107 protein-coding genes, 5 tRNA genes and 1 pseudogene (2 of these 113 only partly in view) are annotated in these 113669 nt (G+C 59.1%); 77 read left to right on the forward strand and 36 right to left on the reverse strand.

The window, feature by feature from the left end:
* From LA321_RS07365 to LA321_RS07385, 5 genes and pseudogenes are all read left to right on the forward strand, one after another.
* On the forward strand, positions 1–816 hold the 3' portion of the coding sequence (locus LA321_RS07365) for a CoA-acylating methylmalonate-semialdehyde dehydrogenase (protein WP_042072561.1). It extends 681 nt beyond the left edge of the window; only the last 816 of its 1497 coding nucleotides appear in the window; its start codon lies off the left edge, out of view; it ends in the stop codon at positions 814–816.
* Between the two features lie 82 nt (positions 817–898).
* On the forward strand, positions 899–1627 hold the full coding sequence (locus LA321_RS07370; RefSeq protein ID WP_042072560.1) for a glutamine amidotransferase-related protein: 729 nt from the start codon (positions 899–901) through the stop codon (positions 1625–1627).
* Between the two features lie 155 nt (positions 1628–1782).
* On the forward strand, positions 1783–2754 hold the full coding sequence (locus tag LA321_RS07375; protein ID WP_042025300.1) for a LysR substrate-binding domain-containing protein: 972 nt from the start codon (positions 1783–1785) through the stop codon (positions 2752–2754).
* A gap of 103 nt (positions 2755–2857) precedes the next feature.
* Positions 2858–3697 carry a PfkB family carbohydrate kinase gene (locus tag LA321_RS07380; RefSeq protein ID WP_042025299.1) on the forward strand — a complete coding sequence of 280 codons (840 nt, stop codon included), beginning with the start codon at positions 2858–2860 and terminating at the stop codon, positions 3695–3697.
* 289 nt (positions 3698–3986) lie between these two features.
* A pseudogene (locus tag LA321_RS07385) lies at positions 3987–4441 on the forward strand (Rrf2 family transcriptional regulator).
* A 56-nt stretch (positions 4442–4497) separates the two neighbouring features.
* On the opposite strand, the gene LA321_RS07390 reads toward LA321_RS07385, so the two are convergent.
* Complete coding sequence (locus LA321_RS07390) at positions 4498–5022, reverse strand: ferredoxin-type protein NapF (RefSeq protein ID WP_042072556.1); 525 nt, start codon at positions 5020–5022, stop codon at positions 4498–4500.
* Positions 5023–5162: 140 nt separating this feature from the next.
* Here LA321_RS07390 and LA321_RS07395 point away from each other — a divergent pair, with 140 nt between their 5' ends.
* Both LA321_RS07395 and rmuC read left to right on the forward strand, forming a co-directional pair.
* Positions 5163–5378: a hypothetical protein gene (locus LA321_RS07395; protein ID WP_042072553.1), complete on the forward strand. Its 216-nt coding sequence runs from the start codon at positions 5163–5165 to the stop codon at positions 5376–5378.
* Positions 5375–6715, forward strand: a complete 1341-nt coding sequence (rmuC, locus tag LA321_RS07400) for a DNA recombination protein RmuC (protein WP_042072552.1) — start codon at positions 5375–5377, stop codon at positions 6713–6715. The genes LA321_RS07395 and rmuC overlap by 4 nt, the downstream gene beginning before the upstream one ends.
* Positions 6716–6825: 110 nt before the next feature.
* Here rmuC and LA321_RS07405 read toward each other — a convergent pair whose 3' ends face one another.
* From LA321_RS07405 to glnA, 6 genes are all read right to left on the reverse strand, one after another.
* Positions 6826–7497 carry a class I SAM-dependent methyltransferase gene (locus LA321_RS07405; protein ID WP_042072626.1) on the reverse strand — a complete coding sequence of 224 codons (672 nt, stop codon included), beginning with the start codon at positions 7495–7497 and terminating at the stop codon, positions 6826–6828.
* A gap of 155 nt (positions 7498–7652) precedes the next feature.
* The gene (add, locus tag LA321_RS07410; RefSeq protein WP_042072550.1) at positions 7653–8654 is read right to left on the reverse strand and encodes an adenosine deaminase; all 1002 of its coding nucleotides are present in this window, start codon (positions 8652–8654) and stop codon (positions 7653–7655) included.
* A gap of 142 nt (positions 8655–8796) precedes the next feature.
* Complete coding sequence (gene glnG / locus LA321_RS07415) at positions 8797–10215, reverse strand: nitrogen regulation protein NR(I) (RefSeq protein ID WP_026456605.1); 1419 nt, start codon at positions 10213–10215, stop codon at positions 8797–8799.
* Between the two features lie 9 nt (positions 10216–10224).
* Positions 10225–11280 carry a nitrogen regulation protein NR(II) gene (gene glnL, locus LA321_RS07420; RefSeq protein WP_042072548.1) on the reverse strand — a complete coding sequence of 352 codons (1056 nt, stop codon included), beginning with the start codon at positions 11278–11280 and terminating at the stop codon, positions 10225–10227.
* A gap of 80 nt (positions 11281–11360) precedes the next feature.
* The gene (locus tag LA321_RS07425; protein ID WP_042025292.1) at positions 11361–11939 is read right to left on the reverse strand and encodes a DUF4124 domain-containing protein; all 579 of its coding nucleotides are present in this window, start codon (positions 11937–11939) and stop codon (positions 11361–11363) included.
* Positions 11940–12054: 115 nt separating this feature from the next.
* Positions 12055–13464 carry a glutamate--ammonia ligase gene (glnA, locus tag LA321_RS07430; RefSeq protein WP_026456606.1) on the reverse strand — a complete coding sequence of 470 codons (1410 nt, stop codon included), beginning with the start codon at positions 13462–13464 and terminating at the stop codon, positions 12055–12057.
* Positions 13465–13818: 354 nt separating this feature from the next.
* On the opposite strand from glnA, the gene typA reads away from it, so the two are divergent.
* Complete coding sequence (gene typA / locus LA321_RS07435) at positions 13819–15630, forward strand: translational GTPase TypA (protein ID WP_026456607.1); 1812 nt, start codon at positions 13819–13821, stop codon at positions 15628–15630.
* A gap of 190 nt (positions 15631–15820) precedes the next feature.
* On the opposite strand, the gene LA321_RS07440 is transcribed toward typA, so the two are convergent.
* From LA321_RS07440 to def, 5 genes are all read right to left on the reverse strand, one after another.
* Positions 15821–17263, reverse strand: coding sequence for a TrkH family potassium uptake protein (locus LA321_RS07440; RefSeq protein WP_042072547.1), 1443 nt, complete (start codon positions 17261–17263; stop codon positions 15821–15823).
* Positions 17264–17359: 96 nt separating this feature from the next.
* On the reverse strand, positions 17360–18736 hold the full coding sequence (gene trkA / locus LA321_RS07445) for a Trk system potassium transporter TrkA (protein ID WP_042025290.1): 1377 nt from the start codon (positions 18734–18736) through the stop codon (positions 17360–17362).
* Between the two features lie 87 nt (positions 18737–18823).
* Entirely contained in the window at positions 18824–20116 is a 1293-nt protein-coding gene (gene rsmB / locus LA321_RS07450; protein ID WP_042072546.1) for a 16S rRNA (cytosine(967)-C(5))-methyltransferase RsmB, read from the reverse strand.
* Positions 20117–20161: 45 nt separating this feature from the next.
* Positions 20162–21106: a methionyl-tRNA formyltransferase gene (fmt, locus tag LA321_RS07455; RefSeq protein WP_042072544.1), complete on the reverse strand. Its 945-nt coding sequence runs from the start codon at positions 21104–21106 to the stop codon at positions 20162–20164.
* 12 nt (positions 21107–21118) lie between these two features.
* Entirely contained in the window at positions 21119–21631 is a 513-nt protein-coding gene (def, locus tag LA321_RS07460; protein WP_026456707.1) for a peptide deformylase, read from the reverse strand.
* Positions 21632–21739: 108 nt separating this feature from the next.
* Here def and LA321_RS07465 point away from each other — a divergent pair, with 108 nt between their 5' ends.
* The 8 genes from LA321_RS07465 (at position 21740) to LA321_RS07500 (ending at position 28374) form a co-directional block, all read left to right on the forward strand.
* Positions 21740–22831 carry a LysM peptidoglycan-binding domain-containing protein gene (locus LA321_RS07465; protein WP_042072543.1) on the forward strand — a complete coding sequence of 364 codons (1092 nt, stop codon included), beginning with the start codon at positions 21740–21742 and terminating at the stop codon, positions 22829–22831.
* Between the two features lies 1 nt (position 22832).
* On the forward strand, positions 22833–23948 hold the full coding sequence (gene dprA, locus LA321_RS07470; protein ID WP_042072542.1) for a DNA-processing protein DprA: 1116 nt from the start codon (positions 22833–22835) through the stop codon (positions 23946–23948).
* Complete coding sequence (locus tag LA321_RS07475) at positions 23941–24414, forward strand: DUF494 family protein (protein ID WP_042072540.1); 474 nt, start codon at positions 23941–23943, stop codon at positions 24412–24414. The genes dprA and LA321_RS07475 overlap by 8 nt, the downstream gene beginning before the upstream one ends.
* A gap of 55 nt (positions 24415–24469) precedes the next feature.
* Positions 24470–25027 (forward strand): DNA topoisomerase family protein, encoded by a 558-nt coding sequence (locus LA321_RS07480; RefSeq protein WP_082043443.1) that lies wholly within the window; start codon positions 24470–24472, stop codon positions 25025–25027.
* Positions 25028–25621: 594 nt separating this feature from the next.
* Positions 25622–26182 carry a Sua5/YciO/YrdC/YwlC family protein gene (locus LA321_RS07485; protein WP_042072538.1) on the forward strand — a complete coding sequence of 187 codons (561 nt, stop codon included), beginning with the start codon at positions 25622–25624 and terminating at the stop codon, positions 26180–26182.
* Between the two features lie 101 nt (positions 26183–26283).
* The gene (gene hemF, locus LA321_RS07490) at positions 26284–27192 is read left to right on the forward strand and encodes an oxygen-dependent coproporphyrinogen oxidase (protein WP_042072537.1); all 909 of its coding nucleotides are present in this window, start codon (positions 26284–26286) and stop codon (positions 27190–27192) included.
* A gap of 103 nt (positions 27193–27295) precedes the next feature.
* On the forward strand, positions 27296–28117 hold the full coding sequence (aroE, locus tag LA321_RS07495; RefSeq protein ID WP_042072536.1) for a shikimate dehydrogenase: 822 nt from the start codon (positions 27296–27298) through the stop codon (positions 28115–28117).
* Positions 28114–28374, forward strand: coding sequence for a DUF1488 family protein (locus LA321_RS07500; RefSeq protein ID WP_042072534.1), 261 nt, complete (start codon positions 28114–28116; stop codon positions 28372–28374). Before aroE ends, LA321_RS07500 begins: the two co-directional genes overlap by 4 nt.
* Positions 28375–29152: 778 nt before the next feature.
* Here the strand turns inward: LA321_RS07500 and yihA are convergent.
* The gene (gene yihA / locus LA321_RS07505; RefSeq protein WP_026456286.1) at positions 29153–29809 is read right to left on the reverse strand and encodes a ribosome biogenesis GTP-binding protein YihA/YsxC; all 657 of its coding nucleotides are present in this window, start codon (positions 29807–29809) and stop codon (positions 29153–29155) included.
* 142 nt (positions 29810–29951) lie between these two features.
* Here yihA and LA321_RS07510 point away from each other — a divergent pair, with 142 nt between their 5' ends.
* The 4 genes from LA321_RS07510 to hemN all read left to right on the forward strand — a co-directional run bounded on the left by LA321_RS07510 (position 29952) and on the right by hemN (position 33822).
* A complete protein-coding gene (locus tag LA321_RS07510; protein ID WP_026456285.1) occupies positions 29952–30569 on the forward strand; it encodes a c-type cytochrome in 618 nt (205 codons plus the stop codon).
* 823 nt (positions 30570–31392) lie between these two features.
* Entirely contained in the window at positions 31393–31965 is a 573-nt protein-coding gene (yihI, locus tag LA321_RS07515) for a Der GTPase-activating protein YihI (protein ID WP_042072533.1), read from the forward strand.
* 11 nt (positions 31966–31976) lie between these two features.
* Positions 31977–32417 carry a DUF2489 domain-containing protein gene (locus LA321_RS07520; protein WP_042072532.1) on the forward strand — a complete coding sequence of 147 codons (441 nt, stop codon included), beginning with the start codon at positions 31977–31979 and terminating at the stop codon, positions 32415–32417.
* 31 nt (positions 32418–32448) lie between these two features.
* Entirely contained in the window at positions 32449–33822 is a 1374-nt protein-coding gene (gene hemN / locus LA321_RS07525) for an oxygen-independent coproporphyrinogen III oxidase (RefSeq protein ID WP_042072531.1), read from the forward strand.
* 666 nt (positions 33823–34488) lie between these two features.
* Here hemN and LA321_RS07530 read toward each other — a convergent pair.
* The 3 genes from LA321_RS07530 to LA321_RS07540 form a co-directional block, all read right to left on the reverse strand.
* On the reverse strand, positions 34489–34857 hold the full coding sequence (locus tag LA321_RS07530) for a hypothetical protein (RefSeq protein WP_042025272.1): 369 nt from the start codon (positions 34855–34857) through the stop codon (positions 34489–34491).
* A 1-nt stretch (position 34858) separates the two neighbouring features.
* Complete coding sequence (locus LA321_RS07535; RefSeq protein WP_026456280.1) at positions 34859–35506, reverse strand: AAA family ATPase; 648 nt, start codon at positions 35504–35506, stop codon at positions 34859–34861.
* 97 nt (positions 35507–35603) lie between these two features.
* On the reverse strand, positions 35604–35780 hold the full coding sequence (locus LA321_RS07540; protein WP_167335336.1) for a hypothetical protein: 177 nt from the start codon (positions 35778–35780) through the stop codon (positions 35604–35606).
* Positions 35781–36528: 748 nt separating this feature from the next.
* Between LA321_RS07540 and arcA the strand changes: the two genes are divergently transcribed.
* From arcA to LA321_RS07560, 4 genes are all read left to right on the forward strand, one after another.
* On the forward strand, positions 36529–37749 hold the full coding sequence (gene arcA / locus LA321_RS07545) for an arginine deiminase (protein WP_026456279.1): 1221 nt from the start codon (positions 36529–36531) through the stop codon (positions 37747–37749).
* A gap of 62 nt (positions 37750–37811) precedes the next feature.
* The gene (arcC, locus tag LA321_RS07550) at positions 37812–38738 is read left to right on the forward strand and encodes a carbamate kinase (protein WP_042072530.1); all 927 of its coding nucleotides are present in this window, start codon (positions 37812–37814) and stop codon (positions 38736–38738) included.
* A gap of 49 nt (positions 38739–38787) precedes the next feature.
* Positions 38788–39792 carry an ornithine carbamoyltransferase gene (gene argF, locus LA321_RS07555; protein ID WP_042072529.1) on the forward strand — a complete coding sequence of 335 codons (1005 nt, stop codon included), beginning with the start codon at positions 38788–38790 and terminating at the stop codon, positions 39790–39792.
* 122 nt (positions 39793–39914) lie between these two features.
* Entirely contained in the window at positions 39915–41318 is a 1404-nt protein-coding gene (locus LA321_RS07560; protein ID WP_026458484.1) for a YfcC family protein, read from the forward strand.
* A 186-nt stretch (positions 41319–41504) separates the two neighbouring features.
* Here the strand turns inward: LA321_RS07560 and LA321_RS07565 are convergent, their stop codons facing one another.
* The 4 genes from LA321_RS07565 to LA321_RS07580 form a co-directional block, all read right to left on the reverse strand.
* Positions 41505–41996 carry an arginine repressor gene (locus LA321_RS07565; RefSeq protein ID WP_042025268.1) on the reverse strand — a complete coding sequence of 164 codons (492 nt, stop codon included), beginning with the start codon at positions 41994–41996 and terminating at the stop codon, positions 41505–41507.
* A 200-nt stretch (positions 41997–42196) separates the two neighbouring features.
* The gene (gene pyrI, locus LA321_RS07570; RefSeq protein ID WP_026455957.1) at positions 42197–42661 is read right to left on the reverse strand and encodes an aspartate carbamoyltransferase regulatory subunit; all 465 of its coding nucleotides are present in this window, start codon (positions 42659–42661) and stop codon (positions 42197–42199) included.
* A 10-nt stretch (positions 42662–42671) separates the two neighbouring features.
* On the reverse strand, positions 42672–43592 hold the full coding sequence (gene pyrB / locus LA321_RS07575; protein ID WP_042025267.1) for an aspartate carbamoyltransferase: 921 nt from the start codon (positions 43590–43592) through the stop codon (positions 42672–42674).
* Between the two features lie 274 nt (positions 43593–43866).
* Positions 43867–44409: a hypothetical protein gene (locus tag LA321_RS07580; protein WP_042072527.1), complete on the reverse strand. Its 543-nt coding sequence runs from the start codon at positions 44407–44409 to the stop codon at positions 43867–43869.
* A gap of 201 nt (positions 44410–44610) precedes the next feature.
* Between LA321_RS07580 and LA321_RS07585 the strand changes: the two genes are divergently transcribed.
* Both LA321_RS07585 and LA321_RS07590 read left to right on the forward strand, forming a co-directional pair.
* Positions 44611–44687: transfer RNA gene (locus tag LA321_RS07585), tRNA-Trp, on the forward strand.
* 282 nt (positions 44688–44969) lie between these two features.
* Positions 44970–46862 carry a methyl-accepting chemotaxis protein gene (locus LA321_RS07590; RefSeq protein WP_042072526.1) on the forward strand — a complete coding sequence of 631 codons (1893 nt, stop codon included), beginning with the start codon at positions 44970–44972 and terminating at the stop codon, positions 46860–46862.
* Between the two features lie 61 nt (positions 46863–46923).
* Here LA321_RS07590 and LA321_RS07595 read toward each other — a convergent pair whose 3' ends face one another.
* Positions 46924–47436, reverse strand: coding sequence for a lipocalin family protein (locus LA321_RS07595; RefSeq protein WP_042072525.1), 513 nt, complete (start codon positions 47434–47436; stop codon positions 46924–46926).
* A 17-nt stretch (positions 47437–47453) separates the two neighbouring features.
* Positions 47454–48356, reverse strand: coding sequence for an AraC family transcriptional regulator (locus LA321_RS07600; RefSeq protein WP_042072523.1), 903 nt, complete (start codon positions 48354–48356; stop codon positions 47454–47456).
* 146 nt (positions 48357–48502) lie between these two features.
* Here LA321_RS07600 and yqhD point away from each other — a divergent pair, with 146 nt between their 5' ends.
* From yqhD to LA321_RS07630, 6 genes are all read left to right on the forward strand, one after another.
* Positions 48503–49666: an alcohol dehydrogenase gene (yqhD, locus tag LA321_RS07605; protein WP_042072522.1), complete on the forward strand. Its 1164-nt coding sequence runs from the start codon at positions 48503–48505 to the stop codon at positions 49664–49666.
* A 506-nt stretch (positions 49667–50172) separates the two neighbouring features.
* Positions 50173–51699: a Re/Si-specific NAD(P)(+) transhydrogenase subunit alpha gene (pntA, locus tag LA321_RS07610; protein WP_042072521.1), complete on the forward strand. Its 1527-nt coding sequence runs from the start codon at positions 50173–50175 to the stop codon at positions 51697–51699.
* A gap of 11 nt (positions 51700–51710) precedes the next feature.
* Positions 51711–53195, forward strand: a complete 1485-nt coding sequence (gene pntB / locus LA321_RS07615) for a Re/Si-specific NAD(P)(+) transhydrogenase subunit beta (protein WP_042025258.1) — start codon at positions 51711–51713, stop codon at positions 53193–53195.
* Positions 53196–53618: 423 nt separating this feature from the next.
* On the forward strand, positions 53619–54917 hold the full coding sequence (locus tag LA321_RS07620) for an L-cysteine desulfidase family protein (protein WP_042072625.1): 1299 nt from the start codon (positions 53619–53621) through the stop codon (positions 54915–54917).
* 137 nt (positions 54918–55054) lie between these two features.
* Positions 55055–56455, forward strand: coding sequence for an L-cystine transporter (locus tag LA321_RS07625; RefSeq protein ID WP_026455966.1), 1401 nt, complete (start codon positions 55055–55057; stop codon positions 56453–56455).
* Positions 56456–56536: 81 nt separating this feature from the next.
* On the forward strand, positions 56537–57865 hold the full coding sequence (locus tag LA321_RS07630; protein ID WP_042072519.1) for a CoA-disulfide reductase: 1329 nt from the start codon (positions 56537–56539) through the stop codon (positions 57863–57865).
* A gap of 92 nt (positions 57866–57957) precedes the next feature.
* Here the strand turns inward: LA321_RS07630 and LA321_RS07635 are convergent, their stop codons facing one another.
* Entirely contained in the window at positions 57958–58713 is a 756-nt protein-coding gene (locus LA321_RS07635) for an outer membrane protein assembly factor BamD (protein WP_042025307.1), read from the reverse strand.
* A 117-nt stretch (positions 58714–58830) separates the two neighbouring features.
* On the opposite strand from LA321_RS07635, the gene rluD reads away from it, so the two are divergent.
* The 3 genes from rluD to clpB all read left to right on the forward strand — a co-directional run bounded on the left by rluD (position 58831) and on the right by clpB (position 63410).
* Entirely contained in the window at positions 58831–59811 is a 981-nt protein-coding gene (gene rluD, locus LA321_RS07640) for a 23S rRNA pseudouridine(1911/1915/1917) synthase RluD (protein ID WP_042072517.1), read from the forward strand.
* 118 nt (positions 59812–59929) lie between these two features.
* The gene (gene pgeF, locus LA321_RS07645) at positions 59930–60667 is read left to right on the forward strand and encodes a peptidoglycan editing factor PgeF (RefSeq protein WP_042072514.1); all 738 of its coding nucleotides are present in this window, start codon (positions 59930–59932) and stop codon (positions 60665–60667) included.
* Between the two features lie 169 nt (positions 60668–60836).
* Entirely contained in the window at positions 60837–63410 is a 2574-nt protein-coding gene (gene clpB / locus LA321_RS07650; protein ID WP_042072513.1) for an ATP-dependent chaperone ClpB, read from the forward strand.
* Positions 63411–63818: 408 nt separating this feature from the next.
* Here the strand turns inward: clpB and asnA are convergent, their stop codons facing one another.
* Positions 63819–64811 (reverse strand): aspartate--ammonia ligase, encoded by a 993-nt coding sequence (gene asnA / locus LA321_RS07655; protein ID WP_042072512.1) that lies wholly within the window; start codon positions 64809–64811, stop codon positions 63819–63821.
* Positions 64812–64966: 155 nt separating this feature from the next.
* On the opposite strand from asnA, the gene asnC reads away from it, so the two are divergent.
* A complete protein-coding gene (gene asnC, locus LA321_RS07660; RefSeq protein WP_042025306.1) occupies positions 64967–65428 on the forward strand; it encodes a transcriptional regulator AsnC in 462 nt (153 codons plus the stop codon).
* Between the two features lie 112 nt (positions 65429–65540).
* Here the strand turns inward: asnC and LA321_RS07665 are convergent, their stop codons facing one another.
* Positions 65541–66305, reverse strand: a complete 765-nt coding sequence (locus LA321_RS07665; RefSeq protein ID WP_042072511.1) for a substrate-binding periplasmic protein — start codon at positions 66303–66305, stop codon at positions 65541–65543.
* An 86-nt stretch (positions 66306–66391) separates the two neighbouring features.
* Between LA321_RS07665 and LA321_RS07670 the strand changes: the two genes are divergently transcribed.
* Positions 66392–66928: a DUF2301 domain-containing membrane protein gene (locus LA321_RS07670; RefSeq protein ID WP_042072510.1), complete on the forward strand. Its 537-nt coding sequence runs from the start codon at positions 66392–66394 to the stop codon at positions 66926–66928.
* A 50-nt stretch (positions 66929–66978) separates the two neighbouring features.
* Here LA321_RS07670 and LA321_RS07675 read toward each other — a convergent pair whose 3' ends face one another.
* Positions 66979–67383: a CBS domain-containing protein gene (locus tag LA321_RS07675; RefSeq protein WP_042072623.1), complete on the reverse strand. Its 405-nt coding sequence runs from the start codon at positions 67381–67383 to the stop codon at positions 66979–66981.
* Positions 67384–67531: 148 nt separating this feature from the next.
* On the opposite strand from LA321_RS07675, the gene LA321_RS07680 reads away from it, so the two are divergent.
* Positions 67532–68236 (forward strand): SDR family oxidoreductase, encoded by a 705-nt coding sequence (locus LA321_RS07680; RefSeq protein WP_042072508.1) that lies wholly within the window; start codon positions 67532–67534, stop codon positions 68234–68236.
* Here LA321_RS07680 and LA321_RS07685 read toward each other — a convergent pair.
* The gene (locus LA321_RS07685) at positions 68162–68719 is read right to left on the reverse strand and encodes a 2-amino-4-hydroxy-6-hydroxymethyldihydropteridine diphosphokinase (protein ID WP_042072506.1); all 558 of its coding nucleotides are present in this window, start codon (positions 68717–68719) and stop codon (positions 68162–68164) included. The two genes, LA321_RS07680 and LA321_RS07685, sit on opposite strands and share 75 nt — an antisense overlap.
* Before the next feature lie 123 nt (positions 68720–68842).
* Between LA321_RS07685 and cydH the strand changes: the two genes are divergently transcribed.
* From cydH to LA321_RS07705, 4 genes are all read left to right on the forward strand, one after another.
* Entirely contained in the window at positions 68843–68935 is a 93-nt protein-coding gene (cydH, locus tag LA321_RS07690) for a cytochrome bd-I oxidase subunit CydH (protein ID WP_124239460.1), read from the forward strand.
* Positions 68936–69036: 101 nt separating this feature from the next.
* Complete coding sequence (locus LA321_RS07695; protein ID WP_042072622.1) at positions 69037–70437, forward strand: ATP-binding protein; 1401 nt, start codon at positions 69037–69039, stop codon at positions 70435–70437.
* Between the two features lie 5 nt (positions 70438–70442).
* Positions 70443–70961, forward strand: a complete 519-nt coding sequence (locus LA321_RS07700; RefSeq protein ID WP_042072505.1) for a hypothetical protein — start codon at positions 70443–70445, stop codon at positions 70959–70961.
* Positions 70958–72238, forward strand: a complete 1281-nt coding sequence (locus LA321_RS07705; protein ID WP_042072503.1) for a sigma 54-interacting transcriptional regulator — start codon at positions 70958–70960, stop codon at positions 72236–72238. Before LA321_RS07700 ends, LA321_RS07705 begins: the two co-directional genes overlap by 4 nt.
* A 79-nt stretch (positions 72239–72317) precedes the next feature.
* On the opposite strand, the gene LA321_RS07710 is transcribed toward LA321_RS07705, so the two are convergent.
* Positions 72318–72791: a DUF1097 domain-containing protein gene (locus tag LA321_RS07710; protein WP_042072502.1), complete on the reverse strand. Its 474-nt coding sequence runs from the start codon at positions 72789–72791 to the stop codon at positions 72318–72320.
* Positions 72792–73159: 368 nt separating this feature from the next.
* Here LA321_RS07710 and msrP point away from each other — a divergent pair, with 368 nt between their 5' ends.
* Positions 73160–74164 (forward strand): protein-methionine-sulfoxide reductase catalytic subunit MsrP, encoded by a 1005-nt coding sequence (gene msrP / locus LA321_RS07715; RefSeq protein WP_042072501.1) that lies wholly within the window; start codon positions 73160–73162, stop codon positions 74162–74164.
* A gap of 20 nt (positions 74165–74184) precedes the next feature.
* Positions 74185–74811: a protein-methionine-sulfoxide reductase heme-binding subunit MsrQ gene (gene msrQ, locus LA321_RS07720; protein WP_042072500.1), complete on the forward strand. Its 627-nt coding sequence runs from the start codon at positions 74185–74187 to the stop codon at positions 74809–74811.
* Here msrQ and LA321_RS07725 read toward each other — a convergent pair.
* A complete protein-coding gene (locus LA321_RS07725) occupies positions 74808–75056 on the reverse strand; it encodes a PepSY domain-containing protein (RefSeq protein WP_042072499.1) in 249 nt (82 codons plus the stop codon). The genes msrQ and LA321_RS07725 overlap by 4 nt on opposite strands.
* A gap of 63 nt (positions 75057–75119) precedes the next feature.
* Between LA321_RS07725 and LA321_RS07730 the strand changes: the two genes are divergently transcribed.
* From LA321_RS07730 to LA321_RS07745, 4 genes are read left to right on the forward strand one after another with little or no spacing between them, the layout of a single operon-like run.
* Positions 75120–75455, forward strand: coding sequence for a PepSY domain-containing protein (locus LA321_RS07730; protein ID WP_026458645.1), 336 nt, complete (start codon positions 75120–75122; stop codon positions 75453–75455).
* A 21-nt stretch (positions 75456–75476) separates the two neighbouring features.
* Positions 75477–76133: a response regulator transcription factor gene (locus LA321_RS07735; protein WP_042025200.1), complete on the forward strand. Its 657-nt coding sequence runs from the start codon at positions 75477–75479 to the stop codon at positions 76131–76133.
* On the forward strand, positions 76130–77479 hold the full coding sequence (locus LA321_RS07740; protein WP_042025199.1) for a sensor histidine kinase: 1350 nt from the start codon (positions 76130–76132) through the stop codon (positions 77477–77479). Before LA321_RS07735 ends, LA321_RS07740 begins: the two co-directional genes overlap by 4 nt.
* Before the next feature lie 41 nt (positions 77480–77520).
* On the forward strand, positions 77521–77982 hold the full coding sequence (locus tag LA321_RS07745) for a hypothetical protein (RefSeq protein WP_026457286.1): 462 nt from the start codon (positions 77521–77523) through the stop codon (positions 77980–77982).
* Positions 77983–78068: 86 nt separating this feature from the next.
* Here the strand turns inward: LA321_RS07745 and torA are convergent, their stop codons facing one another.
* Entirely contained in the window at positions 78069–80549 is a 2481-nt protein-coding gene (gene torA, locus LA321_RS07750) for a trimethylamine-N-oxide reductase TorA (protein WP_042072498.1), read from the reverse strand.
* A 23-nt stretch (positions 80550–80572) separates the two neighbouring features.
* Positions 80573–81703, reverse strand: a complete 1131-nt coding sequence (locus LA321_RS07755; protein WP_042072497.1) for a NapC/NirT family cytochrome c — start codon at positions 81701–81703, stop codon at positions 80573–80575.
* Between the two features lie 278 nt (positions 81704–81981).
* Between LA321_RS07755 and LA321_RS07760 the strand changes: the two genes are divergently transcribed.
* From LA321_RS07760 to LA321_RS07775, 4 genes are all read left to right on the forward strand, one after another.
* Positions 81982–83946 (forward strand): ATP-binding protein, encoded by a 1965-nt coding sequence (locus LA321_RS07760; RefSeq protein WP_042072496.1) that lies wholly within the window; start codon positions 81982–81984, stop codon positions 83944–83946.
* Positions 83947–84005: 59 nt separating this feature from the next.
* Positions 84006–84176 carry a hypothetical protein gene (locus LA321_RS07765; RefSeq protein ID WP_224212249.1) on the forward strand — a complete coding sequence of 57 codons (171 nt, stop codon included), beginning with the start codon at positions 84006–84008 and terminating at the stop codon, positions 84174–84176.
* Complete coding sequence (locus tag LA321_RS07770; RefSeq protein ID WP_224212250.1) at positions 84146–84499, forward strand: response regulator; 354 nt, start codon at positions 84146–84148, stop codon at positions 84497–84499. The genes LA321_RS07765 and LA321_RS07770 overlap by 31 nt, the downstream gene beginning before the upstream one ends.
* Before the next feature lie 67 nt (positions 84500–84566).
* Positions 84567–86537: a DNA topoisomerase III gene (locus LA321_RS07775; RefSeq protein WP_042072495.1), complete on the forward strand. Its 1971-nt coding sequence runs from the start codon at positions 84567–84569 to the stop codon at positions 86535–86537.
* Between the two features lie 40 nt (positions 86538–86577).
* Here the strand turns inward: LA321_RS07775 and LA321_RS07780 are convergent, their stop codons facing one another.
* Positions 86578–87018 carry a DUF417 family protein gene (locus LA321_RS07780; protein WP_042072494.1) on the reverse strand — a complete coding sequence of 147 codons (441 nt, stop codon included), beginning with the start codon at positions 87016–87018 and terminating at the stop codon, positions 86578–86580.
* 13 nt (positions 87019–87031) lie between these two features.
* A complete protein-coding gene (locus LA321_RS07785) occupies positions 87032–87565 on the reverse strand; it encodes a carboxymuconolactone decarboxylase family protein (RefSeq protein ID WP_042072493.1) in 534 nt (177 codons plus the stop codon).
* A gap of 103 nt (positions 87566–87668) precedes the next feature.
* Between LA321_RS07785 and LA321_RS07790 the strand changes: the two genes are divergently transcribed.
* Entirely contained in the window at positions 87669–88502 is an 834-nt protein-coding gene (locus tag LA321_RS07790; RefSeq protein WP_042072492.1) for an AraC family transcriptional regulator, read from the forward strand.
* Positions 88503–88541: 39 nt separating this feature from the next.
* Here LA321_RS07790 and LA321_RS07795 read toward each other — a convergent pair whose 3' ends face one another.
* Positions 88542–89897, reverse strand: a complete 1356-nt coding sequence (locus tag LA321_RS07795; protein WP_042072490.1) for a TrkH family potassium uptake protein — start codon at positions 89895–89897, stop codon at positions 88542–88544.
* Positions 89894–90547 carry a potassium channel family protein gene (locus tag LA321_RS07800; protein ID WP_026457411.1) on the reverse strand — a complete coding sequence of 218 codons (654 nt, stop codon included), beginning with the start codon at positions 90545–90547 and terminating at the stop codon, positions 89894–89896. Before LA321_RS07800 ends, LA321_RS07795 begins: the two co-directional genes overlap by 4 nt.
* A gap of 127 nt (positions 90548–90674) precedes the next feature.
* Between LA321_RS07800 and murB the strand changes: the two genes are divergently transcribed.
* Together murB and birA are read left to right on the forward strand one after the other, a co-directional pair.
* Positions 90675–91712: a UDP-N-acetylmuramate dehydrogenase gene (gene murB / locus LA321_RS07805; protein WP_026457410.1), complete on the forward strand. Its 1038-nt coding sequence runs from the start codon at positions 90675–90677 to the stop codon at positions 91710–91712.
* The gene (gene birA / locus LA321_RS07810) at positions 91709–92674 is read left to right on the forward strand and encodes a bifunctional biotin--[acetyl-CoA-carboxylase] ligase/biotin operon repressor BirA (protein WP_042072489.1); all 966 of its coding nucleotides are present in this window, start codon (positions 91709–91711) and stop codon (positions 92672–92674) included. Before murB ends, birA begins: the two co-directional genes overlap by 4 nt.
* Before the next feature lie 75 nt (positions 92675–92749).
* On the opposite strand, the gene coaA is transcribed toward birA, so the two are convergent.
* The gene (coaA, locus tag LA321_RS07815; RefSeq protein ID WP_026457408.1) at positions 92750–93688 is read right to left on the reverse strand and encodes a type I pantothenate kinase; all 939 of its coding nucleotides are present in this window, start codon (positions 93686–93688) and stop codon (positions 92750–92752) included.
* Between the two features lie 263 nt (positions 93689–93951).
* Here coaA and LA321_RS07820 point away from each other — a divergent pair.
* From LA321_RS07820 to tuf (LA321_RS07925), 22 genes are all read left to right on the forward strand, one after another.
* Positions 93952–94036 (forward strand) — tRNA-Tyr (locus LA321_RS07820).
* Between the two features lie 38 nt (positions 94037–94074).
* Positions 94075–94149 (forward strand) — tRNA-Gly (locus LA321_RS07825).
* Between the two features lie 4 nt (positions 94150–94153).
* A tRNA-OTHER gene (locus LA321_RS07830) sits at positions 94154–94228 on the forward strand.
* A 93-nt stretch (positions 94229–94321) separates the two neighbouring features.
* Positions 94322–95506 carry an elongation factor Tu gene (gene tuf / locus LA321_RS07835; RefSeq protein ID WP_061476754.1) on the forward strand — a complete coding sequence of 395 codons (1185 nt, stop codon included), beginning with the start codon at positions 94322–94324 and terminating at the stop codon, positions 95504–95506.
* Positions 95507–95559: 53 nt separating this feature from the next.
* Positions 95560–95636, forward strand: a tRNA-Trp gene (locus tag LA321_RS07840).
* 60 nt (positions 95637–95696) lie between these two features.
* Positions 95697–96068 carry a preprotein translocase subunit SecE gene (gene secE / locus LA321_RS07845; protein ID WP_026456245.1) on the forward strand — a complete coding sequence of 124 codons (372 nt, stop codon included), beginning with the start codon at positions 95697–95699 and terminating at the stop codon, positions 96066–96068.
* Positions 96069–96077: 9 nt separating this feature from the next.
* On the forward strand, positions 96078–96629 hold the full coding sequence (gene nusG / locus LA321_RS07850; protein ID WP_005306318.1) for a transcription termination/antitermination protein NusG: 552 nt from the start codon (positions 96078–96080) through the stop codon (positions 96627–96629).
* Between the two features lie 134 nt (positions 96630–96763).
* Positions 96764–97192, forward strand: a complete 429-nt coding sequence (rplK, locus tag LA321_RS07855) for a 50S ribosomal protein L11 (RefSeq protein WP_026456244.1) — start codon at positions 96764–96766, stop codon at positions 97190–97192.
* A gap of 4 nt (positions 97193–97196) precedes the next feature.
* On the forward strand, positions 97197–97898 hold the full coding sequence (gene rplA / locus LA321_RS07860) for a 50S ribosomal protein L1 (RefSeq protein WP_026456243.1): 702 nt from the start codon (positions 97197–97199) through the stop codon (positions 97896–97898).
* Between the two features lie 257 nt (positions 97899–98155).
* Positions 98156–98656: a 50S ribosomal protein L10 gene (rplJ, locus tag LA321_RS07865; RefSeq protein ID WP_005339895.1), complete on the forward strand. Its 501-nt coding sequence runs from the start codon at positions 98156–98158 to the stop codon at positions 98654–98656.
* Between the two features lie 51 nt (positions 98657–98707).
* Entirely contained in the window at positions 98708–99073 is a 366-nt protein-coding gene (gene rplL, locus LA321_RS07870; protein ID WP_026456242.1) for a 50S ribosomal protein L7/L12, read from the forward strand.
* A 224-nt stretch (positions 99074–99297) separates the two neighbouring features.
* Complete coding sequence (rpoB, locus tag LA321_RS07875) at positions 99298–103326, forward strand: DNA-directed RNA polymerase subunit beta (RefSeq protein ID WP_042070365.1); 4029 nt, start codon at positions 99298–99300, stop codon at positions 103324–103326.
* 91 nt (positions 103327–103417) lie between these two features.
* Positions 103418–107722: a DNA-directed RNA polymerase subunit beta' gene (gene rpoC / locus LA321_RS07880; protein WP_042025334.1), complete on the forward strand. Its 4305-nt coding sequence runs from the start codon at positions 103418–103420 to the stop codon at positions 107720–107722.
* Positions 107723–107916: 194 nt separating this feature from the next.
* Positions 107917–108633: a helix-turn-helix transcriptional regulator gene (locus LA321_RS07885; RefSeq protein ID WP_042025337.1), complete on the forward strand. Its 717-nt coding sequence runs from the start codon at positions 107917–107919 to the stop codon at positions 108631–108633.
* A 23-nt stretch (positions 108634–108656) separates the two neighbouring features.
* Positions 108657–109037 (forward strand): RidA family protein, encoded by a 381-nt coding sequence (locus tag LA321_RS07890; protein ID WP_042070366.1) that lies wholly within the window; start codon positions 108657–108659, stop codon positions 109035–109037.
* 84 nt (positions 109038–109121) lie between these two features.
* On the forward strand, positions 109122–109514 hold the full coding sequence (gene tusD / locus LA321_RS07895; protein WP_026456687.1) for a sulfurtransferase complex subunit TusD: 393 nt from the start codon (positions 109122–109124) through the stop codon (positions 109512–109514).
* 9 nt (positions 109515–109523) lie between these two features.
* Positions 109524–109883: a sulfurtransferase complex subunit TusC gene (gene tusC / locus LA321_RS07900; protein WP_042070367.1), complete on the forward strand. Its 360-nt coding sequence runs from the start codon at positions 109524–109526 to the stop codon at positions 109881–109883.
* Positions 109884–109890: 7 nt separating this feature from the next.
* Complete coding sequence (gene tusB / locus LA321_RS07905; protein WP_042070368.1) at positions 109891–110169, forward strand: sulfurtransferase complex subunit TusB; 279 nt, start codon at positions 109891–109893, stop codon at positions 110167–110169.
* Positions 110170–110351: 182 nt separating this feature from the next.
* Entirely contained in the window at positions 110352–110726 is a 375-nt protein-coding gene (gene rpsL, locus LA321_RS07910) for a 30S ribosomal protein S12 (protein ID WP_026456685.1), read from the forward strand.
* 93 nt (positions 110727–110819) lie between these two features.
* Entirely contained in the window at positions 110820–111290 is a 471-nt protein-coding gene (gene rpsG / locus LA321_RS07915; RefSeq protein ID WP_026456684.1) for a 30S ribosomal protein S7, read from the forward strand.
* Positions 111291–111365: 75 nt separating this feature from the next.
* On the forward strand, positions 111366–113471 hold the full coding sequence (fusA, locus tag LA321_RS07920) for an elongation factor G (RefSeq protein WP_026456683.1): 2106 nt from the start codon (positions 111366–111368) through the stop codon (positions 113469–113471).
* Positions 113472–113525: 54 nt separating this feature from the next.
* Positions 113526–113669: the 5' portion of an elongation factor Tu gene (gene tuf / locus LA321_RS07925; protein ID WP_061476754.1), read on the forward strand. The gene runs 1041 nt beyond the window's last position; the window shows 144 of its 1185 coding nt (coding positions 1–144); its start codon is at positions 113526–113528; the stop codon falls past the right edge of the window.

Below are 113669 nucleotides of genomic sequence, written 5' to 3' on the forward strand. Positions count from 1 at the left end.
ACCCCCATCGCCGAGTACATCTACTCGACCGCTTCGGCCCACGGCAAGCGGGTGCAGGCGCTGGGCGGCGCCAAGAACCATATGGTGGTGATGCCGGATGCAGACCTCGAGCAGGCAGTTTCCGCCCTGATGGGGGCAGCCTACGGGGCGGCCGGGGAGCGCTGTATGGCCATCTCGGTCGCCGTGGTAGTGGGGGATGAAACCGCCGATGCGCTGGTGGCACGCCTCGCGCCGCTGGTGGAGAAACTGCGGGTCGGCCCGGGGCTGGGGCAGGCACAAGAGAACGAAATGGGCCCCCTCATCAGCCGCGAGCATCTGGCCAAGGTGCGCGGTTATGTTGATCAGGGGGTGGCCGAAGGGGCTCAACTGCGGGTCGATGGCCGTGGTCTGCAACATGAGGAGGGCTACTTCATCGGTGGCTGCCTGTTCGATCGGGTAAGCCCGGAGATGCGTATCTATCGGGAGGAGATTTTCGGCCCCGTGCTCTCCATCGTGCGGGTTCCCGATTACGAGACGGCGCTCAAGCTCATCAACGAGCACGAGTACGGCAATGGCACCGCCATCTTCACTTGTGACGGCGATACGGCGCGGGACTTCACGGCGCGGGTGCAGGTCGGTATGGTAGGGGTGAACGTTCCCATCCCCGTGCCCATGGCGTTTCACAGCTTTGGCGGCTGGAAGCGGTCTATCTTCGGACCGCTCAACATGCACGGACCGGATGGGGTGCGCTTCTATACCCGGATGAAGACGGTGACGGCACGCTGGCCCCAGAGTCTGCGCAGCGGTGCCGAATTCTCCATGCCGACCATGAAGTGACGTTCAGCCCCACTGCCATGGATTAACGCTTTGCCCCCGCAGGTCATGGATCTGCGGGGGCAACTTTGTAAAGGAATAACAGATGCGATTGGGTATTCTTGATTGTGACCGGCTGGATCCCGATCTGGTGGATCGTTTTGGCCCCGTTTACTCCGAGATGTTTATCAAGGGATTCCAGCCGCTGGCGCCTGAACTGGAATTTCGGGTCTGGTCGGCCCTCGATGGCGAATTGCCGGAAGATCTGCGCGAGTGCGATGCCTGGCTCATCACGGGATCCCGCCACGATGCTTACAGCGATGTTCCCTGGATCCAGGCACTACGCGACTGGATCCGTCGTGCTCACGACGCCGACGTCAAATTGGCCGGCGTTTGTTTCGGCCATCAGGTGATCGCCCAGGCGCTGGGGGGGGAGGTGGTGAAGTCTACCAAGGGGTGGGGGCTGGGGGTCTCGGTCCATCCCATGCTGGCTGATGCGCCCTGGATGGCGCCGGCGCGCGAGCAGATCCGCATCCTGGCTAGCCATCAGGATCAGGTCGCGCTGCTGCCTCCCGGAGCCACCCGGCTGGCGGGCAACGACTTTTGTCCCAATTTCATGTTTTTGCAGGGCGATCACATCGTCGCCATCCAGGGGCATCCGGAATTTTCGGTGGAGTACAACCGGGCGCTGATCGAGCGCCGGCGCGGTTTGCTGCCCGATGAACGCTATCAACGCAGCCTCTCCTCGCTGGAGGGGGAAGTGGATTCCGCCACCATGATGCAGTGGTTGTTGCAGTTTCTGGGGATCTTGCCGGTGCAGCCTGGTGAAGCCTGAGGCCGGTTTGTCAGCCACCCCCTTGGAGTGCTAGATTTTGTAGCAAAATGAAGGATCAAGCGCTGCGATGTCGGCCATGAATGATACACTGGCCGCCCTTTGTGGCGGCCAGTTTGTCTGGCTTGAACGCCGCGCCAGCCTGAGAGGGTGAAGCCTTGAAACTACAGCAATTGAAGTACTTGATCGCGATTCGGGACCATAACCTCAATGTCTCGGTGGCGTCGGATGCGCTCTATACCAGCCAGCCCGGGGTCAGCAAGCAGATCGGCCTGCTGGAGAGCGAACTGGGTGTGCGGATCTTCGAGCGCCGTGGCAAGCACCTGCACCGCATCACTCCGGTCGGGGAGGAGATTATCAAGTGTGCCGAGGCGATGCTCAACATAGAGAGCAAGATCAAGGCGATCTCCCGGGAGTATCTGGATCCGACCGTGGGCACCCTCAATATTCACACCACCCACACCATCGCCCGCTATCTGCTGCCAAAATCGGTCACCTATTTCACCAAGAAGTACCCCAAGATCTCGTTCCACCTCCATCCCGTGATGTCGGCCAGCAAGGAGCAGATCAGCAAGGGGTATTCGGATTTTTCCATCGTGGCTCACGAGATTGGCTTCGACAAGGAGCTCATCGCCCTGCCCGCCTACCTCTGGACCCTCTCCCTGGTGGTACCGCAGGATCATCCGCTGGCCAGGGTGAAGAAGCCGACCCTGGAGCAGCTCTGCCAGTATCCCATCCTCAGCTACGAGAGTGGTGCAACCGGCCGTCAGGTGCAGGACGACGCGTTTCAGGCCGCGGGCCTCTCGCCGAGCTACTACATGACGGTGATGGATGCAGGGGTGATCAAGCGTTATGTGGAGCTGGGCTTTGGCATCGGCATCATCTCGTCGCTGGTGGCCAACGATACCGACAGCCCCGGGCTGGTCTCCATCAATCTGGAGCACCTGTTCAAACCCTGCCCGGCGCAGATCTGTTTCAGCAAGAGCATCCTCTTGCAGAACTACATGTATGACTTCATCAGCTCCTTCTCGCCCCACCTCACCAAGGAGGTGATCCAGAATGTGATGCAGCAGCCGACCCAGGCGCGCATCGATGAGCTGATGGCCGGGGTGGAGCTCCCCATCTATTGATCCGGATCGGATCCTGACCCTGTGCCGGTTGCACCTCTGGGCTGGCTGAGCTCTACTCTGGGCTCTGCCCGTGCCGTTTTCAGACTCGTCGTTAGAGGTCGCTATGTCCCGGATTCTTCTGCTTGCCAATCTCAACTGTGATCATGTGCTCTCCCTCTCCGAACCCCTGGTGGCCGGTGCCCGTCTGCAATATGTGGATCAGGGGCGCAGGCTGGGTGGCGGCGCCGCCAACACCGGCATCGGGCTGGTCTGGGCCGGTCATGAGGTGACTATCGCCTCTCGCATCGGGCTGGACGAGACGGGGGACTGGCTGCTGGAACAGGCGGCCGGTTACGGGCTGGATTGCAGCCACGTGGAGCGCTTCGGCGGCGAGACCGGCGAACTGCTGATCCTGGTGGATGCCACCGGCGAGCGCACCATCCTCAGGCGTCCCCGGCGCCCGGATCTGCCCGGCGACATGCCGTTGGAGGGAGTGGACTGCCTCTATGTGAACTATCCGGGCACCGCTATGGTGGGTTATATGCGTCAGATGCTCGGCAAGAGCTTCGTGGTAGCCCAGTACCCCAAGGGCGGGCAGGTGCGCCGCCCCTGCCACGTGCTGATCGCCTCCCGCTCCGATCTCGGGGAGGTGGGCGATCCCTGGCAACACGCCCGCCAGCTGGCCGGGGAGCAGTTGGAGTGGCTGGTGCTGACGGAAGGCAAGGCCGGTGCCGTGGCCATTCATGACGAGGAGCAGATCCGGGTGGCGGCGCGGCCTGTCTCCGTGGTCGATACCACGGGGGCGGGGGATGCCTTCGCCGGCGGCCTGATCCACGGGTTGGCGCGGGGCATGGCAATCGAGGAGGCTCTGCAGTGCGCGGTGGATTGGGGCGCCTTTGCGGTCGCCTCCGAGAGCTCCATCCCTTCCCTTGCCCTCAAGAAATGGCTGAAACAGCCCCACTGAAAGTTCCCCTGACAAGGGGCGAACGCGAGAGCTGGCAGTGTGCCAAGTTCTGGAAATTTCCCCGCCATAATGCCACCAAACGCCGGGATAACCCGGCAAGTTTGCGATCAATCAAAGAAAGTGTCGATTTATGTGCATCTTCATCGACACCCGGTGGTGCTGCTCTTAACCTGTCATTCCGCAACTCAGATTAAGAGACAGGCCCGCACAGGCGACGCGGTTGTCTCCTGCCTCTTAGCTCAATGTTGTCGTCCTGATTTCTGGCTTGTAGTAAGAGGCAAGTGCGACCATGCAACTGACACGATTTACCGACTATGCCCTGCGTACCCTGACCTTCCTGGCCGTCCAGCCGAGCGATCGCCTGTCGACCATCACCGAAGTGGCCGACACCTTCGGTATCTCCCGCAACCACGTGGTCAAGATAGTGCACCAGCTCGGGATCAAGGGGTACATAGAGACGGTACGTGGCAAGCATGGCGGTATCCGCCTTGGCCGTGCGGCGGTATCCATCAATCTGCGGGACGTGGTGATGGACATGGAGCATGTGCTCTGTCCGGTCGACTGCAAGCGCGAGAACTGCCGCCTCTCCGGTGGCTGCCGCATTCAGGGGATCCTGCGTCGCGCCATGAACGCCTTCCTGGAAGTGCTGGGTGAGTACACCCTGGCCGATGCGGTACGCGATCCCACCCCCGTCTGTGCCACCTGCTGGGCATAGAACAGGAGTCCATCCTGGCGATGGCGTGATCCGAAACGGGAACGAACAAGACATAAGAGGGGCCTTTGCTGGCTCCTTTTTCGTATCAGCGGTTGCCCGGCTGGCGGATCAGGGTGATGGCACCGTGCAGGCAGGCCAGTCCGCAGGCGCCACAGCCGTCGCACGCCTCCATGTTGACGCTGACTCCATCGGCGGTGGCCTTGATCGCCTGCTGGGGGCAGGCATCTTCACACAGCAGGCAGTAGAACCCCTGACGGGCCTGGCAGCTGGCCTCGTCGATCTGGACCCGGGTCTGCACCTGGCGTCCCAGCTGCAGGTCGAGGGCGCCGGTGGGGCAGGCTCTGGCGCAACTGCCACAGTAGCTGCACTGGCCGCATTCGAGATCCAGCACCGGGGTGCCGGCGATCGGGCTGCCTTGATATTTTTCCTGGGAGGCGGGTTTGAGCAGGCCGCGCGGGCATGCCTTGAAGCACTCACCGCAGCGGGTACAGAGGGAAAGATACTGGGATTCCTCGATAGCCCATGGCGGGCGTGCTTCCTGGCACACTACGGCGGGTGCGCGGGAAGCCTGCCAACCTTGTGTCAGCCAACGGAGGAAATAATGAGTCATGCCCACCCCTAATACCTATTAGGGGTTAATTTTATCGGAGTTTCTGAACGCAGGCCAGAGAATAGCGGCCGTCAGGATCGCAAGGGCGGTTGCCCTTGTGTAAGCTAGGCGGGTCTTTTTGCGTGACTGAATGAAAACATATGTGGTTATTTCTCTGGCGTGCCTCCCTGCTGTATGTGTTTCCTCTGCTGATGTGGATCTACTGTCGCATCAAGGGTATCGAGTTTGTCGAGCTTGATGCCGGCGTCAACATGCACAAGTGGGTGGTGCTGGCCGCCTATCTCCTCTATGTGGTGATCTGGTTGCTGGCCAACCGCTATCTTGAACTCTTTCTGCGTCAACGGAGTCGCAAATGATCGAGCCCGGGCTCTGGGAGATCCTGCTGCCTGCCGCCGTGCTGGCCCTGGGGATTGGCTGGCTGGCTGGGCGCCGCGCCAGTGCCGCCCAGGCCAGGGAGCTGTTGCTGGCTCAGGAGCGTTATCAGGCGCTGCAGGATCGTTTCGACGAGCTGCAGGATGAGCGGATGCTGGGCCAGCAGAAGCTGGATCAGCAGCAGACCCTGCTGATCAAGCTCACCGCCCGTCTCAAGGATGCCGAGGCGACCCTGCGCAGCGAGCGGCTGGCTGCCGCTGAGAAGCTGCAGTTGCAGCAGGAAGCGGAGCAACGCCTCAGCCAGCAGTTCGAAAATCTCGCCAACCGCATCTTCGAGCAAAACTCGGGCAACTTCCGCGAACTGAATCAGAACAGTCTCGATCTGCTGCTGACACCGCTGAAAGAGCAGCTCGAGGGCTTTCGCCGTCAGGTAGGGGAAACCCACGCCCAGGAAACGGCCCAGCGTCACAGCCTCAAGTTCGAGCTGGAGCGTCTCGCCGAGCTCAACGCTCGCATGACCGAAGAGGCGGCGGCCCTGACCCGCGCCCTCAAGGGGGACAGCAAGCAGCAGGGTAACTGGGGCGAGGTTGTGCTGGCCCGCATCCTGAGCGAATGCGGCTTGCGCGAAGGGCACGAGTACCACACCCAGGTCAATATCGAGGTGGACAAGGGCAAGCGCTATCAGCCTGACGTCATCGTCCACCTGCCGCAGGAAAAAGACATCATCATCGATGCCAAGGTGTCGCTGACCGCCTACGAGCGCTGGTACAACAGCGACGACGAGCTGGAGAAATCGGTCGCCCTCAAGGAGCATGTAGCCTCGGTGCGCAACCATATCCGCGAGCTGGGCCGCAAGGATTACCAGCAGCTTCCCGGGGTGCGTACCCTCGACTATGTGCTGATGTTCGTCGCAGTGGAGCCCGCCTTTCTCACCGCCCTCGAAGCGGATCCCTCGCTGGTGCGCTACGGGCTCGATAACAACATACTGCTGGTGAGCCCCACCAACCTGATGGTGGCGCTGCGCACCATCGAAAATCTGTGGCGCTACGAACGGCAGAACCAGAATGCCCGTCATATCGCCGAGCGCGCGGGGCGTCTCTACGAGAAGCTGCGGTTGTTTGTCGAAGAGATGCAGCAGATGGGCGGCAGCCTGCACAAGGCGCAGGAGAGCTATGACAAGGCGATGGGGCGGCTGGTCAATGGCCGTGGAAACCTGATTGCCCAGGCCGAGCGTTTTCGCGAGCTGGGGGTGGAGGTAACCAAGACCCTGCCCGAGCCGCTGGTGGAGCGGGCGCTGGAGCGCGACCAGGCGCGGGATTAATCGCTCACTTTCTTCGGCGTCAGCCAAGCCCAACCATGCCCGCTATGCACTCCAGGGGAGTGGAATCATACGCGATGGCTTGCCAGCGTCTTCATTACCAGGGGAAATAGTCATGGCTGTTTTTTCAAAATAGCCAAGTAATTACCATCGTCCTCCTTATGAAGTATTTCAGTTGAGAAGCCATATATTTCGCCCTGGTGGCGCAATGTGTCCTGATCGATATCCAGCCAGCTGACAGTTTCATCATATTCATCTTTATATTCAAAGGAGAGTTTTCGTATTGTCGTCAGGTTGGTTGTGCCGTTAGTCGAGTTCAGAATGAGCCGGCCATTTGTCGACAGATATTGATGGGCAAGAGAGAGAAAGCAAGCGAGCATGGGAAGGCTCCCCACCGCGCCTATGCTACGGCCCAAAAGCAACCATGTATCGAATTCTGCATCGAAACGGGCGGAAAAGATGTCCGCGTTGATGACCCTATTGACCCCTCTCCAATGCATCACTTCACAAGCCAATGGTGATATGTCCAACGCGGTCACATCGCGGCGATGCTTTTGCAGGAATAGCGAGTGTTCACCTGCCCCCGCGCCTATATCTAAAATACGTCCACAACACAGGGACAAGGCTAAACGATCAATGGCATAGTAATCTGCCGGTCGAAAAAATATAGATAATGGGAGACGGTATGATTCTTGTCCCTCAATATTAATTTGTAGCATCTCATTACCTTGATTCAGGTAGTGATCTCGTAGAGCCTTGCCGAATATATCCAGATTCTTTCCCATGGCTATGTCTCCCCTCATGCCAAACTCGGCCAAGATATCTCATGTTGTCGATATTGAATTTGTGGAGAGCACGATGTTTTTGAAACTATGAGTCGTCATAGCCAAATAAAAACGGCCCACCGAAGTGGGCCGTTTTTATTTAAATGGGAAGCTAATCAGCGATTGGCAGCGCGGGCGCTCAGCTCGGCTTTTTCGGTATCGCTCAGGAAGGCCAGGGTCAGGCCATTTTGCTGGGCGGTGCGGATCTCGCTCGCCGTCATGCCGGCGGCCGGGGCGGCTACCTCGTATTCGTAGGGCAGATCGATGCCTTCTACCGCCGGATCGTCGGTGTTGAGGCAGACCAGTACGCCGGCGGCCAGGAACTGGCGGATCGGATGCTCGGCCAGGCTCGCCACCGTGGTGGTCTGCAGGTTGGAGGTGAGGCAGGACTCGATGCCGATGCGGTGCTCGGCCAGATAGGCCATCAGGGCCGGATCCTGAATTGCCTTGACGCCGTGACCGATACGCTCGGCACCCAGCTCGCGAATGGCTTGCCACATGCTCTCGGGGCCTGCGGCCTCACCGGCGTGCACGGTGACGCGCATGCCGGCATCCCGCACCTGGCGGAAGTGATCGGTAAACAGCTCGCCCGGGAAACCCAGCTCGTCGCCGGCCAGATCGATGGCGACTAGCTTGTCGCGATGGGCCAAGCAGGCTTCCAGCTCGCTGCGGCACTGTTCGGTGCCGAAGGTGCGGCTCATGATGCCGATGAGGTTGGTCTTGATACCGAAATCGCGGCTGCCGGCGGCCACGCCGTCGATGACGGCTTCCACCACTCCTTGCGGGTGCAGCTTGTGGGCCATCGCCATGTAGGCGGGGCTGAAGCGCAGCTCGGCATAATCGATGCCGGCGCGCAGCAGATCTTCCACGTTTTCGTAGGCGACCCGGCGACAGGCGTCATAGTCAGCCAGCACGGCCACGCCCCAGTCCAGCTTCTTCAGGAAGGCGACCAGGCTCGGCTCGTTCTCGACGATCTGGACGTGGGGGCGCAGCGCCTCCAGCTCATCGGCAGGCAGCCGGATATTGTGCTGACGCCCCAGCTCGAGGATGGTCTGCGGGCGGATGTTGCCGTCCAGATGGCGGTGCAGGTCGGTCAGGGGGAGAGATCTGTCAATCATGATGTCGCCTTCTTCGAGTCGGGGTTGAAAGCCTGCCATTCTAGGGGGGGCTTTCAAAAAAGATACCCCGTTTGAAATCAAACGGGGCTCTTGTTGCGCAATGATTTACCAAGGCGTGATGGGAATCGTTTTTCCTCTGGACTCAGGAGAGGTCGAGTTCTTTCAGCTTGCGGGTCAGAGTGTTGCGACCCCAGCCGAGCAGGCGGGCGGCCTCCTGCTTGTGGCCGTGGGTATGTTCCAGCGCTGTCTCCAGCATGATCCGTTCGAACTGGGGCATGGCATCCGCCAGGATGTCGATCTCCCCCAGCGCCAGCTTGGCGGCCACCCACTCCTGCAACTGCTGTTGCCAGCCGCCGGACAGGGCTGGCTGGCCCGGCTCGGCGGTATTGGTGATGGGGGTGAGCAGCTCGGTGGGCAGGTCGCTTACCAGCACCTCCTGCCCTGAGGCCATCACGGTGAGCCAGCGGCAGACGTTTTCCAGCTGACGGACGTTACCCGGCCAGGGCAGGCGGCTGATGTAGGCCTGAGTATCCGGATGCAGGCTCTTGGCTTCTACGTTCAGCTCCTTGGCAGCGCGCAGCAGGAAGTGGCGGGCCAGCTGGGGGATATCCTCGCGGCGCTCCTTGAGGGCCGGAATATGGATGCGGATGACGTTGAGGCGATGGAACAGGTCTTCACGAAACTCGCCGTCGGCGACCCGTTTCTCCAGGTTTTGGTGGGTGGCGGCGATGATCCGCACATCTACCTGCACCGGCTGATGGCCCCCGACCCGGTAGAACTGGCCATCTGCCAGCACCCGTAGCAGTCGGGTCTGCACATCAAGGGGCATGTCGCCTATCTCGTCGAGAAACAGGGTGCCGCCGTCGGCCTGCTCGAAGCGGCCGTGACGGATGTTGTTGGCGCCGGTGAAGGCTCCCTTCTCGTGGCCGAACAGCTCTGATTCGATGAGATCTTTCGGGATGGCCGCCATGTTGAGGGCGATGAAATTCTTGTGGGCGCGAGGGCTGTGCTTATGCAGGGCATGGGCGACCAGCTCCTTGCCGGTGCCGCTCTGGCCGTTGATGAGCACCGAGATGCTGGAGCGCGACAGGCGGCCGATGGCGCGGAACACCTCCTGCATCGCCGGCGCCTCGCCGATGATCTCCGGGGTGCTGCTGGCCTCCTGCTGGCGTGCCTTGCGCTTGGTGCGCTGCTCCTTGAGGTGATTCTCGGCGCGCCGAACCAGGGCCACGGCCTCGTCGATGTCAAACGGCTTGGGCAGGTATTCGAAGGCGCCGCGCTGGTAGGCGTTGACCGCGCTGTCGAGATCCGAGTGGGCGGTCATGATGATGATGGGCAGGTCGGCCTGACGGCGGTGGATCTGCTCCAACAGGCTCAGGCCGTCGATCCCGGGCATCCGGATATCGGAGAGGATCACATCGGGCGAGCGCAGCTCCAGGGCATGGAGCAGGGCTTCGCCATCGGCGAAACTCTCGCAGGTGAAGCCTTCGCTGCCGAGGGTGCGCTCCAGCACCCAGCGGATAGAACTGTCGTCATCGACGATCCACACTTTGGCGGTCATGGTGGTCCCTTACTTGCGAAGCGGTAGAAAAATGGTGAATTCGGTATGACCCGGCCAGCTGATGCAGTCGATCCGCCCCTTGTGCTGATCGATCAGGTTCTGGGCGATGGAGAGACCGAGCCCGGTGCCCCCCTCCTTGCCGGTGATCATGGGATAAAACAGGGTGTCGCGGATGGCATCGGGAATGCCGGGGCCGTTGTCGATGATCTTGATCTCCGCCGCGAGCCGGTAACGCTGGCCGTGGATGGTGATCTGGAAGGCGGTGCGGGTCTTGATGCGAATAAGGCCGGTCTGATCGCCGATGGCTTCGGCGGCGTTGCGCACCATGTTGAGAAACGCTTGCTGTAGTTGGTCCGGCTCCATCTCGAACTCGGGAATGCTGGGATCGTAATCTCGCTCGATGCGTACCGAGGGGGGCAGCTCCAGCTCCACCAGACGGCGCACCTGCTCCAGCACCGAGTGGACATTGTGCATCTGGTGGCGACCGGGGCGCTGGGGGCCGAGCAGGCGATCGACCAGTACCCGCAGCCGGTCGGCCTGCTCGATGATGATGCCGGTGTATTCGCGCAAGGAAGGATCTGGCAGTTCCTTTTGCAGTAGTTGGGCTGCGCCGCGCAGACCGCCGAGGGGGTTCTTGATCTCGTGGGCCAAGCCGCGAACCAGCTCCTTGGCCGCCTGCTGCTGGGCGTGTTGCTGCTGCTCTTGGCTGATCTTCTTCTGCTGATCGATCTTACGCAGCTCCACCACCAGGAGTCGCTGCTCGTGATCGGCCATGGGGGTGGCGCTGAGCTCCACCAGGCGGGGCTCCCCTTCCACCACCAGGGTGACTTCGCTATCGGTGAAGCCCTGCCCCGAGATGAGGCAATGCTTGAGCCGCTGTAGATCGAGGGAGATATGCTCCAGCAGGTGGGGCAGTTCGATGCCGATCAGTCGCCGTTCACTGAGGGAGAGCAGCTGTTCGGCCGCCGGGTTGACGAATTGAATGCTGAGCCGCTCATCCATGAGGATCACGGCGGTCAGCAGATTATCCAAGAGTGTCTTGGCACTATCCGAGCGGGTTGACACAGGTTTCTCCCTAAAACGGTGCTTTGCACCTGTAATGCACCGATATGGTGCATTGAGTTTACCCGCATCGGTGCGCTATATCACCCCTGATTGGCCTTTGGGGTGGGTTTGGGAGCCGCAGCCACACTCGCTCTATGCAGGTAAAAGGTGACTGGAGTGGATTTAGCAAGGATCGTACCGTCTTTGGCGAGCAGCTCTAGTTGTGCCTCGTGGGCGCCGCGATCGAGGTTTTCAACCCGGATCGCCAGGCTGTTGCTGACGATGGGAGCGGCCTTGCCATCAAGTTTCAGGCGTACGTCATATTGCGTCGGCGGCTGGGGGGTGATCTGTCCCTGAAATACTATGTTGCCGGTGTTGTCGCGCAAGGTGCTGCCTTGTTCGGGGGAGAGCAGCTCAATGACCAGCTTGGCGGCCTCCTGCTCTTTCTTGGCATCGGCGCCGGTCAGGGCGTTGAAGTTCTCCACCTGCACCGAACGGGGCGAGCTGCCGATGAGGGGGGCCGTGCGCAGATCGACCTCCTGGGCCTTCTTGCCGGGGGGCGGTGCATCCGTGTAGTGGGTCACGCCATTGCCATCAACCCAGGAATAAACCTTGGCGGCCTCGGCACCGGCAGTGATCAGCAACAGGGTGAGCGTCCATGCGATGTAGCTTCTGTTCATCCATCTCTCCTTGACGGTATTTTGCTTAATCCTATCAGAGAAAAAACCCGCCAGATGGCGGGTTTTGTCACGATTAGGCAAGCTGGCCGGATTTAAACGGGCAGACTGTCCGGGTTTAGACGGAGTAGTACAGCTCGAACTCCAACGGGTGCGGGGTCATGCGTACGCGGTCAACGTCCTGTTGCTTCAGCTCCAGGTAGGAGTCGATGAAGTCGTCGCTGAACACGCCACCACGGGTCAGGAACTCGCGATCGCTGTTCAGGGCTGCCAGGGCTTCGTCCAGAGAACCGGCTACGGTCGGCACTTCTGCGGCTTCTTCCGGCGGCAGATCGTACAGGTTCTTGTCCATGGCATCGCCCGGATGGATCTTGTTGATGATACCGTCCAGACCGGCCATCAGCTGGGCCGCAAACGCCAGGTACGGGTTGGCAGCCGGGTCCGGGAAGCGCACTTCGATACGACGGGCTTTCGGGCTCGGTACCACCGGGATACGGATGGAAGCTGAGCGGTTGCGGGCGGAGTAGGCCAGCATGACCGGGGCTTCATAGCCCGGCACCAGACGCTTGTAAGAGTTGGTGGTCGGGTTGGCGAAGGCGTTGATGGCCTTGGCGTGCTTGATGATGCCGCCGATGTAGTGCAGGGCCATCTCGGACAGACCGCCGTACAGGTCGCCGGCGAACAGGTTGACGCCGTTCTTGGCCAGGGACTGGTGGCAGTGCATGCCGGAGCCGTTGTCACCGAACATGGGTTTCGGCATGAAGGTGACGGTCTTGTTGTAGGCGTGGGCCACGTTGTGGATCACGTACTTCAGCACCTGTACTTCGTCAGCCTTCAGGGTGAGGGTGTTGAAGCGGGTCGCGATCTCGTTCTGACCGGCAGTGGCCACTTCGTGGTGGTGAGCTTCAACAACCTGGCCCATCTCTTCCAGCACCAGACACATGGCGGCACGGATGTCCTGGGAGGAGTCAACCGGGGCAACCGGGAAGTAGCCACCCTTGACGAAGGGACGGTGACCCTTGTTGCCGTGCTCGTAGTTGGTACCGGAGTTCCAGGCAGCTTCTTCGGATTCGATCTTCACGAAGCTGTGGCCCATGGTGTTGGAGAAGGTGATGTTGTCGAACATGAAGAATTCCGGCTCCGGCCCGAACAGCACGGTGTCGGCGATGCCGCTGGACTTCAGGAAATCTTCGGCACGCTTGGCGATGGAGCGCGGGTCGCGGTCATAGCCTTGCATGGTGGCAGGTTCCAGCACGTCACAGACTATGTTCAGAGTGGTCTCTTCGGTGAAGGGATCCAGTTTGGCGGAGGCCGGGTCCGGCATCAGTACCATGTCGGACTCGTTGATGCCTTTCCAGCCGCCGATGGAAGAACCATCGAACATCTTGCCGTCTTCGAAGAAATCTTCATCAACCTGATGAGCAGGGATGGATACGTGCTGCTCTTTACCCTTGGTATCGGTAAAGCGCAGATCAACAAACTTGACTTCGTGTTCCTGGATCAGGGCCAAAACGTTCTGGGCTGACATGCTAAGTAACCTCCGGTGTTAAAACTCTTTTGGGTGAATGCGTCGTCGTATTCACATAAGCCAGTATCGTGCCAAGTTTGTGACAGCTTGATTTCAGGGCAGTCCCGGCAGGATGGCTCCCCAAAAGTAGGCGCTTTCGCGTCGAAATGCATCAAATTAGTGCGGCGCTGGATCGTTTTGGTGCACTGAAATGGTGCGCAATAACGGAGTCACGAGGCGCCCAAGCAGGCTTTGTGGGGCGGGTCTATGATCCAGATCCGTTGATGTGCGCGAATGTACTGCAATTCTGCTAGGCAGATCACAAAGGCGAGAGTACAATTAGCGCCCAATTTTACCCGGTGTATTGAGGCGAGAATGTTAGATAATTTACGCAATATTGCGATTATTGCGCACGTTGACCACGGCAAAACCACGCTGGTGGACAAGCTGCTGCAGCAGTCCGGTACCCTGGACCGCTCCACGGAAGGTCAGGAACGGATCATGGACTCCAATGATCTGGAACGGGAACGTGGCATCACCATTCTCGCCAAGAACACTGCGATCCGCTGGAACGACTACCGCATCAACATCGTGGATACCCCAGGTCACGCCGACTTCGGTGGTGAAGTTGAGCGCGTACTCTCCATGGTTGACTCCGTGCTGCTGCTGGTTGACGCGGTAGACGGCCCGATGCCGCAGACCCGTTTCGTGACCCAGAAGGCATTTGCCCAAGGTCTGAAGCCGATCGTGGTGATCAACAAGGTTGACCGTCCGGGTGCCCGTCCTGACTGGGTAATGGATCAGGTATTCGACCTGTTCGACAACCTGGGTGCCACCGACGAGCAGCTGGACTTCAAAGTTGTTTACGCCTCTGCACTGAACGGTTGGGCCACCATGGATCTGGACACTCCGTCCGAGAACATGGAACCCCTGTTCCAGGCCATCGTCGACAACGTGGAAGCGCCGAAAGCTGACACCAACGGCGCATTCCAGATGCAAATCTCCCAGCTGGACTACAACTCCTACGTGGGCGTTATCGGTATCGGCCGCATCACCCGTGGTCGCGTCAAGACCAACCAGCAGGTGACCGTGGTCGGCGCCGATGGCAAGACCCGTAATGGCAAGGTTGGCCAGGTGCTGGGTTACCTGGGTCTGTCCCGTACCGAAGTGACCGACGCGCAAGCGGGCGACATCATCGCCATCACCGGTCTGGGCGAGCTGAAGATCTCCGACACCATCTGCGACACCGGTGCCGTTGAAGCGCTGCCGCCGCTCTCCGTTGACGAGCCGACCGTGAACATGACCTTCCAGGTCAACACCTCGCCGTTCGCCGGTAAAGAAGGCAAGTTCGTGACCTCCCGCAACATCCTGGAGCGTCTGAACCAGGAGCTGGTCCACAACGTGGCCCTGCGCGTGGAAGAGACCGATGATCCGGACAAGTTCCGCGTATCCGGTCGTGGTGAACTGCACCTCTCCATCCTGATCGAAAACATGCGTCGCGAAGGCTACGAGCTGGCGGTATCCCGTCCGGAAGTTATCCTGCGCACCGTCGATGGCGAACTGCAAGAACCGTTCGAAACCGTAACCGTGGACGTGGAAGAAGCACACCAGGGTTCCGTCATGGAACAACTGGGTCTGCGTAAAGGCGAAATGACCAACATGACCCCGGATGGCAAGGGCCGTGTTCGCCTCGACTTCATGATCCCGAGCCGTGGCCTGATCGGCTTCCAGACCGAGTTCATGACCCTGACCTCAGGTACCGGTCTGCTGTACCACACCTTCGACCACTACGGTCCGCACAAGGGTGGCAACATCGGTGAGCGTCAGAACGGCGTGCTGATCTCCAACGCAACCGGCAAGGCCCTGACCTACGCCCTGTTCGGTCTGCAGGACCGTGGTCGTCTGTTCATCGGTCACGCGACCGAAGTGTACGAAGGCCAGGTGATCGGTATCCACTCCCGCTCCAACGACCTGACCGTCAACTGCCTGAAGGGCAAACAGCTGACCAACATGCGTGCCTCCGGTACCGACGAAGCCCAGGTGCTGACTCCGCCGATCCGCATGTCTCTGGAACAGGCCCTCGAGTTCATCGACAACGACGAGCTGGTAGAAGTGACTCCGAAGAGCATCCGCATTCGCAAGAAGTTGCTGACCGAGCTGGATCGCAAGCGCGCCGGCCGTGGTTGATATGATGCGTTGAGTGGCCATGGCTACTCCACGCTGGCAAGCGGGCCCAAACCTCTGGTTTGGGCCCGCTTTTATTGTCTGGCACTGCTATGTTCAACCCATGCATTACTGATGGCGCGGCAGGGCAGTGGATAAACAAAAGCCGCGGGTCGTGAGACTCGCGGCTTTTTTATTGCCTCGTCGGTAGCGTTTACTGGCGCCAGAACGAGGGGAAGAAGAGCACGGCGACGGTCAGGATCTCGAGGCGTCCCAACAGCATGCCGAACGACATCAACCACTTGGCCGAATCGGGCAGGCTGGCGAAGTTGGTGCTGGGACCGACCACAGGTCCCATCCCGGGGCCTACGTTGGCCACCGCCGTGATGGCGCTGGAGATGGAGGTGAGCGGATCCAGCCCGATGGCGCCGAGCAGGGCCGCGATCACCAGTATGATGGCGAAGTAGGCCAGCACGAAGGAGATCATGGAGCGGATGATGGCGTCATTGACGGTGCGGCCGTTGTATTTCTGTGGAAACACCGCGGAGGGGTGCATCAGCTGGCGCATCTGCTTCTTGAACAGGGCGAAGGCAACCTGAATACGGAATATCTTCAGCCCCCCTGCCGTCGAGCCGGAGCAGGCCCCCAGCGCCAGCAGCACGATGAAGAGAATGCTGGTGAGTGGCCCCCAGGTGCCGAAGTCGCCGAGGCCGTAACCCGTGGTGGTGAGCACCGAGACGATATTGAAGCTGCTGATGCGCAGGGCGTCCCAGAAATCGAATACGTCCCGCTGCCACAGGTAGAGGGTCATGATGAGGGTGACCCAAACCACCAGCCAGAAGAAGCCCCGTACCTGGGCATCCTTGAACAGGCTGTAGTCCCTGTGATTGAGGCTCTGCACATAAAGCAGGAAGGGCAGGCCGCCCAGGAACATGAAGACGGTACCGATCCAGTGGGCAGAGGGGGAGAAGTGGGACATGGATTGGTCAGAAGTAGAGTAGCCACCGGTACTCAGGGTAGTCATGGCGTGGTTGACCGCCTCAAACATGGTCATGCCGCTCGCCCAGTAGGCCATGAAGCAGAGCATGGAGAGCACCAGATAGACCACGACGATATTGTTGGCCACCGTTTTGGCGCGCGGGGCGCTCTTGTCGGACCAATCCGAGCTTTCGGTCTGGAACAGCTTCATGCCGCCGACGTTGAGGTAGGGCAGTACCGCTACCGCCATCACGATGAAACCGACCCCGCCGAGCCACTGCAGGATGGATCGCCACAAGAGGATGCTATGGGCCATGTTGTCGAGCCCGGAGAGCACGGTGGAGCCGGTGGTGGTCACTCCCGACATGGTCTCGAAGTAGGCGTCGGCAAAGGTGATGTGAGTGATGAAGACGAAAGGCAGGGCGCCGAAGACGCAGGCCACCACCCAAACCGAGGTGGTAAGCAGAAACATCTCCCGTACCCCGAGGTGAAACTCCGCCTTGCGACCATAGTGGAGGCAGAGCAGGGCGGCGCCATGGGTGATGAGCACCGACTTGAGAAATTCGACGAAGCCTTCGGAGCCGGTCAGCAGTGCCAGCAGGGTGGGCAGCCACATGAAGAGCGCCAACTTGGAGAGCACCAGCCCGAGGGTGAAGATGATAGGTCGCAGCTTGATCATGCCGGATAACCTGGTCGTTGATTAAAAAAAGACCCGGACCATTCCTTTGGAGGAAGCAGGCCGGGTCGGATTTGGCTGTCTGTACGCATTTGAACGTTACAGGAAGAAGGGGCTTGGCTGGAACAGCCGCTCTACTTCCGGAATGTACTTCTTGTCCACCAGGAACATGACCACATGGTCATCTTGCTGGATCTGCGTACGGTCGTGGGCGATCAGTACTTCATCTCCCCGTACCACGGCTCCGATAGTAGTGCCGGGCGGCAGCTTGAGCTCGCCCACCGTCTTGCCCACCACCTTGGAGGTGTTCTCGTCGCCGTGGGCGATGGCCTCGATGGCCTCGGCGGCACCGCGGCGCAGGCTGTAGACGTTGGCGATATCGGCCCGTCGCACGTGGGTCAGCAGGGCCGAGATGGTGGCCTGCTGGGGCGAGATGGCGATGTCGATGGAGCCACCCTGCACCAGATCCACGTAGGCGCCGCGCTGGATCAGCACCATGGTCTTCTTGGCGCCCATCTTCTTGGCGAGCAGGGCCGACATGATGTTGGCCTCGTCCTCGTTGGTCACCGCGATGAAGACGTCGATCTGGTCGATGTGCTCCTCGGCTAGCAACTCCTGATCCGCCGCATCGCCGCAGAAGACGATGGTGTTTTCCAGCAACTCGGAGAGCTGCTCGGCCCGCTTCAGGTTGCGCTCGATGAGCTTGACGCTATAGCGCTTCTCCAGCTGGCGAGCGAGGCCGGCGCCGATATTGCCGCCCCCGACGATCATGATGCGCCGGTAGGGGCTCTCGAGTCGCTGCAGCTCCGACATCACGGCACGGATATGGCCGGCGGCGGCGACAAAGAAGACCTCGTCATCCGCTTCTATGATGGTGGTGCCTTGCGGGCGGATGGGGCGTCCCTGACGGAAGATGGCAGCCACCCGGGTCTCGATGTTGGGCATGTGTTCACGCAGGGTGGAGAGGGCATTGCCCACCAGCGGGCCGCCATAGTAGGCCTTGACCGCCACCAGGCCAACCCGGCCGCCGGCGAAATCCACTACCTGCAGAGCCCCCGGATATTCGATGAGGCGCCGCACATAGTCGGTCACCAGTTGCTCGGGGGCGATCAGGTGATCCACCGGCACGGATTCCGGCAAGAACAGACGATCCCGTTCGGTCAGATAGGCCGGCGAGCGGATCCGCGCCACCTTGTTCGGCGTGTTGAACAGGGAGTAGGCCACCTGGCAGGCGATCATATTGGTTTCGTCGCTGTTGGTGACGGCTACCAGCATGTCGGCATCCTGGGCCCCAGCCTCGCGCAGCACCTTGGGGTGGGCGCCGTGGCCATTAACCACCCGCAGATCGAACTTGTCCTGCAACTCGCGCAGCCGCTCGCTGTCGGTGTCGACGATGGTGATGTCGTTGTTCTCCCCGGCCAGGTTCTCGGCCAGAGTGCCGCCGACCTGGCCGGCGCCCAAAATGATGATCTTCATACGGACCGTTTACTCACGTTGGTGCGGTAAAAGGGGCCGCCAGCACAGGCCAGGCGGGACTCCCGAATGATGCCGGACATGCCGGGCTCACTGCTTGATCAGCTTGGCATAGTAGAAGCCGTCCATCTCGGCCTCGCCCGGCAGGAACTGACGCCCCGGGCACTCCGGCGTGTCCTCTGCGTGCAGTGGCATCAGGGTGGCATCCGGCGTTGCCGCCAGGAAGGCGCGGATCTGTTCGCGATTCTCCTCCGGCAGTACGGAGCAAGTTGCGTAGAGCAGGGTACCGCCGCTCTTCAGCTTTGCCCAGAGTGCGTTGAGGATGCGGCGCTGCAGCTCGGCCAGCTCACGGATGTCCTGATCCCGGCGCAGCCACTTGATGTCGGGGTGACGGCGGATGACGCCGGTCGCGGAGCAGGGGGCATCCAGCAGGATGCGATCAAACTGCCCCCCTGGCCACCACTGTTCCGGCGCGCTGGCATCGCCGTGGATCACTTGGGCGGTGAGGCCGATGCGCTCCAGGTTTTCCCGTACCCGAGTCAGGCGGTGTTCGTCGGCATCTACCGCGACAACGCCTGCCAGCTTGGGTTGGCGCTCCAGCAGGTGTGCTGTCTTGCCGCCAGGGGCGGCGCAGGCATCCAGCACCCACTCACCCGGCTGCGGGTCGAGCAGGGCTGCGGCCTGTTGGGCCGCGCCATCCTGTACCGAGCAGTCACCCACCTCGAAACCGGGTAGCTTCGCCACGTCGCAGGGGCGTTCCAGCAGGATGCAATCCTTACCCTCTTCACCAGCTACCGCATTGATGCCGGCTTCGGCCATGCGCGCCAGCATCTGGTCGCGGCTCTGGCGCTGGCCGTTGTTGCGGATCCACATGGGAGGGCGCTGGTTGTTGGCCTCCATGATGAATTCCCACTCGTCGGGATAGGCCTGACGCAGGCGCTTGGTGAGCCACTCGGGATGACCGAGGCGAATACTGGGGACGCGGTCGATGCGCAGCAGAATGACTTCGGCGCTGCGCTGGAAGTTGCGCAGCACGCCGTTGATGAGGCCGCGCAAGGAAGATCCCTTGAGCAGCTTGACGGCATTGACGGTCTCGGCCACGGCGGCGTGGGCCGGGATGCGGGTGTAGATAAGCTGGTAGAGGCCGACCAGGATCAGGTAGTGAAAGATGCGGCTCTTGTTTTTGAGCGGTTTGTCCATCATCTCGCCGACCGCCGCATCGAGGCGGGGCAGCCAGCGCAGGGTGCCGTAGCAGAGTTCTTGCAGGAGGGCGCGATCGCGAGGCGCAACCTTCTCTTGAGCAGCAGGCAGTACGGCTGAGAGGGACTGGCCCTGATCCAGCACCTGTTGAATGACGAGAGCGGCCTGTGCACGTGTTTTCATATGATTACCTTAGATGCGCAAGTCGGGGCCTGAGCCCCGCTTGTTTCAATTCAATTGCGTGCCGGGTTCAAACCAGTCGCGGCGAGAGTTGAGCAGATCCGTGACGGACATGGCTTTCTTGCCGGGCGGTTGCAAGGTCAGCAGGCGCAGCACACCCTTGCCGGTGGCGATATCGATCCCCTGCTTGTCGGCCTTGAGCAGGGTACCGGCACTCTGGCCGTGTTCGTGCTCGATGACCTCGGCCTGCCACACCTTGATGGTCTGGCCGGCGACCTCGCACCAGCTGATGGGCCAGGGATTGAAGGCGCGGATGCAGCGCTCGATGGCGACGGCGTCCATCGTCCAGTCGATGCGGGCCTCTTCCTTGGAGAGCTTCTGGGCATAGTTGGCCAAGGCATCGTTCTGTGGCTCGGCAGTCGTGTTGCCGGCAGCCATGGCATCGACGGTGTCGACCAGTGCCTGCGGGCCCAGCTCTGCCAGCTTGTCATAGAGGCTGGTGGAGGTCTCGTCGGCTGCGATGGGGCAGCTCATCTTGCGGATCATGGCGCCGGTATCCAGCCCCACATCCATTTGCATGATGGTCACGCCGGTCTCGGCATCGCCAGCCCAGATGGCACGCTGGATAGGTGCAGCACCACGCCAGCGCGGCAGCAGGGAGCCATGCACATTGATGCAACCCAGACGCGGGGTATCGAGCACGGCCTTGGGCAAGATCAGGCCATAGGCCACCACGACCATCAGATCGGCGCCCAGTGACGCCAGTTCAGCCTGCGCCTCTTCGTTGCGCAGGGAGGCGGGCTGGTAGATCGGCAGATTATGGGCGATGGCCAGTTCCTTGACCGGGCTGGCGGTGAGTTTCTGGCCGCGGCCGGCCGGCTTGTCCGGCTGGGTGTAAACGGCGACGACCTCATGGCCGGAAGACAACAACGCCGCCAAGTGACGGGCGGCGAAGTCGGGAGTACCGGCAAAAATCAGTTTCAACTTATTCAATGCAGCAGATCCTCAAAGGGCTTTGCGATCTTCTCGGGCCATTTTTTCCAGCTTTTGGCGGATGCGCTGGCGCTTGAGCGGCGACAAGTAATCCACAAAGAGTTTGCCCATGAGATGATCCATCTCATGCTGGATGCAGATGGCGAGCAGATCGTCGGCCTCCAGTTCAAAGGGCTTGCCGTGACGATCCAGAGCCCGGATCTTGACCTGTTCGAAACGGGGAACCAGAGCCCGGCTGCCCGGGACGGAGAGGCAGCCTTCTTCGATACCAGTGCTGCCACTCTGCGCAATTATCTCCGGGTTGATCAATACCAGAGGATGTTCACGGTTTTCAGAGACATCGATCACTATGATGCGCTGATGAATGTCGACCTGAGTCGCGGCCAAGCCAATGCCTTCCTCCGCGTACATGGTTTCGAACATATCATCTACAATCTGTTGTAACTCGGGTGTAAAGGTCTCGACAGGGGCTGCGATTGTACGCAGACGCTCATCGGGGAAACGCAATACATCTAGAATGGCCATAGTTTTTTCTTTAGTTTCGTATAAATGCAGTCAATATTGGCGTAATTCTAGTCATTTACGCCGACAAAAAACAGCAACACTTTGCGCGCAGAAGTAACAGGGAGTGTTATGTATCTGAAGCAAACCATCTTTGCCTGCCTGCTGGCCACCGTGAGTCAGGGCATTCTGGCCGATCAGCTGAAGCTGAAAGCAGGCTACCCCGAGAGCTATGTGGTGCAGAAAGGAGACACCCTGTGGGATATCTCCGGCAAGTATCTGGCCGAGCCCTGGCTCTGGCCCCGTCTCTGGAACATCAATCCGCAGATTGCCAATCCGCACTGGATCTACCCCGGTGATGTGCTGCACCTGAGCTGGGTCAATGGCGAACCACGCTTGGGCAAAGCGACGCAGGGGGGCAAGCAGGTCATCCGCCTCAGCCCCAAGAGCCGCTACGAGAACAAGGCCAACCCGATTCCCACGCTGCCCATCAGCGAGATAGGCCCCTTCTTGCAAACCGATCATATTCTGGCGGATACCCGCCAGCAGAAGAGCCTGCCTTATGTGCTGGGGTCGGACAAGAAACATATTGGCATGCTGGAGGGGGATACCCTCTACGTGCAAGGGGGTCTGGTTCCGGGCCAGAATTATGGCATCTATCATCCCGGCGTCATCTACAAGGATCGCGAAACGGGTGAATTGCTTGGCCAGGAAGCGATTTTTGCTGGCACGATCCGTGCCGTGGCCCGCCTGGATGGCAACCGGACCGAGGCAACCCTCACCCATAACCAGCGTGAAGTCATGCAGGGTGACAAGGTGATGGTATTGCCCGAGCAAGAGAGCCTGCCCGCGGTCTTTATGCCCAAGGCTGCGCCGACCATTACCCCTGGCTATATTGTTGACTTGCCAAACAAAACGCGCGGTGGTGGCAAATTTGATGTGGTGCTCATCAACAAGGGAAGCCGGGATCTGCTGGCGGCGGGGGATGTGCTGGACATACGTCGCCCGGGGGCTGGATTGGTGACCAAGAATGGCAAGGTGCAGTACAGAGAGCTGTCATCTGTCTATGACAAGGTGTTTCACAGCAACAACCGCAAAGCGGCTCTGCCTTCTGAAGCCATTGCCAGAGTCATGTTGTTCAAGGTGTATGACAAGCTGAGTTACGGTCTCATCATGCAGAGCAACGACATGGTGAGTTCGGGTTATCAGGTTACCCATTTCTGAGGTGAACTATCCCGACGGGCGGCTGGCCCTCTGGCTGACATTGGAAGCCGTCACGGGGATCGGCCCTGTGACGGCTTCTCGTTTGCTGGAACGGGTGGGTGGCGACATCCTGACATTGTTTGAGAGCGATGAAGCCAGTCTGCATGGCATGGGGCTCTCTTCCGAGCAGATCAGACAGTTAAGATGGCCATCACCGGTTGTTGAAGGGGGGCTGAGGTGGGCCTGTGATCCCGGTAATCATCTTGTTCCTCGTGATCATCCGGCCTACCCGGCTTTGCTGGGTGAAATCCCGGCGGCCCCCTTGTTGCTCTATTGTCGTGGTGATTTGTCAGCCCTGGTGTTGCCGCAGCTGGCCATGGTCGGCACACGTCATCCTACCTATGCCGGCAAAGACAATGCAGCGCGTCTGTGTGCAGAGCTGGTAACGTGCGGGCTGGCGATAACCTCAGGATTGGCACTGGGGATCGATGGCGTCTGTCATCAGCAGGCCTTGACGAGTGGCGGTGTCACACTTGCCGTATTGGGCTCTGGCCTTGACTGCATCTATCCCAAGCGTCATCAGGGGCTGGCGGTTAATATTCTGGAGCGTGGTGGTTTGCTTGTCTCCGAGTTTGCGCCGGACAAGGGGCCGCTTGCCGAGCATTTTCCTCGCCGTAATCGCATTATCAGCGGCCTCTCTTTGGGGACTCTGGTGGTGGAGGCAACCGAGCAGAGTGGCTCGCTGATCACCGCTCGTCATGCGCTTGAGCAGGGGCGCGAGGTTTTTGCGGTTCCCGGTGCCCCTCAAAATGAACAAGCGACGGGCTGCAACAGATTAATTCAACAAGGTGCCAAACTTGTGCTGAATGCAGCCGATATAGTGGAAGAGCTGCCCATGTTGATGGGATCCTGGCAAAGGCAACGAGTGGCTCCTGCGCCACAGATTAATAGCGAATTGCCTTATGCCGATTTGTTGGATAACGTAGGTTATGAGACCACGAGCGTGGATACCGTCGCCGAACGGGCTCAGCTCCCTGTCGAAGTGGTACTGGGCAGGTTGGTGGAGCTGGAACTGGCCGGGGCAGTGATGGCGGTAGCCGGTGGATACGTCAGAACGAGGAGGGCGAATCATGTTTGATGTATTGATGTACCTTTTCGAGACCTACATCCACAGCGATGCAGATGTGATGGTGGAACAGGACGAGCTCACCGACGAGTTGAGCCGTGCCGGTTTCGACAAAGACGAGATCGAAAAAGCGCTCAGCTGGCTGGAGCGGCTGGCCAATCTGCATGATAGCGAGCGGGAGGTGTACGTCTCCGCCAGCGCGCAAGGTTCGATGCGTATCTACGCCCCGCAAGAGCTGGCTCGCCTCAGCACGGAATGTCGTGGCTTCCTGCTCTTCCTGGAGCAGGCTCAGGTACTGAATGCCGAAACCCGTGAAATCTGCATCGAGCGCCTGCTTGAGCTGGACAAGCCGGATATCGAGCTGGATGACCTGAAATGGGTTGTCATGATGGTGCTGTTCAACGTCCCCGGCAGTGAAAACGCATATCAGCAGATGGAAGAACTGGTGTTTGACGAGTCAGACGGCGTCATCCACTGACAGTCCGCCGCCGCGCTGGTAGAATCTGGAGCATCTGGATTTCAAGGCGCGGCACATGTCAAAAATCGATCACCACCTCTTCTCTGCCCATGAGCATGCGTTCGAGCGCGAGCCCTGCCCGCAATGTGGCGCCGAGCTGGTGATCCGTCAGGGCAAACATGGCTTGTTTCTTGGCTGCTCCGCCTACCCTTCCTGCGACTATATCCGCTCCCTGACGCCATCCGGTCGTGATATCGAAAAAGTGCTCGAAGGTTCCGTCTGCCCGGATTGCGGTCATCCCCTGGCGATCAAAAAGGGGCGTTATGGCCTGTTTGTGGGATGCACCCAGTATCCAGCCTGCCAGCATATCGAATCCCTGCAGGAAAGTGATGACACCCAGATCCTGTGTCCTGATTGTGGCAAGGGGCATCTGGTGAGCCGAACCTCTCGCTATGGCAAGCAGTTTTACTCCTGTGATGCTTACCCCCATTGCAAATATGTGGTGAACGACAAACCTATCCCCATGCCATGTCCCGAGTGTGGTTGGGGCATCATGGTAGAGAAAAAAGTGAGGGGTGCGTTGCGCTGGGTGTGCCCGCAAAAGAAATGTGGCCATCAAAGTGAGCGGTTATAAGTCCGCTGCACAACCAGGTTGCAGCATTGCTAGTAAATTCAATTCCTTAGGTTAGTGTAATACCTGCCATACATAGCCCTTCGTTACCGTATCACTGGGTTCTGATCCAACCTTTCCCGTAATGCAGACTGCTTTCGATAAGCTCAACTCGTTTGAGATCAAGGCTGCAGTCAGCGTCATCTCCGTACTCTGCCAGTCATCTCTCGGTCGGTGACCGACCTAGAGGCCCGTGGCTGCCAGGTCTCAATATGTGCCATTGGCCGAGCGGTTCAGCAGACAGGTCATTGCCGGCATCGCGCCCGCTCCATGATGGGGGTTCCCATCGATAGTGGTTTACTCAAAGAGCTGGTTGCTCAGATGCTGGTGGTGAGGGATGATGCGTGGGCAGCCAAGGGTGTGCCAAACGCCAGCTCAAGGTCGAGGAGATGGTAGCCAGGGATGCCGCACTGCAAGTACGACTCAACGTAGATTAAATGATGTGGCTGTTATCCGATTGGGCGTATTTTCCTCTCTGGAAAGTGCAATCACAGCGGTGGCGGTCATGTAACAGGTTTAACCCAATGATGAGGTGGCAGCCCGACTGCCGCATGTATTATGTCCAACGAATTTCAACTCGCCGTTGCCGCCCTTCGCCAGGAAGGGGTGATTGCCTATGCCACCGAGGCCGTATTTGGTCTGGGTTGTGATCCTGATTCCGAGCCGGCGGTCCAGCGCTTGCTGGCCATCAAGCAACGTCCGGTGGAGAAGGGCCTTATCCTGATCGCAGCCGACCTGGCGCAGTTGCAGGATTATATCGACCTGGATCAGCTGAGCGATGAACAGCGCCAACGGGTCGAAGTGAGCTGGCCTGGCCCCTTTACCTGGATCATGCCCGCCAAACCAAATACCCCCTCATGGTTGACTGGCCAATTCGATACTCTGGCTGTTCGGGTGACGGCACATCCTCAGGTGCAGGCCCTGTGCCGTGCTTTTGGCAAACCGCTGGTCTCTACCAGTGCCAACTTGACCGGTGAGGAGCCTGCCCGCCGGGTGGCGGATATCGGAGAATTGCTGGCCAGTCAGCTGGCCTATATTCTACCCGGAGAAGTTGGTGGTCAGGCGAATCCATCAGAAATCAAGGATGCCAGAACCGGCGCCATCATCCGGGCTTCCTGACCCGGGTGGTGAACCTGGCTTGGCTATGACGGGCGTCGAGGGCGCCACAATCGCACAATAACAAGGACAGGGCGAACAGATCCTGCCTCACTGGAGACAAGATGAGCAAACCGGATGTGGCCAAGGTCAAGGCCTTCCTGTTGCAGCTACAGGACGAAATCTGTCGTGGTCTGGAACAGGCCGATGGCACTGGACACTTTGTTGAGGATGCCTGGTTGCGCGAGGGGGGCGGCGGTGGCCGTACCCGGGTGCTGCGCCATGGCGCCGTCATTGAGCAGGGTGGGGTCAACTTCTCCCACGTTTATGGTGATGCGATGCCGGCATCGGCGACTGCCCATCGTCCCGAGTTGGCGGGGCGCCGGTTCGAAGCCATGGGGGTGTCGCTGGTGATCCACCCGCACAACCCCTATGTGCCGACCAGTCATGCCAATGTCCGGTTTTTCATTGCCGAGAAAGAGGGTGAAGAACCCATCTGGTGGTTCGGGGGCGGTTTCGATCTGACGCCGTTTTACCCGTTCGAAGAGGATGTGCGGCACTGGCATCAGATATCCCATGATCTTTGCCAGCCCTTTGGCGAGGAGATTTACCCCGAGTTCAAGGCGTGGTGTGACCGCTATTTCTATCTCAAGCATCGCAACGAGACACGTGGGGTAGGAGGCCTCTTCTTCGATGACTTGAATCGTTGGCCGTTTGCCGACTGTTTCGCCTTCATGCAGGCGGTGGGCCGAGGCTATCTCGAGGCTTATCTGCCGATTGTCGAGCGACGCAAGGCCTTGCCCTATGGTGAGCGGGAGCGAGAATTCCAGCTCTACCGACGTGGCCGCTATGTAGAGTTCAACCTGGTTTATGACCGTGGCACCTTGTTCGGGTTGCAGACAGGGGGGCGTACCGAATCCATCCTGATGTCGATGCCGCCTCTGGCGCGCTGGGAATATGACTGGCAGCCTGCTGCAGGTAGCCCGGAGGCCCTGCTCTACAGCGATTACCTCACGCCTCGAGAGTGGCTGTGACAAAAGGGGCCGCCTGCGGCCCCTTTCTGTTGCCGAGATTCGGCTTGTCCCTGAGAGGGAAAACCCGTTAAATCGGGACATCGCCCTCTGCTGGAATGCTTTGATGGATCATTATCTGGTTTTTGGCCACCCGGTGCGCCACAGCAAATCTCCCTTCATCCACACCCTGTTTGCTAGACAGACTCAACAAGAGTTGGAGTACGGGCTGGCCGAGCCTGCTGTCGATCAATTTGCCGCGGCCTTGCACGATTTTTTTGTCCAGGGGGGCAAGGGGTGCAACGTCACGGTGCCATTTAAAGAGCAGGCGTTCGCATTGGTGAATCAACTGAGCCCTCGGGCCAAGCGGGCCGGGGCCGTCAATACCATCAAGCTGACCGACGATGGTGTGTTGCTTGGAGACAATACCGACGGCGCCGGCCTAGTAGCCGACCTGAAATCCCATGGGGTGTATCTGGCTGGTTGCCGGATCTTGTTGCTGGGTGCAGGTGGCGCGGCTCGTGGGGCCTTGGCGCCGTTATTAGCAGAACAACCACGCGAACTGGTGATTGCCAACCGTACTCACGCCAGAGCCGAACAGCTGGCTGCCGAGTTTAGTGATTTGGGCACGGTAACGGCGCAAACTTATGAACAGCTGAGCGGATCTTTCGATCTTGTCATCAATTCAACCTCTGCCAGTTTGCAAGGTGAGTTGCCTCCGCTGTCGCCAGCCCTGATTCATGTTGATATCGCCATTTATGACATGATGTATGGCGCTACGGACACGCCATTCATCGCCTGGGCCAGGCAACAGGGGGCCCGTCATACCATGGACGGACTGGGCATGCTGGTGGAGCAAGCTGCAGAAGCGTTCACCGTGTGGCGTGGCATCCGGCCAGGTACTAAACAAGTATTGAGAGAGCTGAAGCGTAATCTGGGGATCCTATGAACCAAGGTATTCTTTTTCCCGACTTGATGGAGTGGCAAGCTCAAGAGCAGCGGGTGCACTTCCCGGCCCAGCAGATGGGTGCGCTGATCAATTGCTACATCAGCCGCCGCAGACTGGAGAAAATGACCGGGCTTGTACTGACGAAGGAAGATGACATAGTGCGGGCATTCGAAAGTGTGCGCTTTGACATTGAGGATATAGTGGAAAAAATCATTGAAGAACAAGAAGTTGGAGAAGATGGCGCCATCTATCTTTGATTTTTTCAAGTTTTTTTTCTTTGCGTCGGAACTTCCATGGCCCGCCGTGGACTAACTAGATAGTTGAGGAAGTGCTAGCTAGTCACCTTTATAACTCCCCGGTATTCGTACTGGGGATTTTTTTATCTAAATGAAAAATAAAGATTTTTTGTCCAATCTTGAGTTTGGAATTTAATTACATAAATTCCTTTCACTTTTTGCTGCTTTGTTGTACGATTCTCGGCGTAGGGTACAGAGGTAAGATGTTCTATCTTTCAGACCTTTTATTTCACGTAATTGAATGTGGCTGAATAGCAGCCCCGATGAGATTCTCGTCGGGGTGTTTTTTTATGCGCAGCATTTAGAGTAAATGCTTTAATTTGTCAGTGCATTTGTTAGAATGAGGTGCTTCTTGAGGAAATACCTATCGTCGTGGTTCTCAAGAATCAGCTTCTTCCCAATTTTTTGAACTTCTTGTTTCAGGCCGGGTGACAGCATAGTCATTCGGCCTCATTTTTATCCCATCTCGTGCGCGCAATGTAATTAAATTACAATATTGTCTTTTTAGGTGATTTTATTACTTCTTGCATGCACCAGCGTGAAAACGATATCAGAATTTTGAAAGGTTAATTCTCTTTGAGAATTAAATCTCTATCTATCTGATAATTAAGAATAACTCTGTTTGATGCGGGTAAGGGGTGGGGATGGGGAGAAAGAATAGAGAGAAAATATCAATCTGAAACCCTTTCAATCAGCGGAGGGGGATCTCCGCCAATTGTAAGGAAAGACGAGGAGCGGATTACTCCTCGCTAGACTCCTGTTCGTCGGCATCGACGAGACCTTCATCCGCACCAGCCAGATACCAGTCGGTCAGGGTCTTCGCCAGCTTTTCTACGCCGATATTGCTGAGTGACGAGAAGGCTTCCACCTGGATCTGCGGGCCTAGGCTGGCAACAGCTTGACGTACCTTGATCACCTGATTGTTGCGGGGACCCGGGCTCAATTTGTCCGCCTTGGTCAGCAACAGCATCACCGGCAGCTCGCGGTGAGTACTCCACTCCAGCATATTCATATCGGTGTCTTTGAGCGGGTGGCGAATGTCCATCAGGATCACCAGTCCTTTCAATGACTCACGACGCTGCAGATACTCTGCCAGTGATTTTTGCCACTTGAGCTTCATTTCCAGCGGAACCTGGGCATAACCATAGCCTGGCAGGTCGACCAAGCGTTTTCCCGGTTCCAGTTCGAACAGGTTGATGAGCTGGGTACGGCCCGGGGTCTTACTGGTCCGAGCCAGGTTCTTGTGTTTGGTCAAGGTGTTCAAAGCAGATGACTTGCCGGCATTGGAACGGCCTGCAAACGCGATCTCGACACCCCCATCATTTGGCAGGTGGCGGATGTCGGGTGCGCTGGTCACAAAATGCACCTTATTGAAATTCAGAATTTGTGTATCCAACGTAAATTCCCTATGGAGATAGAGGGTTATGGAGTTACTTTTTTGTAAAATAGTGTAAAATGGCGTCGCTTAAACGCGTTTATTTTAACATGCCTTCAGCGGCATGGGATCTGGAAGCCTAATAACGAAAAGTTGGAACGCCATGAAGAACCTAGTCATTACTCTTGCTCTGATGGTTGGCGTAACGGGGATGGCACAAGCCACAGGCGATGCCGCTGCGGGACAGACCAAGGCTGCCGTTTGTGCGGCTTGTCATGGACCGGACGGAAACAGCCTGGTTGATATGTACCCCAAAATTGCTGGTCAGCACGCATCATATATCAAAAAGCAGTTGATTGAACTCAAGGCAGCCGCTTCCGGCCAAACTGGTCGGGTCGCGCCCGTGATGGGGCCGATGGCATTGCCTTTGTCTGAACAGGACATGGATGATCTGGCGGCTTATTTCTCCAGCCAGAAGGTGACGCCGATAGCCGTCCCTGACGATGTCGTCGAAGCAGGCAAGGCTCTCTATATGGGAGGCGACTTGAGTCGTGGTTTGGCTGCCTGTACCGCTTGTCATGGTCCGCGCGGTTCCGGAGTTGAGCAGGCCAAGTATCCGAATTTGTCTGGGCAGCATCCGGCCTACATCAAGGATCAGTTGACCAAGTTCCGCGCTGGTACTCGGGATAACGATCCGAATGGCATGATGCGCGATGTCGCCAAGAAACTGACCGATCAAGATATCGATGTGTTGTCCAAGTATATTGCCGGACTGCACTGATTAAACGATCCCATCGTAGAGTTGCATAACGGGGAGCTTCTGCTCCCCGTTGTTTTTGCTTTCACCTTCCATTCTCGTAATAGTCCTTGTTGTTTGTAAGAGATCTTCCATGTATTGGGTCGGCCAAGGCTCAAATATCTCTGTGTCTTTTCAAATAACCTCAATTAATCATGTAGTTAAATTGAAAATGCACTTTTATGATGCATAGAAATGATCTCTGAGTGATTGAGCCGCTTTATGGTGTTGATACCATTAATGCAAAGGATTTCTCCGAAAGGCTCATTGCAGGACGCAGTGACAACAGGATGTCAGGCATGGTGGACGCCATGGGCTCTTTGGAGTCGGCAAGGGATTGAAGGATCAGGATGGTGACCATCTCCGGAGCGGGATGGGGGGGCGGGATGCGCATTCTCCTTCGCGATAACAGGATGTTGTCGGCGTGGGTCAAGCAAGCACACGCACATTCAGGACGACTCAATAACAAGGTCAGGAAGACCCTACTCGGATATGATGTGATCATTTGCCGTTACGGACGGATGAAATACGCGGTCTTGCCATTTCGGGAGGTGTTCGCATACACATATCAAGGCAGCTTCGGCTGCCTTTTTTCTGTTGGGTCATTAACCCGGCCCGCCATTCTGTGTCAAAATACCAGCAATATACCCAGAGGATACCGATCCTGCGGTGTTCAGTGGCCTGAAAAGGCCGGATTGGTGCGGGTTCCTGCTCTTGTTCCAGCCTCACTGCTCCCCGTATCGTGTCCCGCCGGGTGACACCACCCCGGATAGGGTTCAAACCAAGTTATTTTCGGAGTTAGCCATTCATGTCTGCCAAACAACCCACTCGCAAGCCTACTGGCAAGCGCAAAGAATCAGAAGCCAGTGCTCAGGAAGGTCGTGAGCGTAAACGGGCTGCCAAACGCAAGGGGCTGAAGGCGGGCTCTCGCCAGCAGGTCGAACAGCAAGGCAAAAAATCCGGCGCCAAACAGGCAAAAGATCCTCGTATCGGCTCTCGCAAGCCGATTGCTCTGATTGTTGAAGAGAAGAGCATCAAGGCGGCAGCATCCAAGCCGGTGAAAGAGAAGAAGCTGGCGATGACTCCGGAGCAGGAACTGGCGGCCATCGAGAATGATGATCGTCTGAATGCCCTGCTGGATCGTCTCGATGCCGGTGAGACGCTGGATACCGCCGAGCAGGCCTGGGTCGATCAGCGTGTTGATCGTTATCAGGAGCTGATGGATGAACTTGGCATCATCGACAACGACGATGATGAAGAGGAGTTCTCCTTCGCCGATGAGGAAGCTGAATACGATGAACCTCAACAGCCGGCCTCTGAAGAGGAGCTGTGGGATCGTTTCACCCAGGTTGATTATCAACCCGAACCGAAGAAGAAGTGATGAGTGGATGGATGCTGGCCGCCCTGTTGGGCGGCCTGATTTTGTCAGGTCTGGGGATTTATGCCGGCATGCTGTTGGCCCGGCTGAAACGGCAGCAAGAGATGCAGTTACAGGCGATCAAGGCGCGTAACGAGCGGATCCTGGATAGCGTGCGAGTGATCGCCCACGCCGTGTTGGAAGGACAGTGTGATTATTCCGAAGGGGCTATTCGCCTGACCAATCTGCTGGATGCCTTGCAGATCAAGGAAGGACGCGCTTTTGCTGCTGAATTCCCGGGCCTTTATGGTCTCTACGAGAAGGTGAAAGAGATGCCGACTCACGAGGCACGCCGTGCGCTCAAACGCAACGAAGTGATGAAGCTGGATCTTGAACGCAGTGGCTATGAAGCCGAGCTGGAAACCCAGATCCTCAAGGATGTCGCCCAGTTGAAAGATCTGCAGTTGAGTCAGTGAGCCATCAATAACAAGAAGAGAGGAAGCGAGCGTGCAAGCAGAACAGATTGTGTGGGATCAGGCCCTGATCGAAAAATACAACTACAGTGGCCCGAGATATACCTCCTATCCTACCGCGCTGGAGTTCAATGAGAGCTTTGGTTACGGCGATTTTGTCCAGGCCGCCAGTCAGTATCCCGAGCGCAATCTGTCGCTCTACGTGCACATCCCTTTCTGCCACAAGCTTTGCTATTACTGCGGTTGCAACAAGGTGATCACTCGCCACCAGCACAAGGCCGATGAATACCTTGATCACCTTGAGCAAGAGATCAAGGCGCAGGCCCACCTGTTCAAACATCGTCTGGTGACCCAACTGCATTGGGGCGGTGGTACACCAACCTATCTGAACGAGCCCCAAACCCGTCGTTTGATGGGCATGTTGCGCGAACACTTCCGGTTTGCCGAACAGGGAGAGTTCAGCATCGAGGTCGACCCCCGCGAGATCGAACTCACCATGCTGGATGTACTGAGGGAGGTTGGTTTCAACCGCATCAGCCTGGGTGTGCAGGACTTCAACAAGGATGTGCAGCTAGCCGTCAATCGCGAACAGGATAACGACTTTATTCGCGCCATGCTGGAGCGGGCGCGTGAACTCGGTTTTCGTTCTACCAACCTCGACCTTATCTATGGTCTGCCACATCAGGATCAGGGCAGCTTCCATCACACCCTGGAAGATGTGCTCAAAACGGATCCTGCGCGTCTCTCCATCTTCAATTATGCGCATCTGCCAAGCCGTTTTGCTGCCCAGCGCAAGCTGAAAGAAGAGGATATGCCTGCGCCACAAGAGAAGTTGGCCATGCTGCAGGACACCATCGCCTTCCTGACCGGGCGGGGTTACCAGTTTATCGGCATGGATCACTTTGCCAAGCCTGATGACGAGCTGGCTGTGGCCCAGCGTGAAGGCAAGCTGCACCGCAACTTCCAGGGCTATACCACCCAGGGGGACTGTGATCTGTTGGGGTTGGGGGTTTCATCCATCAGTATGATCGGCGATGCCTATTCCCAGAACCAGAAAGAGCTCAAGGCTTATTACGCCCAAGTGAACGAGCTGGGCCATGCCCAGTGGAAGGGATGCTCGCTCAATCGGGATGACCTAATCCGCCGTGAGGTAATCAAGCGGCTGATCTGCGATTTTCGTCTGAACTTTGCTGCGGTAGAGCAAGAGCATGGTCTGGTTTTCAAAGAGTACTTCGCCGATGACCTCAAGCTGTTGCAGACCTTTGTCGACGATGGCCTGGTTCGTATGACCGATGAAGGCCTGGAGGTTTCTTCCACGGGACATCTGCTCATTCGCAACATTTGCATGTGTTTCGATGTCTACTTGCGTAACAAGGCGCGCCAACAGCAGTTTTCGCGGGTGATCTGACAATATACAACGGGCGCCAAAATGGCGCCCGTTGTATATTTGCGACTGTGAAACACGCTCGATATGGGGTGAGCGGAAAACGCAGATAAAAAGATGGGGGCGACTTGCGTCGCCCCCGGTAGTCGTATCGCTCAGATCCTTGAACGAAGTTGCTCCCTGCAATCCCTGACTGTTTACCTCTTCCTTTAGGTTTCCCCTTCCCAATCCTTTGGGGTGTCCTTTAGCCATCTTGGCCTGACGAGTCATCCTTTCTCGCCGCACTTTCTCCATCCCGGGAGGTGTCCTTTACCACATCCTGTGGTGAGTCCATTTGCCCAACCCTGGCAGCCAGTCTTCCTGACCGACTTCATCGCGTCCGTGCATGAGTAACTATAAGGATTTTCCGGTTGCGTACAACGCCAGGGTGAAAAACGTTTTTATTTTGCTAATTTAAGAAAGTGCTAATGTTTTTATTTTTTGTATAAAAACAATAAATTAAGTGTGTTGTTGTCATTTTTTAGGATCGACTTTTCCGATTATTTCGAGGAACTTTTACGGCATTTGCTTACGGCTTGTATGGCAGATCTCTTACATGCAGTGGTTGGTTGCTGGTGCAACCGGATAGGGGGTTTGCCAGGAATGAAGTCAGGAGGGATGCCATAGGTAATGGCGAGGTGAAAGAGGGTATTAAAGTTGCTGGTTCAGTCGCTCATAGATGGTCTGGCGCTCCTCAGGGCTAAGGGAGGCGAAGTAGTGGGTGAAAAGACGCAGCAACAGAGATTTGTTCATGCCATCCTGTTGTGTCAGGCTGCCCAGCTCGCTGATGGCCGCCGTACTCATGGAGAAGGTAGCCTTTTTATAGCTGGGCTTCAGATGGTCGCCGCGCTCGATGAACGCCAACGCCGAGAGAGCCTCATCCCTGTGCAGGCTCAGTTCCAAGCTGACCACCTTGGGTTTCCCCTTGGCATAGAACTCCGCGTCCTCAATGAACTCGTCGACGGTAAATTTCTTCTGGTGATGCAACTGGTGCTTTTTCTTCAGGTCGGCAAGGCCCATATCACACTCCCAATGTCAGAAATTCTTTGGCGATGGTCCGGATCTCCTCGGCGGATTTGCCATCCGGCTCTATCTCCATTACCGAGAGCCCCTTCTCCTCGCTGTCGTCGTAGACATTGCGGCCATAAGTAATGGCATTGAGTACATCGACGCCAAACGATGCACAGACCTCCTTCGCCTCCAGAATACGCTTTGCCTGGTTGGGCAGGGCGGGGCACTGGGTCAGCACCACGGCCGCATTGAGGGTCGGATTGACCATTTTGCAGGTCGTAATGAGATCTTCCATATGCGGCAGGGTCTTGAGATCGCGGCGTTTGGGGCGAAGGGGGATCAGGGCATGGGTAGCGACTGCCATGGTGGAGCGTAAAGCCCGGTTATCCTGGCCGCCACAATCGACGATGACGTAGTCGTAGCGATTCTTCAGGCTAATGAGATCGTTGCGGATATTGCCATACAACTGCACGCAATTGATTTGGGGCAGGTCGGGATTGTCATTGCGCTCCTGGATCCAGTCGGAGGTGGTGCGCTGCGGGTCGCAGTCGACCAGTAGTACTTCCCCCTGAAACTGGGTCCTGAGATAGACAGCCAGATTTTGTGCCAGGCAACTCTTGCCGCTGCCTCCCTTCTCTCCACCAACCAGCAGGATCATTGTCGCGCCCCTTTCCCTGATGACACAGCTGTTTTGAGTATAGGAGGGGCTTTCTTCAAGACAAGGCGAGAGGAGATGGCTCCTCTCGCGCAGCGGGCTAGTAACGCTGGATGCCACCTTGCCAGCGGCAGACATATTCGGGCACCAGCATCTGGGGAGCCTGATCGACCTGGCAGACCACCATGGGCATGGCTGGGGCTCCCTCCGCCTGACTGATACCCGGTACCACGGGCAACAACAGGCTGGCGAGCAGCAGTAAAGATTTCATCTTCATAACGACTCCTTGTTAACACCGTTTATGTGTGATCTAAATCACTTTTTGAGTTAAGCCGAGGTTTGGAGTGGCGCAAGGAGGATGAATAAATTCAATTAATGAAAAAAGTGCCGAACTGGTCCCTCTGTCGCAGGATGAATGGTTGATTGGCAAGATGCTGGCTGTGTGCATATTCATGGAGCAAGACAGGCATCAGGAGGAGGATATGAGGCAAGGCTCATGAGGCGTGACGACAATGCCATGATCTGGAGCAAGAAAAGATTTATGCAGTGAGAATTTGAAATATGACTATTTATTTCTCTCGATAGCGGAATAAAAGCAGTGAATTATTCATAAAAGTGAATGTAAAATTCATATTCAAATTAATGGTGAGGTTAATTTATTGAAATTAAACAATTTAATTGTTTTGGCTTACCCCTTTAGAGAGGGTGTTGTTGAATCAAATAGATTTATTTATGAAATTTACAGGCGTTTTTTTAGTTATCTATTCATATCCTCTGAATGAGGAAATGCCATTTCTGCTACCCCAGTCAAAGATCTCTTCGTGAATTTATTCAGTTCTGAGTGAATGTGATCAATGTCTAAGTTTAACTTCATTGGCAGGTCTAACCTCGCTCTCGAAAGGCAAAGGCAGGATAGAACACAAGCCGAATACCCTACATAAAGAATATCCCGCCTTAGCCACGAGCATGAATAGAAGGAATCTATTCAATCACTCGCATGGACCACTGCTAAACGGAATATAATCATGAGCAAATTTTATGTAGGTTCTGAAGTTGGCCAACTGCGCCGTGTCATGTTGCACCGCCCCAACCTCAGTCTGAAGCGTCTGACCCCCTCCAACTGCCAAGACCTGCTGTTTGATGACGTCTTGTCTGTTGAACGCGCCGGTCAGGAGCACGACAAATTCGCTCAGGTGCTGCGCGATCAGAATGTCGAAGTTTTCCTGCTGACCAATCTGCTGGCCGAAACCCTGGATGTGCCGGAAGCCAAAGCTTGGCTGCTGCAAAACCAGGTCTCCGACTATCGCCTCGGTACTTCTTTTGCCAACGACGTGCGCTGCTTCCTGGCTGACATGCCGCATCGCGAACTGGCCCGCATTCTTTCCGGTGGCCTGACTTACTCCGAGATGCCTTACAGTGGCGTCAACATGGTAGTCGGCATGCATGCACCGACCGATTTCATCATCGAGCCGTTGCCCAACCATCTCTTTACCCGTGACACCTCCTGCTGGGTCTATGGTGGCGTCTCCATCAACCCGATGGCCAAACCGGCTCGTCGCCGCGAAACCAACCATGTGAAGGCCATCTACCGCTGGCACCCCATGTTCGCCGGTCAGGACTTCATCAAGTACTTCGGTGACGAGGAGCGTGACTACGACAACTCCACCATCGAAGGGGGTGACGTACTGGTTATCGGCCGCGGCTCCGTGCTCATCGGCATGTCCGAGCGCACCACTCCGCAAGGGGTTGAACACCTGGCCCGCAACCTGTTCAAACACGGTCAGGCCAAACAGGTCATTGCCATGGAACTGCCGAAACACCGCAGTTGCATGCACCTGGATACCGTCATGACCCACATGGATATCGACACCTTCTCCGTCTATCCGGAAGTCATCCGTAAAGATGTGAACTGCTGGAGCCTGACTCCGGGTGGTGCTACCGGCATGAACATCAAGGAAGAGGGTTACTTCGTTACCGCCATCGAGAAGGCCCTGGGCGTGGATCAGCTCAAGCTCATCACCACAGGTGGCGACAGCTTCGAGGCCGAGCGCGAGCAGTGGAACGATGCCAACAACGTACTGACCGTACGTCCTGGCGTGGTCGTGGGTTACGAGCGCAACACCTACACCAACGAGAAGTACGACAAAGCTGGCATCACAGTTCTGCCCATCCCGGGTGAAGAACTGGGCCGTGGCCGCGGCGGCGCCCGCTGCATGAGCTGCCCGATGGAACGCGACAGCATCTGATGATACGGCGTGGCGCCGGCAGAGGCTGGCGCCACACAGACAAGCACACGAGATCAACCACTATGAAAAAACCAACTGTCGTCGTCGCTCTGGGTGGTAATGCACTGCTCCGTCGTGGTGAGCCGCTTGAAGCCGACATCCAGCGCAAGAATATTGCAACTGCCGCCAAGACCATCGCTCGCATCGCCGAGGAGTACAACGTGGTGCTGGTGCACGGCAACGGCCCGCAAGTCGGCCTGCTCGCCCTGCAAAACAGCGCCTATACCAAGGTTTCTCCCTATCCCCTGGATGTGCTGGGCGCCGAGTCCCAGGGCATGATCGGCTACATGCTGATCCAGGAGCTGAAGAACCTGATGCCGAGCCGCAACGTCACCGCCCTGCTGACCCAGGTGCAGGTAGACCCGCAGGATCCGGCGTTTGCCAATCCGACCAAATTTATCGGCCCCGTCTATGAAGAAGCCGAAGCCCGCACCCTGGCTGAAGAGAAGCACTGGGTGGTCAAGGCTGACGGCAAGTTCTTCCGCCGCGTGGTGCCGTCCCCGCTGCCCCAGCGCATCGTCGAAGGCGATGCCATCGAAACCCTGATCGCCCAGGGCCACCTCATCATCTGTACCGGTGGTGGTGGTATTCCGGTGACCTGGAATGGCCAGACCCTGACCGGTATCGAAGCCGTCATCGACAAGGACATGTCTGCCGCCTACCTGGCCAAGCAGATCAAGGCCGACGCCCTGCTGATCCTGACCGATGCCGATGCCGTCTATCTGGATTGGGGCAAGCCGACCCAGCACCCGCTGCAGGTCACCAGCCCGGACGAGCTGGCTGGCGTCAAGTTCGATGCCGGTTCCATGGGGCCGAAGATCGAAGCGTCCTGTGAATTTGTCAAAGCGACCGGTGGCATGGTCGGGATCGGTTCTCTGGAAGATGGCCTGGCCATCCTCAAGGGTGAAGCCGGTACCAACATCGTCGCCACTCGCACCGTGAATGCGTAGTCAATAACACTGCCCTACTTGGTCTGAATAAATATAGAGAGAACTCATCATGGCTTTTAATCTGCGTAACCGTAACTTTCTGAAACTGCTGGACTTCACCCCGCGCGAAATCCAATACATGATCGACTTGGCCATCGACCTGAAAAAAGCCAAATACGGTGGCTACGAGCGCAAGCACCTGGTCGGCAAAAACATCGCCCTGATCTTCGAAAAAACCTCTACCCGTACCCGTTGTGCCTTTGAAGTAGCGGCCTTCGACCAGGGTGCCCAGGTTTCCTACCTCGGCCCGAGCGGTTCCCAGATCGGTCACAAGGAGTCCATGAAGGACACCGCTCGTGTACTGGGCCGCATGTATGACGGTATCGAATACCGCGGCTACGGCCAGGAAATCGTGGAAGAGCTGGGTGCCTATGCCGGTGTACCGGTATGGAACGGCCTGACCGACGAGTTCCACCCGACCCAGATCCTGGCCGACTTCATGACCATGCTGGAGCACGGCAAGGGCAAGCGTCTGGATCAAATCAAGTTCGCCTACCTGGGTGATGCCCGCAACAACATGGGTAACTCCCTGATGGTCGGCGCTGCCAAGATGGGCATGGACATCCGCCTGGTTGCGCCGAAAGCCTTCTGGCCGGAAGAAGAGCTGGTTGCCCAGTGCCGCCAGATCGCCGAAGAGACCGGGGCCCGTATCCACCTGACCGAAGATGTGAAAGAGGGCGTGCTGGGTGCCGACTTCCTTTACACCGACGTCTGGGTATCCATGGGTGAAGCGAAAGAAGCCTGGGATCAGCGCGTGAAACTGATGACTCCGTATCAGGTCAACATGGACGTCATCAACGCCACCAAGAACCCGGATGTGAAGTTCATGCACTGCCTGCCGGCGTTCCACAACGATGAAACCACCATGGGCAAGGAAGTGGCTGACAAATATGGCATGAAAGGCCTGGAAGTGACCGAGGACGTGTTCGAATCCGAGCACAGCATCGTGTTCGACGAGGCCGAAAACCGGATGCACACCATCAAGGCAGTGATGGTTGCTACGCTGGGCGACTAAGGTCGCAGTAGTGGTGCCGGGGGGTGACCCCCGGCTTTTCGACCATGTGACAGCGGAACAATACCTCTAACCCTACAACCCGCAGCCAGCATGGATACCACACCACAGAAGGAAGCTGGACCATGACCAAATTCAAGTTCCCGTCAGCCTACACGATACTGTTTGTGCTGATCGCCCTGGTAGCCGCCCTGAGCTGGGTAGTGCCTGCCGGCAAATACGAGATGACCATGAACGAAGCCCTCGGCAAGGAAGTGCCGGTGGCGGGTACCTACAAGCAAGTTGAGAGCAATCCCCAAGGGATCGTCGACGTACTTCTGGCCCCTATCGATGGTCTCTACAACCACGATACCTATGAGGCAGGCGCCATCGACGTCTCCCTCTTTATCCTGATCATCGGTGGCTTTCTCGGCATAGTGACCAAGACCGGTGCCATCGACGCCGGTATCGAGCGTGTCACCGATCGCCTGCGCGGCCGCGAAGAGTGGATGATCCCCATCCTGATGGCGCTGTTCGCCGCAGGGGGCACCATCTACGGCATGGCGGAAGAGTCCCTGCCGTTCTACACCCTGCTGGTACCGGTGATGATGGCCGCCCGTTTTGACCCGGTCGTCGCCGCTGCCACCGTGCTGCTCGGTGCCGGTATCGGTACCCTGGGCTCCACCATCAACCCGTTTGCTACCGTTATCGCCGCCAACGCCGCCGGCATCTCCTTCACCGACGGTATCTGGCTGCGCGTGGCCATGCTGATCGCCGGCTGGCTGATCTGCGTTGCCTACGTGATGCGTTACGCCAAGATGGTGCGCAACGATCCCAGCAAGTCCCTGGTGGCTGACAAGTGGGAAGAGAACCGTGCCCACTTCCTCGGCAACAAGAGCGACGAGATGCTGGAGTTCACCACTACCCGCAAAATCGTGCTGGGTATCTTCGTCGCAGCCTTCGCCGTGATGATCTACGGTGTGGCCGTACTGGGCTGGTGGATGGCCGAGATTTCCGGCGTGTTCCTGGCTTCCGCCATCATCGTGGGCCTCATCTCCCGCATGAGCGAGGAAGAGCTGACCTCCAACTTTATTGACGGTGCCCGTGACCTGCTCGGTGTTGCCCTCATCATCGGTATCGCCCGCGGTATCGTGGTGGTGATGGACAACGGCATGATCACCCACACCATCCTGAACAGCGCAGAAGGGATCGTGACCGGTCTCTCCACCGTGGTGTTCATCAACGTGATGTTCGCGCTGGAAGTGGTGCTCTCCTTCCTGGTGCCGTCCTCTTCCGGTCTGGCTGTGCTGACCATGCCGATCATGGCGCCGCTGGCCGACTTCGCCAACGTGGGCCGCGACCTGGTAGTGACTGCCTATCAGTCCGCCTCCGGTCTGGTGAACCTGGTAACCCCGACCTCCGCCGTGGTCATGGGTGGCCTGGCCATCGCCAAGGTGCCGTATGTGCGCTGGCTGAAGTGGGTCGCGCCGCTGCTCGGCATCCTGACCATACTGATCGTGGTCTGCCTGAGCGTGGGTACCCTGATCTGACCACCCTCTTTCCATATTCAAACGGGAGCCTGCAGGCTCCCGTTTTTTTATATGTGCAACAGGCGGCTGTGGTTCTATCGCCTGGGTCATAAGGGGAGGGGCAAGCGAAGCGGAAGAGCGCTCCCGGTGACAAGCGGGCAATAAAAAGGCGACCCTGGGGTCGCCTCGCTGCATGCGGGGGAGGGCCTAGCGCGCCTGCTCCAGGGTACGCACCACGGCGGCATGGGCCTGGCGGGTGCGGCTGATGTGGCGGGGGGCGACCAGTACCACGTCGTTGCCCGCGACGGCGCCCATGATCTCCGGGTTGGCGTTGCGATCCAGCAGACGGGCCACCACGGTGGCGGCGCCCGGAGTGGTATGGATCAGCACCATCTGCTGATTGTGCACCACGGCGCGCACCATCTCGTGGATGGAGCGGGTGCTGCCGGCCGGTTCCAGCTGTTCGTCCACCAGGGTGTAGACCTTCTTGCCGTTGGCATTTTGCGCCTTGGCGACGCCGAGGCGGCGCAGCAGACGGGAGATGGTGGACTGGCTGATATCGGCGAAGCCGCGCTCCGACAGCTCGCGACGGATCTCTTCCTGAGTGCTGTAACAGTGCTGGCCGATGATCTGGCGACAGGCATCCAGCTGGGCCAGTTCGGGCTCCTGGGCAACGGGGCGGCTGAGTGTTTTGACCACGGCAACTTCCTTTGACGATGACAGGAAACAAGTGCTCGATATCTGCCATATTCGCTGGTTAGCAGCAAAAAATACTGGCAATCATGATGCTGGCAGGGAATGAGCTGGGATAACCATCTTTGGATGGCAAATTATAACTGACTGGGAATCTGGTGATGTGACAGGGTTCAAAAATGGGCCCAGTAGGGCCCATTCAGATATCAATAACGCTCGCTGACGATATCCTGGGTGAAGGACTTCTCGCAGTACTTGCACTTCATCCGGACCACGCCTTTTACCTCGCGTACCCGGAAGTAGCTGTCCACCGGCTCGTTGTGGGAGATGCAGTTGGAGTTGGGGCAGTGGAACACGCCGGCGATGAATTCGGGCAGCTCCAGCTGGTGCTTCTTCACCACGTTGAAGTCTTCGATGATATTGACGGTCGCCTTGGGGGCGAACAGCGCCAGCTGGTTGGCCTGCTGTTCGGTCAGGCGGGTGTTCTCGATCTTGATGAGGTCTTTCTTGCCCAGCGCGCCGGATTTCAGGTTGAAGCCGACGGTGATCCGCTCCTGGGTCTCCACCAGCTGGAACAGCTTGAGGATCTTGATGCCCTGGCCGGCGGGGACGTGGTCGATGACGGAGCCGTGACGGATGGCTTCGACTTGCAGTTGGTTCTTCTCAGACATGATGTTCCCCTCAGACAGTTTCGTTCAGTACCAGTGCCAGCAGAGCCTGGCGTGCATAGACCCCGTTTTCCGCCTGTTCGAAGTAGTAGGCGTGGGGAGTCTTGTCGACCGCCACATCGATCTCGTCGACGCGGGGCAGGGGGTGCAGGATCTTCATGGTGGGCTTGGCCCCTTCCAGGGTGGCCACTTCCAGCACGAACTTGGCGGCCATGTGCTTGTATTCGGTCTCGTCGAAGCGCTCTTTCTGGACGCGGGTCATGTAGAGGATGTCCAGCTCGGGCATCACCTCTTCCATGGTCTCGTGGACGCTGAACTGGATGCCTTTCTCTTCCAGCTCCTCGCAGATGTAGTCCGGCATCGCCAGCGCTTCCGGGGAGATGAAGAAGAAACGGCAGTTGAACAGGCTTAAGGCCTGAGCCAGGGAGTGCACGGTGCGGCCATATTTCAGGTCACCGACGAAGGCGACGTTGAGGCCGTCCAGCTTGCCCTGGGTCTCGCGGATGGAGAAGAGGTCGAGCAGGGTCTGGGTCGGATGCTGGTTGGAACCATCACCGCCATTGATGACCGGCACGCGAGAGAACTCGGAGGCGAGGCGAGCTGCGCCTTCCTTCGGGTGGCGCATCACTACCGCATCGCTGTAGGAGCCGATGATCTTGATGGAGTCGGCCAGGGTCTCGCCCTTCTTGGCGCTGGTGTTGCCACCGTCGGCAAAGCCGATGATGTTGCCGCCCAGGCGCTGGACCGCAGTCTCGAATGAGAGGCGGGTACGGGTTGACGCTTCGAAGAAGCAGCTGGCGACCAGCTTGTTTTGCAACAGGCTGGTGTTGGGTTCAGCCTTCAACCGTTGTGCGGTTTCGACTACCAGTTCCATTTCGGGCCGGGTCAGGTCCGAGATGGAGATGACATGTTTCTTATAGAGTGGATTGGTCATCGTCTGCATTCCCTTTGGCATCAATGAAGGTTTTTCAGGCACAAAAAAAAGCCCCTGAAACAGGGGCTTTTTTTAAAAAATAACGGGAGATCTTTGGGTCGGAAACCGGAAACAACGGGGCCACACTGGTGTGTTCCACCCGTCTGCAAGGCTGTTGTTTGCAATAAAAACGGCATCTTATGTCCCGACCTTTTTCAAAACCGGACAGATTATAGGGCTGGTTTTTTATTTGTCAAAATTTTATTTCAGATGCCTTTTTGGCACTGAAAAACGTTTATGTGTCGTGAAGTTGCCGACAAACCCACACCTGGTGTTCGCTTTGCAATGGCTCGCTGTCACGGGCCATTGCGCGCAGATAACCGAGTCTGTGGTGTCCCTCCAGCAGACAGCAGGGACCTGGCAGTGGTTGTCCACTCGGGTGGTGATCCTCTTCCCCCGGGATCAGCACTATGATGGGTTCGGGCCAGGTGCCATGGCCCAGCATATAGTCACCTAGCCAGGAGCGACGCACGTAATGATTGTTTTGCAGCATCTCGCCCCAGCGTTCGATCACCTCCATATGACGGGAGTCGACTTGGGTGATCAGGCGCTCGGTGGGCCAGCGCTCGCACTCGAAGCGGTAGTTGGCGAGATCGATAAAGCTCCAGTTGGACTCAAAACCGCGCCAATGGCGATAAATCCACTGAGAAAGCACATTTTCCGGAATAAAGGGCACCAGCGGGGCTACCCGGGCGAGATAATCGGACAGCGACTCCGTTTTGCTTTCATCCCTGAAGTTGAGCGGCGCCAGTTGCTGGAGCAATCGGTAATTGAGCATGGACAACCTCCCTGTTCCACACTTTACCCTACCCCCATTTATGGCCTATTCCTACCCTGATGAGGCTGCAAATACAGCAAGTTATCCCGCATTGCTGCGCAAATCACCGCGACTTGTTCGGGATTTGTGCAATCGCAGCGAAAGTGTGAAAAAAGCCTTTACCTTTGATCTCAACTTTGTATACTACGCCTCGTTTGTTGCAGGGGCGTAGTTCCAATTGGTAGAACAGCGGTCTCCAAAACCGATGGTTGCGGGTTCGAGTCCTGCCGCCCCTGCCATTTTCAGAAAGGCCAGCTCATTGAGCTGGCTTTTCGCATTTCTGCACCCTTCCTTTTCGCACTTTCTGACTCCCATTTACCCTCTGCGTCGCTGTCGTCAATCTGGCGGCATACCTCTGCTTGTCAGCATGGAATTTTGTCTTTTTTCTCACCGATAGCGCCTTGTGTTGTTGATGGATGTGAAAATATACAGATTCACTAAAGTCTGTTCATCTCGCCGCCGATAACCACAAATGAGTAGGGCCTTTTCCCTGCCCGATACAACAACAAGGATTCGTAGTCATGACACTCTCTTTGCGCGGCAAATTGCTGGCAACCAGCCTTGGCGTGGTGCTGCTGATGGCATCACTGCTCGGTGTGGTGGCATTTCACACCCTCAAATCCCGGACCATGAACGCCATCCAGAGCGAAGCGGTCAACTATGGTCACGCCTATTCGGTGGCCATCGGTGACTGGATGGCGGACCGCAAGAATGTGGTGCACGCCCTGGTCAGCCTGATCGCCGACAATCCCCAGGCCGAACTGGTACCTCACCTGAAGCAGGCCTTCACCTCGGGGGGCTTCGGGCTCACCTATTTCGGTTCGGAGCAGGGTGTGATGACCCGCCAGGATCCTTCGCTCAATACCGGCAACTATGACCCTCGCGAACGCCCCTGGTATCAGGATGCGGTCAAGGTGGGCCACCTCATCATCACGGCCCCCTATGTCAGCGTCACCATGCAGAAGCTGGTGGTGACTCTCTCCGAGCCGGTTCGTCATCAGGGGACGCTGGTGGGGGCAGTGGGGGCGAATCTGGCGCTCGACAAGCTGATCGATGAAGTGCTGGCGATGCAGGTGCAGGGGGAAGGCTACGCCATGCTGCTCGACAACAGCGGCCTGATTGTTGGCCACCCGAACAAGAAGCTGGCGCTCAAGCAGGTCTCCGAACTGGCGCCTGATCTGTCGGCCGCCACCTTCCAGCAGTGGGGACGTGAAAACAGCGAGCTGCATGCCGCCAACATAGATGGTCGCGATGTATTGCTGGCGGTGCAGCCAGTGCCCGGTACCGACTGGTTGCTCGCCATGGTGATGTACCGCGACGTGCTGGAAGCGCCGCTTACTACCCTGTTGTGGCAACTGATGGGGTTGACCCTGGTGTTGTTGCTGCTGTTCAGCACCCTGCTGACTGCCCTGTTCAAATATCTGTTTGCGGATCTGGGCCGGGTGGCGAACGCCCTGCACGACATCGCCCATGGCGAGGGGGATCTCACCGTTCATATCAAGACCCGCAGTCAGGATGAGGTGGGCCAGCTTGCCGAAAGCTTCAACCAGTTTGTGGCCCGCTTGCACGGCATCGTCAGCCGACTGCGGGACGTCACTCTGGAGCTGGCTGGCCAGTCCCGCACCCAGGCCGCCGGCGCCCATGCCCGTAGTCAGCGGGTTCGCCAGCAGCAGGACGAGATCGTCATGGTGGCCACCGCAGTGACCGAGATGGCCTCCGCCACCCAGGAGATCGCCGGTAATGCCGAGTTTGCGGCCACTACCGCCGGAGAAGCGGTGCAGCTGGCCGTCGCCGGTCAATCCCAGGTGGGCCAGAGCCAGCGCAGCATTACCGGGCTCGCAGATGAAGTGGCCGATGCCAGCCAGGTCATCCATGAACTGGATTCCCATGCCCAGAAGATCAGCGGCATTCTGGCGACCATCAGCGGGATCGCCGAGCAGACCAATCTGCTGGCGCTCAACGCCGCCATCGAAGCGGCCCGGGCTGGTGAGCAGGGTCGTGGCTTTGCGGTGGTGGCGGACGAAGTGCGGGTGCTGTCACGCCGCACCCACGACTCTACCGCCGAGATCCAGCAGATGATCGAGACCCTGCAGCAGACTACCCGCCGCGCGGTCGACGGCATGGAGACCAGCCGCCAGCTGGCGGGCACCAGCGTGGAGGATGCCGAGTCCGCTAACCACAGCCTGGCCCGGATCAACGAGGCGATCGGCTCCATCAGCGACATGGCGACCCAGATCGCAGCGGCGGCCGAAGAGCAGACCTCGGTCACCAGCGAGATCAGTCGCAACACCGAGAACATTCGCCATGTCTCCCAGGAGCTGGCCGAGCAGGCAGGTGCAGAAGCAGCCCAAGCGGCCGAGCTCAAGGCACTGACCGAGCGGTTGGAGCAGGAGATAGGCCGCTTCCGGCTCTGACCTCCCGGTTATTTTCATGAAAAAGGGCAGCCTGCGGGCTGCCCTTGTTGATCCTGACGATTCAGGGAGTCTGCTTGACCCAGATCAGCTGGTCGGTGGCAAAGCCCAGCCCCTTGGCCTTGGCGACCAGCGCAGCCACCTTCTCCTTGGGCGGATTGGGGGAGCGGGCGAGGATCCAGAGGTAGTCGTGGTTGTAGCTGGTCACCAGGGAGAGCTGGTAGTCGGGGTCAAGATCGATGACGTTGTAGCCGCCATAGAAGGGTCCGAAGAAGCTCACCTTGAGCCGGGCCTCATCCGGCCGATCGACGAAGTAGGCCTTGCCCTGTGCCTCGCGCCAGCTGCCATCGCTCTGCTTGCCGCGGTTGATCACCCTGACGCCGCCATCGTCCCGCAGGCTGTAGGTGGCGCTCACCTGCTCCAGCCCTCGCTCGAAGCCGTGATCGAGGCGGGCGATTTCGTACCAGGTGCCAAGATAGCGGTCGAGCTGGAAGCCGGTGATCGGACGAATGCCGTCGGCAAGGCCGGTGCAGGCCGTCAGCAGCAAGGTGGCAAGCAGACAAAGCAGTGAACGCATGGGTAGTCCCTCTCTTGTTATCCTTCGATGATACGCAGCTGGCCTTCCCGGAAGCGGGAGGCCTGATCCGTCGGCGTACTGCCGAAAAAGCGTTTGAACTCCCGGCTGAACTGGGAGTTGCTCTCGTAACCGACCCGGGCAGCCGCCGCCCCCGCCTTGACGCCGTCATGCAGCATCATCAGGCGTGCCTTGTGCAGGCGAAACGACTTGATGTACTGCAGCGGTGAGGTAGAGGTGACCGCCTTGAAGTGGTGGTGGAAGGCAGACACGCTCATGTTCACCTCCTGCGCCAACTCTTCCATGGTCAAGTTGTCGGCGAAACGTTGCTCTATCATACGCAACACCCGGGCGATCTGACCCACATGGTTGTGACGGTTGGCCAGCGCCTGCAGGGCCGGGCCACCTCCCTCGCCAAGAGCATAGAACAGCATCTCCCGCACCGTCTGCGGCCCCAGCACCCTGGCGTGTAGGGGGTTGTCCATCAGATCGATCAGCCGTTCGGCAGCGCAGAACATGGCCTCCGACATGGGCACCGAGTGTACGCCGCTCTTCTGCGGGGCTGGTGCGGGCAGGGCATCACCCAACTCCAGCAGCAACTCCTGCAGGGTGACCAGATTGATCTCGAGGGTGAAGCCGATGAGGGGCTGCTCGGGGGAGGCGAAGCATTCGCACTCGCAAGGCAGCGGCAGGGTCATCAGCAGATAATGGTTGGGATCGTAGCGAAACACCTGATCCGCCAGATAACCGACCTTGTGGCCCTGCAGGATCACTATCATCCGCGGCTGGTAGAGCACCGGGGTACGGCCATGGTACTCGGTGGTATAGATGAGGTTCACCTGCTCCACCGGGGAGGGGGTGATGCCGGGAGCGGTGACGTGGCGAGTCAGCCTGGTGGCCAGGTCGGTGTAACGGTCAGGCATGGAGCCCCTTGTTCTTTAAATTGGTGCACTTGCAGAAATAGGCAATAAAAAAGCAGGATGTGACCTTGATGGTATGGCTGTTCAGGAGAAAAATGCAATCATGATTTCGCGGCCCTGCCGCACAGCTGTCAGAGAAGGTGATACCGATGAACAACTTTACCCTGCATACCCCGACCAAGGTCCTGTTTGGCAAGGGCCAGATCGCCCAACTGCGCGAGCAGCTGCCCGCCGATGCCCGCGTCCTCATCACCTATGGTGGTGGCAGCGTGGTGCGCAGCGGCCTGCTGGCGCAGATCCGCACCGAACTGGCGGGCATGACCCTGTTCGAGTTTGGCGGCATCGAGCCCAACCCCGCCTACGAGACCCTGATGGGCGCGGTTGAACTGGCCCGTGCCGAGAAGGTCGACTTCCTGCTCGCTGTCGGTGGCGGTTCCGTGCTGGATGGCACCAAATTTATCGCCGCAGCTACCCCTTACGATCCGGCCAAGGATCCCTGGCACATTCTCGAGACGGTCGGCAGCGAGGTGCGTTCCGCCATCCCCCTCGGCACTGTGCTGACCCTGCCTGCCACCGGCTCCGAGATGAACATGGGGGCCGTCATCACTCGCAAGCGCACCGGCGACAAGCAGCACTTCTTCTCCCCCTTCGTGATGCCGCGCTTTGCCGTGCTCGACCCCGTGCTCACCTATACCTTGCCGGCGCGTCAGGTGGCGAACGGCGTGGTGGATGCCTTCATCCACATTCTGGAGCAGTACCTCACCTACCCGGTCAACGCCAAGGTGCAGGATCGCTTCGCCGAAGGGCTGCTACTGACTCTGATCGAGGAGGGGCCCAAGGCGCTGGCCGAGCCGGAAAACTACGACGTGCGCGCCAACATCATGTGGAGTGCCACCATGGCCCTCAACGGCCTGATCGGCGCCGGCGTGCCCCATGACTGGGCCACCCACATGCTGGGTCACGAGCTCACCGCCCTCTATGGCCTGGATCATGCCCAGACCCTGGCGGTAGTGCTACCTGCCCTGCTCGAGGCCAAGCGCGAGCAGAAACACGCCAAGCTGCTGCAATACGCCGAGCGGGTGTGGGATCTGCGCGAGGGCAGCGAAGCGGAGCGCATCGACGGGGCCATTGCCGCCACCCGCGACTTCTTCACCCGGATGGGGCTCAAGACCCGGCTGCGGGATTACGATCTGGGGTCACTCGATATTGATGCCTTGCTGGGCAAACTGGCGGAACACGGCATGACCCGACTCGGCGAGCACGGCGACATCGACCTGGTGCAGAGTCAGCATATTTATGAAGCCGCCTGGTAACGGCATACCCTTACCATCATCTGCGCGAAACGATTGATTACGTGGGGCCGACGCCCGCCATTTGGCGGTCGGACGGCCCTCTTTCGTTATTAAATTGTTACTTTATGGCATTTCGTTGCGAAAAATGAGACACGGCCGAATTTCGTAATAACAAAAAACGCTAAGATAGAGGGCCGGTAAAACATTTTTTTTGACTGGTTGGATCACTTTTTTCAGCCGTTTTTACTGGTATAAGCCTCTAATTTGGTTTGTTTTTTTTAATCGCGACCAGGGATGGGCTGAATTCTGTACGAGCGCCGTCGGGACTGCGGTTGTAATAAAACTCCAAAATTTGATACTAATCACCTTCGCGCCTGAAAAGCGGGGGCCTGACCATGACAGGAGGTTGCGGTAAAGCCTACTGATTTTCATAACAAAGAGCCCTGGACCTGCACTTTGGTCCTGTCTTGTTTCGCCAGAAATGAGACACTGGGCAGCGATTGTTTATTAACCATCAGGGAATAGTCATGCAGATTGGAATACCGAGAGAGAGTCTCACCGGTGAAACCCGGGTCGCAGCGACCCCGGCTACCGTCGAGCAGCTGAAAAAGCTCGGCTTCGAGGTCGCCATCGAGTCTGGCGCAGGCCAGTTGGCCAGCTTCGATGATGCTGCCTTCGAGGCGGCCGGTGCCAGCGTGGTGCCGAATGTCTGGCAAGCCGACCTTATCTTCAAGGTCAACGCGCCGACCGATGCCGAGATCGCACAAATTAAGGATGGTGCCACTCTGGTGAGCTTCATCTGGCCTGCCCAGAACCCCGAGCTGGTCAAGAAGCTGTCCGAGCGCAACATCAATGTGATGGCGATGGATATGGTGCCGCGGATCTCCCGTGCCCAGTCTCTCGATGCCCTCTCCTCGATGGCCAACATCGGTGGCTATCGCGCCGTGGTGGAAGCCGCCCACGAGTTCGGCCGCTTCTTTACCGGTCAAATCACCGCTGCCGGTAAGGTCCCGCCCGCCAAGGTGCTGGTGATCGGTGCTGGTGTGGCCGGTCTGGCCGCCATCGGTACCGCCGGCTCCCTCGGCGCCATCGTGCGTGCATTCGACACCCGTCTGGAAGTGGCCGAGCAGATCGAATCCATGGGTGGGGAATTCCTCAAGCTGGACTTCGGTGGCGAGGATGGCTCCTCCAGCGATGGTTATGCCAAGGTGATGAGCGAAGAGTTCATCAAGGCCGAGATGGAGCTGTTCGCCCAGCAGGCCAAAGAGGTGGACATCATCATCACCACCGCCCTGATCCCGGGCAAGCCAGCACCCAAGCTGATCACCAAAGAGATGGTCGACAGCATGAAGCCGGGCTCGGTGATCGTGGACATGGCCGCCCAGGCCGGTGGCAACTGCGAATACACTGTGCCGGGCCAGCTGCACGTCACCGATCGTGGCGTCAAGGTGATCGGCTATACCGATCTGCCGGGTCGTCTGCCTGCCCAATCCTCCCAGCTTTACGGTACCAACCTGGTCAACCTGATGAAGCTGATGTGCAAGGAGAAGGACGGCAACGTCGCCATCAACTTCGAAGACGTGGTGCAGCGCAACATGACGGTGATCCAGGCCGGTGAAGTGACCTTCCCGCCGCCCGCCATCTCCGTCTCTGCCGCCCCGCAGAAGCCGGCTGCCGCCAAACCGGCTGCCAAGAAAGAAGAGGCCAAGCCCTCCAACAAGAAATTTGTCTGGGGTGCCTTGGGCATCGCCGCCTTCGGCTGGGTAGCTGCCGTGGCGCCGGCCGCGTTCCTCTCTCACTTCACCGTGTTCGTTCTGGCCTGCGTGGTCGGTTACTACGTGGTGTGGAACGTCTCTCACGCCCTGCACACGCCGCTGATGTCGGTCACTAATGCCATCTCCGGCATTATCGTGGTCGGTGCCCTGCTGCAGATCGGGCAAGGGTCGACCCTGGTCACCGCGCTGGCGTTTATTGCCGTGCTGATTGCCAGTATCAACATCTTCGGCGGCTTCACCGTCACTCAGCGCATGCTGAAGATGTTCCGTAAGGATTAAGGGGGTTTAACGTGTCTCAAGGACTGGTAACAGCATCCTATATCGTTGCCGCCGTGCTCTTCATCCTCAGTCTCGCGGGACTGTCGAAGCAAGAGACGGCCAAGCATGGCAACCTGTTCGGTATCGCGGGTATGGCCATCGCCCTGCTCGCCACCGTGTTCAACCCGGAAACCAGTGGTGTCCACTGGATCATTCTGGCCATGGTGATCGGCGGCGCCATCGGCGTGCGTCTGGCACTCAAGGTCGAGATGACCGAGATGCCCGAGCTGGTAGCCGTGCTGCACAGCTTCGTGGGTATGGCGGCCGTGCTGGTGGGCTTCAACAGCTTCATCGATCTGCACCCGTCGGCTCCGGCCGAGGTGGTGGTGCCCATCACCTCCAACCTGGATGCCACCCTGGCGGCCGCCCGTGCGGCGTTCGAACAGGCGGCCAGCGTGGCCCAAGTCGAACACCTGACCGGCGCCATGCTGAACATCCACCTGGTTGAAGTGTTCCTGGGCGTCTTCATCGGTGCGGTGACCTTCACCGGCTCCGTGGTGGCGTTCGGCAAGCTGCGTGGTCTCATCTCCTCCAAGCCGCTGATGCTGCCGCATCGCCACAAGCTGAACCTGCTGGCCGTGGTGGTCTCTGTGCTGCTGATGATCTACTTCGTCAACGCGGGTGGCTCCACCTTCGCCCTGCTGGTGATGACCCTGATCGCGTTTGCCTTCGGCTGGCACCTGGTTGCCTCCATCGGCGGCGCCGACATGCCGGTGGTGGTCTCCATGCTGAACTCCTACTCCGGTTGGGCGGCGGCGGCGGCGGGCTTCATGCTCTCCAATGACCTGCTGATCGTCACCGGTGCCCTGGTGGGTTCCTCCGGTGCCATCCTGTCCTACATCATGTGTAAAGCGATGAACCGCTCCTTCATCTCCGTGATCGCCGGTGGCTTCGGCTCCGACGGCGTTGCCTCCAGCGGCGACCAGGAGATGGGCGAGTACCGCGAGACCAGCGCCGAAGACGTGGCCGAGCTGCTCAAGAGCTCCAGCTCCGTCATCATCACCCCGGGCTACGGTATGGCGGTGGCGCAGGCCCAGTATCCGGTGGCCGAGATCACCCAGAAGCTGCGTGACCGCGGCGTCAAGGTGCGCTTTGGTATCCACCCGGTGGCCGGTCGTCTGCCGGGTCACATGAACGTGCTGCTGGCGGAAGCCAAGGTCCCGTACGACATCGTGCTGGAAATGGACGAGATCAACGAAGACTTCAGCGATACCGATACCGTACTGGTGATCGGTGCCAACGACACCGTCAACCCGGCCGCCATGGAAGATCCGGGCAGCCCCATCGCCGGCATGCCGGTGCTGGAAGTGTGGAAGGCGCAGAATGTCATCGGCTTCAAGCGTTCCATGAATACCGGTTATGCCGGTGTGCAGAACCCGCTGTTCTTCAAGGAGAACACCCAGATGCTGTTCGGCGATGCCAAGGCCAGCGTCGAGGCTATCCTGAAAGCACTGTAAGTGCCTGTCAGAAAACGAATAAAAGGAGGCTTCGGCCTCCTTTTTTATTGCCGGTAGCAATCCGAACACCCTGTACGTGAGCGAATTTTTATGCTGAGTTTTAAGTTATTTGTAGAGTGAAATGTGTAATGCTTCACATTTTGTCGCACTTTATACAAAGGCGGGCATAATGGCGTGCAAAAAGGGGATGTGGCTCAACATTAGTTGAATGCATTGGGCGTAAAGTCAACTTTGGTTGACTAGGCTGGGCTGACCCGGATGGCGTATGCCATGGTCGCTGCCACCACCAGGGGACGAACGTTAATCCGCATTCCGGCCAGGCAGGTCAAGAGATCACCTGACTTCAGCAACCATACTCTTTATCAGGCTCGCCGCATGGCGGTGGCCACGAACAATCGAGATTGCCCCGCGGGCACCACGAAGATGAGACATACAGCAATGAACGCACAATGGACCGACTTTATTACCCTGCTCAAGCGTGAAGTGGTGCCGGCTCTGGGCTGCACCGAACCCATGTCGGTGGCGCTGGCAGCTGCCAACTGCCGCAAGCTGCTGGGGCAGGTGCCGACCCGCGTCAACGTCTGGGTCAGCGGCAACCTGTTCAAGAACGGCATGGGGGTCGGGGTACCCGGCACCGGCATGATAGGCCTGCCTGTCGCGGCGGCCGTCGGCATCACGGGTGGCAATCCGGATGCCGGACTGGAGGTGCTCAAGGGGCTTACTACCGAGCAGGTCGAGGCGGCCAAGGGGCTGCTGCCGACCATCAAGGTGGATGTGAAGGATGTGCCTGACGTCCTCTACGCCGAGGTGCTGGCGGAAGTGGACGGCCACAGCGCCCGGGTGGTGATCTGCACCGATCACACCCGCATCATCCTGATGGAGAAGGATGGCGAGGTGCTGATGGCGCAAGACAGTGCTCCGGGCGTGCAGATCCAGCCCGCCAAGGCCGACAAGCCCACTATGAGCCTGCGCGAGATCGTCGACTTTGCCTTGCAGGTGCCCCTTGCCGATATCGACTTCATCCGCGAGGCGGCCTCGATGAACCAGGCCCTGGCGGACGAAGGGTTGCAGGGCTACGGCCTGCGCATCGGCAAGATCCTCACCGAGCAGGTGGAGCGCAAGCTGCTCTCCGACGATCTGATGACGCTGGCCATGCGCCTCTCTTCCGCCGCCTCCGATGCGCGGATGGATGGCGCCATGCTGCCCGCCATGTCCAACTCGGGCTCTGGCAACCAGGGCATCGCCGCCACCATGCCGGTGGTTGCCGCCGCCCGCTTCCTCAATGCGAGCGACGAGCAGCTCACACGCGCCCTGGTGATGAGCCATCTGGTGGCCATTTACATCAAGACCTATCAGAACAAGCTGTCAGCCCTGTGCGCCGCCAGCACCGCCGCCATGGGGTCGGGGGCTGCCATCACCTGGCTGCTGGGCGGCCAGTTCGAGCAGATCAGCCACTGCATCAACAACATGATTGGCGATGTCTCCGGCATCATCTGTGACGGCGCCGGCAGCGCCTGCTCCATGAAGGTTTCCACTTCCACCTCGGCGGCAGTGAAGTCGTCGCTGATGGCCATCAACAACCTGCGAGTTCCCCAGAGCGAGGGGATCGTCTCTGATGATGTGGATCAGACCATAGCCAACCTGGGGCAGCTCTCCAGACAGGGGATGCTGGATACGGATATCGAAATCATCAACATCATGCGCGCCAAGCAGAAGTCATAAGTTTGCGAACAAAGGGGGCAGCAAGACCCTCTTGTTCATGTCATGACGGTTACGCCGTCTGACCTCAAGGTTGCCAGGGCAGGCATGAGGCCTGCTCTCGTTTCTCGGGCACGGCCCGCTTTTTGGGGAGTCATCACATGACACTTAGCGTTATCGGCAATCTGGCCATTGCGGCCCTCTTGCTGCTCTTCCTCTACCGGTTGCAGCAAAAACACGTGAGCTTCACTCGCCGGGTCTTCGCGGGCCTGGGGCTCGGTATCCTGTTCGGGGCGGCCCTGCAACTGCTCTACGGCACGGGGTCGGGAGTGATTACCCAGACCATCGACTATCTGGATATCGTCGGCAGCGGCTATGTGAAGCTGCTGCAGATGATCATCATTCCGCTCATCATGGTCTCCATCATCAGCGCCATCCTCAAGCTCAATGGCGGCACCGCCCTTGGCAAGATCAGCGCCATGACCATAGGAGTGCTGATCTTCACCACCATGATCGCCGCCGGGGCGGGCATCCTGATGTCCAACCTGTTCGGTCTGACCGCCGAAGGGCTGACCGCCGGGGCCGCCGAGAGCGCCCGTGGTGCTGCGTTGCAGACCACCCTGGGCTCGGTTGAAAGCATGTCGTTTGCCAAGATGGTGCTGGAGTTTATCCCGGCCAACCCCTTCCTCGACATGACGGGGGCGCGCAAGACCTCCACCATCGCCGTGGTGATCTTCTCCATCTTCATCGGCCTGTCGGCCACCGGCATCGCCCGCAAGAAACCGGAGATCTTCGAGAGCTTCAGCCACTTCATCGCCGTGGCTCACGCCATCGTGATGCGCATGGTGACCCTGGTACTGCGTCTGACCCCGTTTGGCGTGCTGGCCCTGATGACCAAGGTGGTGTCCGGCTCCAACTATGCCGACATCCTGAACCTGCTCAACTTCGTGCTCGCCTCCTACGGCGCCATCGCCATCATGTTCGCCGTGCACCTGCTGCTGGTGAGCCTGGTCGGCATCAACCCGATGCGCTACCTGAAGAAGATCACCCCGGTGCTGGCGTTTGCCTTCACCTCGCGCACCAGTGCGGGCTCCATCCCGATGAACGTGCAGACCCAGACCAAGTCGCTGGGTATTCCGGAGGGGATCGCCAACTTTGCCGCCTCCTTCGGTTCCACCATCGGTCAGAACGGCTGCGCCGGCATCTACCCGGCCATGCTGGCGGTGATGATAGCGCCGACCGTGGGGATTGACCCCCTGGATCCCGGTTTCATCATGACGCTCATCGCCATCATTACCGTCAGCTCCTTCGGGGTAGCGGGGATCGGCGGCGGCGCCACCTTCGCCGCGCTGATCGTGCTCTCCGCCCTGGATTTCCCGGTCGCGCTGGCGGGCTTGCTCATCTCCATCGAGCCGCTGATCGACATGGGCCGCACCGCCCTCAACGTCTCCGGCTCCATCACCGCCGGGACCATCACCAGTCGCGTGCTGGGGCAGACCGACATGGCGGTGTTCAATAGCGACCATGAAGTGAGCCTGGACGGCGAAGAGTCCACCATCTGATCCGCCGCGGGGGAGGGGAAGCCTTCCCGCCATCCATCACAGGGAGGGTTCGCCCTCCCTGCGTCATTGCGAGGAAATAGCATGAGAATCCTGATCATCGGTGGTGAAGCCGCCGGTATGAGCGCGGCGGCCAAGGCTCGCCGCCTGGCAAAGGATGCCGAAATCGTCGTCTACGAGGCCTCCGAGGTGATCTCCTTCGGCGCCTGCGGCCTGCCCTACTTCGTGGGGGACGAGTTCCAGGAGCCGGGCTACATGGCCGAATTCACTCCGGCGCAGTTCGCTGCCAAGGGGATCGAGGTCAAGACCGGCCACCGGGTGCTGAGCGTCGATGCTGCAACCCAGACCCTGCTGGTGGAGCACAAGGGCGACACCTTCAGCGACCGTTACGATCGCCTGATGATCGCCACCGGTGCTCGCGAGGTGATGCCTCCCATTTCCGGTCTGCAGCAGCAAGGTGTATTCAGCCTGCGCCGGATGGCCGACGGGCTGGCGCTCAAGGCCGCCGTGCAGGACAAGGCCAACACCCGTGCCCTGGTGATCGGATCCGGCTTTATCGGGCTAGAGGTGGTCGAGGCGCTGGTCCATCAGGGCAAGGAAGTGCGTCTCATCGAGCTGGCCGAGCGGGTTATCCCGGAGGCATTTGATGAGGATATCACTCGGCATATCGAAACCGAGCTGCGCGAACAGGGGGTCTCCCTCCATCTCGGCGAGCGGGTAGAAGCCCTGCTGGGAGAGGGCCGGGTGACCGGTGTGCGCACCAGCCATGGCGAGTACGAGGCCGATATCGTGGTGGTCTGCACCGGGGTCAAGCCCAACACCGAGTTTCTGGCCGACACCGGCATCGCGCGTCTGGGGAATGGCGCCATCGAGGTGAATCGCCAGGGCCGTACCTCGCTGCCAAACGTCTGGGCCGCCGGTGACTGCGCCAGCGTCTGGCACAGCGTGAAACAGCAGCAGGTCTATGTGCCACTTGCCACCATCGCCAACAAGCTGGGCCGCATGGTAGGCGAGAACCTGGCGGGCGCCGAGCAGGCTTTCCCGGGCACCCTGGGCTCGGCCGCGCTTCAGGTGCTGGGACTGGAGGCGGGGCGTACCGGTCTCTCCGAGAAAGAGGCGCAGCAGCTTGGTATCGACTATCGCACCGTGGTGATCAAGGACAAGTGCCACACCAACTACTGCCCGGGCCAGTCCGACATCCACGTCAAGCTGGTCTATGAAGCGGGCAGCAAGCGGCTGCTGGGTGGCCAGATCCTGGGTCGCAAGGGGGCTGTGCACCGCATTGACGCCCTGGCGGTCGCCATCACCATGGGGGTCACCACGGAGCAGCTTGGCATGCTCGACTTTGCCTACGCGCCGCCCTTCTCCCGTACCTGGGATGTGCTCAACGTGGCGGGCAATGTCGCCAAGTAAGGCTTGTCTTTCTGGCAGGAAGACTCCTGGTGACCATCACCCATAAAAAAACCGGAGCCACTGGCTCCGGTTTTTCATTGGAAGTTTGCTGCTCAGCTGCGGCCGAGACGATTCTTCGGATAGTTTTCCGCCAGCACTTCCCGGGCATGTTTGGCCAGGGTAGGCATGTTCAGGGTGTCGTAGGCCTTGACCATGATCTCCAGTGCTTTTTCGGTTTCGGCGGTGTCGGGGTAGGTCTCGACGACCTGCTTGGCCCGGTTGGCGGCGGCTACCAGGGCATCGCGCTTCACATAGTACTCGGCGACGCTCAGGTCGTAGCGGGCCAGACGGTTCTTCAGACCGACCATGCGGGCACGGGCATCGGCGGCGTACTGGCTATTGGGGTAGTTCTGCAGCAGGGTCTTGAAGTCCTGGAATGCCTGACGGGCATAGGCCGGGTCCTTGTCGTCCCGGTCGATCCCGAACATATCCTGGAAGAAGTTGTAGTCCGCCGCCATGTTGGTCAGACCGCGCATATAGAAGACGTAATCGATATTCTTGTGCGCCGGATTCAGACGGATGAAGCGGTCGATATTGGCGATCGCCTGGGCGGTGTCATCCTGCTTGTAGTAGGCATAGATGAGGTCGAGCTGCACCTGGTTGGAGTAGGCACCGAACGGATAGCGCGAGTCCAGCGCTTCCAGCAATTCGGTGGCCTGCACGTAGTTGCCCACGTCCAGTTTCAGCCGTGCTTTCTGGTACAGGGTCTCCGGCGGCTCGTCGGGTACCTTGGGTTTGGTGCTGGAACAGCCTGTGATCAAGGTAGCGACCAAGGCGAGCGACATCAGCAGGTGAGACTTCTTTCCCATCAACAACATCCGGTCCATTTCCACGAAATTGGCAAAGTATCCGTTATGCTTGGCTAAAAGAAAAGCTAGAATACCCGGATTATTTCGAATTAACACCCCCCGCTCAAGAGACCTTAAATGAGCCAGCATATTGAACTGACAGGCGAATTCCAGGATCACCAATTCGGGCAGCGACTCGATCAGGCCCTGGCTGAAATGTTTCCAGACTACTCCCGTACCCGTATCAAGGAGTGGATTTTACAGGACAGAGTGACCCTGGATGGTCAGGTTGCCAACACCCCGCGCGAGAAAATTCTGGCCGGGCAGAAGGTGCATGTGAATGTCGAACTGGCAGACGATACCCGCTTCGATGCGCAGGATATCGAGCTCAACATCGTCTATGAAGATGAACACATTCTGGTGATCGACAAGCCGGCCGGCCTGGTGGTTCATCCGGGGGCAGGCACGCCGGATGGCACCATCCTCAATGCCCTGCTGCACCGTTACCCCGGCATCGCCGAGGTGCCCCGTGCTGGCATCGTCCACCGTCTGGATAAAGACACCACAGGCCTGATGGTAGTGGCCAAGACGGTACCGGCCCAGACCCACCTGGTGGAGGCGCTGCAGGCGCGTCAGATCACCCGTGAATACGAGGCGATCGCCATCGGTCACATGACCGCCGGCGGCACCGTCGATGCGCCCATCGGCCGTCACCCGACCCAGCGTACCCATATGGCTGTGGTGCCCAATGGCCGCCCCTCCGTCACCCACTACCGGGTGCACGAGAAGTTCCGTGGCCACACCCGTCTGCGGCTGCGTCTGGAAACCGGTCGTACCCACCAGATCCGTGTGCACATGGCCCACATCAAGCACCCGCTGGTGGGCGATCCCGCCTATGGCGGTCGTCTGCGCCCATTGCGCAACGCCACCCCGGAACTGACCCAGGCACTGCGCAACTTCCACCGTCAGGCCCTGCACGCCACCATGTTGCAGCTGGCCCACCCCATCACCGGTGAGGTGATGCAATGGCACTCTCCCACGCCCCAGGACATGGTGGAGTTGATGGAAGTGCTGCGCGCCGACACCCTGGCCAACCCGGACGAGCTGGTCTGGAAATGATGCAGAGGGCGGGGACGGGCTGACGCCGGTTGTCGCGCCGCCTCCTGCCGAAACGGGGCCCCTTGACTTGTAGCCAGGGGCCCCGTTTCTATATGAATGAATGCAAAAGGAGCCACAGATGAAATGGATTGAACCCGACTGGCCGGCACCGGCTCATGTCCGGGCCCTCTCGACCACCCGGGACGGGGGCGTAAGTGAAGGGGTCTTCGCCGGTCTTAACCTGGGGGCCCATGTTGGCGATGAAATGGCACGGGTCGAGGCCAATCGGGCCCGCCTGCAACAGGAGGCCGGGATCCCCGGGCCACTGAACTGGCTCAATCAGGTGCATGGTACCGCCGTTCATCCGGTCAGCCATCAGTATGAGAGTGCGCCAGATGCTGACGCCGCCTGTGCCCATGAGGCGGGGCTGGCCTGTATCGTGATGACAGCCGACTGCCTGCCGGTGCTGTTCTGCGATCGGGCCGGCACCCGGGTGGCCGCCGTCCATGCCGGCTGGCGCGGACTGCATGCTGGTGTGCTGGAGGCGAGCATCAATGCCATGGGCTGCGAGCCTGCCGAGATCCTGGCCTGGCTCGGCCCGGCCATCGGCCCGCAAGCGTTCGAGGTAGGCGGCGAAGTGCGCGAGGCCTTTATGGCGGAACAGGCCGAGGCGGTGGCGGCCTTCGTGCCCTCCGTCAACGAGGGAAAATGGTTGGCGGATATCTACCAGCTGGCCCGGCTTCGCCTCGCCCGTGCCGGCGTGACCGCCGTCTATGGCGGTGACTACTGCACCTTCAGCGATGGGGAGCAATTCTACTCCTACCGTCGTGACGGCCAGACCGGCCGCATGGCCTCGATTATCTGGCTCGCCGAGTAAAGCTTCACCGGCTCCCTCCTCATGAGGGGGCCGGGATCTTGCCAATTCCTTGTTTGCAGAAAAAATAACCAGTCCTGCCCCTTGAAATAGCTCGTACGGGCCTCATCTTTCATCTCAGAAAGTTATGTTGTTTGCCGCGCACGCGGCGTCTGTTTGAAGGGGGAGTGCAATGCGCCTCGATCGCCTGACCAGCAAATTCCAGATTGCTATTTCCGATGCCCAGTCTCTGGCACTGGGTCGTGACCACCAATTTATCGAACCCGTCCATCTGATGTCTGCCCTGGTCAACCAGGATGGCGGTTCCATTCGTCCGCTGCTGACCCTGACCGGGATGGATATCAATGCCCTGCGCTCGCGCCTGGGTGAAGAGCTCGATCGCCTGCCCCGCGTCAGCGGTGTGGAAGGGGATGTGCAACTGTCCAATGGCCTCGGCCGGCTGCTCAATGTCTGTGACAAGCTGGCCCAGCAGCGCAAGGATCAGTTCATCTCGTCCGAACTCTTTGTGCTGGCGGCCCTCGACGAGAAGGGGACCCTCGGCGAGCTGCTGCGCGCCCAGGGGTTGACCAAGGAGAAACTGGAAGCCGCCATCGACAAGGTGCGCGGTGGCAAGAAGGTGGACGACGCCAACGCCGAGGAGAATCGCCAGGCGCTGGAGAAGTACACCATCGACCTCACCGAGCGGGCCGAGATCGGCAAGCTCGACCCGGTGATCGGCCGTGATGACGAAATTCGCCGCACCATTCAGGTGCTGCAGCGCCGCACCAAGAACAACCCCGTGCTGATCGGCGCCCCCGGCGTCGGCAAGACCGCCATCGTCGAGGGGCTGGCCCAGCGCATCATCAACGGCGAGGTGCCGGAGGGGCTCAAGAACAAGCGGGTGCTCTCCTTGGACATGGGGGCCCTGGTGGCCGGTGCCAAGTACCGCGGTGAGTTCGAGGAGCGGCTCAAGGCGGTGCTGAACGATCTGGCTAAGGAGGAGGGCAACGTCATCCTCTTCATCGACGAGCTGCACACCATGGTCGGTGCCGGCAAGGGCGAGGGGGCCATGGACGCGGGCAACATGCTGAAACCGGCGCTGGCGCGGGGCGAACTGCACTGCGTCGGGGCCACCACGCTCGATGAATATCGCCAGTTCATCGAGAAGGATGCCGCGTTGGAGCGCCGCTTCCAGAAGGTGCTGGTGGAAGAGCCGAGCGTGGAGGATACCATCGCCATCCTGCGCGGCCTGAAGGAGCGTTACGAGCTGCACCACCACGTGCAGATCACCGACCCCGCCATCGTGGCGGCGGCCCAGCTGTCGCACCGCTACATCGCGGATCGCCAGCTGCCGGACAAGGCCATCGACCTCATCGACGAGGCGGCGGCCAGCATCCGGCTGCAGATCGACTCCAAACCCGAGTCTCTCGATCGGCTCGAGCGGCGCATCATCCAGCTGAAACTCGAGCAGCAGGCGCTGATGAAGGAGGACGACGACGCCAGCCGCAAGCGGCTGGAGCTCATCAATCAGGAGATCGGCGAAAAGGATAGGGAATACAACGAGCTGGAAGAGGTGTGGAAGGCCGAGAAGGCCGCCCTCGCCGGCACCCAGCACATCAAGGCGGCGCTGGAGCAGGCCCGTCAGGATCTCGACGTGGCTCGCCGCGCAGGGGACTTGGGCCGCATGTCCGAGCTGCAGTACGGTCGCATCCCCGAGCTGGAGAAACAGCTCGATCTCGCCACCCAGGCGGAGATGCAGGAGACCAGCCTGCTGCGCAACCGGGTCACCGACGTGGAGATCGCAGACGTGCTGGCGCGCTGGACCGGCATTCCGGTCGCCCGCATGCTGGAAGGGGAGCGGGAGAAGCTGCTGCGGATGGAAGATCAGCTGCATAGCCGGGTGATCGGCCAGGAGGAGGCGGTGGACGCCGTCTCCAACGCCATCCGCCGCTCCCGCGCCGGGCTGTCTGACCCGAACCGTCCCATCGGCTCCTTCCTGTTCCTCGGCCCCACCGGGGTGGGCAAGACCGAGCTGTGCAAGGCGCTGGCCGAGTTCCTGTTCGATACCCAGGATGCCATGGTGCGGATCGACATGTCGGAGTTCATGGAGAAACACAGCGTGGCCCGTCTGGTAGGCGCGCCTCCGGGATACGTGGGTTACGAGGAGGGGGGTTATCTCACCGAGGCGGTGCGCCGTCGCCCCTATTCGGTGATCCTGCTGGATGAGGTGGAGAAGGCTCATCCGGATGTGTTCAACATCCTGCTGCAGGTGCTGGATGACGGCCGCCTGACCGACGGTCAGGGTCGCACCGTGGACTTCCGCAATACCGTGGTGATCATGACTTCCAACCTCGGCTCGGATCTTATCCAGGAGCACCACAGCGAGAAGGACTACGACGAGATGAAGGGCATGCTGATGGAGGTGTTGACCCGCAGCTTCCGTCCCGAGTTCATCAACCGGATCGACGAGACCGTGGTATTCCATCCCCTCGGCGAGGAGCACATCAAGTCCATCGCCCGCATCCAGCTCAAGAGCCTGATGGGCCGTCTGGAGGCCCAGGGTTACGAGGTGGAGGTGACCGAGGAGCTGCTGACCAAGCTGGTTCACGCCGGGTTCGACCCCGTCTACGGGGCGCGTCCCCTCAAGCGGGCGATCCAGCACAAGGTGGAGAACCCGCTGGCCCAGGCGCTGCTCTCCGGCCGCATCGTTCCGGGCAAGAAGCTGGTGCTTGGAGCCGACAGCAACGGCTTGACCATGAGTCAGTAACCTCTCCTTTGTCCGTGTTTACAACGCCAGCCCGAGGGCTGGCGTTGTCATATCCATGAAATGGAAATAAAAAAACGGCAATCCTAGGATTGCCGGGAGGAATGTATTCAATGCGACCTGACGTGGGTTGAGCGGGTCGCAGGGGCTAGCCCCGGTTTCGCAGAGGGACAGGATGGCCGCTCTGCTTACAGCCTGCCCGAGATGCGCTCTCTCATCCCGGATGACCACACACCTGTTGAACCTGAACCGTATCCCGCTATGCCGCAGCACAAGGTTCAGGTGAAATGACTCTGGCTTTACAGCATGCCCTGAACGGCAGCCTTCATCTCGGCCGGCCAGACGCCGGCCTGTGCCTGTGTGTCGATATGTACCTTGGCAATAGGACACGATGACTTGGTGATGACTGACTTAGAGCATGCCCTGCACGGCGGCTTTCATCTCGGCCGGCCAGACACCAACCTGCACCTGACCGATATGTTCCTTTTGCAGCAACAACATGGCCAGACGGGATTGGCCGATACCGCCGCCGATAGTCTGGGGCATGCGCTCTGCCAGCAGCTCCTGATGCCAGTCATACTGCAGGCGATCCTCGTCGCCAGTGATGGCGAGCTGACGGCGCAGCGCCTCTGCGTCTACCCGGATCCCCATGGAGGAGATCTCGAAGCTGTCTTGCAGCACCGGGTTCCACACCAGGATGTCGCCGTTCAGACCCGCCAGACCCAGCTCGCTGTGGCTGCTCCAGTCGTCGTAGTCCGGGGCGCGCACGTCGTGGCGCTCACCGTGGGACAGCGCCCCGCCGATGCCGATGAGGAAGACGGCCCCCAGCTCCTTGGCGATGGCGCGCTCGCGCCCCTTGGCGTCGAGGTCCGGGTAGCGGGTCAGCAGTTCCTCGCTGTGCAGGAACTGGATGTCGCTCGGCAGGAAGGGGGTCAGTTCGTGCTCGGCACAGACGGCGCGCTCGGTGGCCTTGATGGCGGCCCAGATACCGCGCACGGTTTCCTGCAGATAGGCCAGATCCCGACGCTCGCTCGGCATCACCTTCTCCCAGTCCCACTGATCCACATAGACGGAGTGGATGGGGCTGAGTCTGTCTTCGTCCGGGCGCAGGGCCTTCATGTGGGTGTAGATCCCTTCGCCGGGCGCGAAACCGAAGCGGCCCAGGGTCTGGCGCTTCCATTTAGCCAGGGAGTGCACCACCTCGTAGCTGTGCTCCGGCAGAGTCTTCACCTTGACCTGCACCGCATTCTCGCTGCCGGACAGGTTGTCCTGGGTACCGTCACCGACCCGGCTCAGGATGGGGGCTTGCACCTCCATCAGACCCAGCTGTTGGGCGAGTTGGCGGGAGAACATCTCCTTGACGAAGCTGATCTGCTGTTGGCTGCGAATGTAGTGCTGTTTCATTGCTGAATTCCTGTTTCAAACCCCGTTGGATGTGGTGATTCTTCAACAATCAGCAAGCTAAATTCAATATTCGATAATAAAAATAGGCTTTGTGTGTTTTTTTCTTCAAAATATTCCTGTTTTTAATGAACGATCGTCAACGGGAGTAGAAAAAAGTGCCGGAAAATTATCGGATCGATAATCTCGATCAGGCCATCCTCACCGCCCTGATGGACAATGCGCGGATCCCCTATGCCGAGTTGGCCAAGCAGCTGGCGGTCAGCCCGGGCACCATCCATGTGCGGGTGGAGAAGATGAAGCAGGCGGGGATCATCGAGGGTACCCGGGTGCAGGTGAACCCCAAGAAGCTCGGCTATGACGTCTGCTGCTTTATCGGGATCAACCTCAAGAGCGCCAAGGATTACCCGTCGGCCCTGGCCAAGCTGCAGGCGCTGGACGAGGTGGTGGAGGCCTACTACACCACGGGCCACTACAGCATCTTCATGAAGGTGATGACCCGCTCCATCGATGAGCTGCAGATCGTGCTGATCAACAAGATCCAGACCATTGACGAGATCCAGTCCACAGAAACGCTCATTTCGCTGCAAAACCCCATTCTGCGGGACGTGAAGCCTTGAGTCGGGTTACATGAGAGGGGCGTAGAGATCCCTCTTCCGTGCGAAACGCTGATTTCACGGCAAAACCGTATCCTGCGGGATGTGAAGCCCTGATGACGCTGGTTGGCCGGGATCAGGGCTCGATATAGGGGATACCGTACTTGTTGTAGAGGGCCTTGAGGCGGCCATCCCGCTTCATGTGCAGCAGTTCGCTATCATAGGCTGCCATCTGGGCAGGGGTCTGTGCGTCGGCGCGGGCGCGGGTCCAGGTATTGAAGTAGGGGCTGCTCTTGAGGGGCCTTGGCAGGTAATCCACCAGATCGCCGAGTTTCTCCTCATGGATCTGGGCGAAGGCGGTGACCAGCGGCATGGGGACGACATCGATGCGATTGGCGATCAGCTTGCGCAACTGCAACTGGTTCATGGTGACCTCCTGGAAGTGATAGGCTGGGTCTGCCATGGCTGCGGCCAGTTCGGGGGTATAGGAGAAGTCTTTGGTGACGCCGATGCGCCAGGGTTTGAGGTCGGCCAGGGTTTCATAACGGATCGTCAGCAGATCGCTCTTGCGCACAAAAAAGTGCCAGCTGTGGCGCAGGTGTGCCTGCTGCGGATAGAGCAGATAGCTCTCGCGCTCAGGCTTGTAGGAGTGGGTCATCACCACATCGCAGACACCGCTCTCGGCATTGCGGGTGAGACGGGCACCGGAGTCGGTCAGTTCTATCTTGATCGGGAGCCCAAGCTTGCCAAAGATGGCGGTCACTATGTCGATATCGAGCCCCTGCGGCTGCCCGGCGGCATTCATGAACTTGAGCGGGGCTTCCAGAGTGCCGCAGATCACCAGCTCTCTGGCGTTGAGCCAGAGCGGGAAGAGTAGCCACAGCAGGGGGATCACGCGCACACTATGCCTCCTGACCCCTCAGGAAGATGATGTTGGGGGCCTGCTCCCAGTATATTGGTTTATAAGGTGTAAAGAGGTGATCCCGCATGGCAAACCCTGAAATCGAAAGCCCGCTCGATGGTGTCGACAAGCTGACGGTGCTGCTCTACCGCATCGGCCTGAGTGGTGCCGCCCTGTTGCTGCTCGGGCGTGGGGCGTCGCTGCTGAGTGGTATCGAGGTCATCGCTCCTGCTCGCTGGTTGAGTCTGTTGGCGCTGACCAGTGCGCTGTGCAGTTTCTCCATCCATCTCTACGACAAGCGTATCCGTCTGATGCTGCAGGGTTTTGGCTGGGGGGCGCTGGCGTTCGCCGCGCTGGGGGCGCCGGATGCTCTGGTGCTGGGGGCGGCACTGGCCACCCTCTCAGGTTTGGCATTCAAGGAGCAGTTCTGCTTCGCCATCCCGGGGATCAGGTTGGTACCCGTGTTGTTGCCGCTGTTATGGTTGCTGGAGTGGGGTCGGCTGGAGTGGGCCGCTGCCCTGGCAGCGCTGGTCAGCGGGGCCTTGTTAACCCTGTTGGCGCTGGCCAAGTGGAGAATGCCCCTGCACTTCGACATCGGTGACAAGGGGCGTTACCAGATTTAGAAGGGATGGTTGGCGCAGCCACTGGAGTTGCGCCAACTTGCCGGCGGTCTTTAGGTCTGCTGGCAGACTTTGAGCTGCTGGTTGAGGGCCTGCATGACCTGGCGACGGCTGATGATGCCGATCACCTTGCCCTGCTGCAGCACGGGGTAGATCTTGGGTTTGGCTCCCGTCATCTGGCGTGCCAGCTCCAGTATACTCTCGTCTGGGCCCACCGAAAGCGGTGCCCGGTTCATCATGTCTTCCACCCGGGTTCGGGTATCGCAGTGGTAGCTGCCGGTGAGCAGGCTGGGAATGCAGTCTTGTTCCGACAGAAAGCCGATCAGCTGCTTCTCGTCGCCCAGCACCGGCAGGCCGCTCAGGCCCGAGTGATGCAGGCGATCGAGCGCTTCGGCCAGGCTCAGTCCGGCGGTGAGCGAATGGGTCAGGCGGCTCATATGATGGTGAACTTTCAGCATGGTGGTGGCTCCCTTGGTGTGCATGGGGGCTACTATGGCGGAGCCGTGGGGCGGTGCGCCAATGGCTTGTACCGCAGGGATTGATAGGCGGCGGAAATGGCTGCTGAAGCGGTGGGATTGCCGGGGCATTCATGGAAGAGGAGATCTTATGAGGGCATTGGTAACGGGCTGTGGTCGGCGACTCGGCTTCTATCTGTGCGAACAACTGGTGGCGGCGGGATGGCGGGTGACCGGCAATTATCGCAGCGAGCGGCCTGAACTGGCGCGGCTGCGCGAGCTCGGGGTCGAACTGGTGCGGGCGGACTTTGGCTGTGAGGAGGAGGTAGGCCGACTGATTGAGGTGCTGGCCACTCACCGCGATCTGGGGCTGGTGATCCACAACGCCTCGGCCTTCGAGCCCCAGACGGCAGATCCTGCCGCACAACTGGCCCAGTTCGAACAGTACTACCGGGTGCACATGGCGGCCCCCTTCCAGCTCAACCGGGCACTGGCCCCCCAGCTGGCGCGCAACGACAACGCCAGCATCATCCATATCACGGATATCTACATCCACGCCCCGCCCCCGCATTTTGCCAGCTATGTGGCCACCAAGGCGGGAGCCCATTCGCTCGCCATGAGTTTTGCCCGCGAACTGGCGCCGGCTGTGCGGGTCAATACCATAGAGCCCGGCCCCATCCTGTTTCTCGATGAGCATGACGATGCCTGGCGTCAGCAGGTGCTGGCCAGGACGCCGCTGGCCCGTGAAGGGGGGCTTGAGCCCATCTGGCAGGCGGTGCAACTACTGATGCAGAACAGTTACATGACGGGGGCCAGCATCAAGGTGGACGGGGGCCGTGCCCTGGCCACCCTGTGAGGCCAGCTGCAGGGTGACTGGGTGCAGGCCAATCTGCTGATTATGGCCGTGGCCCGCAGCCAGCGGGCTGCGTAGGGAGAGCGCCACCTTGGTGGCGTGCACCTCGCCGGTGCCATACCATTCGGCCAGCAGGGGGGCCAGGTAGCTGTCGACCCTGGCCGTCGCAAAATCAGCGATCGGGCTGCTGGCCAGGATATCGATATCGAGCGGCCGGTCATGCACCTTGCACAGGGGGTCATTGCGATCCCGTCCGTGGGCCACTTCAAGGGTGACAAACCACTGCTTGAGTACTGTGGTTTCCAGCCGGCTTTCAATGACAAACAGGCAGTTGAGAAAATCGTGGCGGGAGTACATGCCCACCGGTTTGGTCCGGATCACCGAGCTTAGCTGTAGCCAGCCAAACTGGGTGATCAGCTCGTCCAGCGCCTGGCCGACATGGCGCTGGGGCTCGAGATTGGATCCTATGCTGCACAGATAGAACATGCTCACCTTCCCTGGGTTGGGCTCATCTGAAATGTATACGCAGTTCACGGTTATCGTATTAACTATGACGTAACATGGATTTATCTATTGTGATCCGGCACTGATTGGCAGAAGGAGACTTGCATGAGTGTGGAACTGAAATGGGCACTGCTGACGGCTGCAGGCGCGCTGGCGATGATCCTGGTTATCTGTGTGGCCTCCGTCGGTCTGGCGTGAATCACGCTTTCGTTCGTAACATCAACCGGCCTTTGGGCCGGTTTTGTTTTTTGGGCTGTGCGGCTATGCTGGCGCACCGGTGAAAATGAAGAGAAGAGATGATGGCCAAGGTTCGCCCGCGTTCCCTGCTGCAGGTGGTGTTGATGGGATTTGTGCTGGTACTGATGCCGCTTGGCGGCATGATCTGGCATAACAGCAATGCCCTTTCCCACCTCAGCAAGCTGACCAGCGACGAGATGGAGCGGGCAGTCAAGGATACCCGCCGTGCCACCTTGCTGACGGCGCAGGCCATCGATATCGAGCGAACCCTGCGTCGTTATGTGGTGCTGGGGGATATCAGGAGCCTGGCCAGCTACCGACAGCAGCTGTCGAGTTACCGAGAGCTGCTGGCGGAGCATCGCCACTCCATCGCCGACAGCGATGTTTACGGCGGGCTTGAACAGGCGATCGAGTGGCTCGGTAGCCTGCAGGATATGACTCAGGCCAGGGCGGCGGTGGAGAACGACAAGCTCGTCCATTTCAATCAGCTCGGCCAGCAGCTCGAACAGGTTACCCGCAGCCGGGTTGATGAGCGGATGGATCGGGTCCGCCTTACCATCGCCGGGCTGACCCGTGAGATCTGGTGGGTGAGTGGTGTAGTGGCCGTGCTCAGCCTGCTGCTGGTGCTGATCTTCACCTACCTTATTATTCACCCGGTGCGACAGATTGAGTCGCGCATTCTGAGCCTGGGGGCCGGCGTCGAACCGGATGCGGAGCCGGTGGATGGGCCAGCCGAACTGGTCTTGCTGGGAGAGCGGATCGTCTGGTTGCACGGCAAGCTCAAGGAGCTGGAACAGCAGAAGTACCAGTTCCTGCGCCATGTTTCCCACGAGCTCAAGACGCCGCTGGCGGTGCTGCGGGAAGGATCGGATCTGCTCTGTGAACAGGTGGTTGGGCCGCTCACGCCGGATCAGCTGGAGATCTGCCAGATGCTGGACGAGAACAGCCGTCGCCTGCAGACCCTGATCGAGCGGCTGCTCGACTTCAACCGCCTCAGCCAGCAGGAGGTGTTCGAGCTGGAGCCGGTGCCGCTCAACCCCATTCTCGACAAGCTGGTCGCCGAATACCGGCTGGCATTGGAGTCCAAGCAGATCCGTGTACACTTGCCGACCGAGCCGGTGAGCCTGCTGGCCGAGCCCTATCGGCTGCAGTTGATCCTCGATAATCTGTTTTCCAATGCCGTCAGTTATGGTGCCAGTGGCGGCAATATCTGGATCCGCGCCGGCGAGGAGGCGCAGGGACACTGGCTGGTGGTCGCCAATGAGGGACCCGAGATCCCCGAGGCCGATCAGCAACGGATTTTTGAACCCTTCGAGCAGGGCAGCACGGTACGGCAAGGCATTCTGAAAGGCTCTGGCATGGGCCTCTCCATTGCCCGCGAGTCTGCCCACAGCTTGGGAGGGACGTTGGTTCTGGTGAAAGATGAACAGGCGGATGTCTGTTTCAGGTTGACGTTGAAATGAGGACTATGAAGATACAACGCGTATTGCCAGCCCTGATCGCAGGGTTGATAGCGGGTTGCTCCTTGCTGCCACAACATGAACAGCGGGAGTCCTCCGATATCGCTTTTGCCAAGCGGATGGAGTTTGCCAACAAGGAGATGCAGGTGCGCCTGCAATACTCTGACTGGTTGCTGGCCAGCCATCCCCAGCAACGGATCCAGGAGCGTCAGCGGCTCAAGGGGGCCGATGATCTGGAGAGCCGGGTCAGTCTGGCCATGGTGGACTCCCACCCGGCCGAGTCGGTGGCCAATCGCCGCGCCGGTCTGGCCAGACTCAAGCAGATGCTGCCCGAACTCGGTCTCGATACCCAGGCGTTTCTGCGCAGCTGGATTGCCCTCGGCGAGGCGGTATTGGAACGGGATAGCCGGCGTGACGACCAGAGCCAGGAGATCCAGCGGCTGCGCCGCCAGATAGAGCAGCTTTCCGCCATCGACGACCAGCTCAACCAGCGCAAGCTCAACGAACATCGCGAGGTCCTGCCATGAGCCGGATCCTGCTGGTGGATGACGATGTCAGCCTGCTCAAGCTGATGAGTATGCGCCTACGCAGTCAGGGTTATGAGGTGGATACCGCCGACAGCGCGGAAGGGGCCCTCGATCGGTTGCGCCAGCAACGGGCTGACCTGGTACTGAGCGATCTGCGGATGGCGGGCATGGACGGTCTGGCTCTGTTCGAACGGATCCAGACTCAGTGGCTGGGGCTGCCGGTCATCATCATGACTGCCCACGGCACCATCCCGGATGCGATCCAGGCGACCCGCTCCGGGGTGTTCAGTTTTCTCACCAAGCCCGTCGACAAGGACGAGCTGTTTGCCACCATAGAGCATGCCCTGAGCCTGACTCGTCCCAAGCAGCAACAGGAGTGGCAATCGCTGATCCTGACCCGTAATCCCCAGCTGGAACAGGTGCTGATCCAGGCTCACAGCATGGCGACCATGGAGGTGCCTGTGCTGATCATGGGGCCGTCCGGTTCAGGCAAGGGGGTGATGGCCCAGGCGCTGCACCAGGCGAGCCATCGCAGCGACAAGCCGCTCTATACCATCAACTGCGCCGCCATTCCCTGGGCTTCGCTGGATCTGCAACTGTTCGGTGAAGACGGCCACTCCGGCCTGTTCGAGCAGGCCAGGGGGGCGACCCTGTTTCTCGACGAGATCGGCGAGTTGTCGGAGTCGCTGCAGGCCAAGTTGCTGCAGGTGATGGAAGAGTACGGTCAGGGAACCCCCGAGGTGCGGGTGCTCAGCTCCAGCCATCAGGATCTGGTGAAGGCGATGGAGGAGGGGCGGTTTCGCGAGGATCTCTTTTATCGTCTCAACGTGGCCAACATCACGCTGCCGTCGCTCAGCGCCCGCAGTGAGGACATTCCCCTGCTGGCTCGCCAGGCGCTCGATGAGTATCGCAGCCGCCACGAAGAGTGCGCCGTCATGGGCTTTTCGCCGGAGGCGCTGGCCATGCTGGCCGCTGCCGCCTGGCCCGGCAACGTGCGCCAGCTCTGCAACGTGGTGGAACAACTCGCCAGCCTCTGCTGCAGCCCTGTGATCGGCGCCGCCATGGTGGAGTCGGCCCTGAGTAGCGGTGGGGGCGGCATTCCCTCGTTCAACGAGGCGCGTGCCGAGTTCGAGAAGGAGTATCTGATCCGCTTGCTGCGCACCACCGAGGGTAACGTGACCCTGGCGGCCAACATGGCGGGCCGCAATCGAACCGACTTCTACAAGCTATTGAACCGCCACGGTATCGAGGCGGCCAACTTCAAGTCGAAGGGATAACGGGGAAGAGACGTGAAAGCGGGCCTGGCAGCAGGCCCGTTTTTTTATTCGGAAAGCCGGCCCGGATCGGGGGAAGGGCTCAGGCCGGATCGGCCACGCCGGCGTCGGTCTGGGTCTTGCGGGAGAGCCAGAGACCGCTTGCCTTCATCAGATAACCGAACAAGGCTCCGATCACCAGGGAGGGCAGCACCAGCCGCCACTCACCTGCCGCGCCGAAGGTGGCACAGCAGCCGGCAAAAGTGCCGGGAATATAGCCGAGCCACTGTTGCCTGGCCTGCACGCACATCAGGGTGGCCACCACGCCGGTCATCACATATCCCGCCACGCCGGCGCCCCACCAGGCTTCGCCATTGAGCAGCAAGAGCGCCCACAGCATGCCGCTGGCATTGCACAGCAGGGTCTGCAGCAGCGCCTTGTAGCCGCCACTGGAGGCAAAGTAGCTGGTGCAGCCGAGGAAACCGACCCAGGAAAGCAGGCCGAACGCGACGGCAATCCAGCCCCAGAGGGCGGAGAGAATACCTGTGGTGATGGCGATGGCGATCAGTGGGCTCATGGCGCGATCCTGCTGTGGATTTCGAAGAAAAAGCAGCCTACGCCTGACTGGCGGGGCGGCAAGCGGGGGGCGAATTGTGTGTGATCTGCATCACTCTTTGCAACTCGGGAATACGCTTGCGCTCGCGAAAAAAATTCACTGGCGACCGGTCTGGCCCTGTTCCATAGTTAGGGGCCCTGTCCTGCTCATGGAGTGAGTCTGATGGTGCCAAATGTGCTCGTGCCCCTGCTGGTGTGCGTACTTCTGTTTCTGGTCGGAACCATGGCCAAGGCGCTGCCCCTGCACCCCCTCATGTAAATTTGTGTGAAATAAAAATCTGCCGGGGTGGGTCTTATCTGTATCGCCTCTATTCGCCCCGGGAGTTTTTCATGCTGATCAAACGCTCTTCTTCACATCACCCCACCGAACGGGATGTTACCCCGGAAGCCGTCTATCAGGATCGCCGCCTGATCCTCAAGGGATTGGGTCTGGGGGCCGCGACCCTGGCATTCCCGACCCGGGCGGGTGTGCTCGATCTGTTTGGTGCCGACAAGGCATCCCCTGCGCCAGCAACTAGGGCGCTCAACAGCCCGCAGGCCGCGAGACCGGCTGGCATGGTGCTGACGCCGGAAGAGAAAGCCATCAGTTACAATAACTTCTACGAGCTGGGAACCGACAAAGGGGATCCGGCCCGCAATGGTCACAGCCTCAAACCCGAGCCCTGGACTCTGAAAGTGGAGGGGGAGGTGGCCAAGCCCTTCACCCTGGATGTGTGGGATCTCATCAACAATACCGAGCTGGAGGAGCGCATCTACCGGCTGCGCTGCGTCGAGGCCTGGTCCATGGTGCTGCCCTGGAACGGCATCTCGCTGGCGGATCTCATCCGCCGGGCCGAACCCACCAGCCGCGCCAAATTTGTGGCGTTCGAGACCCTGTTTGACCCGAAACAGTTGCCGGGCCAGGCCTCCCGCAGCCTGGGGGGCGGCATCGATTATCCCTATGTGGAGGGGCTGCGCATCGACGAGGCGATGCACCCGCTCTCCTTCCTGGCGATGGGGCTCTATGGCAAGACGCTCCCAGCCCAGAACGGGGCGCCGATCCGGCTGGTGGTGCCCTGGAAGTACGGCTTCAAGAGCATCAAGAGCATCGTTTCCATCCGGTTGGTGGAGCAGATGCCTCCCACCACCTGGAACCTGTTGGCACCCAACGAATATGGCTTCTACGCCAACGTCAATCCAGAGGTGGATCATCCGCGCTGGAGCCAGGCCAGCGAGCGCTTCATCGGTGAAGGGGGGCTGTTCGGTGCCAAGCGCCAGCCGACCCTGATGTTCAACGGCTATGCCGACGAGGTGGCCTCGCTCTATCAGGGTATGGATCTGCGCAAGTGGTATTGAGACAAGCTGGAGCTGACACCATGACATTGCGACTGACGGCGCGTCACATCACCTTGCTGCGGGCGCTGGTGCATCTGGGAGCGCTCGGCTTTTTGCTCTGGCTAGGGTTTGCCATTCCGGCCGGACGGCTGGGTGGCGATCCCGTCCCCGAGCTGATTCATTATCTCGGCAAGGGGGCGCTCAACCTGCTGCTGCTCACCCTGCTGGTGTCGCCGCTCGCCAAGCGCTGGCGTCAGGGGCAGCTTATCAAACTGCGCCGCCCCCTCGGCCTCTGGTCCATGGCCTGGGCCTTGCTTCATTTCATGGCCTGGCTGGGGCTGGATCTACAGTTCGACTGGGGCCTCATCGCAGGGGAACTGGTCAAGCGCAGCTACATAGTAGTGGGCATGGTGGCCTTGCTGCTGCTGATTGCGCTTGGCATCACCTCGCTGCCGGCCCTGCAGCGCGCCATGGGGCCGGCCTGGCAGAAGCTGCACAACTGGGTCTATGCCATTGCCCTGCTGGTGCCGGTGCATTACTGGTGGTCGGTGAAGAGCGGCTGGCTGGAGCCCTTCATCTATCTGGCGCTGGCCTGTGCCTTGCTGCTGCCACGGCGGGACAGGTTGCTGCGCCCCTGGCGCGGACGCTGGAAAGCAAAAGAGGCCTAGTCGGCCTCTTTTTGTTTGATCTCGCCGGTGTAGGCATCGACGATGAGATGGACTTTTTCGTCCCGGCGATTGAGGGTGCGGACCTCGAACTTGTCGCCTTCCAGCTCCACTTCCCGAATGTCGTGATACCCTTGAGCCAGCAAGAGTTTGACCAGTCCGGCCATGTCGAGACGGTTGTCGAGCGCCCAGCCTGTGGCACTGAAAAGGCAGAGGATTAGCAGGAAACTGCGCGGGATCATATTCATTCCGGATTCATGGCTGGCAGACTATAAACCCCATTATGTTAGGTTTTTGGAGATGAATCATCCATGAATAGAGCGCTCCCTCTGCTCGGGCTCTTGTTGCCGGTACTGGCGCAGGCGATCACGCCTGATGAGGCCCAGTTGCAACAAGCTGTCCGCGAGGGACGGGTTCGGCCCTTCCAGGAGATGATGGAGGTGGCAGCCAGATTGCCGGTACGGGTGCTGCGGGTGGATCTGGGGGAAGAGGATGGTGTCTGGCTCTATGAACTGCGAGTGATCGACCGGGAGAACAGCGTGCTCAAGGTGGCCTATCGGGCCGACAACCTGGAGATGGTGTGGGCCAAGGGCCACCACCTGGAGCGGCTGTTCGTGCCCAGAGCGGATCCGGTTGACGAAGAGTAATCCCTGTTTGGAAAGCTGCTGATGCGAATTCTGATAGTTGAAGACGAAAAGACCCTGGCGGGCCAGTTGGCGGAACAGCTGAGGCTGTCCGGTTTTGTCACCGATCTCTGCCACGATGGCAACGAGGCGGGCTTTCTCGGCGAGACCGAACCCTATGACGCCATCATTCTCGACTTGGGTCTGCCGGGACGCGATGGCCTGAGTGTGCTGAAAGAGTGGCGCAGCAAGGGGATCGACACCCCCGTGCTGGTGCTCACCGCCCGCGGTCAGTTGCACGAGAAGATCGAAGGGCTCAATGCCGGCGCGGATGACTACCTCACCAAGCCGTTCCAGGTGGCCGAGCTGGTGGCCCGGGTTCATGCCCTGGTGCGCCGAGCGGCGGGCAATGCCAGCTCGATCCTGGAGATCGGCGGGGTTCGCCTCGACATGGCGGCCTCCCAGGTGTGGTATGAGGGTACCCCCATCAAGCTCACCGCCCACGAGTTCCGGGTGCTGGGCTACCTGATGCAACACAGGGGCAAGGTGGTGTCGCGCAGCGAGCTTATCGATCACATCTATGCCCAGGATTTTGACCGCGATTCCAACACCGTTGAGGTGTTCATCGGCCGGATCCGCAAGAAGACTCATCCCGACTTGATTGAAACGGTGCGTGGCCTCGGATACCGGATCAACGAATGAGGCTGGTCAGAACTCTGCGGGGACGGCTGGTCGCCATCGCCCTGGTGTGGTGCGGCCTGTTCCTGTTTGCCACCGGCTTCAGCCTGCAGACCATGATGCGCAACTACTGGCAGGAGGCGGAAGCCGACGGCCTGCGTCTGCAGCTCTATGACCTGCTCTCCCGACTGGAGGTGGCGAAAAATGGCCTGCCGGTGGTGAGCGAACCCCTGTCGGATCCCCGCTTTCGCCAGCCCTATTCCGGCCACTACTGGCAGCTGGAGCTGGAACATCACGTCATCGGCCGTTCCCGCTCCCTGTGGGACACCAATCTCAATACCCAGGGGCTGAAATCCGCCTTCGGCGATCCGGATCTGTTTCTCGGGCGGGGCCCCAACAAGGAACCCCTCCTGATCATGACCCGCACCGTGCTGCTGCCGGGGTCGGACAAGGTGTTCACCCTGGTGATGGCGAAAGACAGCAGCGCCCTGACCCAGACCCTGAAGAAGACCCGGATCAGCCTCTTCTTAGGCCTCGGTTTTGCCGCCGCCGGTCTGGTGCTCGGCTTCATGTTCCAGATCGTCTACGGCTTGCGCCCGCTGCATTTGCTGCGCCGCGAATTGAGCCGGGTGCATCAGGGGCATCAGGAGGGGTTCCGGCTGCGCTATCCGCTGGAGATCCAGCCGCTGGTGGAGGACATCAACCGGCTGCTGCACCACTACAGCGAGCTACTGCAGCGGGCCCGCTCCCATACCGGCAACCTGGCTCACGCCCTCAAGACGCCGCTGAGCATCATGCGCAATCAGGTAGCCCAGCTGCCGCCTGAAGATCAGGCCGCCATCGGCGAACAGCTCGACCAGATCCAGCGTCACATCGACTATCACCTCGGCAAGGCACGGGTGACCGGTGCGGCCAAGATCCTCGGCGTCTCGACCCCGGTGCGGGCCAGGGTGGAGTACATCTGCCGCGCCTTCTCCCGCCTCTATCCGGGCAAGACGGTGGATTTGCAGGTGCCCGCCAATCTGGCGGTCGGGGTGGAGGAGCAGGATTTCGACGAGATGGTGGGCAACCTGCTGGAAAATGCCTTCAAGTGGTCCGCCAGCCAGCTGCGCATTTCCAGCGCCGAGCTGGGAGGCTGGATCACCCTGCGTATCGAGGATGATGGCCCCGGCATGAGCGAGGATCAGATCGCCAAGGCGGTGCTGCGCGGAGTGCGCCTTGACGAGAAGGTGCCGGGCTCGGGGCTTGGCCTCAATATCGTCTCCGATCTGGCGGAAGCCTATCGGGGCAGCTTCATCATGGGCCGCGCCGAGCTGGGCGGTCTGGCGGCCTCGCTCTCCCTGCCCAAGGTGGCAAGAGTAGAGAGCTAGGCATAAGATATGGCACTTGTTTCAGCCTGAGGAAGAGAACCATGACTGACGATCCGTGGGCACTATGTCATCTTGACGATTCATTCGATGCCTCTGTGCTGGGCACCAAGGGTGCCCAGATCCAGTGGTTTGAAGACAGGGACGGCCTGATCCAGTTCCTGCTGGAGGATTTTGTCGATCTGCTGGCCGATGTCGGCGAGCTGGACGAGGAGCAGACCGAACAGGCGCGCGAACGCTTCACCCTGCTGGTGGAACAGAGCTTCGATGATCGCACCCTGATGGACGCGATCAACGATCTCGCCTCCGGCCTGCGCCGCATCGCCTGGTTGGGGCCGCTCTCCGAGCTGGCGGAGATCAGCGACGAATTTGCCTCCGGCCTGCGCCGCTACTTCTGGAGCCAGTACGATGGCGACGAGGATGACCCGGATGCCTGGGTGCCGGAAGAGCTCTGGCCCCAGCTGGTGGAGTGCGCTCAGGAATATATGGAGGAAGGGGACTTCTGATCCTGTCCCGGCTTCTGTTGCAGCAGAGATAAAAACGGCGCCTTGATGGCGCCGTTTTTATTGCACTTTGTCAGGTTCTGGCGTTGTCAGGCACCGGCCGGCACCGCGTGGGCGGTGTTGGGCAGCGCAGGGCCTGTGTACTTCTCGATCTGCAGCTGGGCCATGTGACCGCAGTTGCCCTGGGCCAGGCTGGAGGAGCCCTCATCGAAGGTGAGGCAGTTGACGTTGCCGTTCTTGCAGATGCTGCCCACGTCACCCGGCTTGGCCGGATCGAACCAGGCCCCTTCGCAGATCCGCACCACCCCCTGGCGAATATCCTCGGAGATGAGCGCCCCCACCAGGATCTGGCCGCGATCGTTGAAGGCGCGTACCAGATCCCCCTGGGCGATGCCGCGAGCCTTGGCATCCGCCGGGTTGATCATGATGGCTTCGCGATCGGCGATGGCGAACTTGTCCCGCAGCGGAGTGTTGTCCAGCTGGGAGTGCAGCCGCTGGGTCGGGTGCGAGGTGTTGAGCGACAGGGGATAAGCGGTTGCCACCTCGCTCTTGATCCACTCTTTCGGTTCATACCATTTGGGATGACCGGCACAGTCGGCGTAATCCATGCCCGCCACCGTATTGGAGAAGATCTCGATCTTGCCTGACGGGGTACCGAGCGGGTTGAGCAGCGGGTTCTCGCGAAAATCGGCGTGGCGTACCCACTCGCGGCTCGCCTCGGGCACCGGGAAGCGCACATAGTTGTTGGATTCCCAGAACATGTTGAACGGCGGCAGCGCCACTCGGGCACCGCGCGCCTGGGCCGCCATGCCGTCGTACATCTGCTTGAGCCACAGCATCTCGTCCTTGCCTTCGGTGTACTGATCCTGCACGCCCAGCTTGGCCGCGATGGCGCTGAAGATGTCGAAGTCGTTGCGGGCTTCAAACTGGGGCGGCACGCACTGGTGCATCGGGAAGACGTAGCGCTGGGAGTAGTCCCCGCCCATCTCCAGATCGTTGCGCTCATAGCTGGTGGTCACCGGCAGGACGATGTCGGCCTGCTTGGCGGTGGCGGTCCAGTAGGGCTCGTGGACGATCACGGTCTGCGGCTTGCGCCAGGCCTGGATCAGGTTGTTGGTGTCCTGATGGTGGTGGAAGGGGTTGCCGCCCGCCACATAGACCAGCTTGATGTCCGGATAGGTAACCTTGCGACCGTTGAAGTCGATGGTCTTGCCCGGATTGGCAAGGCAGTCGGCGATGCGAGCCACCGGGATCGGCGCGGGGCTGTTCTTCGGTGCGTTGCCAGCGGAGATCCCCGCCAGGATGCCGCCCTTGGCGGTGGGGCTGCCACCTGAGGAGTAGTGGTAGCTGAAGCCGAAGCCACCGCCCGGCAGGCCGATCTGGCCCAGCATGGCGGCCAGGGTGACCAGCATCCAGTTGGGCTGCTCGCCGTGCTGCTGACGCTGCATGCCCCAGCCTGCCATGATCATGGTGCGTTTGCCGGCCATGTCGAGGGCCAGCTGGCGAATGACCTTGGCGTCGACGCCACATACAGTGCTTGCCCATTCGGCGCTCTTCGGCTGGCCGTCGTCCTTGCCGAGCAGGTAGGCGAGGAACTTGTCGAACCCGACGGTGTAGCGGTCGAGGAAGGCCTGATCGTGTTTCTTCTCGCTATACAGGGTGTGGGCGACCCCCAGCATCATGGCGACGTCTGTGTAGGCGTTCGGGGCGATCCACTCGGCATTCAGCTGCTTGGCGGTCTCGTTGTAGATGGGGTCGATGCTGATGACGCGGGTGCCCTTCTCCTTGAGCGCCTTGAAGCCGGCCTGACCCTCGTGATCCGGCATGTTCCAGCTGTTCTTCAGGGTGACCTGGGCGTTGACCCCCCACAGCACCACCAGCTCGGCGTTTTCCACCACGTTGGGCCAGGCAGTCTGCTGCTCGTACACCTCGATGGAGCCCATCACGTGGGACATGATCACCTGAGCGGCACCGGTGGAGTAGTCACCGGCATAACCGGTAAAGCCGCCGGCCAGGTTCATCAGACGGTGCAGCAGGGTACGGCTGTTGTGGAACATGCCGACGCTCTTCCAGCCGTAGGAACCGGCGTGGATGGCCTGCGGGCCAAAGTCGCTCTGCACCCGTTTGATCTCGCCTGCGACCAGCTCGATGGCCTTCTCCCAGCTCACCCGCACCCATTCGTCGGCACCGCGCAGCTCGGTCTTGGCCCCCGGGCCGTGTTCCAGCCAGCTCTTGCGTACCATGGGGTACTTGATGCGGTTCTTGGCGTGAACCTGGAACGGCGCCATGTCGATGAGATCGTTCGGGGCCGGATCATCAGCCACCGGCTGGACGCGCACCATGCGCCCCTCTTCGACGATGGCTTCGAAGGCACCCCAGTGGGCGCCGGTGAGGATGCCCTTCTGGGCCGGCACCAGGGTCGGGAACTGGCTCAGCGCCGTGCTGATGGCCTGTGCCAGGGCGCTTTTCGGGAACAGGCCGCCGAGCAGGGGCAGAGCGGCGCAGGCACTAAGCCCCTTGAGCAGGTTGCGGCGGGACAGATTGGTTTTCTTGTCGTTGTAAAAAGTCATAACGGTTTTCCTCTGTGCCAGCCTTAGTGGGCCGCGCTCATGTCACTGGCGTGTTTCTGGACATACTGGGTCAGCATGCGCGACTGTTCGGGGGTCAGGGAGGTGCGAGATTCCATCCCCTTGATGACGCCGATCCACTGGTTGGCATTGAAGTGATCCAGTGCGGTGAGGCCGTGGCAGCCGGTACAGTTGTTGGACATCAGGGTGGAGGCGTATTGCCACAGCTTGCCCTGATCGCCGATGAGCTGGCTCTGATCAACCCAGGCGGTCAGGCTGACCTGATGCCAGGTGAGGTTGGTGGCGCTGTCGGTTTCACTCTTGCCGGTGACCAGCTCCTTCTTGGCGGCGTCGCCGACCAGGGCGCTCAGGATCCGTTTGCCGGGAGCGGCGTAGAACACTTCGCTCACGCCATCCTGCTGCCAGCCGTCGATGCGCACCTGGGCGCGGCCGTTCTCGTTGGCCAGCACTTCCACCTGGGTGGAGGGCATCAGGGTGCCTTCGTCAGTCTTGGCGTTGGCATCGAGGAACAGCGGGGTGGTGGCGATGGCGTAGCGGGTAGTGACGCTGGCCGGGGTCTGGGCGGCAGCCTGGGCCAGTTCGCTGGCGCCGGCGGCGGCCAGGCCGCTCATGTCGGGCATGATGTGGGCGACGCCGCGGTGGCAGTCGATGCAGGTCTGGCCATCCTTGATGGCGACCGGGTGCTCGGCGCGGGCGTTGGGGCGCTGGGCCAGGATGTCCATCGCCTCATAACTGTGGCAGTTGCGGCAGGTGGCCGAGTCGTTGGCCTTAAGCTCGTCCCATACCGACTGCGCCATGCGCAGCTTGTGGGCCTCGTATTTTTCCGGGGTGTCCAGGGTGCCGATCGCCTCGTGGTAGATATCCTTCACGGCGCGGATCTTGGTCCACAGATAGGAGGTGGGATCCCCCGGAATGTGGCAGTCGGCGCACTCGGCGCGGATCCCCTTGGTGTTCTGGAAGTGAACGCTGCCCTGGTACTCGGCAAGCGGGGTCTGCATCGAGTGGCAGGAGACGCAGAATTCAGTGGAACTGGTCTTGTGCAGCACAGTCACTGTCACCCCCAGTGCCGCGACGCCCAGCAGGGCTCCGAGCAGCAGGAGCCAGAACCAGGTTTTTCGGGTCAGTTTTCCAATCATGACGACATTGTCCTACAGTTATTTTGTACCAATATAGTAGTACCTCCATGGTAGTGGTATCGGTGGTTGTAAGACGTTGACCTTTGTCATGCTTTATATTTTTTGAATGGCGTCACACTTCGTGATTAATTTATTTTTTGGAGTTATTGCTGAATTAAATTCACCGCCTGGATCGCTGCCTGTTTTCTGACTCTTTCCTTTGCAGCTGTTAGCCTCCTCGCAAAACCCTCCCGGATTCATTGATATAGTCATGAGTGAGCCCCCATGGAGCGTCGCTGATGAGCCCCTTCTCCCTGTTGTGTGTTGCCGCCGATGTGCAGATGCTGGCCGAGTTCGAGCAGGAGCTGGCCCCGTTGCTGAGTCACTTCAATCTGGTGGTGGTGGCCGGACAGCAGTCCGCCGAACAGGCGCTGGACGAGCTGGAAGGCAAGGGGCAACTGCCCGCCGTGGTGGTGTGCGACAGCGATCTGGGGGATGGCCGAGGGGCCGACTTCCTCATCCACCTTGGCGATCGCCACGATGCGTGCCGCAAGATCCTGCTGGGCAGCCAGCCGGAGATGAAATCCATCATAGAGGCGGTAAACCTGGGCCGGCTCGACTACTACCTGCAGCTCCCCTGGCGCGATGGCAGCCTGCGCCGGGCGGTGATCGAACAGGCCAGTCACTTCGTGCTGCAGCACCCCGAGGTGGATCTGCTGAGCTATGCCGCCGTGCTCGACAACCAGAAGCTGCTGCGAGCTCACGTCGATCGCAAGATGGCCGAGTACCGCCAGGGCTTCATGGATTACACCCACTGCAGCGATGAAGAGCTCTCCCGGGTGGTGATCGAGGGGCTCTACCAGTTCTTCGAAGGAGATGACGAGGCCAAGGTCTGTCTCCACTACAGTCCGGGCCATGTGCTGACCCGGGAAGGGGAGCCGAACCGCTTTCTCTGGTTCATCGCCAAGGGGGAGGTGGTACTGCGCAAGCGCGATGAGCAGGGGATCGAGCAGGAGGTGGTGCACTATCGTACCGGCTCCCTGGTGGGGGGCATGTCCTTCGTCACCGGCGAACCCGCCTTCACCACGGCGGTGACCCTGACCGGAGCCGAGGTGATCAAGCTCGACAAGCTGCAATTCTCCCGCGTCATGCAGGCCCGCAGCGAACTGCTTCCCTCCTTTACCAGCCTGTTGCTGCGCCACTTCAACCGCCGTCTGCAGAACAGCATCCGCACCGAGATCCGCTTGCAGCAGACCCTCAACTCCCTCGATGCGGCCTATGCCCAACTAGTGGAGAGCGAGAAAATGGCGGTGCTGGGGCAGCTGGTGGCCGGCGTGGCCCATGAGCTCAACAATCCGGTGGCGGCCATCATCCGCGGCAGCGAAACCCTGCGGGCCGCCATCCCCGATCTGGTCAACCTCGAGCTGCCCGCCGCCATCAAGGGGCTGGGCAACCAGACCCTCTGCCAGGCCCTGACGGCCCAACCGGTCTCGACCAGCGAGATCCGCGACAAGACCCGCCAGGCGGAGGGGCGTTTCGGTGATCGCCAGCAGGCGCGGCTGGCGGTGCAGATGCATCTGGATGACGAGCTGAGCTGGCAGCGCTGGTTTGCCGGCCGCACTGGCGCACAGCGGGAGGCCCTGCTGGCGCAGCTGGAGTTGTTCCAGCAGACCGGCAGCTTCCTGCGCAACATAGAGGTGTGTGCCCGCCGCATCGGCGATCTGGTCAAGAGTCTCAAACAGTATGCCCGTCAGGACGGGGATGAGCCCTCGCTGGTGGACTTGCACGAGGGGCTGGAAGACACCTTGATGATCTTCGAAAACCGCCTCAAACAGCACGAGCTGTGCAAGGAGTACCAGCCGCTGCCGCCGGTGCGCTGCCATCCCATCGCCCTGCAGCAGGTGTGGACCAACCTCATCGGCAACAGCCTGGATGCCATGAGCGGCCCGGGCCGGCTTACCATCCGCACCGCCCTGCTGGATCCCGAGTGGGTCATGGTGGAGGTGGAGGACACGGGCTGCGGCATTCCTCCCGAACTGCGGGAGCGGATCTTCGATCTCAACTTCACCACCAAGCGAGAGGGCCACTTTGGCCTCGGCATCGGCCTGAGCGTGGCGTTGCAGATAGTGCAGCAGCACCACGGCCGGATCGAGGTGGCCTCCGAACCTGGCCGCTACACCCGGATGCGGGTCTGTCTGCCGCTGGATGGCAGGGGGCACGCCAGCCATGGAGGAGAAAATCATCACAAGGAACACGCGGCCTGACGCGGCCGCCGACATCAACCGGCGGGGCCGTCGCGAGATGCCGCCAAGGAGGAAAAACAATGAAAAACTACCTGATCCTGTGTGTGGATGACGAGCGGGAAGTGCTGGAGGCGGTGATCCACGATCTCGCCCCCTTCCGTACCCACTTCGAGCTGGAAGCCGCCGAGAGTGTCGATGAAGCGCGCGCTGTGGTGGATGAGTGGGAGAGCGAGGGGGCAAACTGGCCCTGATCCTCTGCGACCACATCATGCCCGGGACCCTGGGTATCGACTTTCTCATCGAGCTGAACCAGCGCGCCAGTACCCGGGCCAGCCGCAAGCTTCTGCTGACCGGTCAGGCGGGGCTGGAGGCGACCGTCGAGGCGGTCAATCGCGGCGGCCTGCACTACTATCTGGCCAAGCCGTGGAAGCTGGAGACGCTGCAAGAGGCGGTGCGGGAGCAACTCACCGATTATCTGCTGGCGGAAGATGGTGACAACGCCTTCCATTACGCCTCCCTGCTCAACCAGGCCAGGCTGTTTGCCGCTATTCACGACCATCCGTTCTACGAATAGCGGCGGTTGGGCTTTGCCGCACTGGGCTGTATACTGTCTGCATATACAGTATTGCAGGTAGCCACAGATGCGACTCTTTATCGCCGAGAAGCCCTCCCTCGGCCGCGCCATAGCCGATGCACTGCCCAAGCCCCACAAGAAGGGGGAGGGTTTCATCGAAACTGCCCAGGGGGATGTGGTCACCTGGTGCATCGGCCATCTGCTGGAGCAGGCCGAGCCCGACGCCTATGACGCCGCCTTCAAGCAGTGGCGGATGGAACATCTCCCCATAGTGCCGGACCAGTGGCAACTGGTGGCCAAGCCCAAGACCAGGACCCAGCTCACCGTCATCAAGCGCCTCATCAAACAGGCCGACTGCGTGGTCAACGCCGGTGACCCGGACCGGGAGGGGCAGCTGCTGGTGGATGAGGTGATCGATTTTCTCGGCTACCCCAAAACCAAGCCGGTGCAGCGCTGCCTCATCAGCGATCTCAACCCGCCGGCGGTGCGCCGTGCCCTCGACAAGCTCAGGGACAACAAGGAGTTCGTGCCGCTGGCAGTATCGGCGCTGGCCCGTAGCCGGGCAGACTGGCTCTATGGCATCAACATGACCCGCGCCTACACCCTGCTGGGGCGCAAGGCGGGCTGCAGCGAGCTGCTCTCGGTGGGGCGGGTACAGACCCCGCTGCTGGGGCTGGTGGTGCGCCGGGATCTCGAGATAGAGGCCTTCGTGCCCAAGCCCTTCTACGAAGTGCTGGCCCATCTGGTGACCGATGGCAACGAACGCTTCACCGCCAAGTGGTTGCCCTCCGAGGCCTGCCTGCCGTGGCAGGATGAGGAGGGGCGGGTGCTCAACCGGGCGCTGGCCGACAAGGTGGTGAGCCGGATCAACGGCCAGCCGGCGCAGGTGGAGTCGGTGGAAGAGCAGGCTCGCAAGCAGGCGGCGCCGCTGCCCTACAACCTCTCCAGCCTGCAGATCGATGCGGCCAAGCGCTTCGGCATGGATGCCAAGCGGGTGCTGGACGTGTGCCAGAGCCTCTATGAGCGCCACAAGCTCATCACCTATCCCAGATCCGACAGCCGCCATCTGCCAAGCGATCACTTCAGCCGGGCCCCCCAGGTACGTGAGGCCATCGCCGCCACGGCCCCCGCTTTGGCCAAGGCGGTGAGCGAGGCGGACGGCAAGATCCGCAGCAAGGCGTGGAACGACAGCAAGGTGGATGCCCACCACGCCATCATCCCCACCGAAAAGCGCGGCAACGAGGGGAGCCTGGGGGCCGACGAGGCCAAACTCTATGGCCTCATCGCCCGCCAGTACCTGCTGCAGTTCTATCCGCCATTCGAGTACAACGACAGCAAGGTGCTGCTGCGTATTGCCGGCGGTCTGTTCCAGGCCAAGGCGCGTCGCATCCTCAAGGCCGGCTGGAAGGCATTGCTCGGGGTGGAGGAAGATGACGATGAAGAGAAAGCCGGCACTCTGCCCGCTCTGAAGGAGGGAGAGCAACTGCTATGCGAGCGGGGCGAGCTGCTGGAGAAGATGACCCAGCCGCCCAAGTCATTTACCGACGCCACCCTGCTGGCCGCCATGACGGGGATTGCCCGTTATGTGCAGGATCCCGAGATCCGCAAGACCCTGCGGGAGACCGATGGCCTTGGCACCGAGGCGACCCGGGCCGGCATCATAGATCTGCTGTTCAAGCGTCGCTTCCTGGTGCGTCAGGGCAAGGTCATCAAGGCGACCCCCACGGGACGGGCGCTGATCCAGGCCTTGCCGACCAGCGCCACTACCCCGGACATGACGGCGTTATGGGAGCAGAGTCTCGGTCGGATTGCCGAGCGCCACGGAAGCTACCAGCAGTTCATGGGGCCGCTGACCGAACAGTTGCACGGGCTGGTGGAGGGAGCCAGGCAGGATTCGGGTGCCGGTTTCAGCGCCCTGCCCAGGGAGGCGCCCGGCGCAGCCAAGCGGCGTTTCACCCGGCGCAAGGGGGCGGCCAGCACGACCGGCGGATCCCGACCACGCAAAACGACCAGCAAGCGCCAAACCAGGGCGGCATGACGAAAAAAGGCGCCCGTCCTGGGCGCCAAAGGCATTGTTGTCAGGCTGCCCGGGCGGGCAAGCTGGCGCGGATCCTGTGCTGGTAGTGCAGAACCACCCCGAGGAACACCAGATCCTTGAAGATGAAGAACTCGGTGACCGGCACGCCGTCGACCACCTTCCAGACCCCTGTCAGGGTCAGCAGGAAGCTCAGGGTAACCAGGAAGGTGACGATAGCCCCCATGCTGCTCCAGTAACCGATGCGGGGTTGCCACAGACCCACGACCAGTCCGACGGCGATCACTATCTCGGCCAGCCCGATCAGGTTCGATACGCCCTGTTCCGACAGGGGGCCATAGAGCCAGCTCATCAAGGGGTGGCTGGCTACCAGTGGCTTGATGGCGGCCGCCTCGGTCGGGGTGAACTTGAACACGCCGATCCAGAGCAGGGTCAGTACCACGCCCGCCAGGGCGATCAGAAAGCCTTTGTCATGTTGCTGCATGGGGGAGCCTCGCTTAAGGGGTCAGGGTGACGGGCGGGAAGTCGATATCGGTCGCCGCCAGATGGTTGCCATAGTTGGTCAGGGTATTGACCACCACCTGTCCGAGCACCTCCAGCAGCAGCTCGTCGTCCACACCGGCGGCGCGGGCGCTCGCCAACTGCTCGTCACTGATGACCCCACGCTGGCTGACCAGCGCCGTTGCCAACTGCAGCAGGGCGTGATCGAGGGGATCCGCCGCCTGGCCGAGACGGGCTGCGCGGATCTCCTGGGCCGAGAATCCGGCCTTGCCCGCCAGCAGGGTGTGGGCAGACAAGCAGTATTGGCAGGCGTTGGCCTGACCGATGGCCAGTGCCAGCAGCTCTCGTTGAGGGGCGGTGAGGCGTCCCTTGCCGAGGGCATCGGCAAAAGCCAGGAAGCCGTTGAGCAGGGCTGGCGAGTGGGCCAGGGTGGCGTAGAGGTTGGGCACCATGCCCAGAGTGCGTTGCAGGGTGGCCAGGGTCGGGGCGGCAGACGGTTGCGGCTGGGATACGGGTTGGATACGGCTCATGATGTACTCCTGTGTGTTGGTGAAGGTACGGGAGACAGTGTGCCGTCGTTCGTGATACGGTTTATCACCCATTGTCTTTAAATAGATACAATTCGTCTCAAATATGGATCCACTCTCCACCCTGTTGGCCCATGCCACCCCCGAAGCCAGGCTCTTCTTCGCCGGCAACCTGTGCCAGCACTCCCCCAGCGACGACTACCCGGGCGGTGGACATCTCCATCTGTTGCGCAGCGGTGCCCTGACGCTGCGTGAAGAGGGGGGCGCCAGCCTGCTGCTCGAGGAGCCGACCCTGATCCTGTTTCCCCGGGGACGCCGGCACAGGCTTGAGCCCAGAAAGCTGGGGGGCTGCGATCTGGTGTGTGCCAACGTGGCGTTCGGGCAGGGGGGCGCATCGCCGTTGCAGCAGGCGTTGCCGGACTCGCTGGTGTTGCCACTGCGAGTGCTGCCTGCCCTGACGCCGGTGCTGGATCAGCTGTTTGACGAGGCCTTTCACCCCCGCTATGGGCAGGAGCCGGTGCTCTCCCGCCTGCTGGAGGTGCTGTTGATCCTGCTGCTCCGCCATCTGGTCGAGCGGGGGGAGTGCCAGCAGGGGATGCTGGCGGGTCTGTCCGATCCCCAGCTGGCGAGGGCTATTTCGGCGATGCATCAGCGCGGAGATGAACCCTGGACCGTGGCCACGCTGGCGCGGGAGGCCGGCATGTCGCGAGCCCGTTTTGCCGCGCGGTTTCAGGAACGGGTCGGTCAGGCGCCGCTCGGTTATCTGACCCGTTGGCGCATGGCGCGTGCCTGCCAGCAATTGTTGGCGGGGGAATCCATGGTGCAGGTGGCGCTGGGGGCAGGGTACAGCGGCAGTGTCGCCTTCGGCCGGGCGTTCGAGCGGGAGCTGGGGATGAGTCCGGGGCGCTGGCTCAAGGCACAGCAGGAGCGGGCAGAATAGAAACGGGGCAGCCAGTGGCTGCCCCGTTCTCATGGTCGATCAACCCGTGTAGACACCCTCTTCCGGGTAGCGGATGCGAGTCTCGACCGGGCGAGCCAGCATGAAGGCTAGGGTGAGGGGGCCAAGACGGCCACAGATCATCACCAGCACCAGGATGAGTTTGCCCGGCTCGCTCAGGGAGCTGGTGATACCGGTGGAGAGGCCGACGGTGGCAAAGGCCGAGATGGTCTCGAACATGATTTTGTCGAACGGCAGATCCTCGGTGATCATCAAGAGGAACATGGCCAGCATCAGCCCCATGACGCTGACCATGATGATGGCCAGCGAGCGGGTCACGATCTGGGGCGACAGGGTGCGGCCAAAGGCAGTGACGTGGGGGCGCTTGGTCAGGAAGGCCTTGGTGGCGAGCAGGACCACCGCAAAGGTGGTGACCTTGATACCGCCCCCCGTGGAGGTGGCGCCGGCCCCGATGAACATCAGCATCATCATGAACAGCAGGGAGGCGGGCACCATCTGGCCGATGTCGATGGAGTTGAAACCCGCCGTCCGGGCGCTGGCCGACTGGAAGAAAGCTGCCAGCAACTGGCTGCCCAGGCTGGCTTCACCCAGAGTGCCCGGGTTGTTGTGTTCAAGCAGCCAGAACATCAGGGTACCGATCAGCAGCAGGGCTGGCGTCATCACCAGCATCAGCTTGCTGTGCAGCTTGAGCCTGCGCCAGCGGCGGTTGCGCACCAGATCGACGATGACGGTAAAGCCAAGCCCCCCCAGGATCAGCAGGCCGGCGATGGTGAGGCTGATGAGAGGGTCATCTCTATAGTCCATGAGATTGTTGGCAAACAGCGAGAAGCCGGCGTTGTTGAAGGCCGATACCGCATGGAAGAAGCTGACGTAGAGGCCGTGAACCCAGCCCATCTCGGGCACCCAGCGAATGGCCATGATGGCGGTGCCGATCAGCTGGGCGATGAAGGCGAACAGCACGATGCGCTTGACCAGCTGGACTATGTTGACCGATCCCTCCTGGCCCAGCGCCTCCTTGGCCAGCACCTGCTGGCGCAGGCCGACCCGCTTGCTGAACATGGCAATCAGCAACAGGGTCATGGTCATCTGGCCCAGACCGCCAATCTCCATCAGGATGAGCAGGAAGATCTGCCCTTGCAGGGTGAAGGCGGTACCTGTATCCACGACCCCGAGGCCGGTTACGCTGATGGCCGAGGTTGCGGTAAACAGGACGTTGATGAAGGTGACCTCGCCCTTGTGGCTGGAGGGCTGCACCAGAAAGATGGTGCCGACCAGCAGGATGATCAGAAAGCTGCCGAGGATCAGCCGGGCTTCGCTCCAGCGGGACTCATCCTTCTGATACAGGGCGAAGGTGTAATTGCTGCGCCAGTTGATCATAGGGTTTCAAGCCAGTGATCGATGGCGTGCTTGTTGCCAGCCAGGATCAGGATATCTCCCAGCTGCAGCTCCATCTTGCCGGTCAGCACGTTGTGCAGGGTTTCGCCGCGCTTGATGGCGAGCAGCTGGAAGTCGCTCTGTTGCAACAGGTGGAAGTCGCTGAGGGCTTTGCCGTTCAACTGCAGACCGATGACGAACTCGGTCAGCACCATGTCATGGCCCAGTTCCAGATAGTCGAACAGGCGGTTGTCGAGCATGCTCTGGGCGACCCGGCGACCCATGTCCCACTCAGGGTTGATCACTTTGTCGGCCCCCACCTTCTGCAGGATCTTGGCGTGAAATTTGTCGCGCGCCTTGACCCACACCTTCTTCACGCCGGCTTCTTTCAGCACGAGGGTGGTGAGGATGCTGGTCTCCAGATTGTCACCGATGGCGACGAAGACGATGTCGAAGTTGGCCAGCCCCAGCTCGGCCACAGTGGCCTCGTCGGTGGCATCGGCAACGATGACATGGTTGCACAGGGTGGCGATCTGGCGGGTTCTGCTCTCGTCGATGTCGATAGCCAGTACCTCGGCATCCTGTCGTTGCAGCTCTTCGCACAGGGCGCTACCAAACAGGCCCAGGCCGATGACGGCAAACTGGTTGTTCATGAGTGGTTCCTCAACAGTTGGATCTGTCTACTCTAAACCACTGTTATTCGGCCGGAAAGAGCCCAGGTTTTTCGTCATCGACCAACTTGAGGTAGACTGCGCCTTCGCACCAAGCCGGGACAGACCGATGAAACTGAATGCCAACGCCTCCCTGTTGAGTCTCAACACCCTTGCCCTCGATGCTCATTGCCTCTGGCTGGCCGAGGTGGAGCAGGTCGCCGATCTGGGCAACCTGCGCGCCGATCCCCAGCTCGGGTCTTTGCCGCGTCTGACCCTGGGCGGCGGCAGTAATGTGCTGTTTACCACCGATTTCCTCGGGCTGGTGATCCTCAACCGTCTGAAAGGGATCGAGATGCAGGATGGCGGCGATCACTGGTTGCTCCATGTGGCGGCGGGCGAGGATTGGCATCAGCTGGTGTGCCATGCCCTGCAGCAGGGGTGGCATGGACTGGAAAACCTGGCGCTGATCCCGGGTACGGTCGGCGCCGCACCGGTGCAGAATATCGGTGCCTATGGCGTCGAGCTGGCCACCTTCTGCGACTATGTGGATGCGTTCAACTGGCAGAGCGGCGAGATGGAGCGGATCGCGGCGGATCAGTGCCGTTTCGGCTATCGCGACAGCATCTTCAAGCATGAGTACCAGGATACTCACCTGATCACCGCCGTCGGCCTGCGTCTGCCCAAGGCGTGGCAACCCGTTGTGGGTTACGGCCCGTTGGCAGCCCTCGGTGAATCCCCAGCGGCCCAAGCCATCTTCGATACCGTCTGCGCAACCCGCATGGCCAAGCTGCCGGATCCGGCTGTGCTCGGCAATGCGGGTAGCTTCTTCAAGAACCCCGTGGTGCCGGCCGAGCTGGCGCAACGGCTCAAGCAGCAGTATCCGCAGATGCCCTGCTATCCGGCCGGAGAGGGTGAGGCCAAGCTGGCCGCGGGCTGGCTGATCGATCAGTGCGGCCTCAAGGGCTTTGCCATCGGTCGCGCCGCCGTCCATCAGGAGCAAGCACTGGTGCTGGTCAATCTGGGGGACGCCAGCGCCATGGAGCTGATCGCCCTGGCGGCCCATGTGCGTGACAGCGTGGAGCAGAAGTTTGGTGTAGTGCTGGAGCACGAGGTGCGCTTCATGGGGGCGCAGGGGGAAACATGGCTTGACGAGGTGCTGGCATGACATTGACACCCATCAGACAGACCCTGATTTCCCTGCTCAGCGACGGCCAGTTCCACTCCGGTGAGCAGCTGGGTGAGCAACTCGGCATCAGCCGTGCGGCGGTGAGCAAGCACATGGCGGCCCTCAAGGGGCTGGGGCTGGATCTGTTCAGTCTGACCGGCAAGGGTTATCGATTGGCTGTGCCGCTGGCGCTCTACGATCAGGCCCAATTGCAAGCCTTGGCCCCGATGGCGCCGATCCACTGCTTCCCGGTCATCGACTCCACCAACCAGTTCCTGCTGGAGCGGGTTAACCAGGCCCGCGCCGGCGAGTGTTGCCTGGCCGAGTGCCAGACCGCCGGCCGTGGTCGTCGTGGCAAGCCGTGGATTTCGCCGTTTGGTTGCCAGCTGATCTTGAGCATGTACTGGCGGCTGGAGCAGGGGATGGCTGCAGCCATGGGATTGAGCCTGGCAGTGGGCGTTGCCGTGGTGGAGGCGCTGGAATCCCTCGGTTATCAGGGGGTTGAGCTCAAGTGGCCCAACGATCTCTACTATCAGGGGCGCAAACTGGCAGGGATTCTGGTGGAGATGAGCGGCAGTGCCGGTGCCAGTTGCCATCTGGTGATCGGGGTCGGCCTCAATCTGGCCATGCCTGCCCGGGAAGGGGAGAGGATCGATCAGGCCTGGGCCGAACTGCGCCACATCAACCCCGAGCTGGTTGATCGCAACCAGTTGGCCGCCCGGGTGATAGAGCACCTGCAAACCGCCATGCAGACCTTCGAACAAAGCGGATTGGGGAGCTTCGTCGACGCGTGGAACCGGCTCGATCATTTTGCCGGTCGCCCTGTTCGTCTGCTGATGGGCGATCAGGAGGTCCGCGGCATCGCCAGGGGGATCGACGATCGCGGTGCCCTGCGTCTGGAGACGGAGGAGGGCATCAAGTTCTATCTGGGCGGTGAAATCTCCCTGCGCCGGGGAGACTGAGGGCGACCGTGACAGTTATAAACGAAGAGGGGGCCACTGGCCCCCTCTTCGTTTATCCGTTGTCTGTTCAAGCCGTCACTTGCGCAGTTTGATCTGTTCGATGGCATGCTCCTGTCCCTTGGTCAGGATCAGGTTGGCTCGCTCCCGAGTTGGCAGGATGTTTTCTTGCAAATTCAGATAGTTGATATCTTGCCAGATGTTGCCGGCAATCCGGGTCGCTTCGCTTTCCGCCAGCTTGGCATAGTGGTGGAAGTAGGAGTCCGGATCCGAGAAGGCACCGCTGCGAAACTTGAGGAAACGCTCGATATACCAGGTGCGCAGCAGCTCGGCATCGGCATCCACATAGATGGAAAAGTCGACGAAATCAGACACGAACACGCGGTGCGGATCCTGCGGGTAGTCCATGCCGCTTTGCAGCACATTGAGCCCTTCCAGGATCAGGATGTCCGGCTGCTCCACCACCTTCTTCTCGTCGGGAATGATGTCGTAGATAAGGTGGGAATAGACGGGGGCCTCCACCTTTTCGTGTCCCGCGCGGATGTTGGCGACAAACTCCACCAGATGACGGATATCGTAGGACTCGGGGAATCCCTTGCGGCGCATCAGGCCGCGCTCCTCCAGCACCTTGTTGGGATAGAGAAAGCCGTCGGTGGTAACCAGCTCTACCCGCGGGTGCTCCGGCCAGCGCTCCAGCAGCGCTTGCAGGATGCGCGCCGTGGTGCTCTTGCCACCGGCCACGCTGCCCGCGATGCTGATGATGTAGGTGCCCTTGCCGCGGGACTGGCCGAGAAACTGCTCCAGCACCCGGCTGCGACGCTGCTTGGCCTTGACGTAGAGATTGAGCAGACGGGAGAGCGGCAGATAGATCTCTTCGACTTCCCGCAATGACACCTTCTCGTTGATCCCGCGCAGGGTTTGCAGATCGTGCTCGGTCAGGGTCAGGGGGACCGAATCGCGCAATAACGCCCATTGTTCGCGGGTGAATTGCAGATAGGGGTTATGCTCTGTCGTCATGGTGTCGTCACTGTTTCTTGGGCACGGCGACCATACACCAAGGGTGGGGGAGCGACAAGCGACCTGGCGGGATTGCCCGATTTGTCGCCATGTTTTTGCAAACTCGGCGGCAATAAAGCACTTTTTGCCGGGCTCAATGGTTGCATCCCCCAAATCCTTACAATAAAATGCGCGACGCTTAGATGTCTGTCGTCTATTTGCCGAGCAAAAGCGATAAAAACAACGGGTGCAAGCAGAATTACCGTTGTGACAATCTGGTATTTGGAGGGGTTCCCGAGCGGCCAAAGGGATCAGACTGTAAATCTGACGGCTCTGCCTTCGAAGGTTCGAATCCTTCTCCCTCCACCATATTTCTCTGCGGTTTGAGTTCTTTGGGTTAGAGAAATGCGGGCATCGTATAATGGCTATTACCTCAGCCTTCCAAGCTGATGATGCGGGTTCGATTCCCGCTGCCCGCTCCAAGATGCTGATATGGCTCAGGCGATACCAAGAGCTACACCCTCGGGTGAGGTCGGCAGTCGAATCTGCCTGTCAGCACCAACCTCTCTTCCCCACCAGATTCAAATCCATCATATAAACTGTTCTGTGGTTAGCTTGCCACCGCGTACTCAGCGTTAGTTTAGAGGGACGATCATGTCTAAAGAAAAATTTGAGCGTAGTAAACCGCACGTTAACGTGGGTACCATCGGCCACGTTGACCACGGTAAAACCACCCTGACTGCTGCTATCACCAACGTGCTGGCCAAGCACTTCGGTGGTAAAGCTTTCGCCTTCGACCAGATCGACAAGGCACCGGAAGAGCGTGAGCGTGGTATCACCATCAACACCTCCCACGTAGAATACGACACCGCTACCCGTCACTACGCTCACGTAGACTGCCCGGGTCACGCCGACTACGTTAAAAACATGATCACCGGTGCTGCCCAGATGGACGGCGCTATCCTGGTAGTAGCTGCGACTGACGGCCCGATGCCGCAGACCCGTGAGCACATCCTGCTGGGTCGTCAGGTAGGCGTTCCGTACATCATCGTGTTCATGAACAAGTGCGACATGGTTGATGACGAAGAGCTGCTGGAACTGGTCGAGATGGAAGTTCGCGAACTGCTGTCCGAGTACGACTTCCCGGGTGATGACCTGCCGGTAGTCCGCGGTTCCGCACTGAAAGCGCTGGAAGGCGAAGCTCAGTGGGAAGAGAAGATCATCGAGCTGGCCGGTCACCTGGATTCCTACATCCCGGAGCCGGAGCGCGCGATTGACCAGCCGTTCCTGATGCCTATCGAAGACGTATTCTCCATCGCTGGCCGTGGTACCGTAGTAACCGGTCGTGTAGAGCGCGGTATCGTTAAAGTAGGTGAAGAAGTGGAAATCGTGGGTATCAAAGATACCACCAAGACCACCTGTACCGGTGTTGAGATGTTCCGCAAGCTGCTGGACGAAGGTCGTGCAGGCGAGAACATCGGTGCACTGCTGCGTGGCGTGAAGCGTGAAGACGTAGAGCGTGGTCAGGTCCTGGCCAAGCCGGGCACCATCAAGCCGCACACCAAGTTCGAATCCGAAGTGTACGTACTGTCCAAAGAAGAAGGTGGTCGTCACACCCCGTTCTTCAAAGGCTACCGTCCGCAGTTCTACTTCCGTACTACCGACGTGACCGGTACCATCGAACTGCCGGAAGGCGTAGAGATGGTCATGCCGGGCGACAACATCAAGATGGTTGTTACCCTGATTGCGCCGATCGCGATGGACGACGGCCTGCGTTTCGCCATCCGTGAAGGTGGCCGTACCGTAGGTGCGGGTGTTGTAGCTAAAGTTATCGCTTAATCTTTGGCTTACATAAATAAAGCAAAGCCCCTATAATAGGGGCTTTCTTATGCAGGGGCGTAGTTCGAATTGGTAGAACAGCGGTCTCCAAAACCGATGGTTGCGGGTTCGAGTCCTGCCACCCCTGCCATATACCTCGTCTCGTACGGGGCTTTTGTGTCTTTGGTTACGTCAGATACAGGTGGGTTGTATGAGTGTTAGTTCTGAGAGCCAGGGCGGAAGCAAGGATACCCTGCTTTGGGGCCTGGTTTTCATTATCCTGGCGGCCGCTGTAGTGGGTAATTATCTGCTGAGTGATGTCATGGTTGCCGTCCGCGCCCTGGGTGTGGTCGTTGTGATTGCTGCTGCTGGTGCAGTGGCCCTGCAAACCACCAAGGGAAAGGCAACACTGGCATTCGCCCGTGAGTCTCGCCTGGAAGTCCGCAAGGTCGTATGGCCGACCCGTCAGGAAGCCATTCAGACAACCCTGATTGTGCTGGCGGTGACTGCCGTGATGGGCCTGCTGCTGTTCGTTCTGGACGGTGCCTTGGTCTGGTTGGTCAACCTGATTACCGGTGTGTAAGGATAAGCCATGACTGAACAACGTGAACAACGTATGAGATGGTATGTCGTGCAGGCATTTTCCGGCTATGAAGGCCGTGTTGCCAAATCTCTGCGTGAACATATCAAGATGCATGGCATGGAAGACATGTTCGGTGAAGTACTGGTCCCGACCGAAGAAGTGGTCGAGATGCGTGCCGGCCAGAAGCGCAAGAGTGAGCGCAAATTTTTCCCGGGTTATGTCCTGGTCCAGATGATCATGGATGAAACCACGTGGCACCTGGTACGCAATGTACCGCGCGTCATGGGCTTCATCGGCGGTACTTCCGACCGCCCGGCGCCGATCTCCGACAAAGAGGCCGATGCCATTCTGAATCGTCTGCAGGATGCCCACGACAAGCCGCGTCCGAAAACCCTGTTTGAACCGGGTGAGATGGTACGGGTTGCCGATGGTCCGTTTGCCGACTTCAACGGTACCGTTGAAGAAGTGGATTACGAGAAGAGCCGCGTGAAAGTCTCCGTACTGATCTTCGGTCGTTCTACTCCGGTTGAACTGGATTTTGGTCAGGTCGAAAAAGGCTGATCGAATTATGTACGTTTAACGGTTGTCAGGGGCAGCGAATATCTCTATAATTCGCTGCCCCTTTATTAGTTGGGGAGCCGTTTGCAGGAGCATGTCTCCGAGGCGCTAGAACCCATATTTGAGGTAATTTCCTAATGGCTAAGAAAGTCACAGCTTATATCAAGCTGCAGGTTGCTGCTGGTGCAGCCAACCCGTCTCCTCCCGTTGGTCCTGCACTGGGTCAACACGGTGTTAACATCATGGAATTCTGTAAGGCGTTCAACGCCCGTACAGAGAAGCTGGAAAAAGGTTCACCGACTCCGGTCGTGATCACCGTTTACAGCGACCGTTCCTTCACCTTCGAAACCAAGACTCCGCCCGCTTCCTTCCTGCTGAAGAAAGCTGCTGGCATCAAGTCTGGTTCTGCCAAGCCGAACAAAGACAAGGTTGGTAAGGTGACCGTTGCTCAGCTGCAAGAAATCGCCAAGACCAAAGAGCCGGATATGACCGGTGCCGATCTGGATGCAAAAGTACGTTGCATCGCCGGCTCCGCTCGTTCCATGGGTCTGGTAGTGGAGGATTAAGACAATGGCTAAACTTTCCAAGCGTATGCGCGTTATTCGCGAAAAAGTTGACGGTACCAAAGAGTACTCCATCAACGAAGCCATTGCCCTGCTGAAAGAACTGGCTACCGCCAAGTTCGTTGAAAGCGTTGACGTTGCTGTCAACCTGGGTATCGACGCTCGTAAATCCGATCAGAACGTACGTGGTGCAACTGTACTGCCGCACGGTACCGGTCGTGACGTTCGCGTTGCCGTATTTACCCAAGGTGCCAACGCCGAAGCTGCCAAAGCTGCCGGTGCTGACCTGGTAGGTATGGATGACCTGGCCGAGCTGGTCAAAAAAGGCGAGATGAACTTCGACGTCGTTATCGCATCCCCGGATGCCATGCGAGTTGTTGGTCAGCTGGGTCAAATCCTGGGCCCGCGTGGTCTGATGCCGAACCCGAAAGTTGGTACTGTAACTCCGAACGTTGCCGAAGCCGTCAAGAATGCCAAGGCTGGTCAGGTTCGTTACCGTAACGACAAGAATGGTATCATCCATACCACTCTGGGTAAGGTTTCTTTCAACGAAGTTCAGCTGAAAGAAAACTTGGAAGCTCTGCTGGTTGCCCTGAAAAAAGGCAAACCCTCTTCCGCCAAAGGTCAATTCATCAAGAAAGTCAGCATCTCCACCACCATGGGTGCCGGTGTTGCCGTAGACCAAGCTTCTCTGGAAGCTCAGGCCTAATTGATGGGTTTTACAAGGCGCAAAATTTAATCTATAATTTTGCGCCTTGATTGGTTGGGGGTTTCGACCTCCGTCCAAGACCGCAGGAGGCTGCAAAGCCTTAATGTTTCCTGCGTAGACGGTGCCGGAAACCCAGCGAGAAAGATTCTTTCTCTTCTGGAATCCTGCTACCGCATCGTTCCCCTCTGTTGTTAAAGGTAGGGGGGATGTGTCAGTACTGGGTCTACAGACCCGGATTCAATCCAGGAGTTAAGCCAATGGCATTGGGACTCGAAGACAAAAAGGCAATTGTTGCTGAAGTCAACGAAGCTGCCAAAGGCGCCCTGTCCGCAGTTGTAGCCGATTCTCGCGGTGTGACTGTAGACAAGATGACCGTCCTGCGTAAGACCGCTCGTGAAGCTGGTGTGTACATGCGCGTTGTGCGTAACACCCTGCTGCGTCGCGCGGTTGAAGGTACCGAATACGAGTGCCTGAACGACGCATTTACCGGTCCTACCTTGATTGCTTTCTCCAACGAACACCCGGGCGCTGCCGCTCGTCTGTTCAAAGAGTTTGCCAAAGCGAACCAAAAGTTCGAAATCAAGGCTGGCGCTTTTAACGGTGAGTTTATCGCCGCAGCACAAATTGATCGTCTGGCCACGCTGCCGACCTACGAAGAAGCAATTGCGAAGTTGATGGCTACCATGAAGGAAGCCTCTGCTGGCAAGCTGGTTCGTACTATCGCTGCTGTTCGCGACCAGAAACAAGCTGCTGCTTGATTCTCGCCTATCTAGGCTGTTTGAGTTTATTCAACATCAGGAATTTTTGTCATGTCTATCACTAAAGACCAAATCATCGAAGCCGTTGCTTCCATGTCCGTAATGGAAGTTGTTGAGCTGATCGAAGCTATGGAAGAGAAGTTCGGTGTTTCTGCCGCTGCTGCCGTAATGGCTGGCCCGGCTGCTGCTGAAGCAGTAGAAGAGAAGACCGAGTTCGACGTAGTTCTGACTGCTGCCGGTGCTAACAAAGTTGCCGTTATCAAAGCCGTTCGTGGCGCCACCGGTCTGGGCCTGAAAGAAGCCAAGGACCTGGTAGAAGCTGCTCCGGCTAACCTGAAAGAAGGCATCTCCAAAGACGAAGCTGAAGCTCTGAAGAAAGAGCTGGAAGCTGCCGGTGCTTCTGTTGAGATCAAATAATCTGCATTTATGTAGATTAGCCTGATAAAACAGGCTAGGGCTGGTGAATTTTTGTTCACCAGCCTTTTTGCGCTGTAGACTGAGAGCATTTCACACCGTTTACGACTCTCGGTGCACCAGCAATCCGGACTGTTTTCTTTCGTCCGGGCCAACACAAAACGGTGTTGAGACAGAGCTGTCCCGCGGGACAGAGTGGGTCACTTATCAGCGAGCTGAGGAACCCTATGGTTTACTCTTATACCGAAAAAAAACGCATTCGTAAGGACTTCGGTAAGCGAGACCAGGTACTGGACACGCCTTATCTGTTGTCCATTCAGCTGGACTCCTTCAAGCAGTTCATCGAGGCTGACCCGGAAGGTGAATATGGCCTAGAGGCCGCTTTCCGTAGCGTTTTCCCGATCACCAGTTACTCCGGTAGTGCTGAGCTTCAGTATGTCAGCTATCGCCTGGGTGAGCCGGTATTTGACGTAAAAGAATGCCAGATCCGTGGAGTGACCTACTCCGCGCCGCTGCGTGTCAAGCTTCGTATGGTTCTGTACGACCGTGAAGCAGCTGCCGGCACCGTCAAAGACATCAAGGAACAAGAAGTATACATGGGCGAAATTCCGCTCATGACCGAGAACGGCACCTTTGTTATCAACGGTACCGAGCGGGTAATCGTCTCCCAGCTGCATCGTAGCCCGGGCGTCTTCTTCGACCACGATAAAGGCAAAACACATTCATCCGGTAAGGTGCTCTATAACGCTCGCGTTATCCCCTACCGTGGCTCCTGGCTGGACTTCGAGTTCGATGCGAAAGACAACCTGTTTGTCCGTATCGACCGTCGTCGTAAATTGCCGGCATCCATTATTCTGCGCGCCCTGGACTTCAGTTCCGAAGAAATCCTGGCCACCTTCTTCGAGACCATCGGTTTCGAAGTGAAAGATGGCAAGTTGATGATGGATCTGGTGCCTGAGCGCCTGCGTGGTGAAACTGCGACCTTTGACATCGTGGCCAATGGCGCCGTGGTGGTTGAAACCGGTCGTCGTGTGACCGCGCGTCACATCCGCCAGTTGGAAAAAGATTCCGTCACCCAGATCGAAGTGCCGGTTGAGTATGTTGTTGGCAAAGTTGCTGCCAAGGACTACGCACATCCGCAGACTGGCGAGCTGGTTGTCGCTGCCAACCAGGCCCTGAGCCTGGAAGCCATCGCCAACCTGTCCCTGGCCGGCTTCAAGCATTTCGAGGTTCTGTTCACCAACGAACTGGACCACGGTGCCTACATGTCCGAGACCCTGCGCATCGACTCCAGCACCAACCGTCTGGAAGCGCTGGTAGAGATCTACCGCATGATGCGTCCGGGCGAGCCGCCCACCCGCGAGGCCGCTGAGCAGCTGTTCGAGAACCTGTTCTTCTCCGCCGAGCGTTACGACCTGTCCACCGTTGGTCGCATGAAGTTCAACCGTCGCCTGGGTCGTGAAGACGAAACCGGCGTGGGTGTGCTGACCAAGGACGACATCGTCGAGGTGATGAAGCGCCTGATCGACATCCGTAACGGCAACGATGAAGTGGACGATATCGACCACCTGGGTAACCGTCGTATCCGTTCCGTCGGCGAAATGGCTGAAAACCAGTTCCGTGTCGGTCTGGTGCGTGTCGAGCGTGCGGTCAAGGAGCGTCTCTCCCTGGGCGACCTGGACACCCTGATGCCGCAGGATCTGATCAACGCCAAGCCGATTTCCGCCGCAGTCAAAGAGTTCTTTGGTTCCAGCCAGCTGTCCCAGTTCATGGACCAGAACAACCCGCTGTCCGAAGTGACCCACAAGCGCCGTATCTCCGCGCTGGGCCCGGGCGGTTTGACTCGTGAGCGCGCCGGCTTTGAAGTCCGAGACGTACACCCGACCCACTACGGTCGTCTGTGCCCGATCGAGACTCCTGAAGGTCCGAACATCGGTCTGATCAACTCCCTGTCCGTGTACTCTCGTACCAACGAGTACGGTTTCCTCGAGACTCCGTACCGCAAGGTCATTGACGGTGTGATCACCGACGAAGTGGACTACCTGTCTGCTATTGAAGAAGGCAAGTACGTGATCGCACAGGCTAACGCCGCGACCACCGAAGATGGCCGTCTGAAAGATGAATTGATCCCGTGCCGTCACAAAGGTGAATCCACCTTTATGAACGCCGACCAGATCCAGTATATGGACGTGAGCCCGCAGCAGATCGTATCTGTGGCAGCGGCCCTGATCCCGTTCCTGGAACACGATGACGCGAACCGCGCATTGATGGGTTCAAACATGCAACGTCAGGCTGTACCGACCCTGCGTGCTGACAAGCCGCTGGTAGGTACCGGTATGGAACGCGCTGTGGCCGTTGACTCCGGTGTAACCGTAGTCGCCAAGCGTGGTGGCATGATCGACTATGTCGATGCCTCCCGTATCGTTATCAAGGTAAATGAAGATGAGCTGTTGCCAGGCGAAGCCGGCATCGACATCTACAACCTGACCAAATACACCCGTTCCAACCAGAACACCTGTATCAACCAGCGTCCTTGCGTGATGTTGGGTGAGCCGGTGATGGCTGGCGACGTACTGGCTGACGGCCCGTCCACCGACTTGGGTGAGCTGGCGCTCGGTCAGAATATGCGCGTCGCGTTCATGCCGTGGAACGGTTACAACTTCGAAGACTCGATCCTGGTGAACGAGCGTGTTGTTCAGGAAGATCGCCTGACCACCATCCACATCCAGGAACTGGCCTGTATCTCCCGTGACACCAAACTGGGTCCGGAAGAGATCACTGCCGACATCCCGAACGTGGGTGAAGCCGCGCTGTCCAAGCTGGATGAGTCAGGTATCGTCTACGTGGGTGCCGAAGTGAAGGGCGGCGACATCCTGGTTGGTAAGGTGACCCCGAAAGGTGAAACCCAGCTGACTCCGGAAGAGAAGCTGCTGCGCGCCATCTTCGGTGAGAAGGCCTCCGATGTGAAGGACTCCTCCCTGCGTGTGCCGAACGGTGTGTACGGTACCGTGGTTGACGTGCAAGTCTTTACCCGCGATGGCGTGGAAAAAGACAAGCGCGCCAAAGAAATCGAAGAGATGCAGCTGAAGGAAGCGAAGAAGGACTTGACCGAAGAGTTCAAGATCTTGGAAGACGGCATTTTCGGCCGCTCCCGCAACCTGCTGCTGGCCGCCGGTTACAGCGAAGATCGTCTGAACAAGCTGGAGCGTTCCAAGTGGTTTGAACTGGCCATCGAAGATGAAGCCAAGCAGACCGAACTGGAGCAGATCGCTGAGCAGCACGTTGAGCTGAAAGCCGAGTTCGACAAGAAGTTCGAGAACAAGCGTCGCAAGATTATCCAGGGTGATGATCTGGCGCCGGGCGTACTGAAAATCGTCAAGGTTTATCTGGCAGTCAAGCGTCGCATCCAGCCGGGTGACAAGATGGCGGGCCGTCACGGTAACAAGGGTGTTATCTCCAAGATCTGCCCGGTCGAGGATATGCCTCATGACGAATTCGGCCGTCCGGTCGACATCGTACTGAACCCGTTGGGTGTACCGTCTCGTATGAACATCGGTCAGATCCTCGAAGTTCACCTGGGCCTGGCGGCCAAGGGGATCGGCGAGAAGATCGACCGCATGGTCAAAGAGCAGCGTGAGCTGCACGAGATGCGCAACTTCCTGCAACAGGTCTATGACCTGGGCGAGAAGGACTCCCAGCAAGTGAACATCGCCGAGCTGTCCGACGACGACGTGCGTACCCTGGTGGGTAACCTGCGTAAGGGTCTGCCGGTTGCTACGCCGGTCTTTGATGGTGCCAAAGAGCGCGAAATCAAGGCCCTGCTGAAGCTGGCCGATCTGCCGGAATCCGGTCAGATTGATCTGTTCGATGGCCGCACTGGTAACCGCTTCGAGCGTAAGGTAACCGTAGGTTACATGTACATGCTGAAGTTGAACCACTTGGTCGACGACAAGATGCACGCGCGTTCTACCGGTTCTTACAGCCTGGTTACCCAGCAGCCGCTGGGTGGTAAGGCTCAGTTCGGTGGTCAGCGTTTCGGTGAGATGGAAGTGTGGGCCCTGGAGGCTTACGGTGCGGCATATACCCTGCAGGAGATGCTGACCGTCAAGTCTGACGATGTGAATGGCCGTACCAAGATGTACAAGAACATCGTGGATGGCGACCACCGTATGGAGCCGGGCATGCCCGAATCCTTCAACGTATTGCTGAAGGAAATCCGCTCCCTGGGTATCAACATCGAGCTGGACGAAGAGTAAGAGCTCGCTCTTATTGTTCGAGAATTGACGTGGGCGCCCCGCTGTTTTGGCAGCTGGGGCGCCGAGGTTAGACTCCTGACAGGGGAAACACGTGAAAGACTTACTCAAGTTTTTGAAGGCTCAGACCAAGACCGAAGAGTTTGACAGTATCAAGATCGGTCTGGCCTCTCCTGACATGATCCGCTCCTGGTCATTCGGTGAGGTCAAAAAGCCTGAGACCATCAACTACCGGACTTTCAAGCCGGAGCGTGATGGTCTGTTCTGCGCCCGTATCTTCGGACCGGTGAAGGACTACGAGTGTCTGTGCGGCAAGTACAAGCGCCTGAAACACCGTGGTGTGATCTGTGAGAAGTGCGGCGTTGAAGTGACCCAGACCAAGGTCCGTCGTGAGCGTATGGGCCACATCGAGCTGGCTAGCCCGACTGCCCACATCTGGTTCCTGAAGTCTCTGCCGTCCCGTATCGGTCTGCTGCTGGACATGACCCTGCGCGACATTGAGCGCGTGCTCTACTTCGAATCTTTCGTGGTAATCGAGCCGGGCATGACCAACCTCGAACGCAGCCAGATGCTCTCCGAAGAGCAGTACCTGGATGCGCTGGAAGAGTGGGGCGACGAATTTGACGCCAAGATGGGTGCCGAAGCAATCCTGGCATTGCTGCGTGCCATCGATCTGGAAGGTGAAGTCAAGACCATGCGCGAGGAGCTGGATCAGACCAACTCCGAGACCAAGCGCAAGAAGACCACCAAGCGTCTGAAGCTGATGGAAGCCTTCCTGCAGTCCGGCAACAAGCCGGAGTGGATGATCATGACAGTGCTGCCCGTGCTGCCGCCGGACCTGCGTCCGCTGGTACCGCTGGACGGCGGCCGTTTCGCGACCTCCGATCTGAACGATCTGTACCGTCGCGTGATCAACCGTAACAACCGCTTGAAGCGTCTGCTGGATCTGGCTGCGCCGGACATCATCGTGCGCAACGAAAAGCGCATGCTGCAAGAGTCCGTCGATGCCCTGCTGGACAACGGCCGTCGTGGCCGCGCCATCACCGGTTCCAACAAGCGCCCGCTGAAATCCTTGGCCGACATGATCAAGGGTAAGCAAGGTCGTTTCCGTCAGAACCTGCTCGGTAAGCGTGTCGACTACTCTGGTCGTTCCGTTATCACCGTAGGTCCGACCCTGCGCCTGCATCAGTGTGGTCTGCCTAAGAAGATGGCGCTGGAACTGTTCAAGCCGTTCATCTATGGCAAGCTGGAAACCCGCGGCCTGGCAACCACCATCAAGGCTGCCAAGAAGATGGTTGAACGCGAAGAAGCTGTCGTTTGGGATATCCTGGACGAAGTGATCCGCGAACACCCGGTCCTGCTGAACCGTGCACCGACCCTGCACCGTCTGGGTATCCAGGCATTCGAACCGACTCTGGTCGAAGGCAAGGCAATCCAGCTGCACCCGCTCGTTTGTGCTGCGTATAACGCGGACTTCGACGGTGACCAGATGGCTGTTCACGTACCGCTGACCCTGGAAGCCCAGCTGGAAGCGCGTGCGCTGATGATGTCTACCAACAACATCCTGTCACCTGCCTCCGGTGAACCGATCATCGTTCCTTCTCAGGACGTGGTCTTGGGTCTGTACTACATGACCCGTGCCCGTATCAACGCCAAGGGCGAAGGTATGGTGCTGTCCGGTCCGAAAGAGGCCGAGAAGGTTTACCGTGCCGGCCTGGCTGACCTGCATGCGCGCGTCAAGTGCCGCATCACCGAGTACGTGAAGAACGAAGCCGGTGAACTGGTTGCCAAGACCGAAATGAAGAACACCACCGTTGGTCGTGCGATCCTGAGCCTGATCCTGCCGAAAGGCATGGAATACGCCCTGATTGACGAGCCGAAGGTGCTGAGCGCTGCCGAGCAAGCCGATCTGGACGCCAATCCGCAAAACTGGATCAAGTGCGTATCCAACAAGGCGCTGGGCAAGAAGCTGATCTCTCGTCTGCTGAACACCTGCTATCGCAAGCAGGGCCTGAAGGACACCGTTATCTTCGCTGACCAGCTGATGTATACCGGTTTCCACTATGCGGCCCTGTCCGGTGCGTCCGTTGGTATCGATGACATGGTCATCCCGGATGCCAAGAAAGACATCATCGCCGCAGCCGAAGCCGAAGTTGCCGAGATCCAGGATCAGTTCCTGTCCGGTCTGGTGACTGCGGGCGAACGCTACAACAAGGTTATCGATATCTGGGCCAGCGCCAACGAGCGCGTCTCCAAGGCCATGATGGAGAACTTGTCCAAAGAGCGTAACGTCAACTCGCTGGGTGACGAAGAAGAACAGGCCTCGTTCAACAGCATCTTTATGATGGCCGACTCTGGTGCGCGGGGTTCCGCAGCCCAGATCCGTCAGCTGGCCGGTATGCGTGGCCTGATGGCCAAGCCGGATGGCTCCATCATCGAGACCCCGATCATCGCGAACTTCCGTGAAGGTCTGAACGTACTGCAGTACTTTATCTCCACTCACGGTGCTCGTAAGGGTCTGGCGGATACCGCACTGAAGACCGCGAACTCCGGTTACCTGACTCGTCGTCTGGTAGACGTGGCGCAGGACATGGTGATCACCGAGGACGATTGCGGCACTACCGACGGTCTGTGGATGACTCCGCTGATCGAGGGTGGCGACGTAGTCGAGCCGCTGCGTGAGCGCGTGCTGGGTCGTGTGGTGGCGGAAGACGTCATCAAGCCGGGTACCGAGGACGAGATCCTGGTGGCTCGCAACACCCTGCTCGACGAGCAGCTGTGTGACCTGCTGGAGCGTAACTCCGTTGACCGTGTGAAGGTACGTTCTGCCATCACTTGTGAGACCGACTTCGGTAACTGTGCCCACTGCTATGGTCGCGACCTGGCCCGTGGTCACTTGGTTAACAAGGGTGAGGCTGTCGGTGTTATCGCCGCCCAGTCCATCGGTGAACCGGGTACCCAGCTGACCATGCGTACCTTCCACATCGGTGGTGCCGCATCTCGTGCCGCAGCAGAAAGCAGCATCCAGGTGAAGAACACCGGTAGCATCAAGCTGCAGAACGCCAAGTTCGTTCACAACAGCGAAGACAAACTGGTTATCACCTCTCGTTCAACCGAACTGACCATCATGGACGACATGGGCCGTACCAAGGAAAGCCACAAGCTGCCTTACGGTGCCGTGCTGGAAGTGAAGGACGGTCAGGCCGTGAACGCTGGCGATACCGTTGCCAACTGGGATCCGCACACTCACCCGATCATCACCGAAGTGGCAGGTCGTCTGCACTTCGAACACATGATCGACGGCGTGACCATCACTCGTCAGACCGACGAGCTGACCGGTCTCTCCTCTATCGTCGTGCTGGACGTCAACGAGCGTCCGAGCGCCGGTAAAGAGATGCGTCCGACCGTGAAACTGGTCGACCTGAACGGCAATGATGTGATGATCCCGGGTACCGATGTAGCCGCCCAGTACTTCCTGCCGGGCAAGGCGATCGTGAACTTGGAAGATGGTGCCAACGTGGGTGTGGGTGACGCGGTTGCGCGTATCCCGCAGGAATCCGGCGGTACCAAGGACATCACCGGTGGTCTGCCGCGCGTTGCGGATCTGTTCGAAGCACGTCAACCGAAAGAGCCGGCTATCCTGGCCGAAATCTCCGGTACCATCTCCTTCGGTAAAGAGACCAAGGGCAAGCGCCGTCTGGTCATCACCCCGACCGATGGTGGCAACGTCTACGAGGAGATGATTCCGAAGTGGCGTAACCTGAACGTGTTCGAAGGTGAAAAAGTTGAGAAGGGTGAAGTACTGGCGGACGGTCCCGAGTCTGCTCACGACATCCTGCGTCTGCGCGGTATCAGCCCGGTCGCCAACTACATCGCCAACGAAGTGCAGGACGTTTACCGTCTGCAGGGCGTTAAGATCAACGACAAGCACATCGAAGTCATCGTTCGTCAGATGCTGCGCAAGTGCGAGATCCTGACTGCTGGCGACACCGACCTGATCGAAGGCGAACAGGTTGAAGTGGCTCGCGTGAAGATTGCCAACCGTAAGCTGGTTGCCGAGGGCAAGACCCCTGCGACCTACCGTCACGTGCTGATGGGTATTACCAAGGCGTCTCTGAGCACTGAGTCCTTCATCTCCGCGGCTTCCTTCCAGGAAACCACTCGCGTTCTGACCGAAGCCGCCGTAGGTGGCAAGCGTGACGAACTGCGTGGTCTGAAAGAGAACGTCATTGTGGGTCGTCTGATCCCGGCCGGTACCGGTTTTGCGTACCACCATGGCCGGATCAACCAGCGTGCTGCCGCAGCTCGTGCTGTTGGCACCCCGCAGGTGACCGCTGATGAGGCTCAACAGAACTTGGCGGATCTGCTGAACGCAGCCGGTAGCTTCGACGAAGAGTAATCTCTTCTCCATGATTAAAAAGGGCTCCTTCAGGGAGCCCTTTTTGTTGGTGTTTTCCTCGTCAAAGTCAGGTCTGGCACGGTTTTCAGGATGATCCAGAGCAAAGTTGTAGAGTAAAAAATCAAAAAAAGTTGACTTTAATGCCCTGCAATTTAAAACTCGGAAAAGTTGAACGGTTATTACAGGGGTAGAACATGACTGTCGGTATCGAGGAGGCCATGCTTCCCGAAGAACAGCTGATCAGCCGCACTTTTACAGATGAAGACAGGGAATTGTTGCGCTCATATGACGGGCTCATCGATGGCTTGGCCGAGTTGTTCGGCAAGCATTGTGAAGTGGTGCTTCACTCCCTGGAGAATCTGCACGAGTCGGTGATCAAGATCGCCAACGGATTCAATACCGGACGCTCCCTGGGGGCGCCCATCACCGATCTGGCCTTGCGTATGCTCAAGGATATCGAGAGCACGGGGCAAGACTATACGCATAGCTATTTTGCTCGCAGCCGCACCGGTGCCCTGATGAAGTCGAGCACCATCGCCATCCGGAATAGCGAGCGGCAGGTGATCGGCCTTATCTGCATCAATCTGCACATCAATGCCCCCTTCCACGAGTTCGTGGCCGAATTTTTCCCGACGCCGCAGCAGGTTGCGCGTCAGTCTCCCGAGACGTTTGCCAACAGCGTCGAAGAATTGGTTGCCCAGACGGTGGACAATACCATCGATGAAATCAACCGCGATCCGACCGTGGCCAACAATGCCAAGAACCGGTTTATCGTGACCCAGTTGTTCGAGAAAGGAATTTTCGACATCAAGGATTCGATCAACCTGGTGGCGGACAAACTGAATATTTCCAAACATACCGTTTATCTCTACATCCGGCAGCGCAAGCAGGGTGAAGACGAAAACGAATAATCATTCCAGAAGGGGATACATGAATGGCTAAAGAAGTTATTGCAACCGACAAGGCACCCGCTGCGATTGGTCCGTATGTTCAGGCGACCAAGGTAGGTGAGATGATCTTTACTTCAGGACAGATCCCGCTTGATCCGGCTACCATGGAGATTGTCGAAGGCGGTATCGAAGCCCAGGCTGAGCAGGTAATGAAGAATCTGGTTGCCGTGCTGAAAGCGGCTGGCGCTGATACCGGCAAGGTGGTGAAGACCACCTGCTTCCTGAGCGACATGAATAACTTCGTGGCCTTCAACCAGGTTTATGCCCGTTACTTTGGCGACGCAGCTCCGGCACGCTCCTGTGTGGAAGTGGCCCGTCTGCCGAAGGATGTGCTGGTTGAAGTGGAAGCCATTGCCCACCTCTGATCGCTCTGGTTGAACAAGCCCCTCCTGGCAGGGGCTTTTTTGTTTTTGGCGTACAATGGACAGGCATCAGCACAGGAGCCTGATATGAGTTTGAGTTTTGCTCTCCTGGTGACCGGACCTGCCTATGGTACCCAGTCTGCCAGTACCGCCTATCGTTTTGCCCGTAGCCTGTTGGCGCAGGGGCATACCCTTTCCCATCTGTTTTTCTATCAGGACGGTGTCTACAACGGCAACGGCCTCCATGCGCCCGCTTCCGATGAAACGGATCTGGTGCGTCTGTGGCGAGAGTTGGCGATAGAGCAGGGGATCCGGATCGATGTCTGTGTCGCCGCCGCCATGCGCCGTGGCGTACTCGATGAACAGGAGGCCAAGGGGGTTGGACATGATCACTTCAATCTGCAGGCCCCCTTCTGCCTGAGCGGTCTGGGGCAGCTGGCCGAGGCGACCTTGACGGCCGATCGGCTGGTCCAGTTCTAGGAGAGGGTCATGACCAAAAAAATTGCATTTATCTGCCGCCGTGGGCCTCATGGCCATGCGGCCGGGCGAGAGGGACTGGATGCCCTGCTGGCCACCTCGGCACTCACCGAATCAGTGGCACTCTTTCTGATCGGTGACGGCGTGCTGCAACTGGTCAAGGAGCAGCAACCTGCCGCTATCCTGCAGCGTCACTATGCACCGACCTTCAAGATGCTGGAACTCTACGATATCGAGGAGGTCTATGTCTGTGCTGACTCGCTGGCCGAGCGCGGGCTGACTCTCGATGATCTGCTCATTCAGGTCGAGAGCATACCACGGGAGGCATTGGCTCGCTGCTGGGCACAATGTTCGGCTCACATCAGTTTCTGAGGTCTTCATGTTGCATCTGATTATGAACTCCCCCTTCCAGAGCCAGGCGTTGGCGCAAGCGTTGGCATACTGTCAGCCGGAAGACGAGCTGGTATTGATGCAGGATGCGGTGATCGCCGCATCGGCGCCACACTGGTGTGAACAGCTGGCAGGCATACCGCTCTATGTCATGCAGGAAGACCTGCAGGCTCGCGGATTGTCTCATCGCGTGGGGACAGAGATCGATATGGCGGGTCTGGTCGCCTTGATTGCACAAAAAGGGTCCCCACTGACCTGGGGGGAGTGACAGGATTATTTTCAATATAATTCAGATGGTTATTATGGCTTTCGGTGGTTTGCGCTGCGCCGTCCATGCCGCGAATTGTATAAATCTTGACTCCCTAGACAACAGGGCATAAAATTTCGCGTCCCCGTATCTGCGGGGAGGATTTTTCACATGTTTATGAAGTCATTATCAGGAGCCTTTTGATGGCAACTATTAACCAGTTGGTTCGCAAGCCACGCACTAAGCTCGTTGTTAAGAGCAACGTGCCTGCGCTGGAAGCGTGCCCTCAGAAGCGTGGCGTGTGCACCCGTGTATACACCACCACCCCGAAGAAGCCTAACTCTGCACTGCGTAAAGTATGCCGTGTACGTCTGACCAACGGCTTCGAAGTCACCTCCTACATTGGCGGTGAAGGTCACAACCTGCAAGAGCACTCTGTTGTTCTGATCCGTGGCGGTCGTGTAAAAGACTTGCCTGGTGTTCGTTACCACACCGTTCGTGGTGCGCTGGACTGTGCCGGTGTTAAAGACCGTAAGCAGGCTCGCTCCAAGTACGGCGTGAAGCGTCCGAAAGCTTAATGGTTCTCCGTTAAGTAAGGCCAAACGTTAATTCGTTTCTAGTTAGATAACTTTCTAGTTTTGGGTAACCCCTGAAGTTCACGGAGAATTGAAATGCCAAGACGTCGTGTTGTTGGTCAGCGTAAAATCCTGCCGGATCCCAAGTTCGGATCAGAGCTGCTGGCTAAATTCGTCAACGTAGTAATGGTTGACGGTAAGAAATCTGTTTCCGAAGCCATCGTATACGGTGCTCTGGATATCATTGCCGCTAAATCCGGCAAAGAGCACCTGGCTGTATTTGAAGAAGCTCTGGATAACATTCGTCCGGCGGTCGAGGTTAAATCTCGTCGCGTCGGTGGTGCAACCTATCAGGTACCGGTAGAAGTTCGTCCGGTTCGTCGCAATGCTCTGGCAATGCGCTGGTTGGTTGATGCCGCTCGTAAACGTGGTGAAAAATCAATGGCTCAGCGTTTGGCTGGCGAGCTGCTGGATGCCGCTGAGAACAAGGGTTCGTCTGTCAAGAAACGTGAAGACGTTCACCGTATGGCTGAAGCGAACAAGGCCTTCGCTCACTTCCGCTGGTAATCCGCTTGCGCAGGGTCTTCTGGCTCTGCGCACCTTTAATTATCTAGGGACAAGCGCCTTAGTAAGAGGATGACAATGGCTCGTACAACCCCCATTGAGCGTTATCGTAACATCGGTATCTCCGCTCACATTGACGCCGGTAAGACTACTACTACCGAGCGTGTACTGTTTTACACCGGTGTAAGCCACAAGATCGGTGAAGTTCACGATGGCGCTGCCACCATGGACTGGATGGAACAGGAACAAGAGCGTGGTATTACCATCACCTCCGCCGCGACCACCGCTTTCTGGTCCGGTATGGGTAAACAGTTCCAACCGCACCGTATCAACATCATCGATACCCCGGGCCACGTTGACTTTACTATCGAAGTAGAGCGCTCCATGCGTGTTCTGGACGGTGCCGTAATGGTGTACTGTGCCGTAGGTGGCGTACAGCCACAGTCTGAAACCGTATGGCGTCAGGCTAACAAGTACAAGGTTCCCCGTATCGCGTTCGTCAACAAGATGGACCGTACCGGTGCCAACTTCCTGCGTTGCGTTGAGCACATCAAGACCCGTCTGAAAGGCACTCCGGTTCCTCTGCAGCTGAACATCGGCTCCGAAGAGAACTTCAAGGGTGTTATCGACCTGGTCAAGATGAAGGCCATCAACTGGAACGAAGCTGACCAGGGCGTTTCCTTCGACTACGAAGACGTCCCGGCCGAGCTGCTGGAACAAGCGCAAGAAATGCGCATGAACCTGGTTGAAGCTGCTGCAGAAGCCTCTGAAGACTTGATGGAAAAATACCTGGGCGGTGAAGAGCTGACCGAGGAAGAGATCAAGCAAGCTCTGCGTCAGCGCGTGCTGAACAACGAAATCATCCTGGTAACCTGTGGCTCCGCGTTCAAGAACAAGGGCGTACAGGCAATGCTGGATGCGGTTGTTGAGTACCTGCCTGCTCCGACCGACGTTGCTGCTATCGACGGCCTGAAAATGGACGGCGAAACCAAAGACGTGCGTCACGCTTCTGACGACGAGCCGTTCTCTGCTCTGGCGTTCAAGATCGCTACCGACCCGTTCGTTGGTAACCTGACCTTCTTCCGCGTGTACTCCGGTGTGGTTAACTCCGGTGACTCCGTGCTGAACTCCGTCAAGGACAAGCGCGAGCGTTTCGGCCGTATCGTTCAGATGCACGCCAACAAGCGTGAAGAGATCAAAGAAGTTCGCGCAGGCGATATCGCTGCTGCCATCGGTCTGAAAGACGTGACCACTGGTGACACCCTGTGTGACGAAAAAGCGCCGATCATCCTCGAGCGTATGGAATTCCCTGAGCCGGTAATCTCCATCGCGGTTGAGCCGAAAACCAAGGCTGACCAAGAGAAGATGGGCTTGGCACTGGGCCGTCTGGCTCAGGAAGACCCGTCCTTCCGCGTATGGACCGACGAAGAATCTGGCCAAACCATCATCGCCGGTATGGGTGAGCTGCACCTGGACATCATCGTTGACCGTATGCGTCGCGAGTTCAAGGTTGAAGCCAACGTAGGTAAGCCGCAGGTTGCCTACCGTGAAACCATCCGCAACACCGTTAAAGACGTTGAAGGCAAGCATGCCAAGCAGTCTGGTGGTCGTGGTCAGTACGGTCACGTTGTGATCGACATGTACCCGCTGGAAGAAGGCAAAGGCTACGAGTTCGTCAACGACATCAAAGGCGGTGTCATTCCTGGCGAATTCGTCCCGGGTGTCGACAAAGGCATCCAGGAGCAGCTCAAGTCTGGTCCTCTGGCTGGTTACCCGGTTATGGATCTGGGCGTGCGTCTGCACTTCGGTTCCTACCACGATGTTGACTCTTCCGAACTGGCGTTCAAGATCGCTGCTTCCATGGCCTTCAAGGCTGGCTTCATGAAAGCCAACCCGGTTCTGCTGGAACCGATCATGAAAGTAGAAGTCGAAACTCCGGAAGATTACATGGGCGACGTTATCGGTGACCTGAACCGTCGTCGTGGCCTGATCGAAGGTATGGAAGATGGCCCGTCCGGCAAGATCGTACGTGCCCTGGTGCCGCTGGCTGAAATGTTCGGCTACGCGACTGACCTGCGTTCCGCCACTCAAGGTCGTGCCTCCTACGCAATGGAATTCGGTAAGTATGCAGATGCCCCGAACAACATTGCCCAGGCTGTGATCGAAGAGCGCAAATCCAAGTAATTTAAGATTCCCCGCCTACGACGGTAGGCGGGTTTAACCTAGAAGGACTACGTCGTGTCTAAAGAAAAATTTGAGCGTTCCAAACCGCACGTAAACGTCGGCACCATCGGCCACGTTGACCACGGTAAAACCACCCTGACCGCTGCTATCACCAACGTGCTGGCCAAGCACTTCGGTGGTAAAGCTTTCGCCTTCGAC

The organism is Aeromonas enteropelogenes (assembly GCF_020097295.1).
Lineage (GTDB): Bacteria > Pseudomonadota > Gammaproteobacteria > Enterobacterales > Aeromonadaceae > Aeromonas > Aeromonas enteropelogenes.

What these genes read in the sequence shown, in the direction of transcription:
- LA321_RS07635 (WP_042025307.1), bottom strand. Translation starts at nt 58,713, where the DNA reads ATGGGAAAGAAGTCTCACCTGCTGATGTCGCTCGCCTTGGTCGCTACC.
- rpsG (WP_026456684.1), top strand. Translation starts at nt 110,820, where the DNA reads ATGCCAAGACGTCGTGTTGTTGGTCAGCGTAAAATCCTGCCGGATCCC.
- LA321_RS07680 (WP_042072508.1), top strand. Translation starts at nt 67,532, where the DNA reads ATGAGGGCATTGGTAACGGGCTGTGGTCGGCGACTCGGCTTCTATCTG.
- LA321_RS07540 (WP_167335336.1), bottom strand. Translation starts at nt 35,780, where the DNA reads ATGAAGATGAAATCTTTACTGCTGCTCGCCAGCCTGTTGTTGCCCGTG.
- LA321_RS07730 (WP_026458645.1), top strand. Translation starts at nt 75,120, where the DNA reads ATGAATAGAGCGCTCCCTCTGCTCGGGCTCTTGTTGCCGGTACTGGCG.
- LA321_RS07395 (WP_042072553.1), top strand. Translation starts at nt 5,163, where the DNA reads ATGTGGTTATTTCTCTGGCGTGCCTCCCTGCTGTATGTGTTTCCTCTG.
- rpsL (WP_026456685.1), top strand. Translation starts at nt 110,352, where the DNA reads ATGGCAACTATTAACCAGTTGGTTCGCAAGCCACGCACTAAGCTCGTT.
- LA321_RS07595 (WP_042072525.1), bottom strand. Translation starts at nt 47,436, where the DNA reads ATGCGTTCACTGCTTTGTCTGCTTGCCACCTTGCTGCTGACGGCCTGC.
- rplL (WP_026456242.1), top strand. Translation starts at nt 98,708, where the DNA reads ATGTCTATCACTAAAGACCAAATCATCGAAGCCGTTGCTTCCATGTCC.
- argF (WP_042072529.1), top strand. Translation starts at nt 38,788, where the DNA reads ATGGCTTTTAATCTGCGTAACCGTAACTTTCTGAAACTGCTGGACTTC.
- fusA (WP_026456683.1), top strand. Translation starts at nt 111,366, where the DNA reads ATGGCTCGTACAACCCCCATTGAGCGTTATCGTAACATCGGTATCTCC.
- LA321_RS07740 (WP_042025199.1), top strand. Translation starts at nt 76,130, where the DNA reads ATGAGGCTGGTCAGAACTCTGCGGGGACGGCTGGTCGCCATCGCCCTG.
- secE (WP_026456245.1), top strand. Translation starts at nt 95,697, where the DNA reads ATGAGTGTTAGTTCTGAGAGCCAGGGCGGAAGCAAGGATACCCTGCTT.
- tuf (WP_061476754.1), top strand. Translation starts at nt 94,322, where the DNA reads ATGTCTAAAGAAAAATTTGAGCGTAGTAAACCGCACGTTAACGTGGGT.
- LA321_RS07775 (WP_042072495.1), top strand. Translation starts at nt 84,567, where the DNA reads ATGCGACTCTTTATCGCCGAGAAGCCCTCCCTCGGCCGCGCCATAGCC.
- LA321_RS07675 (WP_042072623.1), bottom strand. Translation starts at nt 67,383, where the DNA reads ATGCTGAAAGTTCACCATCATATGAGCCGCCTGACCCATTCGCTCACC.
- LA321_RS07530 (WP_042025272.1), bottom strand. Translation starts at nt 34,857, where the DNA reads ATGGGCCTTGCCGACCTGAAGAAAAAGCACCAGTTGCATCACCAGAAG.
- LA321_RS07790 (WP_042072492.1), top strand. Translation starts at nt 87,669, where the DNA reads ATGGATCCACTCTCCACCCTGTTGGCCCATGCCACCCCCGAAGCCAGG.
- LA321_RS07370 (WP_042072560.1), top strand. Translation starts at nt 899, where the DNA reads ATGCGATTGGGTATTCTTGATTGTGACCGGCTGGATCCCGATCTGGTG.
- LA321_RS07625 (WP_026455966.1), top strand. Translation starts at nt 55,055, where the DNA reads ATGACACTTAGCGTTATCGGCAATCTGGCCATTGCGGCCCTCTTGCTG.
- msrP (WP_042072501.1), top strand. Translation starts at nt 73,160, where the DNA reads ATGCTGATCAAACGCTCTTCTTCACATCACCCCACCGAACGGGATGTT.
- LA321_RS07480 (WP_082043443.1), top strand. Translation starts at nt 24,470, where the DNA reads ATGTCAAAAATCGATCACCACCTCTTCTCTGCCCATGAGCATGCGTTC.
- tusC (WP_042070367.1), top strand. Translation starts at nt 109,524, where the DNA reads ATGACCAAAAAAATTGCATTTATCTGCCGCCGTGGGCCTCATGGCCAT.
- pntA (WP_042072521.1), top strand. Translation starts at nt 50,173, where the DNA reads ATGCAGATTGGAATACCGAGAGAGAGTCTCACCGGTGAAACCCGGGTC.
- LA321_RS07885 (WP_042025337.1), top strand. Translation starts at nt 107,917, where the DNA reads ATGACTGTCGGTATCGAGGAGGCCATGCTTCCCGAAGAACAGCTGATC.
- LA321_RS07510 (WP_026456285.1), top strand. Translation starts at nt 29,952, where the DNA reads ATGAAGAACCTAGTCATTACTCTTGCTCTGATGGTTGGCGTAACGGGG.
- arcA (WP_026456279.1), top strand. Translation starts at nt 36,529, where the DNA reads ATGAGCAAATTTTATGTAGGTTCTGAAGTTGGCCAACTGCGCCGTGTC.
- add (WP_042072550.1), bottom strand. Translation starts at nt 8,654, where the DNA reads ATGATTGACAGATCTCTCCCCCTGACCGACCTGCACCGCCATCTGGAC.
- cydH (WP_124239460.1), top strand. Translation starts at nt 68,843, where the DNA reads ATGAGTGTGGAACTGAAATGGGCACTGCTGACGGCTGCAGGCGCGCTG.
- LA321_RS07600 (WP_042072523.1), bottom strand. Translation starts at nt 48,356, where the DNA reads ATGCCTGACCGTTACACCGACCTGGCCACCAGGCTGACTCGCCACGTC.
- LA321_RS07785 (WP_042072493.1), bottom strand. Translation starts at nt 87,565, where the DNA reads ATGAGCCGTATCCAACCCGTATCCCAGCCGCAACCGTCTGCCGCCCCG.
- tusD (WP_026456687.1), top strand. Translation starts at nt 109,122, where the DNA reads ATGAGTTTGAGTTTTGCTCTCCTGGTGACCGGACCTGCCTATGGTACC.
- LA321_RS07405 (WP_042072626.1), bottom strand. Translation starts at nt 7,497, where the DNA reads ATGGGAAAGAATCTGGATATATTCGGCAAGGCTCTACGAGATCACTAC.
- LA321_RS07765 (WP_224212249.1), top strand. Translation starts at nt 84,006, where the DNA reads ATGAAAAACTACCTGATCCTGTGTGTGGATGACGAGCGGGAAGTGCTG.
- LA321_RS07485 (WP_042072538.1), top strand. Translation starts at nt 25,622, where the DNA reads ATGTCCAACGAATTTCAACTCGCCGTTGCCGCCCTTCGCCAGGAAGGG.
- LA321_RS07590 (WP_042072526.1), top strand. Translation starts at nt 44,970, where the DNA reads ATGACACTCTCTTTGCGCGGCAAATTGCTGGCAACCAGCCTTGGCGTG.
- typA (WP_026456607.1), top strand. Translation starts at nt 13,819, where the DNA reads ATGTTAGATAATTTACGCAATATTGCGATTATTGCGCACGTTGACCAC.
- LA321_RS07425 (WP_042025292.1), bottom strand. Translation starts at nt 11,939, where the DNA reads ATGAACAGAAGCTACATCGCATGGACGCTCACCCTGTTGCTGATCACT.
- LA321_RS07700 (WP_042072505.1), top strand. Translation starts at nt 70,443, where the DNA reads ATGAAGATACAACGCGTATTGCCAGCCCTGATCGCAGGGTTGATAGCG.
- rplA (WP_026456243.1), top strand. Translation starts at nt 97,197, where the DNA reads ATGGCTAAACTTTCCAAGCGTATGCGCGTTATTCGCGAAAAAGTTGAC.
- LA321_RS07695 (WP_042072622.1), top strand. Translation starts at nt 69,037, where the DNA reads ATGGCCAAGGTTCGCCCGCGTTCCCTGCTGCAGGTGGTGTTGATGGGA.
- LA321_RS07500 (WP_042072534.1), top strand. Translation starts at nt 28,114, where the DNA reads ATGAACCAAGGTATTCTTTTTCCCGACTTGATGGAGTGGCAAGCTCAA.
- asnA (WP_042072512.1), bottom strand. Translation starts at nt 64,811, where the DNA reads ATGAAACAGCACTACATTCGCAGCCAACAGCAGATCAGCTTCGTCAAG.
- LA321_RS07440 (WP_042072547.1), bottom strand. Translation starts at nt 17,263, where the DNA reads ATGATCAAGCTGCGACCTATCATCTTCACCCTCGGGCTGGTGCTCTCC.
- rmuC (WP_042072552.1), top strand. Translation starts at nt 5,375, where the DNA reads ATGATCGAGCCCGGGCTCTGGGAGATCCTGCTGCCTGCCGCCGTGCTG.
- aroE (WP_042072536.1), top strand. Translation starts at nt 27,296, where the DNA reads ATGGATCATTATCTGGTTTTTGGCCACCCGGTGCGCCACAGCAAATCT.
- rluD (WP_042072517.1), top strand. Translation starts at nt 58,831, where the DNA reads ATGAGCCAGCATATTGAACTGACAGGCGAATTCCAGGATCACCAATTC.
- arcC (WP_042072530.1), top strand. Translation starts at nt 37,812, where the DNA reads ATGAAAAAACCAACTGTCGTCGTCGCTCTGGGTGGTAATGCACTGCTC.
- birA (WP_042072489.1), top strand. Translation starts at nt 91,709, where the DNA reads ATGACATTGACACCCATCAGACAGACCCTGATTTCCCTGCTCAGCGAC.
- LA321_RS07685 (WP_042072506.1), bottom strand. Translation starts at nt 68,719, where the DNA reads ATGTTCTATCTGTGCAGCATAGGATCCAATCTCGAGCCCCAGCGCCAT.
- def (WP_026456707.1), bottom strand. Translation starts at nt 21,631, where the DNA reads ATGGCCATTCTAGATGTATTGCGTTTCCCCGATGAGCGTCTGCGTACA.
- LA321_RS07780 (WP_042072494.1), bottom strand. Translation starts at nt 87,018, where the DNA reads ATGCAGCAACATGACAAAGGCTTTCTGATCGCCCTGGCGGGCGTGGTA.
- LA321_RS07760 (WP_042072496.1), top strand. Translation starts at nt 81,982, where the DNA reads ATGAGCCCCTTCTCCCTGTTGTGTGTTGCCGCCGATGTGCAGATGCTG.
- LA321_RS07535 (WP_026456280.1), bottom strand. Translation starts at nt 35,506, where the DNA reads ATGATCCTGCTGGTTGGTGGAGAGAAGGGAGGCAGCGGCAAGAGTTGC.
- tusB (WP_042070368.1), top strand. Translation starts at nt 109,891, where the DNA reads ATGTTGCATCTGATTATGAACTCCCCCTTCCAGAGCCAGGCGTTGGCG.
- rplJ (WP_005339895.1), top strand. Translation starts at nt 98,156, where the DNA reads ATGGCATTGGGACTCGAAGACAAAAAGGCAATTGTTGCTGAAGTCAAC.
- clpB (WP_042072513.1), top strand. Translation starts at nt 60,837, where the DNA reads ATGCGCCTCGATCGCCTGACCAGCAAATTCCAGATTGCTATTTCCGAT.
- murB (WP_026457410.1), top strand. Translation starts at nt 90,675, where the DNA reads ATGAAACTGAATGCCAACGCCTCCCTGTTGAGTCTCAACACCCTTGCC.
- LA321_RS07800 (WP_026457411.1), bottom strand. Translation starts at nt 90,547, where the DNA reads ATGAACAACCAGTTTGCCGTCATCGGCCTGGGCCTGTTTGGTAGCGCC.
- LA321_RS07745 (WP_026457286.1), top strand. Translation starts at nt 77,521, where the DNA reads ATGACTGACGATCCGTGGGCACTATGTCATCTTGACGATTCATTCGAT.
- pgeF (WP_042072514.1), top strand. Translation starts at nt 59,930, where the DNA reads ATGAAATGGATTGAACCCGACTGGCCGGCACCGGCTCATGTCCGGGCC.
- LA321_RS07795 (WP_042072490.1), bottom strand. Translation starts at nt 89,897, where the DNA reads ATGATCAACTGGCGCAGCAATTACACCTTCGCCCTGTATCAGAAGGAT.
- LA321_RS07620 (WP_042072625.1), top strand. Translation starts at nt 53,619, where the DNA reads ATGAGACATACAGCAATGAACGCACAATGGACCGACTTTATTACCCTG.
- LA321_RS07580 (WP_042072527.1), bottom strand. Translation starts at nt 44,409, where the DNA reads ATGCTCAATTACCGATTGCTCCAGCAACTGGCGCCGCTCAACTTCAGG.
- yihI (WP_042072533.1), top strand. Translation starts at nt 31,393, where the DNA reads ATGTCTGCCAAACAACCCACTCGCAAGCCTACTGGCAAGCGCAAAGAA.
- LA321_RS07465 (WP_042072543.1), top strand. Translation starts at nt 21,740, where the DNA reads ATGTATCTGAAGCAAACCATCTTTGCCTGCCTGCTGGCCACCGTGAGT.
- LA321_RS07890 (WP_042070366.1), top strand. Translation starts at nt 108,657, where the DNA reads ATGGCTAAAGAAGTTATTGCAACCGACAAGGCACCCGCTGCGATTGGT.
- pyrI (WP_026455957.1), bottom strand. Translation starts at nt 42,661, where the DNA reads ATGTCTGAGAAGAACCAACTGCAAGTCGAAGCCATCCGTCACGGCTCC.
- LA321_RS07630 (WP_042072519.1), top strand. Translation starts at nt 56,537, where the DNA reads ATGAGAATCCTGATCATCGGTGGTGAAGCCGCCGGTATGAGCGCGGCG.
- yqhD (WP_042072522.1), top strand. Translation starts at nt 48,503, where the DNA reads ATGAACAACTTTACCCTGCATACCCCGACCAAGGTCCTGTTTGGCAAG.
- rplK (WP_026456244.1), top strand. Translation starts at nt 96,764, where the DNA reads ATGGCTAAGAAAGTCACAGCTTATATCAAGCTGCAGGTTGCTGCTGGT.
- LA321_RS07705 (WP_042072503.1), top strand. Translation starts at nt 70,958, where the DNA reads ATGAGCCGGATCCTGCTGGTGGATGACGATGTCAGCCTGCTCAAGCTG.
- hemF (WP_042072537.1), top strand. Translation starts at nt 26,284, where the DNA reads ATGAGCAAACCGGATGTGGCCAAGGTCAAGGCCTTCCTGTTGCAGCTA.
- trkA (WP_042025290.1), bottom strand. Translation starts at nt 18,736, where the DNA reads ATGAAGATCATCATTTTGGGCGCCGGCCAGGTCGGCGGCACTCTGGCC.
- nusG (WP_005306318.1), top strand. Translation starts at nt 96,078, where the DNA reads ATGACTGAACAACGTGAACAACGTATGAGATGGTATGTCGTGCAGGCA.
- LA321_RS07755 (WP_042072497.1), bottom strand. Translation starts at nt 81,703, where the DNA reads ATGATTGGAAAACTGACCCGAAAAACCTGGTTCTGGCTCCTGCTGCTC.
- glnA (WP_026456606.1), bottom strand. Translation starts at nt 13,464, where the DNA reads ATGTCAGCCCAGAACGTTTTGGCCCTGATCCAGGAACACGAAGTCAAG.
- rpoB (WP_042070365.1), top strand. Translation starts at nt 99,298, where the DNA reads ATGGTTTACTCTTATACCGAAAAAAAACGCATTCGTAAGGACTTCGGT.
- LA321_RS07380 (WP_042025299.1), top strand. Translation starts at nt 2,858, where the DNA reads ATGTCCCGGATTCTTCTGCTTGCCAATCTCAACTGTGATCATGTGCTC.
- LA321_RS07520 (WP_042072532.1), top strand. Translation starts at nt 31,977, where the DNA reads ATGCTGGCCGCCCTGTTGGGCGGCCTGATTTTGTCAGGTCTGGGGATT.
- LA321_RS07390 (WP_042072556.1), bottom strand. Translation starts at nt 5,022, where the DNA reads ATGACTCATTATTTCCTCCGTTGGCTGACACAAGGTTGGCAGGCTTCC.
- rsmB (WP_042072546.1), bottom strand. Translation starts at nt 20,116, where the DNA reads ATGAAAACACGTGCACAGGCCGCTCTCGTCATTCAACAGGTGCTGGAT.
- coaA (WP_026457408.1), bottom strand. Translation starts at nt 93,688, where the DNA reads ATGACGACAGAGCATAACCCCTATCTGCAATTCACCCGCGAACAATGG.
- LA321_RS07725 (WP_042072499.1), bottom strand. Translation starts at nt 75,056, where the DNA reads ATGAATATGATCCCGCGCAGTTTCCTGCTAATCCTCTGCCTTTTCAGT.
- LA321_RS07475 (WP_042072540.1), top strand. Translation starts at nt 23,941, where the DNA reads ATGTTTGATGTATTGATGTACCTTTTCGAGACCTACATCCACAGCGAT.
- LA321_RS07710 (WP_042072502.1), bottom strand. Translation starts at nt 72,791, where the DNA reads ATGAGCCCACTGATCGCCATCGCCATCACCACAGGTATTCTCTCCGCC.
- torA (WP_042072498.1), bottom strand. Translation starts at nt 80,549, where the DNA reads ATGACTTTTTACAACGACAAGAAAACCAATCTGTCCCGCCGCAACCTG.
- msrQ (WP_042072500.1), top strand. Translation starts at nt 74,185, where the DNA reads ATGACATTGCGACTGACGGCGCGTCACATCACCTTGCTGCGGGCGCTG.
- LA321_RS07560 (WP_026458484.1), top strand. Translation starts at nt 39,915, where the DNA reads ATGACCAAATTCAAGTTCCCGTCAGCCTACACGATACTGTTTGTGCTG.
- glnG (WP_026456605.1), bottom strand. Translation starts at nt 10,215, where the DNA reads ATGACCGCCAAAGTGTGGATCGTCGATGACGACAGTTCTATCCGCTGG.
- pyrB (WP_042025267.1), bottom strand. Translation starts at nt 43,592, where the DNA reads ATGACCAATCCACTCTATAAGAAACATGTCATCTCCATCTCGGACCTG.
- LA321_RS07735 (WP_042025200.1), top strand. Translation starts at nt 75,477, where the DNA reads ATGCGAATTCTGATAGTTGAAGACGAAAAGACCCTGGCGGGCCAGTTG.
- LA321_RS07670 (WP_042072510.1), top strand. Translation starts at nt 66,392, where the DNA reads ATGGCAAACCCTGAAATCGAAAGCCCGCTCGATGGTGTCGACAAGCTG.